Source organism: Halobellus litoreus, from assembly GCF_024464595.1.
GTDB lineage: Archaea > Halobacteriota > Halobacteria > Halobacteriales > Haloferacaceae > Haloquadratum > Haloquadratum litoreum.
Genome location: NZ_JANHAW010000001.1, coordinates 946,517 through 1,057,630, shown reverse-complemented (window position 1 = coordinate 1,057,630; position 111,114 = coordinate 946,517). Strand labels below are relative to the sequence as shown.

Below are 111,114 nucleotides of genomic sequence, written 5' to 3'. Positions count from 1 at the left end.
CCGAGGACGGGCGGACCATCAGGCTCGTCGGCGAGGCTACCAGAGATGGCATCCGCGTCGGGCCTCGACTCGTCCCGCAGAACGCCGCCCTCTCGGTGACGGGCACGCGGAACATCGTCCAGTTGGAGACTGAACACGCCGGCCAACTGAACCTCAGCGGACGGGGCGCGGGCGGACCGGAGACAGCTTCTGCGGTGCTCGGCGACGTCGGTCGGCTGGAGTGACCCTTCGGCCGAACACCGCGACGGGGAATTTAATCTGCCGCGCCGTCTAGCCGCGGTATGGTTCCCGGTCGCCGCGGATTCCTCCGACTGGCCGGCGGCGCCGGTTCGGTCGTCGTCGCGGGGTGCGGTTCGGGCGGTTCCACACCGGCCGTCGAGGTGCCGGCGAGCGCGTCGAGCGACGAGCCGATCTCGATCGACGTCCGCGGGGTCGCGCCGCACGGGCGGGTGACGCTCCGGTCCCGCGCTCGGGACCGGGGCGGAACTGCGTGGGGGGCCAGCGCCGTGTTCGAAACTGGCCCGGACGGGACGGTGACCGTCGGGAACCAGCATCCGGTCGACGGTCGGTACTACGACCGCGCGGACCCGATGGGGCTGTTCTGGTCGATGCGGCCGACGGAGATGGACCCGGCGGAGCCGCTTCCGCCGGACGTTCGGTTCGTTCCGCCCGAACCGTCCTTCGACGTCACTCTCGCGGTCGAGATGGACGGGCGCACGCTCGCGGAGGCGACCACGACCCGAGTGCTGTACGATCCGGGCGTCGAGCGGGTAGCCACCGGTCCCGCGGACCTCGTCGGTGCGGCCTTCCTGCCGCCGGGTGAGGGCCCCGCGCCCGGCGTGATCCACCTGCACGGGGCGGGCGGAACACCGTTTTACGGTCTGGCACGGCAGCTCGCGTCCCGCGGGTTCGCGACGCTCGCGCTCCGGTACTTCGGCGAACCGGAGCCCCTGCCCGATTCACTGCTCGAGGTTCCGGTCAAGTACGTCGAGCGAGCGATCAGTTGGTTCCGGCGCCGAGAGCGGGTCGCCGACGGCGGGATCGGGCTCTTCGGGTTCTCGCGGGGCGGACCGCTCGCGTTGCTCGCCGCGACGCTGAGCGACGCGGTCGGAGCCGTCGTCGGGTGGGTCCCGAGCGGCGTCGTCTACGAGGGGCTCGGCCCGGGTCGGAGTCCCGCCGGGGCTTCCGCGTGGACGATCGACGGGGACCCGGTCCCGTACCTCGAACTGGCGGCGGCGGACCTCGGGCCGCCGCCGACGCCGGGCTTACCGCTGTTCGAACCGCCGCTGGAGAACGCGTCGCGGGCGCGTCTCGAAGCGGCGACGGTTCCAGTCGAGGCCGTTGACGCACCGATCTACCTGGCGTCTGCCACGGACGACCGACGGTGGCCCTCGCCGGAACTGTGCCGACGGGCCATCGACCGACTCGACGGTGCCGACTCCCGCCACGCGTATCGCCACGACGCCTTCGAGGGTGCGGGGCACTTTCTGTTCCCTCCGTTCCTCCCGACGGCCGGGACGACGCGGAACTCGACCCACCGCTTCGGCGGGCGTCCGGCGGCGAACGCCCGAGCCAACGCGGCTGCCTGGGCGCGAACGCGGTCGTTTCTGGCCCGATCGCTGCCTTCCCGGTGAGTGGCCGGCGGGGTCGTTGGCCCCCCTCCGCGAGGCAGCCGTCGGCGGCGGAGTGCGCCGCTTCGATCGCGATCGACCCCCGCTCGATCCGGGGTTAGACCCCGTGGTAGATGCTCCCACAAACCGCGATACGGCGGCGTTTCGGCCGTCTACGTATCGAAATGGTTTTAGGGCTTTCTGGCTAAAGAAGCCGGTACAGAGCGCCTTAGCGCGTGACCCACACTATGAGTGACAAACCGCACCAGAACTTGGCCATCATCGGCCACGTCGACCACGGAAAGAGTACGCTGGTCGGGCGACTCCTGTACGAGACAGGGTCCGTCCCCGAGCACGTAATCGAGCAGCACCGAGAGGAAGCCGAAGAGAAGGGCAAAGGCGGCTTCGAGTTCGCCTACGTCATGGACAACCTCGCCGAGGAGCGCGAGCGTGGCGTCACCATCGACATCGCCCACCAGGAGTTCGACACCGACGAGTACTACTTCACCATCGTCGACTGTCCGGGCCACCGTGACTTCGTGAAGAACATGATCACGGGCGCCTCGCAGGCCGACAACGCGGTGCTCGTCGTCGCGGCCGACGACGGCGTCGCGCCCCAGACCCGAGAGCACGTGTTCCTCGCCCGCACGCTGGGCATCAACGAGCTCATCATCGGCGTCAACAAGATGGACCTCGTCGACTACGGCGAGGACTCCTACAAGCAGGTCAAAGAAGAGGTTCAGCAGCTCCTCAAGCAGGTTCAGTTCAACTCCGACGACGCGACGTTCATCCCCATTTCGGCCTTCGAGGGCGACAACGTCGCCGACGCCTCGGAGAACACGTCGTGGTACGACGGCCCGACCCTGCTCGAAGCGCTCAACGACCTGCCGGAGCCGCAGCCGCCGACGGACGCGCCGCTGCGCCTGCCGATCCAGGACGTCTACACCATCTCCGGTATCGGGACGGTCCCGGTCGGACGTATCGAAACCGGAACGATGAGTCCCGGCGACAACGTCTCCTTCCAGCCGTCGGACGTCGGCGGCGAGGTCAAGACCGTCGAGATGCACCACGAGGAAGTGCCCCAGGCCGGCCCCGGTGACAACGTCGGGTTCAACGTCCGTGGCATCGGCAAGGACGACATCCGCCGCGGTGACGTCTGTGGCCCCGCCGACGACCCGCCGTCGGTCGCCGAGACGTTCAAAGCGCAGATCGTCGTGATGCAGCACCCCTCGGTCATCACCGCCGGCTACACGCCGGTCTTCCACGCCCACACGGCGCAGGTCGCCTGTACGATCGAGTCGATCGATCAGAAACTCGACCCCGCCTCGGGTGAGGTTGCAGAGGAGAACCCCGACTTCATCCAGTCCGGCGACGCCGCGGTCGTCACCGTGCGACCGCAGAAGCCGCTCAGCATCGAGCCGTCGGGCGAAATTCCGGAGCTCGGTTCCTTCGCCGTCCGCGACATGGGTCAGACCATCGCGGCAGGCAAGGTCCTCGAGGTCAACGAGCGATAGATGCAGCAGGCACGCGTCCGTCTCGCCGGCACGAGCCCGGACGACCTCGACGACATCTGCGACGACGTTCGCGAGATCGCGAACAAGACGGGGGTCAACCTCAGCGGACCGATCCCGCTGCCGACGAAGACGCTCGAAGTGCCCGCGCGAAAGTCCCCCGACGGCGAGGGGACGGCCACCTGGGAGCACTGGGAGATGCGCGTCCACAAGCGTCTCATCGACATCGACGCGGACGAACGCGCGCTCCGCCAGCTGATGCGGATCCAGGTCCCGAACGACGTCAGCATCGAGATCGTCCTCGAAGACTGATCGGTCGGACTCACCGACGACACGACGCCCCCTTTCGACCCGACGTCGCGGTCTCGCGGCGACATAGGGTGTGGCGCTAAGGCGTCGACGTCACTTCGTGGCGTCCCTTCGCAGTGGTGTGATCCGCACCCACGCGAGGGACGAAACAGAAGGTACAAATGACGCGCCGCCTTCGGAGACAATGCGGGCTCGTAGATCAGCGGTAGATCGCTTCCTTCGCAAGGAAGAGGCCCTGGGTTCAAATCCCAGCGAGTCCACTCCCTTCTGGCCTTCTCACGAAGGCTTTGGTTCCTCGCTGGAGAGCGTCTCGCTCGGTATTCTTCGCGGACTCACTCATCTCCGGGACGAACGGCTGCGTTCCTCGGAACCGTCTCGTGAGGGCAGGCCGCTCAGATGTCGACGACTGCGACGGCTGCGACCTCGATGAGACAAGCATCCCGCGTACGACGGGCGTCAAGTAGTCTGCGGCCCCGGACGGTCCACCGGTGTACCGGTCACCATCGCTGCTGCTCGATCCCGACCCACCGCCGGACGCTTGCACTCCGCCACAGTGCCTTTCCGTCGAGTCCGAACATTCTCCTCCAGTAGACTTTTCACACCGTTATCGAATCACGACTGTATGGCAGTGCTCGTGTTTGGGGTGTGGCTTCTCCTGTGGGGTGTCGTCGGATCGTCGCTCGTGATCGCGACGACGACGCCGGCACCGACGACCGCGCTTGGCCTCCTCTTTCAGGCCCCCGGCCAGTTCTATCTGGAAGGGGTCCTCACCCTCCGTCAGTTCGCGCTCCTGACGACGATCCCCTCCCGCTGGACCGACGTCGGCTACGCGGTCGTGGCGATGATACCGCTGTTGATCCACTTTTTGCTGGTCGGTTCCGCGGCCGATTGGACGGTAGAGCGTCCTTCCGACGGTCCCGGGTTCGTCGAGATGATCTTCGTCGTCGGTGCCCCGCTCGCCACACTCGGGCTCATCGGTGCGGCGGCGTTCGAACTCGGCGCGCAGTTGCTCGTCGTCTCGATTATGTCCTTGGGCGTCGGATTCCTCACGCAGTTCCTCGCGAAGGGACTCTCCGCACTCGGGTGATCCACTCACGGCCGGCCGACGCGATCGTGTCGCTGCCAGAGGTAGTAGCCGCCCGCGGGGACCGAGAGCATCCAGACGACGGGCAACAGCACGTTGCAGAGGTGAGCGACGGCCACGCCGGTCCACACTCGACGATCGGGATTCCAGTCGATGTCGCTCTCGCCGACGGCCCGCGCGTCGAGATACAGCGAGAGGCTGAACACCGGAATGAGAAGCACGCCACCGACGAGCGAAAACACGAGGACGAACGGCAGCAGCGCACCGAGAGACGGCGCGACGTCGTAGACGAACGCCGCGTTGCCTGCCGAACCGAAGATCGCGAGTACGACCGGCGCGGAGACGAGGAGAACGCCGTACGTCGCCACCGTGACCGCGACGCCGTAGTACCACCGCGAGACGCGCCCGGGTCGCTGCGCTCCCGTCTCGTGGGTCGCATCTGCCTCGCGGGTGGTGTTCTCGTCAGTGGTATCGTACCACCCGTCACCGTCGTAGACGTCGCTTGCGACGTCGCCGGACGTATCGGTGGAGCGCCACCGTCGCAACAGGTACGCCGAGCCGACGAAGAGGAGCAGCGGCGAGTCGACGAGGGCGAGTCCCGCGATGGGGATCGCGATACCGACGACGCCCCAGAGCCGATAGTTCGGCGACCACGACTCCGCGCTCCGGCCGACAGCGCGGGCGTCGAAAAACAGCGACGCCGCGAACACGGGGATCAACAGCATACCCACCAGGACGAACACCGCGGGGACGAAGTCGAACGCAGTCGGCGACCCGCCCGAGTCCGGGAACAGCAGTTCGAGACCCATCCAGCCGAGGACTTCAAGCAGCGGAGGGAGGACGACGCCGACCCACCAGTCTGAGTCGACCATACGGGTGGCGCGGACGCGAGCGTGAGAACGGTTTCGGTCCCGTCGCCCGTGGCCCGAGTTACTCCCCGGAGACGGCGCTGTCGCTCACCAGGTGAAGCGGTGGGAAAATCGCCCGACGCGCGGTGCGCAGGTAACGGTCAGGTGCCGATCACGCGACGTTGAAGCCCTTGTCGCGGAGGAAGTCCTCGACGCGACCGGTGTGGTTCCCCTGGAGTTCGATCGAGCCGTCCTCGACGGTGCCGCCGCAGGCGAACTTCGACTTCAGATCCGAGGACAGGCTGTCCATATCTACGTCCTTGGGGTCGAACCCTTCGATGACCGTTACCTCTTTTCCGTAGCGGCGCTCGTCGATGCGGATGGTGATCTCCTGGGACTCTTTGGCGACGTCCTCGCAGACGCAAAGTTCCTCAGGGAGTCCGCACGTCGAGCAGACTTCCGACATTACAGTCCGAAACTACAAGATGGGGATATTAAACAGTATCGGGACCCCGACGCGCTCGCATCGCCGCCGGGCGGCCGTTTCCGCGCTCGCGCGCTGCCCCCCGACAGCGTGTCAGCGTCCCCACGACGGATTCATCGGAGGCGTCGAACGATCGGCGTCGACGCGCGGACCAACCGGTTCACCGTCGACACCGCCGCGTCGGCGTCCGTCTCCGTGACACCGTCGGCGTAGCGCGCCCGCTCGTACAGTTCGACGAGGCGCCTGCGCTCCGCCGACTCGGCTTCGTCCGTCGGCAGCGCCTCGATGTAGGCCCGGGGCGTCTCCCCGGGTCGACGCGCTCTGTGCTCGCGTTCGAGGATGGTTTCGAGTCGATCGTAGGCCCGACGAACGTCGGATTCGGGGTCACGGCGGCGCTGGAACTGGACGGAGCCCAGCCTGACCGTTCGGTCCACCAGGGCACTCCTGCGGGCGCCGGCAACGATCCCGACGAGTCCGACGAGCGCGACGGCGAGCGTCCGCCGCGTGGGCAGTGCCGGAATCGGGCCCGATCCATCCTCGGACGCCGCCGTCGGGACGCCGGGGGCCGGTCCACCGACGGACGACGGCGTCGCGTTCGTGGGTCCAGTCGTCGTGATCCCGCCCGGCGTCGACGGGCTCCCGTCGGCGGTCGAACCGGTCGTCACGGCCCCCTCGGCCTGAATCGGGGTCGTCCCGTTCGGCGCGCCGTAGTCGACGTTCGCCGTCCCTCGCTGTTGGGCCTCGGCGACTCTGGCGTTCTCCGCGGTCTGTCGCGGGCCGGACGGTGTCGGATCGAACCGGACCCAGCCGGTGTCGGGGAAGTAGACCTCGACCCAGGCGTGGGAGTTGAGTCCCCGGACGACGTGCGTGCCGTTCCCGAGGTCTTCACCCGCGGTGTAGCCGGTAACGAAGCGCGCCGGAACGCCCTGCGATCGGAGCATCACGACCATCGTCGTCGCGTAGTAGGTGCAGTAGCCGGCGTCCATCTCGAAGAGGAACGAGTCGGCGACGTCCCCGCTCGGCCGCCGAACGCTGAGGGAGTACTCCTTGTTCGCTTCGAGGTACGACTCGACTGCGACAGCCTTGTCGTAGGGAGTCTCCGCGTCGGCCGCGACGGTCGCCGCTCGCTCGCGGACCCGGTCGGTCGTGCTGTCCGGCAACTGGAGGTACGACGCCCGCACGCGGTCGGGGTAGTCCGTCCCGGCCGCCCGGAGTCGCTCCGCCGTCGCGTTCGGAACGCGGCTGGTGACGGTGTAGTTTTCGCCGGGCTGTAGCGTCGTCTCCGGGCGGATACCGCCCTGCGGCGTGACGACCGTGTCGGACGCCACCGGACCCGAGACGTCGACGGGCCGCCACGCCGCCGGCAGGATCGAAATCGGGCCCTCCGCGGTGACGGTCTGTTCGAGTTCCCGCGCCGGCCCCGGCGGACCTCGAAGGCGGTCGTCGTACGGCCGGGCGCTGCCCGTTCGCACCCAGCCGCTGCCCGTGTACCGGTCGTAGGCGGCCGTCTGCCAGTACTCGGCGCGCGGGCTCTCGACGGTGAACCGCACCTCGGGCGAGAGCCGGATGCTCCCGACGATGTCGACGTTGTCCCGGGCGTCGACGAGGCTCCCCTCGACGGTCGGCGCACCGCGGTCCGGCAGGAGCGGCGACCCCGCCGCTCCGGGCACGACCGAGAACGTCGCGGAGACGACGATCATCGCGGCGAGCAGCGCGGTCAACACGTCGGCTTGAGCCAGGCCGCTGCCGTGTCGCTCGAACGTCGACGCCGCGATCATCGTCGTCGCGCCGAGCACGCCGACGACGGTCGTGACGGCGTCGGCGTCGCCGGTCAGCACCACCAGCGCCAGTGCGGTTCCCCCCGCTACCGCCGCCGAGACGTACCGCCGTCTGACCGCGAGGTACCACGAGAGGAAGACCGGGCCGGGGACGACGGCGACCGCCCACACCCCGGCCCCGACGAGGCGGAGGACCGAGAGCCCCGTCAGCAGCGCGACGGTGTCGTCGAGCATTCGATCGGGCGTCAGCAGCTCCACCTGGCTCTGCGGGAGGGCGAAGAGGTACGCCAGAAGACCCAGCACCAGCAGTCCCGACGTGACACCGAGGGCGACGCGGACGCCGACGTACCGGCCGACGAGCGCGGCGAGTGCCAGCGCCGCGACGACGACGACGACGAACTCGGTGCTGCCCCCCACGACGTCCGTGACGCGCCACAGGACGCTCGCGTAGGCTCCCGTCAGTGCGGTCAGCCCCGCGAACGCGAGGACCGAGGCGTCGTCGAGACGCCGGCGCCATCCGCGCGGATTCGACTCGCTCCCCTCGGAGCGAGGATCCCCGGCCGGGTCGCTGCCGATTCCGCCCGCGGTGGTGGGCCTGCGGCCGCCGTCCGTTCTTGATGCGTTCCGACCGCCCTCGCCGGATGCGCGGCCGCCGCTCGTCCCGGAATCGGCAGGGTTCGCCGATCGTTCCGGAGGCGAACTCATCTCTGCGCCTCCCGTGCGGCGCGTTCGCCCGCCTTCTCTCGGTTCCCCCACTGGGACGCCGTCGTCGCTGCGGCGGACTCGGTAGCCGCGCCGTCGCCGACGCCGTCAACCAGCGTCTCGAAGTCGTGTCTGCGGCCGTCGAACCGGATCGACGTCGACTCCGCGCCGGCGACGATTTCGACGTCGACGGAGCGGTTCGGGACGGCCCCGCCCGTCGCGACAGCGAGGTGGTCGAGCAGGTCGCGGGTCCGTCCCGGGGCCGCGTCGACAGTCCCCGTGGGCGTCGCCAGCGTGACGTTCACGCCGTCCCGAACCAGTGAGAGGCAGACCGACGCGGCGGCTTCAGCCATCGCGTCTGCCGAGGTCCGGTTCGTCGCGTCTGCCGCTCGTTCGCTTGTTTCCGCTCTCCTTTGGCTTGTTTCCCCCCTCCGTTCGTTGGTTTTCGCTTCCCCTTCGATCGCTTCCGCTGCTCCTTCGCTCGTCTTCGTCCCTTCGAGCGCCGTGCCTCCCGCGTCGGCGCCGCCGTCGGCCGACGTGGTCCCGGCAGCGACGGTGACGCGCTCGGGATCGGCGTCGGCGGTGAACTCCTGGACCATCAGGTTGTCGCGCTTCGCCGAGGACTTCCAGTGGACGTCCCTGAGGGCGTCCCCCCTGACGTACTCCCGGAGGTTGTCGAACTCGTCCCGTCCGGCCGCGGAACGTGACTGAGACGTCGTCCGGAGGTCCGCCCGAACGGCGCTCGACAGCGCTCGAACGCGCGGGAAAGCGATCACCGCGTCGCGGGTGTCGACCGCGTGGGTCCGCTCGACGAGTCCGAGGACGTCGACCGCGACGACCGACGCCGGGCCGATCTCGTGCTTGCCGCGGTGCCGTGGGGTGATCTCGTAGGAGACGGTCTCGCCGCCGACCGTCGCCTCGATGGCCACGTCACGATCTCCCGTCGTCGCGTCGCCCCCCGGAATCGAATCGCTCTGGACCCCGGCCGGGAGCCGATCCCGAAGCGTCGCGGGGTACGGCTCCGGTGCGTCGAGCGTCACTTCGACCACCCCGGAAGCCCCGGGTTCGTCCGCGGGCGGGAGGCGTCGCTCGACCGTCGGTGCCGGCGTGCGCCAGACCTGCACGACGGCCGCGAGCAGCGCGACCCCGACCGGGAGCACCACGGCGTCGAGCGCCCGCGGGCCGAACACCGCGCCGGCGACGAACGCAGCGGCTCCCACCGCGAGGACGGCGTACCCCCGTCGCGTCGGTCTGATGTTCGGCGTCATCTCGTCTCGTCCGGTTCGGTTCTCGTGCTTCGCGTTCTTTCAGCCGCGCCGCTTCCGCCGCACTCACTCCACGGCGACGTCTTCGAGCGCTTGCTCGACGATCTCCTCGCCGTCGATCTCCGTGTCGGTTCGGATCCGATGACTCAGAACCGTCTTCGCCTCCGTCTGGACATCGTCGGGGAGGACGTGCTCGCGGCCCTCGAACACCGCGCGGGCCTGCGACGCGCGAACGAGCGCGATCGCGCCTCGCGGGCTCACGCCCAGGCGGGCGTGCTTCCGCGTGTACCCCGCGAGCCGAGAGACGTACGCGCGGACGGGTTCGCGAACGGTGACGTCGGCGACGGTCCCGCGTGCGCGGCGGACGTCCTCGACGGAGGCGACGGCGTCGAGCGACTCGATGGGGTGTGTGCCGACGACCCGCCCGAGTAACTCCGTCTCCTCCGCCTCCGTGGGGTACCCCAGCCGGATCTTCTTCGTGAATCGGTCGACCTCGGCGACCGGCAGTTCGTAGGTCCGTCCGGGTTCGACGTCGTTCTGCGTCGCGATGACGGTGAAGGGGTCCGGTACCGGATGGGTGTGGCCGTCGACGGTCACCTGCTGTTCGGCCATCACCTCGAGCAGCGCCGCCTGCGTCTTCGGCGGCGCGCGGTTGATCTCGTCGCCGAGGACGACGTTCGCGAACACCGGTCCCGGTTGGAACTCGAAATCGCGGGTCTTCTCGTTGAACACGCTCACCCCGGTCACGTCCGACGGCAGGAGGTCGGGCGTGAACTGGACCCGGTTGAACGAACAGTCCAGGGAGGTCGCCACCGCGCGCGCCAGCATCGTCTTCCCGACGCCCGGGACGTCTTCGAGGAGGAGATTCCCCCGAGCGAAGAGCGTGACGAGGATGTGTTCGATGGCGTCGCGGTGGCCGACGATGACGCGCTCGACGTTGTCGACGATTCGAGTTGTCAGTTCGGTCGCTTCCTCGACGTCGAGCGGCGCAACCGACGTCGCCTTCGGTTCCGAGTCTGGGACGGCGTCTGCGTCAGTCATGGATAGGGCCAACGAGCGTGCGCCGAGGCCGACGCCGACCGACCTCGGAACGCTATCGTAGATGCATAACTCCCGCGTACACGTAACTCTGCTGGGCGTCTGCGTCGGATCCGAACGGCCGCCGGATTCGGAACTCTCTCTGCCGTCGCGGCGTCGCCGTCACCGCCCGGCGGGTTTCCCGTCCGCTTTTGGTGTTCGACCGCCGTCCGATAGGTATGGAACGGGCGAGGTCCGACGCCGACGACGAATCGCCGGAGCACGCCGTCGCGTCAGATATCGACGCCGACGGTGCCGCAGCCCCCGATTCTGAGTCGGCCGACGCCGCGGACGCCGAGTCGGAGCCACGTCCCGAGGGGCCGCCCGAGAAGATGGTCGCGCGACGCGAGGAACTCACCCCGATGCTCTCGCAGTACCTCGAGCTCTGTGAGGCCCACCCGGACGCGCTCGTGCTCTTCCAGGTGGGCGACTTCTACGAGGCGTTCTGCGAGGCCGCCGAGACGGTCGCCCGCGTCTGCGAGGTCACCCTCACCCAGCGGGAGGACTCCACGGGGACCTACCCGATGGCGGGCATTCCGATCGACAACGCGGCGTCGTACCTCCAGTCGCTGCTCGACGCGGACTTCCGCGTCGCGGTCGCCGACCAGGTCGAGGACGCCGAGGAGGCGTCGGGACTGGTCGACCGCGCGGTGACGAACGTCGTCACGCCGGGGACCGTCGCCGACGACGAACTGCTCGACCGCGCGAGCGCAACGTATCTCGGCGCGCTCGTCGGCGAGGACGCACGTCACACTGCTGAGGACCCTGACGACGGTGCGGCGGCCGCCCTCGCGACGCTGGACGTCTCGACCGGCGAGTGTCAGGTGACGAGCGCTCGCGAGGATCGGATCCGGGACGAACTCGAACGCCTCGCGCCGGCGGAACTCCTCGTCGCGCCCGGGACCGACGTCGACGCCGCGGCGCTCGGGTTCGAGGCGATGGTGACCGAGCACGAGGCGGCGGCGTTCGACCTCGACGAGGCCGACGGGACGCTCTCGGCGTACGTCTCGGAACCGGCGGCCGTCCTCGATTCGCCGGCCGAACGCCGCGCCGTCGGCGCGCTCTTGGCGTACGCGGAGTACACGCAGGGCGGCGACGGCGCGCTCTCGTACGTCTCGCGCGTCCGGCGGTACGACCTGCGGCGCTCGCTCCGCCTCGACGCCAACGCGATGCGCAGCCTCGAGCTGTTCGACTCCCGACACCCCGGCCGCGGGGAGACGCTCCTCGACGCGGTCGACCGGACCGCGTGCGCTCTCGGGCGGCGGAAACTGGAGGCGTGGCTCCGCCGCCCGTTGATCGACCGGGGAGAGATCGAACGCCGACACGACGCCGTCGGCGAACTGCTGGACCGCCCGCTCGCCAGGGAGACCGTCCGCGACCACCTCGCTGGCGTGTACGACCTCGAACGCCTGGCCGCTCGCGTCTCTCGCGAGCGCGCGAACGCCCGCGACCTCCGATCGCTGCAGGCGACGCTCGACACCGTTCCAAAAGTGAAGGCCGCGCTGGAAGACGCCGACTCCGACGCGCTCTGTGACCTTCGCGGATCGCTCGACGAACTGAACGAGGTCCGTGACCTGATCGACCGGGCGATCGTTTCCGATCCGCCGCAGGAGATCACCGAGGGCGGCGTCGTCCGCGAGGGCTTCGACGCGGAACTCGACGAGATCCGCGCGACCGAACGCGAGGGCCGAGAGTGGGTCTCCTCGCTGGAGGAGCGCGAGCGCGAGCGGACCGGCATCGACTCCCTCGAAGTCGGATACAACCAGGTCCACGGCTACTACATCGAGGTGACGAACCCGAACCTGGACCGCGTCCCCGACGACTACACCCGGCGGCAGACGCTGAAGAACGCCGAGCGGTTCTACACGCCGGAGTTGAAGCGCCGCGAGGACGAGATCCTCTCGGCCGCCGAGCGCGCCGACGCCCTGGAGTACGAGGTCTTCTGCGACGTGCGCGCACGGGTTGCCGAAGCCACCGATCGGCTCCAGTCGCTCGCGGAGGCGCTCGCTCGACTGGACGTCCTCGCCGCCTTCGCCGCCGTCGCCGCGGCCGAACACTACGCCCGGCCCGAAATGGGCGCGGAGACGCTGCGGATCGAGGAGGGCCGCCACCCGGTCGTCGAGCGGACGCAGGCGGAGTTCGTCCCCAACGGGATCGACTTCGACGTCGGCCACGTCGCAGTCATCACCGGCCCGAATATGAGCGGGAAGTCGACGTATATGCGGCAGGTCGCGCTGATCAGTCTGCTCGCGCAGGCCGGGTCGTTCGTCCCCGCGGCGTCGGCGGAACTGCCCGTCCTGGACCGGATCTTCACCCGCGTCGGGGCCTCCGACGACATCGCGGGCGGGCAATCGACGTTCATGCGCGAGATGTCGGAACTGACCGACATCCTCCACGACGCCACCGCGGACTCGCTCGTCCTCCTCGACGAGGTCGGCCGCGGCACCTCGACGGCCGACGGCCTCGCCATCGCCCGCGCGACGACGGAGTTCGTCCACAGCGAGGTGGGCGCGACGACGCTGTTCGCGACGCACTACCACGACCTGACCGGCCTCGCGGAGGATCTCCCGAACGCGTTCAACCTCCACTTCACCGTGAGCAAGGGCGACGATGACTCGGCGTCGGCCACGGCGAACGGGAGCACCGACGCCGCGGGAGACTCGGACGTCACCTTCCTCCACCGCGTCGCCGCGGGACCCTCCTCGTCGTCGTACGGCGTCGAGGTCGCGAAACTCGCCGGGGTTCCGGACCGGGTGGTCGAGCGGGCGCGGGAGTACGTCCGGGAGTCGGCGGATGCGGCCTCCCCGGCGGCGAGTGAGGCCTCGACAGCGACGAGCGATTCGTCGTCGACGGGCGAGACGCCGCCGGCGACCGACGGCGAGGCGGCGGCGACGGCGCGGGCGGAACCCGACGGCCGCGACGACACGCTCGCCGCCTACGTCGACGGCATCGACGACCGCGACGGGGTCCGGCGGAGGTCGAACGGAGCGGACGGATCGGACGGATCGAAACTCTCCAACGCCGAACGGGCCGTCCTCGACGAACTCCGCGACGTCGACGTCGCCCGGACGACGCCGCTCGAAGCGCTCAACACGCTGGAGGACCTACGACGCAGACTGGATGAATGACGATTCGGCGGACCCGGTCCCGGAGCGGCGGCCGGTCAGACGCCTCGACGACGCGACGGTCGCCAGCGTCGCCGCCGGCGAGGTGATCACCCGCCCGGCGGACGTCGTCGTCGAACTGATCGAGAACGCCCTGGACGCGGGCGCGACCCGGGTCGACGTCGCCGTCGCGGGCGACGGCACCGACCGGATCCGCGTGAGCGACGACGGCCGCGGGATGAGCCGGCGGGACGCCGAACTCGCGGTCGAACGGCACACCACGAGCAAACTCGCGCCGGGCGAATCGGTCTCCGCGGCCGAGACGCTCGGCTTCCGCGGCGAGGCGCTCGCGAGCGTCGCGACCGTGGCGCGCCTCGAACTCCGGACGAACGACGGCGGCCCGCAGGGGACCCGCGTCGTCGCCGAGTACGGACCCGGCGCGGCCCGGACGGAGCCGGTCGGTCGGGGTCGCGGGACGACGGTCACGGTCCGGGACCTGTTCGCGGAGACGCCCGCGCGCCGGGAGTCCCTCGGCACCTCCCGGACCGAGTTCGCCCGCGTGAGCGACGCCGTCTCCAGATACGCGCTCGTTCGACCGGATGTCGCGCTCTCACTGACGCACGACGGCTCGGAGGTGTTCGCGACGCCCGGGACCGGCGGGTACGACGACGCCCTGCTCGGCGTCTACGACCGCGAGATCGCCGGGCGGGCGGTCGAGTTCGACTCGGTTCAGGGCGTCGATTCCGGAGGTGGCGACGCGGAGCTCGCGCTCTCCGGTGCGGTCGTACAGCCGTCGATCACCCGCGCGCGCCGAGACCACAGTTACGTCGCCGTCGACGGCCGACCCGTCGACAACGAGCGACTCGGGCGCGCCGTCGTCGAAGGATACGGCGACCTGCTTCCCGACGACCGCGCGCCGATCGCCGTCGTCTCGGTCTCGACCCCCGATTCGTGGGTCGACCACAACGTCCACCCCCGGAAGCGGGATGTCCGGCTCCGCGCCCCCGACGACGTCGAACGGGCGGTCGAATCCGCCGTGAGCGACGCGCTCTCGACGGCCGACAGACGAGGGGCGGACGACCTCTCGATGGCCCTCGACGACTCGTTGGAACCGCTTTCGGACGCAGAATCGGCGTTCGACGAGGTCGCCGTGATCGGGCAGTTCCGCGGACTCTACCTCCTCTGTGAGCGCGAGGACGACCTCCTCGTCGTCGATCAGCACGCGGCGCACGAGCGGGTGAACTACGAGCGGCTTCGCGAGGCCGTCGCCGGCGAGACGCCCACGTCGCCGATCGACCCGCCGGCGCGCGTCGAACTGACGCCGGCGCAGTTCGCGACGGTCCAGGCTTCGAGCGACGAACTCGCCGCACTCGGCTACGACCTCGATCCGTTCGGCGAGACGACGGTCCGGGTCCGATCGGTCCCCGCGCCGATGGGTCGGGTCGCGGCCCCCGAGAGCGTTCGCGACGCCGCGGACGCGATCCGCGACGGGTCGACGCCCGAGGTCGGGAGAGACGATCTGTTGAAGGACCTCGCGTGTCACCCCTCGCTGAAGGCGGGCGACGAACTCTCCGACGAGCGGGCCGCGGCGCTCCTCGAACGGCTGGGCGCGTGCGAGAACCCATACGCCTGTCCGCACGGCCGTCCGACCGTGCTCACCGTCGAGGAGGAGACGCTCGTACGAGGGTTCGGCAGGCGGGGAACGCGGATGGGGTGACTCCCCCGTCGGCGACGCGGCGCTCGTCCTACCACTCTTTGCAGTCCGCACAGACGCGTTCGTCCTCTTGGATCCAGAGTCGGTCGACGGTTCGGCCGCAGGCGGGACACTCGAGGCTCTCCGGGTCCCATTGGTACGTCGCCGTCGCGGGTTCGACGTCGGCGACCTCGATCGAATCGGCTGGATCGTCTACTTCACTATCTTCCGATTCTTTGACTTCGCTGTCGTCCGACTTTCCGACTTCGCTGTCGTCCGTCGACGTGTGATCTTCTGCGTCTGTCGAGTCTCGTTCAGTCGGATCCGAACCGCCGTCCGCCGGTTCGGACGAACCGCTCGCGTCGCCGGTCGCGAACTCGTCCAGCGAGCGATCCCGCGTCATAGCTCACCGAAGCGGCGGGAGCGGCTTAGCGGTGGCGACTCCGCTCGGGGAGTTCCACACACACATATACGATGCGGACCAACCCCCGGTATGGTCACGGTCATCGACTTCGTCGTGCAGTTGCTCACGAGCGTCGTCAGCCTCGTCGAAATCTTCCTCACGGACGTCCTTCTCGGCGTCGACCCGATCACGGCGATATCCTTCCTCGTCGGGGCCGGCCTGACGACCGCCGCAGTCGCCGTCCTCGGGTACCTCGCCCTTGGCGCGCTGGTGAATCAGCTGACGGGCCTCGGTTCGAGCGCGCGCGAATCGACGCCCGAGCGCGCCGCGCGGTAACGACCGTTCGCCGCGCGGCACCGACGACTCACCTCGCGCTTTTTTTCGGCTGCGTTCACTCGTTCGACCACGCCCGGATCGCCCGCCGGACGACGTCGGTCTCGATCTCACGGAAGTGCGCGTCGCTCTCGCCGTGGTCGCCCCACTCGAAGCCGCGGACCACCACGACGGGCGTGCCGCCGTCGCCCTCGCCGGCGAGCAGGTTCGCCGCCGCGGCGAGTTCGTCGGCGACGTTCTCGACGGCGACGCCGAGTTCGCGGCCGTCGCGGTCGGTCTCGCCCCGCCAGTCGCGACCGGGTGCGAGGCCGGCCCAGCCGATAGCGACGCCGCGCTGGCCCTCCCGGAACGGCCGCCCGCAGGTGTCGGTGACGAGCACGCGATCCGCCGGGAGTCGCTCCCGGATCCGCTCGGCGCTCTCGGACGGCCGCTCCGGCAGCAACAGCAGGTCGCCGTCCGGCGCGTTCGAGCGGTCGATGCCGGCGTTGACGCCGACGTGTCCGAACCGCGTCTCAGTCAGGAGGAACGGCGTCTGGATCAGTACCTCGACGCTCTCCTCGAGGACGGCCTGGACGAACCGGGGATCCGTCTCCTCGCCGGCGTGCTCGGTCAGCGTCGCGGCCACCTCCCGCGCCCGCGGCCCGGCCGGAAACGCCGAGAGGTCGGCGCTTCGGCCCTCTGCCTTCGAGACGACTGTCGAGGCGACGCAGACCACGTCGTCGGGACGGAGGTCGACGCGCTCGCGGATCAGCGCGGCGAGGTCGTGGCCCGGCCGTACCTCCGGAAGGTCGGGGACGACGAACACTTCCATACGACGAGGAGCGCGCCCGCGGACAAAAAGCGAACAGGTGCGGGCCAGCGTCGCCGGTAGGTCGAACAGGGACGGATTCTGACGCGACGGATTCTTACTCGCTTTCGTCCCGGTGCAGCGTCACCGACACCGACTCGCCCTCGACCGTCGCGACGTACATCGTCGCCGCCGCTCCCGGCGGTGCCCCGGTCGCAGTTCCGGGATTGAGCAGCCGAACGCCGTCGACGACCGCGTCGAGGACCTCGTGGGTGTGTCCCGAGACGCCGATGGCCTCCGGACCGCCCTCCTCGCGCACCGTTTCGGCGACCCGGGACTCGTACCCGTGCCGGGATCCCGCCCCGTGCGTGACGACAAACGTAACGCCCTCGACGCGGAGCGTCTCGACGACCGGCAGGTCGAACGACCGGGGGTCGATGTTGCCGACGACGGCCGTCAGCGACTCCTCGCCGCCGGCGAGTTCGACGACCCGTTCGTACGCGGCCGCGCTATCGAAGTCGCCGGCGTGGACGACGTGGTCGGCGGCGCGGATCCGTTCCTCGACCCACCCGGGGACGGCGTCGGCACGGGACGGCACGTGCGTGTCGCTGACGAGCGCGAGTTCGACGGCCATATCCGAACCAGGAGAGCCACCGAAAAGACGTTTCGCCCCGAGCGCCAAGGGAACGAGGATGGCACACGTGGTCACGTGCTTCGTTCGGGAACGCGGGAAAGTGCTACTCACCCGCCGGAGCGACGCGGTCGGCACGTACCGAGGACGCTGGGCGGGCGTCTCGGGCTACGTCGAGAGCGATTCCGCCGATCCCGAGAACGGTTCCCTCGACGCCGAGCGCGACGCCCGCCGCGAGCTCCGGGAAGAGATCGGTCTGCCGGACGACGACCTCGAACTCGTCCGGACGGGCGAGACGATCGACGTCGACGACGCTGAGGGCTCCTTCGTCGTGCATCCGTTCCTCTTCGAGAGCGACACCCGCGAGGTGACGACCAACGAGGAACTCGCCGCGGTCGAGTGGGTCGATCCGACCGCGATTCGGGAACGAGAGACGGTCCCGCGCCTCTGGGAGACCTGGCGACGCGTCGCTCCGACCGTCGGGACAGTTCGGACGGATCGAACCCACGGATCGGCGTGGATCGCCGCTCGCGCGCTCGAAGTCCTCCGCGACGCGGCCGCCGAGGCGGGCGAGGATGCGACCGACTGGGACGACGTTCTCGGCGTCGCCGGCGACCTCCGGGACGCTCGCCCGGAGATGGCGGCCGTCGCCAACCGCGTGAATCGCGTCGTCGCCGGCAGTCGCCGTGGAAACGACGACTGCGACCGCCTGGTCGAACGGGCGATCGACGCGCTCGCATCGGCGTTCGAGGCCGACGACGCGGCGGCGAGGACGGCCGCGACGCGCCTTCGAGACGACGGAACGACCGCGGTTGCGACGCTCTCGCGTTCGGGGACGGTTCGGGAGGCGATCGCGGAACTGACGACTGCCAACGGTCGGCCGTTCGCCGAACTCGTCGTCGCCGAATCGCGCCCCGAGCGGGAGGGCGTCGGCGTCGCGGAGTGGGCCGCTCGCGAGACGGACGCGACCGTGACGCTGACGACGGAAGCCGGGCTTCCGACGGCGCTCGCCGCCCGCGACGTCGGCGCGGTCCTCGTCGGTGCCGACTCGATCCGCCCGAACGGCGACGTGGTGAACAAGACCGGGACGCGCGTGCTCGCGCTCGCGGCGTGGGACCTCGACGTACCGCTCTACGCCGTGGCCTCGAAGGACAAGGTGTGGCCGGCGAGCGACGGTCGCGACGCGGCACCCGCCGTTCCCGACGTCGATTCGCCTGCCGACGCCGTGTACGACGGCGACGCTGAGGTCACCGTCCACGCCCCGACGTTCGAGGTGACGCCCGCGGCGCTCGTCGACGGCGTCGCGACCGAGGCGGGACTCCTGGACGACGCCGCGATCCGGGAGGTGGCGGCTGCACACGCCGCCAACGCGTCCTGGGGGGAGTGACGGACGCGGCCTGAAAACGGCTCTGGCCGATCGACACCGCCCGCGCAGCGCTCGAAGCGAGGGATACTTCACCCGTGCGCGCCGATTCGAACCCGGTGGCGATGACGAGGGTTACCCCCACTCAGCCCCTTGTGATGACACCTTCTCACCGAGCCACCGTTACTCCCGAGCCGTCGAGCGCGCCGCCTAACTGACGAACTTCAACAGGTCGTCGCGCTTCTGCTCGTGAAACCGGGTCCGGAGCGCCTCGTTCAGCGCGTCGATGTCGCCCCGCTTCGCGCTGATCGGTGCGATCGTTTCGCGCCACTGCTTCCACGGCGGGTGGAGTCCGAGCCGGTCGCACAGGTCGTCCAGTCGCTCGTCGCGGTCGTCGACCTTGTCCATCTTGTTCACGGCGACGATCGTCGGGACGTCCAGGTCCCAGAGGAAGTGAAACAGTTCGACGTCGTGGGGGATCTCGTCGGGACCGGAGTGCCGGTCGATAATATCGATGACGCTCTTCCCGTCGACGACGAGAACGGCCGCGAGGACGTCGTCGGCGTTCGATTCGATGTAGCGAACGAGGTCGGTCTTGATCTGCTCGCGGCGCTCCTCCTCGACGCCGGACATGAAGCCGAAGCCGGGGAGGTCGGTGAACATGAAGTTCTCCGAGGTCCAGTCGAAGTGGTTCGGCGACCGCGTCACGCCGGGCTTTCCACCGGTGGTGAACTTCGAGTGGCCGGTCAACTCCCGCATCAGCGTCGACTTCCCGACGTTCGACCGGCCGACGAGGACGACCTCCTCGCGGTCCGGGCGATCTTCGAACATAGCGGAGGAAGGCCGTCGTCGGGGTTAACGCTGACGTTCGCGGGGTGTTCGACTATCTTGCCTCCGAGACGCTACAGCAACCCTTCCTCACGCGCCAGCAATACGCCCTCGAGCGTGGCGTCGTTCATCGCCTCCGAGCGCGCGACGTCGAGCGCCTCCGAGACCGGGACCGAGTGTACCGAGAGGAACTCGTTTTCGTCCAGGTCGCGCTCGACGGGCGTGAGGTCCGTCGCGAACACCAACCCGCGGCGGTGTCTGAGCACACCGGTCGAACACCAGAAATCCTCCAAGAGGGCGACGCTGCCGGCCTCGAAGCCGGTCTCCTCACGGAGCTCCCGCGCCGCGGCCGTCGTGAACGACTCCCCGGCCTCGACGATTCCCGCGGGCAGTTCCAGTTGCGTCTCCCGGACCGTCGGCCGGTACTGCTCGACGAACACGAGCGAGTCGTCCTCGACGGCGACGACGACGACGGCGGTCGCGAGTTCCGCCCAGTAGTAGCGCTTCGTCGATCCGTTCGGCTGCTCGACGAGGTCGTAGCCGCCGGTGTACCAGCCCGTCTCGTACTCCGTCGCGGACTCGTCGACGGGCCACTCGGGGTCGGGCAGCGGTTCGTGTCTGCGTCCGTCGTCGGTCATACGCCCTCCTCGGTCTCGACGGGGCTTAACCGTGGTCACTCCTCGGCCGATGTCGACTCGCCGTCCTCGAAGCGCGGCCGGTAGACCCGAGCGAAGGCCTGTCGGCGGAGCGTTCCGACGGCCGCCTCGCGTTCGTTCTGGTAGGTCGCGGCGACGACCGTCTCGGCGAACGGGGCGGCGTGCCAGACGACCCGGTCGACGTCCTCGCTGCCGAGTTCGATGACCTCGTAGTCGGCGTGGGCGTCGGTCCAGTCGTCGAACTCCTCGCGGGTGCCGACAGTGACGGCGAGTCGCTCGGCGAAGAGCACGTTTCGCGCCCGCTCGACGACCTCTCCGGTCACGCGCTCGCGGTACTCCTCGCGGTCGAACTCCATCGCCTTCGCCGCCTCGCGGACGACCTGCTGTGCGGTCGGTCCGGCGTCTTCGAAGGCCTCAGTCGCCTCCGCGATCGACTCCGGCGACAGCGTTCCCTCGGTCTCCATACCCGTTCGTCGGCGACTCGCGCACAAACGCTTTCGGTCTCGCCTCCCACGCGGTACCGCTGCGGCCGTTCGTTTCCCGGCCTTCGAATCGACCAGCGAGAGTTCATATACGAGAGCGGGACCACCGACGTCGTGATCTGAACGCGACCCCGCGCCGCTCAGCGGTCGTTCGGCACGTCGGCGCGGGGACGGTGGCCGAGCGCCAGCCACGGTGTGCCGACTGTTCGCCAAAAACCGTCCGACAGCTACGGGTTCGTCGCGTTTGCGTCTCGCGCGTCACTCGGCGTCGCAGTCCGCGGCGTCGTCGCCAGCCTCGTCGGCGTCATTCGTCCTCTCGGTGCCCTCGTCGGCGGACGCTCCCTCGTCACGTCCTGCAGCGTCCGACGCGAGCATCTCGGCCGTCATCGCCCGCGCCTCCTCGAGCACGCTCCTCGTCTCCTCGTCGAGCCTCCCGCTCCCCGTCGCGGCCGCGGCCTCCGGGTCGATACCGGCGGGCCGTTCCCCTCCGATAGCTTCCTGTTGGTCTCGGTGCCCGTGCTCGGCGTGGTCGTGCGTGTGCGCGGTGTCCTCGAACACCTGGTCGTAGTCCGCCTCCGCCGCGAGTTCGGCGACTTTCGGGGCGAGCTCCGCCTCGCCGTGCGCCGACCAATCGTCGACGTGCTCGTCGAGCCACGCCTCGTGCTCGTCGCCGTGGACCATCGCGGTGAACGCCAGGTGGTTCGCGAGGTGCGTCGCGTCCTGCTGGGGGATCTCACAGACGGGACAGGCGAAACCCATAGCCGCAGGTACGTCGCAGGCGTACAAGGATGTGTGGTTCCGCCCCTCTCCGGCGGTCGAGTCGTCGCGTCTCACTCCGAGGCGTGCCACGCCTCGACGTCGACGACGAGAATCAGCGCGTCCTCGCCGTCGCCGTAGTACCGCGGCACTCGCCGCGTCGGTTCGAAGCCCTCGTCGCGGTACAGCGAGCGGGCGGCGTCGTTGCCCTCGCGGACTTCGAGTTTCACGACGGCCGCGCCCGCGAGCGCGAGGCCGAACAGCGCTTCGCGGAGGAGGCGACGGCCGACTCCCTCGCCGCGCGCGTCCGGGCGGACCGCGAGGTCCTTGATGTGGCCGATGTCGCGGCCGTGGTTCGGCATCACGTCGCCGACGACGTAGCCGAGCAGGGTGTCGTCGCCGTCGACGCCCGGCCCGACGGCGACCAGGAACGCCGGCGCGTCCAGCACTGACTCGAACGCGGCGTACGGCCACGGGTCCGAGAAGGACTCCCGCTCGATCCGGAGCACGTCGAGTAAGTCCGCGCGGTCGGCGGGCCGGACGGTGACGGCCGGGGTCGCACCGAGATACGCGTCCGCTCCCGACGGGCGGTCGCCCTCCTCGCCTCCGGACGGTTCGCTCACGACGTAGGCTAGGGGGCTGCGTGGCAAAAATCCGCTGGCTTCCCGTCGAATCCGTTCGGACCCGCTCCGCTCGTCCGCATTACCCGTCGAGCGCCGCCGCTCCGAAACCGCGTCGAAAGAATTGAGAACGTGTCGAGGGCGTCGGGACCGAGACGGACTCGGCCGCTCAGTCGTCGGCGGGGGCCGCGCCGCCGCTCTCGTCGGCGTACTGCTCCTTCGTGAGGCGGAGCTTGCCACCGGCCTCGAGGATGCCGCGTTCGCGCTCGGAGGCGTTGAGTTCGGCGGTGGCCTCCCAGTCGTCGTTCACGCGGATCGTGAACTCGGTCTCGCCGGCGGCGACGGCCTCGGCGACGTCGGTGACGATTTCGACGTCGTCACCCTGGTCGATCTGCTCGTACGTCTCCTCGTCGATCGACAGCGGAACGATCCCGAAGTTGAACAGGTTCGCCTTGTGGATGCGGGCGAACGACTGCGCGAGGACGGCCTCGATACCCAGGTACTGCGGGCACATCGCGGCGTGTTCCCGCGAGGAGCCCTGGCCGTAGTTCTCGCCCGCGACGAGGACGCCGCCGGGGGAGTCGAGCGCGCGCTGTGCGAACGTGTCGTCGACGCGCGAGAGCGTGAATTCCGAGAGCTTCTCGATGTTCGAGCGGTACTTGAGGATGTCCGAGGTGGCCGGGATGATGTGGTCCGTCGTGATGTTGTCCTCCATCTTCAGGAGCACCTCTCCCCGGATGTCGGCCTCGAGCGGTTCGCCGATCGGCGCGGAGCCGATGTTCGGCCCCTTGACGAGTTCGTCGTCGACGGCCTCGTCGGGCTCGATGATATCGGTCTTCGAGCCGTCGTACTTCTCGGGAAGCTCGAAACCGGGCGCCTCGAGGTCGCCGAGTTCCTCGGCGAGATCCCGTGGGTCGACGAGTTCGCCCTTGATCGCCGCTGCGGCGGCGACTTCCGGGGACGAGAGGAAGACGGAGTCGTCTTCGATGCCCGAGCGGCCCTCGAAGTTCCGGTTGAACGTCCGCACGGAGACCGAGTCCGAGGAGGGGACGTGACCGATTCCGATACAGGCACCGCAGGTCGCCTCCGAGAAGTTGACGCCGGCCGCCATCATCTCGGCGGTCCAGCCCTGGCGGGCGAGGATCTCCGAGGCCTGCTTCGAGCCGGGGGCGACGATCATCTCGGTCTTCATATCGATCTCGCGGCCCTTCAGCATCTTCGCGGCCGGCAGGATGTCCTCGTAGCCGCCGTTCGTACAGGAGCCGACCATCACCTGTTCGACGGACTCGCCCGCGACCTCGCGGACGGGTACGACGTTGTCCGGCATCGACGGCTTCGCGACGAGCGGCTCGATCTCCGAGAGATCGATGACGAGTTCGTCGGCGTATTCGGCGTCCTCGTCGGGCGAAAGCTCGACGTACTCGTCCTCGCGACCCTGTCGGGCGAGGTAGTCCTCCGTCTTCTCGTCGGTCGGGAAAATCGAGGAGGTCGCGCCGAGTTCCGTGCCCATATTGGTGATCGTCGTCCGCTCCGGCACGGAGAGCGTCTCGACGCCGGGGCCGGTGTATTCGAAGACCTTGCCGACGCCGCCCTTCACGGAGAGGCGTCGCAGCATCTCGAGGATGACGTCCTTCGCGCTCGACCACTCGGGGAGTTCGCCTTCAAGGCGAACGTTGACGACTTCCGGCATCTCGACGAAGTACGCGCCGCCGCCCATCGCGACGGAGATGTCGAGGCCACCCGCACCGATCGCGAGTTGGCCGAGACCGCCGGGGGTCGGCGTGTGGGAGTCAGAACCGAGCAGCGTCTTGCCGGGCGCGGCGAAGTTCTCTTTGTGGACGTTGTGGCAGATGCCGTTGCCCGGACGGGAGAAGTACGCGCCGTAGGTGCCGGCCGCAGACCGCAGGAACCGGTGGTCGTCGGTGTTCTTGAAGTCGAACTGGTAGGTCTGGTGGTCGCAGTACTGCGCCGCGAGCTCAGTCTGGACCTCGTCGAGTTCCAGCGCCTCGAACTGCAGCCACACCATCGTTCCGGTCGTGTCCTGTGCGAGAACCTGGTCGATCTCGATCCCGATCTCCTCGCCGGGTTCGAGGTCGCCCTCGACGAGGTGGTCGTCGAGGATTTTTTCCGTGAGCGTCTGTCCCATAACACCGGAGAATCGACCGTCTACGATTATAAATCCCGCGTGTTTGAGGTCGGAGATATGTCCCTTATACACATAGTAGGTCCTAATTCGATACGAATAGTCAGCGTCGCAGTCGGTCGATTTCACGCTCGCAGAACGACAGCAAGGGTTCTGAGGTACGAGCCCACCCCTGTCGCGATCCATCGGGCGAATGCTACCTCCGCGAAATACTGCTCCGTCTGCGACGGGAACAACCGGCGAGAGAGCGATACGGTTTTGCGCGCGGCATTCGCGCTTCCGGTATGTTCCGCTCAGGCCACTTCGTCGCCTCGCAGATCGAGTCAGTCTCCGACGCGCAGATACAGCCGAACGGCGTCGACCTCACTCTCGGCGATGTCCTCGAACAGGTCGAAGCCGGCCGCGTTGGAGTCGACGGCAAGACCGTCGGCGACCGCGAACCCGTCGAGAGCGACGCCGACGGATTCGACCTCGATCCGGGCGGTTACATCCTCCAGTACGCGGAGACGATTTCGATCCCCGAGGACCACGTCGGATTCCTCTACCCCCGCTCGACCCTGATGCGGAACTCGTGTATGCTCAACACGGCCGTCTGGGACGCCGGCTACGAGGGGAAAGGCGAAGGGCTCCTGCAGGTCCATCACCCGATCCGACTCGAACGCGGCGCGCGGATCGCGCAGCTCGTCTTGGCGGAGGCCGGCCACGAAGACGTCTACGCGGGGACGTATCAGGGCGAACGAACCGACGAGGAACCGTAACGCTCCCCCGACTCCCACAAGCGACCGGGGTTACCCAAAGGCACATTTACGACCGACTCCAAGAGCGAGCAACTGATGTCCCGTAGTCCGTCTCTTCCAGATCGGCCGCGTCTGGACCTCGACCCGGAAATGTCGGAGGCCGAACGACTCGCGGCGATCCGCCAGCACTACGAGCGCCTCCTCAACGTCAACGACGAACTCGACGAGCGACTTTCGTCGGCGACCGACCGCCAAGAGGAACTGCGCGAGGAGGTCGAACAGCTGAAGCGTCGTAACGAGACGCTGAAGACCTCCTCGCTCTATCTCGCGACGGTCGAGGAACTCACCGACGACGGCGTCGTGATCAAACAGCACGGCAACAACCAGGAGGTCTTGACCGAGGCGTCACCGCACCTCGACAGCGAACTCGAGGCGGGCGACCGGGTCGCGATCAACGACTCCTTCGCCATCCAACAACTGCTCGACGACGAGACCGACTCCCGCGCGCAGGCGATGGAGATCGACGACTCGCCGGCGATCGCCTACGAGGACATCGGCGGCATAGACGAGCAGGTCCGCGAGGTCCGCGAGGCCGTCGAGGACCCCCTCACGAACCCCGAGATGTTCGAGCAGGTCGGGATCCAGCCCCCGTCGGGCGTGCTGCTCTACGGGCCGCCGGGGACGGGCAAGACGATGCTCGCGAAGGCCGTCGCCAACGAGACCGACGCCACCTTCATCAAGATGGCCGGCTCCGAACTGGTGCGAAAGTTCATCGGCGAGGGATCGCGGCTCGTCCGCGACCTCTTCGACCTCGCCGGCGAGCGCGAACCCGCAGTGATCTTCATCGACGAGATCGACGCCGTCGCCGCCAAGCGGACGGACTCGAAGACCTCCGGCGACGCCGAGGTCCAGCGGACGATGATGCAACTCCTCTCGGAGATGGACGGCTTCGACGACCGCGGCGACGTCCGAATAATGGCCGCGACGAACCGCTTCGATATGCTCGACGAGGCGATCCTCCGCCCCGGCCGCTTCGACCGCCTCATCGAGGTTCCCAAGCCCGCTCCCGAGGGTCGCGAACGGATCCTCGAGATCCACACGCGCGAGATGAACGTCGCCGACGACGTCGACTTCGCGGACCTCGCCGAGCAACTGGAGGACTACTCCGGCGCGGAGATCGCCGCGCTGGCGACTGAGGCCGGGATGTTCGCGATCCGCGACGGGCGAACGGAGGTCCGCAGACAGGACTTCGACGACGCCTACGAGAAGGTCGAGGACGCCGACGAGCAGACGACGATCCCCGGGCCGACGACCTATCAGTACTGAAGACCCGGCGCCGATCCCACCCGGAACGCGGTGTCGCCGTTCCGATCCGTAACCGCTTATTCTCCGCGCCGTCGTTGTCGAGTATGAGCACCATTCGGATCGTCCGCGGCGTCGGCGACGCGCCGACGAAGATGGCCTCCTACGACGCGGCGCTCGCCGACGCGAACGTCCACAACTACAACCTGATTTCGGTCTCGTCGGTGATCCCCGCCGACGCGACTGTCGAGGACGTCGGCACCGCGCCGGACCTCGGCCCGGCGGGGAACCGACTCACGGTCGTCGAGGCGCGGGCGACGACCGGCGGCGTCGGCACCGTCTCGGCCGGTCTCGGCTGGACCGTCGGTCCGGGACCGGGACTGTTCTACGAGGCCTCGGGCGAGGATCCCGGCGCTGTCAGACGGAGCGTCGAGGTCGGCCTCGCCGCCGGGCGCGACCTCCGGGAGTGGACCTTCGACGACGAGCACGTCGCCGTCACGACGGCCGAAGGCGACGGCGAGGGGTACACGACCGCCGTCGCGCTCGCCGTCTACGGCGAGAGCGAAGCGATTCTCTGAGCGGAGCCGATCGCATCACGACGCGGCCTCCGGCTTCTCTGAAGCAGTTTTGACTTCGCCGACGCCTTTATCAACCGCCTTCCCCTACTGGCAACGACACTCCTAATGAACGGAAACAACCCGTACGCGGGCGCTCCCGGCGTCGTCGACGCGGGCCGTCCCGAGGACGTCGACCTCTCGGTGGCACAGGTACGCGAACTCCGTACTGCTGTGGCCGGAATCGTCTCTCGGACGCAGGCGTACCTCCCGGAGGGCTACGCCGTCGGCTCGGAACTCTCCTACGGCGCCGACGGCCCGCAGGCGACCGTCGCGGTCCGCCCGCCGGCCGGCCGCCCGGTCAGCGCGGGGTTCACGCCGGACGAGGAGGACCTCGAATCGGGACTCACCGACGAGGACCGCGACGAGGTGGCCCGCGGCCTCGCCGCGAGCGCGGCGCTCCAGGTGATGAACACCGTCGGCGACGGCCTCACGCCGACGGCGCGGTAACCCGGTACTCCGCGGTCTGAAGGCGATTCGACGCGAGCCGTTGCTGTGAGCGGCCGTGATCCGACCGATCGACGCCGATCTTTTACCGTCCTCCGACCGACGAGCAGACGCCCGAACGGTTATCAGCGTCGCCGCTAAGGAACCGGCACGAAATGAGCGAACACGCCTCGGGGAACGCGCCGCTTCCGGACGTGCCCTCGGCGGAACGGTCCTTCCGGGAGGTCGACGGCGTCGACCTCCACGTCGTCGCTGCCGGGGACCCCGCGGATCCACTCGCCGTTCTCCTGCACGGGTTCCCGGAGTTCTGGTACGAGTGGCGCGCGTACGTCGAACCGCTCGTCGACGCCGGCTACCGCGTGCTCGTCCCCGACCAGCGCGGCTACAACCGCAGCGACAAGCCCACGCGTCTCGACGCCTACCGGATGGGTCGCCTCTCGGCGGACGTCGTCGAACTCGTCGAGAGCGAGGGGCGCGACGCGGCCCACGTCGTCGGCCACGACTGGGGGGCGGCGGTCGCGTGGGATGCTGCACTCCGGTACCCGGACGCGGTCGACCGACTGGGCATAATCAACGTCCCGCACCCGGCGGTCTTCGAGCGAGTGCTCAAAACGAGGCCGAGACAGCTCCTGAAGAGCTGGTATCTGTTCTACTTTCAACTCCCGGGGCTCCCCGAGTGGAACGTGCGCCGTACCGAGTACGACCTTCTGGCGGCCACGATGCGACGGGGTGCCCGCCCGGGGACGTTCTCGGCGACGGACTTCGAGCGGTATCGGGCCGCCTGGGCGGAGGAGGGAGCGCTCACGGCGATGATCAACTGGTACCGGGCGGTCTTCCGCCGGCGCGACGACCCGCCGCGGGAGCGCGTCGCGGCCCCGACGCTCGTCCTCTGGGGCGAGAACGATCAGGCGCTCGTCCCAGAGCTAGCCCCGAAGAGCGTCGCTTACTGCGACGACGGCCGACTCGAACGGTTCCCCGACGCCACGCACTGGCTCCCGCACGAGGAGCCCGACCGGGTCGCGGAGCTACTGATCGAACACCTCGGCGGGTGACGCCCGTCCACGCGACGGCGGGTGGCGACGGTTGTAGTACCCCTCGGCCCCCGAGTCAGCAAATCGTGGCATTCGATCCGCCTGTGAGGAAATTCGAGCGGTACTGAGACTCGCACGGAGTTCAAACACTACCTCACGAGGACAACCGGTGATCAGCGGACGGTCGATTCGGGAGATATCGCTGGTGATCGCAGACAGCGCGCGATTGATGGCAGTGTCACGGTAAGTGCAAGGGGATCGACCTTTCGAATTCCTATGGCCGAAGATGACCGTCCCATCGGTTCCAGTGGATGGATCACTTGGTTTTGTGAGTGAGTACTGACACCTCGCGAGACATTGAAACAGGCCCCCGCAGCTCCTAGTTATTCCAATTTTATATATATTTTTGATAACTGATATATTTGGCATCAGCCAGGCCATTCGCGGTTTATAACTGGGTTCAGAAGGACGACCTACAGCCCGCAAGTGGCGAAACCCCAGATCGTGTTGACCCCGATCAGACTGCGATCTGAGTCACCGGTAGAAAGGACTGGCTGTACGCCACCACCGATTCTGAACTGACGAAATATCCCTCTTTGGCTGTTTCAAGCGCATATACTCCGGGGCCGCGGGGGATTTCTCACCGATCTGGCCGAGACATACGACGTCGACCACACCGTGGGTCTCGTCGATGGCGCAGGTGATTTCAAAACCACCTCCCGACGAGAGAACCCGAATATGCGCGTCGGAACCCAACGGCTACAGAAACTCTCTCTCTCAAATGTATAAATTGTAATTCACAAAAAAGAACGTTTCAGATTTATGTTTATTTAGCGAGATCGATCCGTCGACCGCGGAAACCTGGGTGCAAGTCCGCGCCATCAAGTGGTATCTACTCGAGTTAACACGACCCCCGAAGCGTTCACGCTCGTGGCACTCTGGGCACAGCATTTCCGCCGGGTGACTCGACTTGCCCACCGAGTGGAGGAGTGAGTTACACCACGTTCGGTCCGTCCGCCTCGGTTCAACTTTCAGAGCGACGCTACCACTTCGCGGTCTGCGATTCAACGGAGAAATACCGTGCCCAACGCTTGGATGTCGCTTTTCGCTGCACAACGGCTAACTTCTTCGAGTCATTGTGTCCTAAACGAAACGGCCGGCATCTGACATCGATACCGACGATCGCCTCGCTATTCGTTCTCGTTCGAGCAGAGCCATATCGTAACGGTTTGTCATATGTCGAACTAGCGGTAATCCTGTTGGGTTATATCAAATTGGCCCGTCAGCTGCGGCAGTGCTGAACTGGAGGATTCCCCTAGAGTTCCCGGAGCGGGAGCGGACAGGCGCGCGAGCTATCAAAACTGGGGATCGTCCATTTGAGAGGTGACTGTGTCCTTGCGAACTTCTAAACAGATTCGATCATCGCCGTGGAATAGATGACACGATTCGAGCGCCGTTCTCGTTTCCTCTGAATAACATACGTACATATGTTATCTACTGAAAGGGCTTCATTGCCTGCGACATCCCCCATACGGCTATTCGGACACTCTCGGCCCGATATCGATCTACTGGCGACGAGTGCGTGCGCCCTCCCAGATCGCATCGGAGAATCGATATTCGGGTTCCCGCTTCGAGTTTTACCGGTGTATATGATATATACGAACTCAACACCTAACGACACGATCGCTACAATGTGAACGATGATCGGAAACGACTTTGTCTTCTTCATTTTCCAATCCGGGATTGAGTGTACATTCATTAACAAACCTTCTCTTGACGTATCTTTCATCATTTGTTATATCATAATGGGCCAGGTCTGTCGGTGGTGAACGCTTATAGTGTATGAGTCTCACGTACGAGTATGAATGGTGATGATAAACCACGCACAATTCGGGCGGTTGAGCGTGCTTCCCGAATCATTCAGGCCCTTGAGGATGAGGGGCAACTAACGCTCACGGAGATTTCAAACCGCTTGGACGTCTCAAAGAGCACCGTTCATACGTACCTCCATACGCTCTCTCAAGAGGGGTTTATTGCAAAGCACAACGACAGTTACCGACTGAGTCTTCGATATCTTAGCCTCTCAGAACAGGTGAAAAACCGGATTGACATCTACGAAGCCGCTCAGTATGAAATTGATGTTCTGGCGGAGAAGACGAACGAGCGGGCGCAATTCGCCAAGTTAGAAGAAAATAGCGTAATCTACATTTACCGGTCGAAGAGCGAAAACGCCATTCCGACAACACTCTCGATCGGACAATACGTCTACCCCCACAGCACCGCGGCCGGGAAATCGATGCTCGCTTATCTTCCGGATCATCGTGTGGACGAAATCATCGAGGCGAACGGCCTTCCGAAACAAACCGAGAACACGATCACCGACGTTGACGAGTTTAAAGCTGATCTTCGCCGGGTGCGTGAGTTGGGATACGCGATCGGAGACGGAGAGCGCCTCCGGGGAATTCGATGCATCGCGACGCCGATCCAGACGGATTCAGGCCGTGTACTGGGATCGATTGGTGTTTCTGGTCCCTCCCGTCGAATGAGTGACGAACGCATCGAGAGCGAACTTCGTGACCTCCTGCTTCAATCAGCGAACGTGATCGAGGTAAACGCGAAATTCTCGTAGATCAGTCCCGAAATCGGTCGTTATGCGTAGAGCGCTGTCCATTTGAGGGAAATTTTTATTACCTATTGTATTCCTGTAGTCGATATGGGTATTGCAACCCTTGCACACGCCGAGTTGTACTGTCCAGATCTGGAAGCATCGTTAGAGCATTTTCGCGACACAATGGGGATGTACGTCCGTCACGAGGAGGAAGACGCGTACTACTTAGCCGCCTTCGGTGACTGGCAAGATTACACCCTCATCCTCCGTGAAGGTGACACCTGGGGGTGTAAACACGTCGCTTGGATGCTCGAAGACGAAGCAGACTTTGACGAGTTCGAACAACGCATCGAGGACTCGGGCTACGATACTGAATGGGTAGATCCTGATGCCGAACCCGGCCAGGGACGGGCGCTTAAGTTCGACTACCCGGGCGCGACTCCCGAGTATATGGAACTCGTCTACGACATTGACCGGGCGTTCGATACGGTAAGCGAAGAGAACAAACCCCGGTTGAAAAACCAACCAACGCGGAAACCAGAACGTGGAGCTGGCTTCCGTCGTATCGATCACGTGAACTTCAACGTGAGCAACGTTCCGGAATGCGTCGACTTCTTCGAGAACGTTCTCGGATTCGCCCTTCGAGAAGAAGGGCTCGACCCCGACGGTAACCAGGTCGGTGCGTGGATGAGCGTCAGCCCCCTCGTCCACGAAATCGCATTCATCACCCCGCCACCGGACGCGAACGTCGTCGACAAGATCGACCACGTGGCTTACTATATGGACGGCGGCTACCGCGGTGAACTTGAACGGGCGGCAGATCTGCTCCGAGAGCGTGACATCGAGTTCGTCGGCGGACCCGCACGCCACGGAATCAGCCAGGCACATTTCAATTACTACCTCGAACCGTCGGGTAACAAGGTGGAGATCTTCGCTGGCGGGTTCCTCATCTTCGATCCTGAGTGGGAGACGGTCACGTGGACACCGGAGGACGGATCCGACGGCTTCGTCTGGTGGGGTGGCAAAGCGGGTCAGCACGCTCGTCGCCAGTATGACTACGTCCCCACCGACGAGAAAGATTGGTCCGAAGAGGGTGCATACCACCTCCGCGATCGCTACAAATCTCAGGAGCCTGACGGAGAACCCGAAGCGGAAGCCGACGACTGAACGGACTTGCGGTACCGAGCAGTGCTAGCCGGACTATAGCACTCCCCTTCGATGGAGCGCCGTCCGTTGTCGCTCCCCGTGTTCAATTTTTAGTTGCTCTGGGTCGGACCCCCGTCTAACGGATCGTAAGACAAACCAGCACCATCAATAATTATTTATACTGTGCTATGATACTGTGACGTGGATACACATGGCAGAGTTTCCGTTACTGGTACGGTTCCGTACCGACGACTATCCGACCCTCGTCCCGGTCGATTCCGAGGACACGGTTTCGGAGGCCGCAGAAAAGATCTCCCACGTCGTGGACAGCAGGGTTCACATCGACCACGATCGGCCGCTGTCGATGATCTACGCCGGGGAAGTACTTGCCAACGACGCCCTTATTTCGGACGTCGTCGAGCCTGTCGAATACGTGGAGTTACAGTACGAAGGTGAGGAGATCCCGGAGGGATTCGGGAAGTCACACCCCGCTTGGACCGGCGAGAGTATGCTCGAAGCGCACCCGGAACACGCGAAACCCCAAGAGTGAGTATGCCAGAAGATTCCACAGAACCTCTTAATGGTGAGAAGCACTACCTCTGTGACGACCATGACATTTGGGCAGACGAATTGACCTTCTTCGAGGTGGAAGGAAGGAAAGTTCTGATTTGGCGGGACCTCGACGAGGAGCTCCACGCCTACGATGCTATCTGCCCACACCAAGACAGAGACCTCGAAGAGACTGGAAAGCGTGGCTGTATGTGTGGCCCTCACGATGACGAAACCACCATCACTTGCGCGGCACACACCTGGGAGTTCGACCTAGAAACCGGTGAGGGAGTGAACCCCTCCGGAAACGGACTCAACGAATACGAAGCCGGCGTCGACGGCGGAGAAATATACGTGGTAATGTCGGAGGGAAGCTAACGATGTCGAAAGTCGGACCCGTGTTACGAAACAACCGCGAAACCGACGGAATCGTCGAAGCCATAAAACGCGACACCGACGGCGATGTCGAAGTCACCGACCGTCGAGCCTACCTTCGGGTCGAGGCCGAAGACAAGTGCGTCGTAACGCAAGAGACCTTGGACGAACTACTTGGAAAAGGGGCTATCTCGGTTCCCGGTGGGATCGAGGAACAGATCTCCTCGTTCAAGGGCTACATCAATCCCCAGTCAGACCGGGTGGAGTTCGTCAGCGACATCAAAGAAACGCACTCGAACCAGTGAATATGAGTGAAAAACAGTACCCGATGAAAGAGCAGACGTATCGAACGTACACCACGTGGAACCAGCGTCGAATCCCTACGACGTACGACGTTGCGACTCACCGAACGAACTACGACATCGGTGAGCGTTACGACGGCAAGGTTCCTCGCCTCGCAGTCGGAACGGATCAGGCGCTCGCGGAGTGGTATCGTGAGTATCGTGAGGGGAGTTCGATCGCCGGAGAGTACCCAGACGACTTCGACTCCTGGCGCGATCCCCGGGAGATGACGTACGAAAAGTACAACGACCTGATGGACGACCGCGAGAGTGCGATCGAAACGTTGTACGAACAGGCAGAAGTCCTTGAACGGGGTACAGAGCGAAGCGACGACCCGTGGCTCGATTTCCAGAAGCGAGCGTTCTTACCGCTTCGCTATCCCTGTCACGGACTGCAGATGCTCGCTTCGTACCTCACTATGGTTGCACCGTCCAGCACCATCAGCACCGCGATGACGCTTCAGTCCACGGACGAGATTCGGCGGCAGGAGCGCCTCGCTCGACGGGCGAGCCAGCTTAAGAAAGAGTTCCCTGAGAGGGGCTTCACCGAGAACGAGCGAGAAGTATGGGAGGAAGACGAGTTGTGGCAACCGTTCCGGAAAGTCATCGAGGAACTTCTAGTTGAATACGACTGGGGGAAGTCCTTCGTCGGTACTAACCTCGTTCTGAAACCCCTCTTCGACGAACTATTCTTGGCCCACTATTCGGAACTCTTCGAGGCGAACGACTCGGATCTCTACGCACAGGTGCTGGATAATTTCTACCTCGATTCGGATCGAAGCCGAGAAATCGGCGCCTCCATCGCGAAACACCTCATCGAGGTCGACGAATCCAACGGTGTAGTAATCCAAGAGACGATCGACGAGTACTACCCGGCTTGTGAGGACGCCGTCCGGGCGTTCCGACCCGCGTTCGAGTCGATGCCACCTGAGACCCTCCCCTTCGACGACGTGATGGAGGATATCGAACAGAAGTACGACGCGATGCTCGGGGACGTACCGGTGCAACGACCCTCGTAGCTGTTTACCATCCGTTCGTAGTGTTGTTTTCTGCGGTCAGAGTCCGATCTACGCGGTACTTATGACAGACTCCGACGGATTCAACCAAACTTTTATTATAATTGGGTCAAGTTCTCTCATTGCAAATGTTACCAAACGTTAGACGTGAGGATTGGTATCAAACAGCGACGAACACGAACTGGGATATCTCCTACGTCGACGAAGAGGAAATGTACCCACCGGGATTGACCGGGCAAGATGCGTACAACGTGCCCGAAGATGGATGGGAAAGCTGGGAGGAGACGTACAAACAGACAGCCCGAGAATACTACGAGACGCAGCACGAAAAGGACGGGAGCGTTTACGCAGTGAGTTCTGCGATGGACCAGTCTGGACTTCCGCATTCTCTTGGAATGGGGTGGGAGGACGTACTCAAGTTCCACTTCGCCACAGTTCCGCTTCTCGAACGTGCAGCCGTTACGAGTGAATCTCAATATGCCCGCTTCGCACCTGACAGCGCGTGGCGACATATGGCACAGTTTGGGGCGATGGACGAGCTCCGACACACGGAACTTCAGCTCCGCATTCCACACAGTTTCGTCAAGGAAGATTCCCAGTACGACTGGGCCAAGAAGATGTATCACACCGAGGACTGGGCGTCTGTCGCTGCGCGGCACCTGTTCGACGATTTCAAGGCCTCGAACGCCATCGACTCGGCGCTCCAAATCACGTTCGCATTCGAGACCGGTTTCACGAATATGCAATTCCTGGCGCTGGCGTCCGATGCCGCTGACGTCGGCGATATTGAGTTCTCTGAGGCAATCTCGTCCATTCAGACCGACGAGGCTCGTCACGCCCAACAAGGTAATGCAATCATCGAGATTCTTGACGAGTACGACGATCTGGACCGGGCACAGTACCTCGTTGACAAGTCGTTCTGGCGGTGCTACAAGCTGTTCTCCGCGCTGACTGGACCGAGTATGGACTACTATACTCCAGTCGAGGATCGTGAGATGTCTTGGGGCGAGTTTATGGAAGAGTGGATCGTCGATCAGTTCTTAGAAAACATCGAAAGCACGGGACTCGAAAAGCCGTGGTACTGGGACCAATTTATCGAACTCGTGCGTCAGGGTGGTACCAGCCATTATATGGCCGGCGGTCACTACCACTGGCGCCCGACGCTGCCTATCGCACCGCCCGGTGTGACAGCAGAGGACCGAGAGTGGCTCGAAGAAAAGTACCCTGGCTGGGAGGAGCGTTGGGGGGAAAAGTGGGACCGCCACGCCAAGGCGATGCGAGAAGATGATCTCGAAAAAACAGTTGCGGACGACCTTATCGTCCTCTGTGACCTCTGTCAGCTCCCTGCAATTCACGCGGATCCCGACCAGGACCACAACCGACTCCACTGTCACGAACACGATGGTGAAACGTACTACTTCTGCTCGGAGCCTTGTCAGTGGATCTTCGAGAACGAGCCCGAGCGATACGCGGAGCACAAATCGATATTGCGGCGCTTCCTGGCCGGAGACATCCAGCCGCAGACCCTAGAAGGTGCCCTCGAGCATATGGGTATGGGAGCGGACAACGATTACGAGCGTGGGATCGACTTCCGCGCCCCCGAGTGGGGTGACGACTGGGCCGACTGGAGTCCGTCTTCGTCTGATCCCGCCGGTGCGGCCAGCGACGACTGATTCGTTTCGATCCAGCAGTCGGAACCTCGCTCTTTGATCACTGGATGCGGTACGTTTAATATCCATCAGATAAAAGCTCTTGTTAATGGCTCCCACAAGCCCAGAGCAAGAGCCGCTAGGCGAGTGTCCCGCATGCGGATACGAGTTCACCGACGAGGACGTTCTCGATGGTCCACCTCCACTGTACGGTGAACCAACGGTTCGGTGCCCGAATTACGACGGGACTGATCCGACGGACGAACATCGGGAGGTGTTCGAAGATCTGGAAGGGACACCTCATTCGATCCGCGTCTCGAACCTGGATGTCGACGCGTAGCTTCGACAGAATCATCGTTTCCGTGCCCGAGTTACACGCTAACACGTACTGTGGCAGCTTCGACGGTCCTTTTCACCGCGGACACATACGCAGTGCCTCGCGGTAGAAGAGACGAATATTCGAGTAACCGCCCGGCGCTACTGATAATTTGCCGGGATTGGCTTCGATATCACCGCTCGCTCCACTTTCCACTAATACAGCCCAGAACGCGAGTGATGATCGAGATGCGGTATTCCCCGTCACCGGCGCATACTGGCTGCCGGGGGTAGCCATCGTCTCTTACTTCGCCACACGCGATTCATAGGAATCGCAACGCCATCCGACGCGACTTCGAAGAGCTGAACGGCTCTGGTGACGCAACCCTTCTCGCTTTAGACACACTCAGCAAGACATACAGCAGCGTGGCTGCAAGCTTTCAATGCCTGATTCTATTATGAAATCCGCAATCCAGTTGGGCACAAAACTATTTATATTGTTGTATCATACCACGTTCTATGTCTAGCCGTCGGTTCCAGCCCTCGGACTGTTGCGTAAAATGTCCCCACTTCGACAAATTTGGTCGGGCGTGTACGCACGATCTGCGCCAGGCGATCATTCAGGAAGTATCAGCGGAAGAGCCGACCACCTGTCCCGTGTTTCCTGAAATACGGGCTAAATCGATGCGGGACCTCGAACGGCAACTCACCTCCTGACGGCTGATGTTCAACCCACCAGATGGGCGCTCGTCTGCTTCCCGTGTCCGCCTAGTATCAAAAAGATCGGCTAAAGGAACTAGAACCGATGAATCTGAGATCTCTCAAACCCAACGAAATGTATTTTCCGTTAGATTATAGCTTGGGCGGCTGTTTGCCTAGGATCTCTTCGATGGCCTCGCGAAACATTCGGATGTTCTCCTTCGAATCGACCGCTGTTGAGGCTCTCGTTTCGGGGAGATTCGTCTCCTTTGCGAGTTCGATCTTTCCCTCGAGGCCCTGCTGTTCCTCCATATAGCTATAGTACTCCATCAGTTTGTCACCCTTGAAGAAATCCATAATCGCATTAATATAGGGTTCTGCTTCTTCGCCCCATTCGTCAATGGGTTTGACTGACCACTCACAGTGTTCGTCGCCCATTCCCTCACACTTTGACTCCATCGCCAGCACCGGGATTTCGGAGAAACCGCTGCACCACGCTGAAGCGTATCCGGTCAAACTCCAGCACACGGGAACGTCTGCTTCCCCGTTGTAAATGATGTGCTGTTCTGCCTCATACGAATTGTGCCAGCTCCCGTCAAAGTGGAAGATGCTTTCCTCTTTGTCGTACTCCATCTCGTGTGTTTCCACTTTGACGAGGCCTTTATCAGTGTGAATTTTCGGTCCAGCCTTCAGTAGTTCTTCAGGGGTATCGAAGTCGTAATTCTTGTCGATCGACAGGAAGTCGGAATACCCTGATTGGAATCCGAACCGAAAGAGTGTTTTTCGCGCCTCTTCGACGCCGAGAGTTTCGATCAGTTGTTGACGGAGCAGTCCCATTGATTTCGCATTGAAAATGACCATACGGTTATTCCGAAACGAGTTGACGCCAGGTTCGGCCCCGTATTGAAGGTCTGCTTTGAGATCAAAATCGTCTGATTTCATTCTAATGTGCCGTTTGGGACCCGTAGTAAAAAACTATACGCGTAACTGAGGGGTTGCGTTACGTTAGAGTATGAGCCGCCCGATTGTTCGGGTGTCTACGACCGAAACCGAACAGCTAGTGCATCCCCCGGGTGGACCGATTTGTTGTTTCCGGAGCACCGGAAGAGCTCTCGAGTAAGTGGTCCAGCTAGGTATTTAGAACCGACTTTTTCGTCACTAATATAGTTTCGAAATATAAATAACCATTTCGATAGTTCGGGATTAAAAGAAATTCAATTTCCAGACCCTTCACGAGTGGACGCAGCAGGCTGAATTACAGCCCGTCTCAACTGTGAGGCCGGGTCAATCGGAAGTAATCCGCTATTCCCGGCTAGTACTGACGGCGATAGAACGGACAGTTTGGAGGTTTCAGACCCACTTCGTTACTGTTCGATACCATTGTTTATCCCGTTGATACCGTCGCCTGCTCGGTCCACATCTTCGACGATGAACGCCGCCGATCCCGGATGATAGCACCCCGTGAGTCCGAATGCTCTGAAAACATATTTTTCTATATACTTCTATGAAAGTACTATTTATTAGTAAATCAATAAAATATGATTATTCGGGCTGGAAGGGTGGCTTCAAGCGATCGCTATCTGATACAATCCACGCCGAAATAGACAGATTTGTCACGTGAATATTGACCCAGACAGTACGTGAGCAGTACTCTCAAAAAGTGGTGCTCGATTCACCCACACGCGGGTGGCATTGGGAACCCAGCAGGCGTCGCGTTCGTCGAGCCTGAGTGACTCGTGAGTAGCCGTGAAGTGTCTACCAATCAGATGGGCGAAATAGTCCGGCAGGGTTGACCACTGCCGGTAGCAAATACTCCGAAATTTGTGTACACATACAACTCCGCAAACCGTCTACTTGCCCCAGAATGGGTCGCGCTTCCGGTGTTTGTCGAGATATCCCGTCAGCGCCTCCAGTTCGTCGGCCGGGATGTCGTCGGACAGTTCCTGTTCGAGGATCTTCGCGTGCTTCTCGGGCAGGTCGATCCACAGTTCGTCGCCCTCCTCGATCTGTCTCCCCACCGTGGGGCCGTCGATGGCGACCGAGACGCGGGTCCCCGCGCGCGCCTCCGAGACGTCCTCGCCCTGTTCCTGAATTCCCGAGAGCTGGCCGACGCGGGTCGTCTCGTTGCCCTCCCACTTCACGACGTTCTGGTTGTTCTTTAGGGTTCCCGAGAGCACCTCGACGCCGACGACGGCGGGGTCGGACTGCCGGAACACGTGGTCTTCGAGAATGCGGAAGCGACACGGGCGGACGATCTTGTCGAGGACCGTCTCCTGCTGTGCGCGCTCGATCTCGTCGACGTAGTTCTCGTACCCTTCGACGAGCTGATAGATGACGTCGTCCTCGAACAGCTTCACCTCGCTCTCGTCGAGTTCGGTCTCGGCGTTCGAGAGCACGTCGACGTTGAATCCGAGGATGACGCGGTGTTTCTCCTCGTTGGCGGTCGAGGCGACCGCGACGTCCCGCGGGGCGACGTCGCCGACCTCCGCGCGGAGGATCGGCACCTCCGCCTCCCGGAGGGCGTTCGCCATCGCCTCCAGACTCCCGAGCGTGTCGGCCTTGACGACGACGCCCTCCTCCTCGGTGGAGACCTGGATCTCCGCGAGTTCGGACTCGACCTCCTCGATGACGTCCTCGATGTCGCGGTCGCGGACGACGCGGATCGGCGCGCCGGCCATCGCGTCGTCGAGTTCGGGGGCGGCGATCTTGATCCCCGCGGCGGCGCGGACCTCATCGACTTTGTCGAAGCGCTTCTCGACCCGGATCTCCGCGTTCGGTCGGGGCTGTAGGAGCGCGCGCACCTCGGTCACGATCGGGCCGTCGATCCCGCCGACGACGATCTCGTCGTCCGCGCGGACGCTCCCGTCGTAGAGGACGACGTCGACGGTCGCGCCGAACCCGCGCTCGTCTTTGACCTCCAGCACCGTCCCCGCGCCGGGGCCCGTGACGTCGACGGCCATCTGCTCTTTCATATAGCGCTGAGAGAGCCCCATCAGGACCGCCAGGAGGTCCGGGATCCCTTCGCTCGTGATCGCCGAGAGCGGGACGACGCCGACGTTCTTCGTGAAGTTCTGGACGCGCCAGTACAGATCGGCAGAAAAGCCCTCGTCGGAGAGGTCGCCGATGATCTCATAGAGGTTCTCGTCGAGTCTGCTCCTGGCGTTCTGCGACTGCTTCTCGTAGGTCTCCTGGATCGGCCGTCCGTCGTTGGGGTTCCATCCCGGGGTGGTGTCGATCTTGTTCGCGGCGACGACGAACGGCGTGCCCGTCCGCTGGAGGATCTCCAGCGCCTCGATGGTCTGGGGCTGGAAGCCGTCGTTGACGTCGACGACGACGACCGCGATGTCGGCGAGCGCGCCGCCGCGAGAGCGGAGGGTCGTGAACGAGTGGTGGCCCGGCGTGTCGATGAACAGCAGCCCCGGGAGGTCGAAGTCGGTCGGGTCGACGAGGTCGCCCGCCATCTCCGAGACCGTCTCCAGCGGGACCGCGGTCGCGCCGATGTGCTGGGTGATCGCACCGGCCTCGCCCTCGCTCACCGCGGAGCCGCGAATCGTATCGAGCAGCGTCGTCTTGCCGTGGTCGACGTGGCCGAGAACGGCGACGATAGGTGTCCGTAGCGCGTTCGATTCGGCTGTCGAGGCGGCGTCGGCGTCGGTGTCAGACATAGAGAATCACCCCGGAGAAATTCCTTACTGTAACTCACTGCTGGACTGTAGTTAAGTCCATCGTCATCCGCGGACGAGGCCGATCACGTCGATTTCGACCCCTGGTGAGCGAGTCCCAACGTGACGCGGTTGTCACTGCCTCGCGTTCGAGGCGCTTCTAGTTTCGACCGGATTCGCCGCCCCGTGCCGCCCGTGGCGTTTATGTAACAGTACGCAGTAGCGTGGGGTATGCCGGACGAACTCGCGGAGGACCTCTCCGGGAAGGGCGTGATGGGTGCGGACGGAGCCCAACTCGGGGCGCTGTACAACGTGGAAATGAACGTCAAGACCGGGACGATCGGCGACCTGCTCGTCTCGCCGTACGAGGACGTCAATCCGAACGCACTCGGGTTCGAGACGGGGACCGACGAGGAGAACGAAACGGTCGTTCGCATCCCCGTCTCGCGCGTACAGGACGTCAAAGACTACATCGTCGTGCAACCATAACTGAAGGCGACGTCCGATGCAGGTTCTCGATTCTTCGGCGTTCATCCACGAGTACCACACCACAGACGACATTGCCTCGATCCCGATGGTCCGCGAGGAACTGGAAGGAGAGGCGTCGTACCGCTACGACGCCGATGAGGGATCCGGGATGCACGTGCACATCCCGGCCGCTGGCACCGTCGAGAAGATCCAGCGTGCGGCCCGTGAGACGGGCGATTCCGAGACGCTCTCGGAGACCGACGTCAGGCTCCTGGCGGCGGCGTTCGAACTCGACGCCACGCTCGTCACCGACGACTACGCGATGCAGAACGTCGCCGACCACGTCGAGGTCGGCGTGAAAATCATCGCCCGCGAAGGGATCTCCGAGACGCGCGAGTGGACCTTCCAGTGTCAGGGCTGCGGGCGCGAGTTCGACGAGCACCGCGACCGGTGTCCGATCTGCGGGACGGAACTGGCGCGGAAGAACCCCGCCTGAGCGCGGCACGTCGACGCAGTCTCCCGAATCTGAGCCGAGACCCCCTCACCCGACCAGCCCCGTCGTCGTCGCGTAGACGGCGACGAACTGGACGGTGTTGAACAGTCCGTGGACGACGGCCGGAACCACGAGGTTCTCGCTCTTCTCGTAGACGATTCCGAGGACGCCGCCCAGCACGAGCACCGTGCCGAGCGTCGCGAGCAGGCCGTCGCCGCTGTACGACGAGAGGTGCACCGCGGCGAAGATGGCGCTCGCGGCGGCGACGGCGATGGGCGTGCCGTAGGCACGGCGGAACTGCCCCTGGACGATGCCCCGGAAGATCAACTCCTCCGTCGGCCCGACGAGCAGGATCGTCACCGGGATCAGATACAGGAAGTAGACCGGCTGGCCGCTGCCCTCGGCGACGATGGCGCTGTCGGCACCCTGCACTCCTAGCGCGCTGAGGATCGCCGTCGCCCCGACGTAGAGCGCGAGTAGGCCGGCGAAGCCGCCGACGAGCCACTTCAGATCGCGGCGGGTCGGAGAGCGGATCGGGACGAGGTCGGTCTGATCGGTCACGACGAGGTAGCCGACGCCGGCGACGCCGAAGCCGACGAACTGGAACGCGCTCCGGAGGGCGAGCCCCAGCGCGCTCTCGCGGCTGATTCCCGCGGCGTCCAGGAGCGGGTAACCCAGCGAGACGGCGATCGATGCCACCAGCACGACGAGGAGGACGACGACGAACGCGCCGCCGATCGCGCGGAGGTGCGTTCGCGGATCGTCGAGCGGAGCCGAGTGGGCGTCCGAAGCCATTGATCGGCCCCACCTACGGGATCGGCGCGAATAGGGATACCGGTCCCGTGGCGTCGGATCGGGGTCGCCGCCGCGCCCTCGCGCCGGGACGCCTTTCATCGTCGTCGCCGTAGCGTCTCCTATGCCGACTCACTGCGACGTCTGTGACCGACCGCTCGTTCGGGTGGCGGTTCCATCGGTCCTCCGCGAGTACGCCCCCGAGAACGCCGCGGTCGTCGGGAGTTGTCCGCGTTGTCTTCGCACGTATCCGCTCGCGAGCGACGAGAGTTCGGACTTCGACGGGGAAGCGGCTCTCCCGGCGGCCGTCCCGGACGGCGAGGGCAGCGCTGCGCTGCTGCTCGCGCTGGGGCTCCTCGACTCGCTGGCGACGAACCGCGCGGCGATCCAGGCGCTCGTCGAGCACGCGGAGGCGTCGGGCGCGGACGTCTTCCTGACGCTGGATCGACTCGCCGCGGACGAATCGGTCGAGGCGCACGCCGATCTGGGGCGTCGCCGTCGACAACTTGTGTCGCTGCTCGATTCGTAACGAGTACCTGAATCGGCAGAGACAGCGGTAGAGGTCCCCCGTAAGAACAGTTCCGGACATAGCGGGGAAAAAATAAAACCCGGTAGGGGTGTACTCGTCTATATGAAGGATATTGAGGATAGTCCGATCACTCGGAACGGGAATTCGTTGATTCTCGCGTACGATCACGGTACCGAACACGGGCCGGTGGATTTCGAGCCGATGCCTGCGAGTGCGGATCCCACGCACGTGTTCGACGTCGGGCGGCACGATGCGGTGACGGCAATCGCACTACAGAAAGGCCTCGCTGAGTACTACCGGCTATGGGAGACGGAGAACGACGTCGAGGACGGGGCACCGTTACTCGTCAAGTTGAATGGCAACTCGAATCTCGCCGCACGTGAGGATTACTACTCGCCAAAGCAGTGTTCCGTGCAGTACGCCGTCGAGGAACTCGACGCTGCCGCGATCGGGTACACGATGTACGCGGGATCGATCCACGAAGACGAGATGTGGACGGATTTCCGTGAGGTGCAGGAAGCAGCGCGGGACTACGGTGTCCCGGTGGTGTTGTGGAGTTACCCGCGTGGACGGGGGATCCAGGAGAGCGAGGAGTACACTGGGCAGACGGATCCGGACGTCGTCGCGTACGGCGCTCGCCTGGGTCTCGAACTCGGCGCCGATGTGGTCAAGTGCAAGTACCCGGGGAGCCAGGAAGGGTGGCAGGCGCTCGAAGACGTCGTGGGTGAGTTGAAGACGGTGATGAGCGGCGGATCGAAACGCAGCGACGAGGCGTTCCTCGACGACGTGTCCTCGACGCTCGAAGTCGGTGGGAACGGACTTGCGGTTGGGCGAAACATCTTCCAGCGTGAAAACCCCAAACCACTGCTGGACAAGCTCGAAACCGTCATATTCGAAGACAGATCTGCTTGAGCCCGTTCGTACCGTCTGCGTCCCTCTGTTGGGTGACTCTTGGAACCAACCTTTTGCGCTGCGGACCGGCTTTGCCGGTCCTCGTCTACGGCCATCGAGACGGCTTTGCCGTCTCGCGCTGGCCAAAGCTGGATCAAAAGCACTGCGAGCCTCCCGTTGGTCGGCTCTTGGTCTCGCCTTCGGCGAGTGAACCGACGACCTGCCGGGCTCTTCGAGCCGTCACCAGAAATCTCCGAGTTCTGGTTGGCGAACGAGAGCTCCGATCTCGTTAACGCTCGGTCGCGGATTCTGGGCTCTCGGTTTGACCAATAATTGACCTATAGTAGCGTTTGCAACCGATTTCTCATCCGGTCGCACGACAGCGTGCGATCGAGTGAGTGAAGACTTGCAAACGCTACTGTATATTGAGCATCCACGAGCGAACGCAGTGAGCGAGCGGTTCACCGACGGAGCCGCCGGAGGCGGTGGAGTCGGACACTTTTTGGTCCAGCTTTTTGCAACGAGCGGTGCGCCGGAGGCGCACCCGAGTCAGCAAAAATGTGGGTGTTAGACGCCGGTGGAGTACCGCAGAATGCCGGCGATGCCGCCGAAGGCGTCGTGGAGCTGTTCGCCCTTCTCGAAGTCCGTGGAGATGAACTTCGTCTCGGTGCCGCGCTGCTCGGCGATCGACATCAGGTGGTCGATCACGTCGTCGCGGTCGACCTTCTCGGCCTCCTCGCCGCACTCGCTGCAGACGTGGTCGGGGTCGCCGTGACGGCTGTCGACGACCTCGTACTCCTCGTGGCCGTTCGGACACTCGTAGATGACGACGTCGGAGCGCAGGTCCTCCGAGAGGAGGAGGCGGTCGACCGACCCCATCATCAGGTTCTTGCGGGTCGGTTCGAACCCGTAGGTCGCCTCCTCGCCGGTGTGGAGGTTCTCGAAGAACTCCTCCATCTCGGCTTTGTCCTTCATCACCTCCTGGTCGGCGAGGACGTCCTGGGCGGCGTCGACGAGGTCGTGCAGGCCGGACTCGTCGGTGTAGGAGACGTCGAACTTCCCGACGACGAGGTCCTGGAGTTCGTGGTGGAGGTAGTCGCCGTCGAGGAACTCGTCTTTCGTCGGCGAGGGGCCGCCGACGATGATGCCGTCCATCTCGTGGCGCTTCGGGACGAACAGGTCGTCGGCCATCCCCGCGATCTCCTGATAGAAGTTGTCGATCGCCTCCAGCCGCAGGCGGGCGAACCGCTGGGCGGACTGGCCACCTTTCCGCTGCTTGCCGGGGACCAGCGACGAGGCGGACTTCACCGGCTCGACGCGCTTGCCCTTCAGCCACCCGACGTTCGCCTCGCGCCGATCGAGGACGATCAGGCCGAAGAGGCCCTTGTCGGTCAGCATGTCCTCCAGCGGCTGGGTGAGGAAGTTGGAGTCGCAGTGGTAGCGGAACGACTGGATCGGTTCGGGCGGGCTCTCCAAGGTCCGCGTCACCATCTCCGTCTGGCCGCCGCCGGAGTTGACCGCGCCAGAGAAGAGGACGATCCCGTTGTCGGGCGGGAAGGTGTCGTAGTAGCGGAGGCGGTCCTTGATCGACGTCAGCGCGTCCTGGACGTTCGTCCGGGTCTGCTTGGACTTGATGTTGGACGCCTCCGAGTGCTCCTGGGTGACGTGGGCGACCACGTCGGAGATCTGCTTGTCGGGGGGAATGTAGATGGTGACGAGCTGCGTGCCGGAACCCTCGTACTCCTTGAGTTCCTCGATGACCTTCCGGAACTCGTACTTCCGGCGGTCTTCGCTCATCCCTTCGGCGTCGGTACTCATTATGGTGTATTGGCCCGCCAGTGGGTAAGTAACCTACGACTACGACCGACATCGGTCCGTGATCTCCACCCTTTCCCCCCGATTTCCCGGACAGATTTATAACCTCGACGCGGGAGTCACGGAACGAACTATGGGCCGTGTGTACGCAGTCGTCAGTGCGAAGGGGGGTGTCGGCAAGACGACGACGGCGGCGAACCTCGCCGCCGCGCTGGCCGCAGCGGGCGAACGCGTCGCCGTCGTCGACGGCGACCTGGGGATGGCGAACCTCGCGAGCGCGCTCGGCGTCGTCGCCGGGGACGTGACGCTTCACGACGTTCTCGCCGGCGACGGCGAGGCGCAGAGCGCCTCGGGCGACCAGTCGGAATCCGCCGCCGACGTCGAGGCGGCGATCCGCGAGGGACCGCACGGGATGGCCGTCGTCCCCGGATCGCCGGACCTCGACGCGTTCTCGCGCGCGGACCCGGAGGCGATCGAGGGCGTCCTCGAGGAACTCCGGGAGAACTACGAGTACGTCGTCCTCGATACGGGCGCTGGCCTCAGCAACGACACCGTGGTCCCGCTCACCTACGTCGACGAGGTGCTTCTCGTCTCGACGCCGACGCGGGACGCGCTCGGCGACACCGACAAGACTCGACAGGTGGCCGACCGCCTCGACGTGCCCGTCGCCGGGGCCGTGATCACGCGCGCCGACCCGGAGTCGCTGGACCGCGACCGGGTCGGCGACCTGCTCGACGCGGAGATTCTCGACGTGATCCCCGACGCCGCCGTGCTCGCGGACGCCGCCGACGCGGGCGAGCCGGTGACGACGTTCGCGCCCGGAAGCGACGCCGCAACGGCGTACCGCGCGCTCGCGGGGAGTCTGACCGGACTGGAGCTCGTCGACGACGCGGCTACCGCCGTCGGCGACGCCGAAGCGGGGGACGTGAGCGGTGACGCCGAAGCCGGGGATGCGGCCGGAGACTCCGACTCGGAAGACACGGTCGACGAAACCGACTCCGAGGACACGGCCGACGCAACCGAACCGGGAGACGAGACGACTTCCGAGGCCTCCGAGGCCGAATCAGACGGCGAAGAACCCGTCCCCGAGGGGACCGCCGAAAGCGACGGCACCGACGGACCATCGGCCGGGGAAACTGCCGACCGAGCGTCCAACCCGTCGTCGTCGGCGGAGTCGCCTTCGGGTTCCGACTACTCGGACGAAGACATCGTCGTCGCCGGGTCTCACGAGGGCGATCGCCCGCCGGAGCGCGTCGAGCTATCCGAGGCGGACGCGGACGGATCCGCCTCCGACGGCGAACTCGACTCCGACGACGCCGGGGTCCAGCCGGTCGAGACCGACGACGAGGCCGGAACAGCGGTCGAAAGAGTCGCTCCCGACGCCGAGGGCGACTCGGACCCGGGGCAGTCTGAGCCGCTCGTCGAACCGGCCACCCCCGACGAGATCGACGCCGCCGAACCGCAGGCCGAGACCGATCCCGAGGGCGGAGTCTACACGACGTCACTCGAGGCGGAGATCGACGACGACGGGTCGTCGGCCGACGCAGACGACCCCGCCGAGTCGGCTCCGGAGGATTCGGAGGCCGACGCCGCAGCGACGGTCGTCGATCCGACTGACGCCGACAGCGGCGGGGACACAGCGGACGACGACGGTGTTGACACCTCGGCCGAGGAGAATCCGGACGAGTCGGGCGGCGACGGCGACTCGGCAGAGGAGGATCCGGGTGAGTCCGACGACGACGGCGACGGCAAGAAGGGGCTCTTCGGCCGGTTCTTCGGCTGATCGCCCGCGCCGAAGCGGGAGGTTCTTTTATGCGGATGTGATGAGTCGTCGATATGGCAGAGAAAGATTCGCGCGTCCCCTTCTGGTGGCTCGTCGTGTTCCTACTGTTGGCGCTCGGCGCGGGCGTCGCGACGGTGTTTCTCGTCGGCGGCTCCCTCGTCGCCGGCACCGTCGCGCCCCTCGTGCCGTTCGCGCTCTGACATTCGGACTGTCGCCGTCGGTTCCGACGGCCCGTCGCTTACATCGAATTCGGTGCTTCGATCCCGAGGACGTCGAGCGCGTTCGCGACGGTGTGCCGCGACGCCTCGACGAGCCCGAGTCGCGCTGCGGCGACCGCTTCGTCGTCGGCGTTGAGGACTGAACACTCCCGGTAGAAGGCGTTGAAGGTCTCCGCGAACTCGCGGGCGAACGTCGCGACGACGTGGGGTTCGAGGTCCGCCGCGGCCGATTCGATCACGGCCGGGAAGCGCGCGATGTCGCGGAGCAGCGCGCGCTCGGCGTCGGTATCGAGCGCCGAGACGTCGGTCGACGCCTCGATCCCCGCGGCGGCCGCCTCGCCCTCGATGCCGCGGCAGCGCGCGTGGACGTACTGGACGTACGGGGCCGACTGCGCCTCGAAGTCGAGGGCGCGCTCCCACTCGAAGGTGATCCCCTTGGTGGGCTGTTTCGAGACGATGTCGTATCGGACCGCGCCGATCCCCACCTGGCGGGCGATCCGATCGATGTCGTCCTCGCTCAGTTCGTCGTTTCGGATCCGCGATCCGAGGCGGTCTTCGACCTCCTCGCGGGCGCGCTGGATCGACTCGTCGAGCAAGTCGTCGAGGTCGACGCCGGTCCCCTCGCGGGTCGACATCCCGCCCTCTGGGAGGTTGACCCACGAGTAGAACGTCTGCCGGAGCTTCTCGGTGTCGTTGCCCAGCACGTCCAGCGCCGCTTCGAGCTGTTCGGCCTGGAGCTTGTGATCTTCGCCCAGGACCGTCACGGCCTCGTCGTAGTTCTCGAACTTCCACTCGTGATGAGCGAGGTCCCGGGTCGTATACAGCGTGGTGTCGTCAGAGCGCAGGAAGACCAGGTTCTTCTCCAGTCCGAACGCCGAGAGGTCGAGTTGCCAGGCGTCGTCCTCGTACACGGCGTGTTCCGAGTCCTTCAGCCGGGCGACCACGTCGTCGGCGTCGCCGTTGCGGATGAACTGCGTCTCCTTCACGAAGCGGTCGAACTCCGCGGGAAGCCGCTCCAGCGACGCCCGCATCCCGCCGAGCACCTGATCGACGACGACGGCGACGCGCTCGTAGGTCTCCTCGTCGCCCGCTTCGAGGCCCTGCATGATCTCGGCAATCTCCGCCTCCGCCGCCTCGACGACGTCCTCGTCTTCCGCTTCGAGGAACTCGTTGCCCTTCCGGTAGTACCGGACGAGGTCGTAGTCCGCGCGGTCGCGCTCGGGTTCTGGGAGATCGGACTCGTCGAACGTCTCGTAGGCCCACGTGAACACGGCGACCTGTCGGCCGGCGTCGTTGACGTAGTAGTGCCGCTCGACGTCGTTGCCGGCGTAGTCGAGCACGCGGGCGACGGCGTCGCCGAAGATCGGGTTTCGCGCGCGGCCGACGTGGACCGGCCCGGTCGGATTCGCGCTGGTGTGCTCGACGACGACGGACTTGCCGGTCGCGGGGAGTTCGCCGTACGTCTCCTCGCGACCGGCCGCGAGCGTGTCGGCGTAGTAGGCCTCGGAGACGTAGAAGTTGACGTACGGACCCTGCGTGTCGACTCGGTCGACGTACTCGCAGTCGTCGACGTCGATCGCGTCGGCGACGTCTCCGGCGACCGACGGCGGTGCGGCGCCCACCTCGCCGGCCAGACGGAAGGCGACGCTCGATGCGAGCGTCGCCGGCACGTCCTCCGGCGGTTCCTCGACGCCGAGGTCGTCGGTCGGCAGATCGAGCGACTCCAGCGCCGCTTCGACCGCGTCCTCGACCTCCGAACGGAAGGCTCTGAACATACTCGCCGTTCAGCAACCGCGGCTAAAGGCCTTTCCGAACGGCTTCGCCCGCCCTGGGCGTCGCGTCTGAACGCCGACCGATACCGCTATCGACGCCTTTAGGAGCCACCTCGAACAATCCTGAAACGTCACTCAGGAACGTGATCGAACGGGACCGATACCGTTCCATATCTGTTATACATCTCATAGCCGTTATGCTTAACACGCCGGCCTTCTAATTCGGGATAATGTCAGAATCGGCAGTCTCCGCCGTCGGACACGACGAGTTGGCGGCGCTGAAGTTCGTCGCCCTCGAGGGCGCGCGGTCCGGCCCCGTGAAAATCTCCTGCTCGGACCTCGCCGGCCGGCTCGACGCGTCGAACCAGACCGCATCGAGACGCCTCCAGCGACTCGAACAGGCGGGCCACGTCGACCGCGACGTCGTCGCCGACGGGCAGTGGGTCTCGCTGACCGAGTCGGGCGAGGCGGCGCTCCACCGCGAGTACGCCCACTACCGGCGCATCTTCGAGGGAACGGACCCATCGACGGTCGAACTCGACGGGACCATCACGAGCGGGATGGGCGAGGGCCGCCACTACATCTCCCTCTCGGGCTATATGGAGCAGTTTGAGGAACGACTCGGGTACGAACCGTTCCCCGGGACCCTCAACGTCGATCTCGACGAGGAGAGCGTCCGGTCGCGGGCGGCCGTCTCGTCGCTCTCGGGCGTCCCCATCGACGGCTGGGAGGACGAGGAGCGGACGTTCGGCCCGGCGACGTGTTACGCCGCGACCGTCGAGTACGACGGTGACGCCGCGGAGACGGCGCACATCATCGTCCCCGAGCGCACCCATCACGACGAGACGCAACTGGAGGTCATCGCGCCGGTTCGGCTCCGCGACGCGCTCGGCTTGGAGGACGGCGACGTCGTCACGGTCAGCGTGGAGGCGGTTCGATGACCCGGACGACGACCGACGTCGCGCCCGACGGCGCCGCAGAGGGCGACGCGGCGACCGAGGCCGAGATGGGTGCCGAGAACGCGGTCGACCGCGCGATCGCCGCGTTCCGGCGGGGCGACCCGGTTCTCGTCCACGACGCCGCCGACCGGGAGGGCGAGACGGACATCGTCTACCCGGCGGGCGCCGTCGACGCCGACGCCGTGGTCCGGCTCCGGAGCGACGCGGGCGGACTGGTCTGTACGGCCGTCTCCGACGACGTCGCGGACGCGTTCGGCCTCCCCTTCCTCGAGGACGAACTCGACCACCCGGCGGCCGCCGATCACGACCTCGCCTACGACGACCGCTCGTCGTTCTCCCTGCCCGTGAACCACCGCGAGACGTTCACCGGGATCACCGACGACGACCGCGCGCTCACGATCCGTCGCCTCGCGGCGGCCGCGTCGACGGCACGGACCCCCGACAGCGACTACGACGCCTCGGACTTCGCCGCCGACTTCCGCACGCCGGGGCACGTCCACGTCCTCCGCGGCGCACCGGACCTGCTCGCGGACCGCCGCGGCCACACCGAACTCGGCCTCGCACTCGCCGACGCCGCGGACCTCCCGCCCGCGGTCGTCGTTTGCGAAATGCTCGACGCCGAATCTGGCGGCGCTCGGACGCCGACCGCCGCGCTCGAATACGCCCGCCGGAACGACCTCGTCTACGTCGAGGGCGCGGACATCCTCGAACACCTGGGCTGATCTCGCGACGCCGAGCGACCCGTAGACGGTCGCAGACGCGCATATATGGTTTTATATTCCGTGGTGCAAACCACGGCATATGGGATTTGACGAGATGGACGTCGACACGATCTGGCAGGACGGCTCGTTCGTCGACTGGGACGACGCGACGGTTCACGTTCTCACGCACGGTCTCCACTACGGTTCGGGTATCTTCGAGGGCGTCCGCTGTTACGACACCGAGAACGGTCCGGCGATCTTCCGCTGGGAGGAACACCTCGACCGGTTCTACCAGTCGGGACAGCCCTACGATATGGAGTTGCCCTACTCGCGTGAGGAACTCACCGAGGCGACGCTCGAACTGCTCCGCCGGGAAGGGCTGGAGTCCTGTTACATCCGCCCGGTCGCGTTCTACGGCTACGGCTCGCTCGGCGTCAGTCCGAAGGACAACCCCGTCAACGTCGCGATCGCGGCGTGGCCGTGGGGCGCGTACCTCGGCGAGGAGGCGCTCGAACGCGGCGTCGAGGTGATGATCTCCTCGTGGCGCAAGCACGCCTCCAGTCAGATTCCGACGAACGCGAAGACGACCGGGCTGTACGTCAACTCGCTGCTGGCGGGCGAGGAGGCCCGTCGCAACGGCTACACCGAGGCGATCGTCCTGAACAAGGAGGGCAACGTCGCCGAGGGCCCCGGCGAGAACATCTTCCTCGTCCGCGACGGCGAGATCTACACGCCCGGCCTCTCCGAGAGCATCCTCGACGGCATCACGCGCAACAGCGTGATCGAACTCGCCCGCGAGCGCGGCTACACCGTCCACGACCGCGCCACTATCTCTCGCGGCGAACTCAACACCGCCGACGAACTGTTCTTCACCGGCACGGCCGCCGAAGTCACGCCGATCCGGAAGGTCGACAACGTCGTCATCGGCAATGGTTCGCGCGGCCCCGTCACCGAAGAGCTCCAACAGGCGTTCTTCGACCTCGTCGAGCGGCGGACCGACGCCCACGACGAGTGGTTCACGTACGTCTAGACACCCACCTTTTTCCACGGCGGGGTCCGCAGGACCCCGCCGCGCAAAAACCTGGTGGGGAAAAAGCCGCGAGGCGAGCGTATGCGAGCCTCGCAGTGCGAACGCTGAAATACCGCACCCGCACCGCGACCGCATTGCCGCTGCGCCGCGACCACACAGCACTGCACTGCTACACCGGGCCGCAGTGCCGCCAGAGCGGGGAACCGCCCTACTGCATCCTCCCGCACGGGACCACTTCGATCAGGGTCCGGTGTCGTCGACGCCGGCCGCGACCGCGGCTTCGACGCCGGTGAACGGGCTGTAGACGGCGTCCCGAACCGCCGCTCAATCTTCGGTTCGCGCGTCGATCTCGATCGGCGACGTCCGCTCCTCCTCGCCGAATCCAGCGGATAACACGCGCGTCAGCGCCTCCTCGACGCTCTCCTCGGTCTCGGTCAGATCTTCCGGTTCGACCTCCATCACGAACCCCGTCGTGATGTTCGGCGCGGTCGGCATGAACAGCACCACTCGCCCGTCCTCGGTCGTCTTCCCGGTTTTGAACGCCGTCATCCGCATCCCTTGCCACGGTTCGACCTTCACCGGCTTCTGGAGGTCGTCGGTGCCGGAGACCGCGGTCTCGACCGCGAGTTTCGAGGCGTTGTAGAGGACGCGGATGAGCGGGACGCGATTCATCGCCCCGTCGAGGTACGTCTCGAACAGTCGGCCGACCGTCGTCCGCATCAGATAGCCGATCGAGAGGACGAGCATCACGAAGACGACGACGGCGACGACGAACCCGAGCGGTTCCTCCAGTCGACGAATGACGGGCAGGTCGACGATTCTCGAGTACAGGTAGTTGAGGACGAGTAGAATGACGAGGATCGGCGTTAGCACGATTAGTCCGCTTGCGAAATCTCTCCTCCAGGAGGACATCTGTCGAGAGGTACGTCTCACTGAAGGGTTAAAGTGACTGGTATCGACGCCGGTTTCGACCGACCGGTCCGCGTCGCTCCGGTGCGACGAATCGGGGACACTTTTGTCCCCGCCGGCGGATCCGACACCTATGCTCGACCTCGTCGCCGTCGCGTTTTGGGCGATGCTTCCAGCGTACGTCCCGAACAACGCCGCAGTCCTCGCCGGCGGTGGCGCTCCCATCGACGGCGGCCGAACGATGGGCGGCCGCAGGCTCCTGGGCGACGGCAAGACGTGGCGCGGCACGGCCGTGGGGACGCTCGTCGGCGTGCTCCTCGCGCAGGGCCTGAATCTGCTCGCTCCGATCCTCTCTCGAACGATCGGCGTGGACCTCCCGACGTTTCCGCTCGCCGCGGCCGTCGGGCTCGCGCTCGGAGCGATGCTCGGCGACATCGGCGCGTCCTTCCTCAAACGACGGACGGGTCGCGAGCGCGGCGCTGCCTTCCCCGTCGTCGACCAACTCGACTTCGTCGCCGGCGCGCTCGTCTGTACCGCGCTCTTCGACCTCGCGTGGTTCACCGATATCTTCACCCTCCCGGTCGTCGGGGTCGTCGTCGTCCTCACGCCCGTGCTCCACGTCGCGACCAACGGTATCGCGTACCTCCTGGGGCTGAAAGACGAACCGTACTAGATACCCACCTTCCTGCAACGAACGGTGCACTGGGGGCACGTCCGAGTCAACAAAGAGGGGAGTTGTGTAACGCGAACAGTGGAAACACCACGTCGAACGTCGTACCGTCGGGATTTCGTTCGTCGGAGTCGTTTCGGAGCCTGGCGCGGATTCCCGGCTCGAACGTGATGGGCTCGATTTCCATCGGGCTATGCTGCTGGCCGCACGTTCGGGTTGAGGTGGAACACGTTCTCAGGATCCCACCGCGCCTTGACAGCCGCAAGCCGGTCGTACGTCTCCTCACCGAGGGCATCGCGAACGCTCGTCTCTCCTTCGTCCGGACTGGTGGCGTTGAGGTACACGCCACCGGTCGCGTGCGGTTCGAGAGCGTCGAAGAGGCCTCGGGCCCATTCGATGTGGCTCTCGTCCTCGTCGGCCTCGCGCCAGCGGGCCTGCACGACCACGAACCACTCCGCATCGCGGTGCCGATACGGGGTTGCGTCGGCCGGCTGGCGGGCGATCTCGCCTCCGAGCGCCATCATACTGACGGCTGTCTCGGGCGAGGCAATGTCGGTGGCACGGTCGCAGACGACATCGATGGCCGCTCGGCTCATCTCCGCGAGATAGTGCGTCTTCCAGTAGTTGCGCGCCCCGAGCCCGGCGGCCGCGTCGAACATCGTCTGGAACGCCGCGTACGGCTTCGGCCCGACGGCGTCGGCGACGGGTGAGCCGATCGCGCGGATCGGAGCGAGCGCTGCCTCGCCTGCGGCCACGTCACCGCCGTACATCACGGTCACTATGAGTACGAGCTGGCCGTGTACCTCCTCGGGCAGGAAGGGAGCAGGTGGTGCTTTCCGGATCCCCATCACGCACCCGATTTCGTCAGGACCGGCTCTGAGAGCCTCGGCAACTTCGGCCATCACCTCCGGAGCGTCCGCGAAGTCGTAGACGATGGGGCCCGCCAGAACGGTCGGCTCGAGGTCGTGGAGATCGAACTCGAACGCCGTCACGACGCCGAAGTTGCCCCCGCCACCGCGGAGCGCCCAGAACAGGCCGGGGTTCTCGCTCTCGCTCGCGGTGACGAACTCCCCATCGGCGGTCACCAGTTCGACCGTCCGAAGGTTGTCGATCGTCAGCCCGAGCGAGCGCGATAGATAGCCGAACCCGCCGCCCAGCGTCAGGCCGGCAATCCCGACCAGGGAGATGAAGCCACCGGGAAGGACGAGCCCGTGGGCCTGGGTTTCGACGTCCACGTCGTGGAGGAGTGCACCGGGCTCGACCCATGCCCGTTTAGTCTCGGGATCGACGCGAACCGACTTCATCGCCGAGCAGTCGATCATTAGCCCGCCGTCCGTGACGGCGTGGCCAGCCACGTGGTGTCCACCGCCGCGGATGGAAATTTCGAGGTGCTGTTTCCGAGCGAACTGGACCGCGGCCACCACGTCGGCCGCCCCGAGCGGACGGACGACGACCGCCGGGTGCCTGTCGGTCATCGCGTTCCACACGGACCGGGCCTCGTCGTATCCCTCGTCAGTCGGGGATAGTACGTCACCCCTGAATCCAGTCGTGAGGGCGTCGATCTCGTCGTCAGCCAACGGTTGGTTTGCTGTTATAGCCATTTTCTACCCCGAATAACGGCTATTTGACACTTTCTCCGTCTGTCTCCGTTCCATCGACACCCGGCGGTTTTCTACATCGCGGCGTATCGCTTCCCGGTGTTCGTCCCAGGAACCGTACTTGGGAACGGGGGTCGCTCCGACAGGCACCGTGTTCTTACTCTGTCCACTGATTGTTGACATACGTTTTCCTCATCTACCTGAAGGCGTCGCTGGGTATTGACGATGCTGAGCGATACGATTTCACGTACTGAAATTCGGTCATCCGTCGCGTTTCCCTCGTCTGATCCTACCCGCCCCCGAGGTGGGTTCGAACCCAATCCGCCTGTCGTAGGCTATCGATCAGTACCGACGTCGGCCACCAGCATCCGATACACGCGGTCAGTTCTGGTTGCGGCGTGCTAGCGGCCCGGTTCCCCCGGAACAGGTAATAGCTGAGCGAGCGTCTGTGCGGTATGAATACGCCGCTCGAAGACATCGAATTCCTCGCACGTTCGGACCACCGCGTGAACGCGCTCGGTGCACTGAGCGTGGGGCCCCAGAAGCGGGGCGATCTTCGAGTAGCAACCGGGGCCTCGAACGCTACCGTCGGTCGCATTCTCTCCGAGTTCGAGACCCGAACCTGGGTGCACCGTGACGGGGATCAGTACGAGTTGACGTCACTCGGCGAGTTCATCGCCGACGGGTTCTTCGACCTGGTCGAGCGATTCGAAATCGAGCAGTCGATTCGTGGTGTCTGGCGGTGGTTCCCCACGCAACTCGGATTCACCCTCGAGATGTTCTCCGGAGTAACGGTTACCCGTCCGAACGAGAGCAACCCCTACTCTCCGAACAACCGCTACATCGAGCTCGTCGAAGCATCTACCACGCTCCGGGAGATGGGACGGGTCCCGCTCAAGCCGGAGAACGTCAGGGCGGTGTTCGAACAGGCTGTCGACGGAACAGCGGTTGAACTGGTATTCGACGAGGAGAGCCTGAGGTATATGTTGGGGAGAGAACCGGAGTTGGCGAACGAGGCACTCGCCAGTGGGAATCTCGTTCTTCTGACCCACGGCGACCTCCCGGGGGGACTGGCTCTCTTCGACGATTGCGTTGGGACGTGCTGTCGGGACTACGAGACCGGCATCTCGCGGGCCATTCTCGACACCGACGCGCCCGAGGCACTCGAACACGCACGGGTGGTTTTCGACGCGTATCGGCGAGACGCGGTCCCGTTCGAAGCGGAGGCGCTCACGGCGCGTTGAATACCGGCGACCACGCCGCAACAGTCACGTCTGGTACGCCTCGTTGAACAGCGCACTGTCGGCGTAGGACGTCCACCGGGTGTTTTTCCCGTTCCTGAAGTCGAAGACGTGCGCACCACGGAACTGTACGCGGTGATACACGAGTTTACAGCTGAACGGCACCTTCCTCCGAGGGCATTCGCCCGTGGGGTGGTCTGTACGCTCCAGTTTTCACGCGCCCGCGTTATGCTCACTCTCGAAGGAAGCCGGATCGGGCCCGATGTCGGCGTACTGGACGACCCTCCGCCCGAGGACCCGAACCCGCTCGGCGAGCCCCTCGTCGTCGAACGTCCCGTCCTCGTCGATGGCCCCGGAGGCGCGGGGGACCGCGACCTGGTGCGGGACGACCCAGGCGTCGAGGGCCCGACAGACCGAGCGCAGGTGTTCGAGCGCCGTCACGGGGAACGATCCCCCGGCGACCGCCAGCAGACCGACGGTCTTGCCCTCGAACTCGTCGAACCCGCAGTAGTCGAGCGCGTTCTTCACGACGTTCGAGTAGGATCCGTGGTACATCGGCGTCCCCAGAATGACAGCGTCGGCGGCTCGGAGTCGGACCCGGAGTTCGTGGCCATCGGCCTGATCGTCAACGTCGGGGTCGTACATCGGCAGATCGAACTGCCGGAGATCGACCAGTTCCCCACTTCCACCGGATTCCCGAACGCCGTCGAGGGCGTGGGAAAGCGCACGTCGAGTCCGGCTTGCCTCGCGTAAACTGCCACAGACGGCGACGACGTGTGGTCCGTCGGTCATAGGCTGACCTTCCGCTGGCGCGTATAAACGTTTGCCGCTGCGGTACGTCTCGACGGCCCGCGCTCAGGGATGGGAGACGGGGGCAGATTCGATGCCCACTGGAGTACCCCGCGCACCGAAACAGGAGAACGGTGCGTCGAGCGATACTGGAACTCACTGTACTGAACGGTTCAAGCAGCTGAAAAACGGGATTTCCGTGGTCTGAGATTCGCGTCCTGTCTCTCGCACGGCTATCGAGATCCGTCTCTGAACTGGTAGAACGAGTGCCCGTCAGCATACAAGCTCGCCCTGACGGGCGATTCGGCGTCACAGACGTGAATAGAAGCCATCGAACGGTTCTACGATGCGCTCCACCGTGCGGTACTCCCGGTTTCGTATTCGTCTCTGATCTCCCGACTCGTCTTCATTTTTCCGTCTCCGCTCGGAATCGTCCCGTTTAAGCGACTCCCCCGCCGTTTCACACCCAATGACGAACGAGGAACTTATCGCGGCGCTACGCGACGCCGACGCGGTCAAGTTCGGGGAGTTCGAGCTCTCTCACGGCGGCACCTCCGAGTACTACGTCGACAAGTACCTCTTCGAGACCGACCCGGGCTGCCTCCGTCTGATCGCCGAGGCGTTCGCGGAGAAGTTGGACGGCGAGAAACTCGCCGGCGTCGCGCTCGGGGCGGTCCCGCTCGTCGCCGTCACGAGCGTCGAAACCGACTCCCCGTACGTGATCGCTCGAAAGCAGGCCAAAGAGTACGGGACAGGGAACCGCATCGAGGGCCGCCTCGCCGAGGGCGAGAAAGTCGTCGTTCTCGAAGACATCGCGACGACCGGGAAGAGCGCGCTCGACGCTGTCGAGGCGCTTCGCGACGCCGGCGCGACGGTCGACCGGGTCCTCGTCGTCGTCGACCGTCAGGAGGGCGCGCGCGAGCGACTCGCCGACGCCGACGTCGAACTCGACGCGCTCGTGACTGCCGAGGACCTCCTCGAAGACGCGTCCTGATCGGCCGCTAGCGCTCACCTACCGCCGGGCGTTCGCTCTCTCCCCGACGTTCGCGTGCCGCCCGCTATTCGCCTTCCCCTGCGAGTGCCGTCGTCTCGCGCCCCGAACGTAATCCACGTTTGTGGTCTTTTTCGAAAGAATTCGTATCGATATATTCATACTTGCGAGAACTCGCACATCTACGTATGAACAGAGCGGAGAAAGCGGCCCTCCAGTTACAGTCGGTGGCGGTGCTGCGGATGCTCAAGGAGACTCGGACGTACGACGAACTCGCCGAACTCACTGGGCTCCCGGCAGGCGACCTCAACCGATACGTCAACGGCCACGTCCTCCCCGGCGCGGAGCGCGCGCACGACGTCGTCGACGGCGTCGGCCGCGACGCCTTGGCGACGGAACTGCGCGCCCGCGTGGAGTTCGACGACGGCGGGTACGTCGACAACTCCGGCGTCGTCTTCGATCAGTCCTTTCTCGACCTCGTCGCCCCCGTCGCCGCCAACGCGCTCGACTTCGAGCGCCCGGACGTCGTCCTGACGGCCGCGACCGACGGGATCACGCTGGGCGCGGCGATGGCGAGTTACTTCGACGCCCGCGTCGCGTACGCCAAGAAGTCGAAGGAGACGGCCGTCGAGGAGTTCATCGAGTCCCGACAGCGGCTCGCCTCCGGCATCGAACTGACGTACTACCTCCCCCGACGAGCGCTCTCGGGCGGTGAGAACGTCCTGATCGTCGACGACCTCATCCGGTCGGGCGAGACCCAGGAACTCCTGCTCGACATCACGACCCAGGCCGACGCCGACGTCGCCGGGGTCTTCACGCTCATCGCGGTCGGCGAGGAGGGCATCGACCGCGCCCGCGAACTCACGGACGCCCCGGTCGGCGCGCTCACGACGTTCGACGCCGAGTGAGCTTCGACGTCGAGTGGCTCGCCCGCCGTCTTTCGGCTCGATTCGGCCGGGACGGCGGGTGCTCGATGAAAACGCTTATCGAGTGGTTCCTAGTTATGCTCACACGTGCATTATGGGACTCGCTGAATCCGTCTCAGACTACTTCGGTGTGCAAGAACACGGATCATCGGTTCGGACAGAACTCCTCGCCGGACTGACCACGTTCCTCACGATGTCGTACATTATCGTGGTCAACCCCGCGATAATGACCGACAACCCGAACACGGATCTGGTGGAGGGAATCGTCATCGAGGGCTTCTCGACGGGCGAAATCCAGTCGATGCTCGCGATCGTCACGATCCTCGCGGCGGCGACCGCGACGTTCGTGATGGCCGTCTACGCGAACCGACCGTTCGCGCAGGCTCCCGGACTCGGACTCAACGCGTTCTTCGCGATCACCGTCGTCGGCGTGCTCGGCGTTCCCTGGCAGACCGCGCTCGCCGCCGTCGTCGTCGAGGGAATCATATTCATCATTCTCACGGCGATCGGCGCGCGCGAGTACGTGATCAACCTCTTTCCCGAACCGGTGAAGTTCGCGGTCGGGACCGGTATCGGCCTGTTTCTGGCATTGATCGGCCTGCAGGCGATGGGAATCGTCGTCGCGGACCCCGGAACGATGATCGGACTCGGGTCGATCGCGTCCGACCCCGTGGCGATCGTCTCGGTGATCGGGCTGTTCCTGACGCTCGCGCTCTACGCTCGCGGGGTCCCCGGGTCGATCATCATCGGCATCGTGGCGACGGCGGCCCTCGGGTGGGCCGTCACCGCGCTCGGTCCGGTCGCGTCCGACGCCGGACTGGTCGCCAGTTCGTCGTCTGCCACGTACGACATCACGCCGCTGGCGGGCGCGTTCGTCTCCGGCTTCGGCAACGTCGAGGCGTTCTCCTTCGCGCTCATCGTCTTCACGTTCTTCTTCGTGGACTTCTTCGACACCGCCGGAACGCTCGTCGGCGTCGGGCAGGCGGGCGACTTCCTCGACGAGAACGGCGATCTCCCCGACATCGACAAGCCGCTGATGGCCGACGCCGTCGGAACGACCGTCGGCGGGATGCTCGGCACCTCGACGGTGACGACGTTCATCGAATCCGCGACGGGCGTCGAAGAGGGCGGCCGAACCGGGCTCACGGCGTTCACCGTCGCCGCGCTGTTCGTCGGCTCGCTCGCGATCGTCCCACTCGTGACGTCCGTTCCGCAGTACGCCTCTCACATCGCACTCGTCGTCATCGGCGTCGTGATGATCCAGAACGTCGTCGACATCGACTGGGACGACCTGACGAACGTGATCCCCGCGGGATTGACGATTCTCGTGATGCCGTTCACGTACTCGATCGCCTACGGCATCGCCGCCGGCATCGCGTCCTACCCGATCGTCAAACTCGCCGCCGGCGAGCGCGAGGACGTTCGGATCGGCCACTGGGTGCTCGCGGCCGCGTTCGTCGTCTACTTCATCGTGCGGACCGGCGGCGTGCTCGCCGCGCAGCTCTGAGGACCGTCCGCTCCCGATACGCGCCGCCGTTTGCGTCGGTGCGGTGGGCGCTGCGGGGTTCCGGACCGCAAGAGATTCATTCGATACCGCCGGACCGACATATGTGAACCTGCCCGCGCCTTCCCGAGCGAACGCCGTTCGGCTCGTCGCCCTCCTGGTCGTGGTCTCTCTCCTCGCGCCGTCGGCCGTTTCAGCGCTGACGTACGATCCCGCCGACGAGACGAGCCTCGAACGCGGCACCATCACGAGCGCCGCGAACAACTCGACCGTCATCAGCGTCCAGGGGTTCACGTTCCGGGGTAACACGAACGCGAAGAAACCCGCACGGCTGGTCTCCGTCGACGAGCGAGGGAACCTGGAGTGGACCCACGACGACAACGTCGGCGGCAACGCCTGGTTCTTCGACGTCGACCCGATGCCGAACGGGAACCTGCTCGTCTCTTCGCCCCGCGCGGGCGACACAGTCCTGTTCGAGTTGGATCCCGACACCCAAGAGCGCGTCTGGCAGCAGCGGTTCAATATGACCGACACCCACGACGTCGCGTATCTCGGCGACGACCGCATCGCCATCGCGAATATGCGGCAGTGGAACGAGTCCGCGGGCAGAAGCGACGACCGAGTCGTCGTCTACAACCGCTCCTCCGAGGAGTTCACCTGGGAGTGGTACTTCCGGAACCACTACCCCGAGAGCACCGACGGCGGCTACAGCAGCGACTGGACGCACGTCAACGACGTCGATCAGATCGGCGAGGACCGCCTGCTGCTCTCGCCGCGCAACTTCGATCAGGCCATCGTCGTCGATATGGAGACCAAAGAGATCGTCGAGCGTCTCGGCAGCGACGACGACTACTCCGTGATGCGCGAACAGCACAACCCCGACTGGCTGGTGAGCGAGGAGGGGAACCCGACGATCCTCGTCGCCGACAGCGAGAACAACCGGGTCGTCGAGTACGCGAAGGAGGACGGCGAATGGGTCCGGACCTGGGAGGTCGGCTCGAACACGCTCACGTGGCCGCGGGACGCCGATCGGCTCCCCAACGGCAACACGCTCGTCACCGACACGCTCAACCACCGAGTGATGGAGATCACCCCCACCGGCGAGGTCGTCTGGGAGTACTACGCGACGTGGGGCCCCTACGACGCCGAACGGATGGGAACCGGCCCCGAGTCGTCGGGGCCGACGATCCGCGATATGAACGCCTCCGGGAGGTACCCGATCACCGGAAGCGCGAACCTCACCGCGGGCGGCAACGAGAGCGTCGGCTTCGACGGCCGAATCCGGGCCACGTTCGCCGACACGCCGATCGAGGGGCCGATGAACGAGTTCGCCACCCGCTGGGCGCACGTGACGCCGTGGCTCCGCCCCGTCTGGATGTCCGGGTGGGACTTCGCGTGGGCGATCGGAGCGGTCCTCGTCGGCGCCGTGTGGGCGAGCGGCGAACTGATCGCCGGCCGACGAACGATCCTCGCGGGCGGTCGCCGACTCGTCGCGGCTGTGCGCCGACGCGCCGATCGATGAGTCGGTCCCGCCCCCATCGTGCGTTTCCCGCGCACTCGACCGCGTGACTCTTTAGGACGCCACCGCTACTCGGACGCGATGTCAGATCTGGTTCTGTACGAACTCGAGGGCTGCCCGTACTGCGCGAAAGTGACGGACAAACTCCGCGAACTCGGGCTCGAATACGAGTCGGTGATGGTTCCCTCGGCCCACGGCGAACGCACGACGGTCGAAGAGATCAGCGGCCAGACCGGCGTTCCGGTTCTCGTCGACGAGGCCAACGGGATCGAAGGGATGGCCGAGAGCGACGACATCGTCGACTATCTCGAAGAGACGTACGGCGACGGAGCGAGCTGAAGCTCCCGACGAGAGCCCGGCGCTGTGTGGACGGCGGCGTTACGGTTTCCGGACTACGCGTTTCGCGGCCAGTAGAACGAGAGATTTCGCGATGCGACCCGCTTACGCCTCGGTCGGTTCCTGCGACCGGTCGCGGATCAGGTCGCGGATGTCGTCGGGGTCGTCGATGTCGGCGAGTTCCTCGCAACTGACGAGTGCGGTCCCCTCGACGGACTCGCGCTTCGATTGGTTCTCGGTGAAGTAGACCGACCGAGTCTGGGTGACCTCCCCGAGTGAGGACATAATCCGCGCGCGCTTTTCGGCGCTGCGCGTAAACGCGGAGTGTCCGGTGAGCATCGGCATGAAGTCCCGCCGGCGCTCGTCGTCCTCGCTGACCGCCTTGAACGGCGCGCGCGCGGTCGGGTGGACGGTGAACCCCGCCCGCGTCAGGACGTGGACGACGTGTTCGTCGTCGGATTCGGGGTCGGGATCGTCTGGCGTCGGCTCCGCGTCGCGGACCTCCTCGGCCCCGTCCATCACCTCGACCGGACTCGAGAACGGCTGGTCGAACATCTCTTCGAGTTGGATCGCCACCTCGATGCTGGCGTTCATCCCGTCCTCGTACTTCGAGACCGTCCGCCGCGAGACGCCGAGTTCCGTCGCCAACTGACCGAGACTCCACCCGCGTTCGCGTCGCTCGTCCGCCAGGAGGTCGCCGTCGATGTTGACGTACAGGCCGCCCGGGGCGGCGTAAATGAGCGGCGGTACGCCCTCGACGAACAACTCCATCGCCGTGTCGGGGTTGAACACCGGAACGCCGTGTCTGAAGTACACGACGCCCGGCTTCAGGTCCTCGTCGCGGGTCCGCAGTCCGACGACCATCGGCGTCGCGTCGAGGTAGGTGCCCAGCCGTCGCATCTCCTCGCCGGTCGTCCCGTCGAAGGCGTCGATGTTACCGAGTATCTTCAGGAGCACCAGGTCCTCGCCCCGCCTCGCGGCGACGTCGAAGCTCTTCGGTCGGATCGCACAGCGCTCGCTGACGAGGAACCCGGCGTCCTCCAGCATCGCCGTGACGTTTCCGACTAGCGCGGACCGAGACATAGGGGTATATAAGCGATTCAGCGCATATATACGTTGTGCCGTCCGTTCGCCAGTGGCACCGCTCAGTCGGGCGATTCGCTCGATCCGTCCCGAAAGTCGTTAGCCGCCGCGCCGACTACGACTCGCCGATGACGATCATCGGCCTCGACGACACCGACTCCCGCGAACGGGGGATGTGCACGACGTACCTCGCGACGCGACTCGCCGAGGCCGTCGCGGCCGATGGCGGCACGGTCGACCGCACGCTGTTGATCCGGCTCAATCCCGCGGTCGAACACAAGACCCGCGGCAACGCCGCGCTCGCGGTCCACACCGACGTCGATCCGGAGCGGGCGCTGGACCTCGCCGTCGCCGAACTGGAACCGCTCGCCGAGGTCGACGACCCGCGCACGAGTCCCGGGGTCGTCGTCGCCGACGACGATCCCGGGGCCGTGCCCGACGCCGTCGCCGCGTTCACCCGCCGCGCGATCCGGGACCTCCTCGAGCCGACCGAGGCGCTCGAACTCCTCGACGAGTCTGGCTACCGCCACCGCGGGTGGGCCGGCGGCCGGGGCCGAATCGGCGCGCTCGCCGCCGTCGGCGCGTATGCCGCCCTCGACGAGTGGACGTACGAGCACATCGCCTATCGCGAGTTCGATCGCTGTGGCACGGCTCGAAACGTCGAGGCGGCGTCCGTCTTCGAGGCCGCAGAGCGCGCCTATCCCGACGCGTGGGACACCGTCGACCGCGTCGAGGAGCAGGCCGTCTGCGTCCCCAACGCGCCGGGACCCATCCTCTACGGGATCCGCGGCGACGACGCCGGCGTCGTCGCGGACCTGGCCGGTCGGATCGAGAGCGAACCCGTCGAGCGGTCGGCGACGTTCCTGACGAATCAGGGGACGGACGGTCACCTGCGCGACGGCGGGGTGGGCGATCTGCGCGACGGCCGCGCCTACCGCGTGGACGGCACCGTCGCGAGCGACCCGGAGACGCGCCGCGGCGGCCACGTCTTCTTCGAGCTACGCGGGCCGGACGGCGGCGGCGCTCGGATCGACTGCGCCGCCTTCGAGCCGACGAAGCGCTTTCGCGACCACGTCCGCTCGCTCCGCGTCGGCGACGACCTCACCGTCTGCGGCGAGGTCGGGGACGGCACGCTCAAACTGGAGAAGTTCGCCGTCCGGTCGCTCCGACGGACCGAGCAGACGAATCCTACCTGTCCGGCGTGCGGCCGGTCGATGGCGAGCGCCGGTCGGGGGCAGGGCTATCGCTGTCGCGACTGCGGGACTGCGGCCCCCACGGCCGACACCGTCGACCTCGACCGCGACCTCGAACGCGGCTGGTACGAGGTGCCGCCGTGCGCCCGCCGACACATCGCGAAGCCGCTGATCCGCGGCGGCTTCGACGCGCCGATCCACCCCGAACGCTGAACGCGGGCCGGGGGGATCGCGTCTGCGAGAGATCCCTCGGCCCGATCACTCCTCGACCACTAGGATCTCCGTGTTCTCCCGGCGGTCGACGTACTGACTCCCCGACGGCGGTTTCACGTCGACGACGAGCGTTCCGGTCTCCTGGTTCGCCCGCGTGTCGGTCTCGACGGTGACGCTCGCGACGCCGCTCGCGTCCGATTTTGCCGTCACCACGCCCTCCATCTCGGCGCTGCCGTCCTTGACGATCACCGTCGCGCCCTCGACGCCGTCGCCGTCGTCGTCGACCACGACGAGTTCGAGTTCCTGCTCGCCGGGCTCGACGACGTCCGGCGTCGGTCGGACGTCGAGTTCGGAGACGGCGAGCCCCTGCACTCCAGACAGCATATTCAGCATCACGCTCATCGTGGCGACGCCCACGACGAGAGCGATCACTAGTCTGATCGGCAGTCCTTCGATAGCGCGGTCGTCCCCGGCGAACCGTCGGAGTTCGTCGAACATACCGCCCGTGGTCCCGTCTCCGTATATAAACGCTCGCACGGGGGTTCAAGTCGGTGGACGGGACCACTCCCGCCGATGCACACCGAAGTCCTCGGTCGGTCTGCCGACGACGGACCTACCGACGCTGACTCGACTGCAGACGCGGCGTCGTTCGCCGGCACGTTCGGCCACCACCGCGCCCGCGACGGGAGTCGCGGCGCGCCCGTCGCGGTCGATTTCGACCGCCCGCACGCCGCGCTCGTGGTCGGAAAGCGCGGATACGGGAAGTCCTATACCCTCGGCGTCCTGATCGAGGCGGCCGCGCGGACGCCCGGCGTCGCCCCCGTCGTCGTCGATCCGATGGGCGTCTTCCGCGGGCTCGCCGCGGAGGCGACGGGCGACCCGGTTCCGGCGCGGGTGATCGAGGAGCCGACAATCCGCGCCGACGCCGTCTCGCCGGCGGAGTGGCCCGCGCTCGTCGGTACCGATCCGGACGGGCCCGCCGGCGCGCTCGTCTGGCACGCCGCGGGTGCGGCGGCAACGCTCGACGGGATGCGCGAGGTCGTCGCCGACGCCGACGCCGGCGACGACGTCCGGCGGGCGGCGGCCAACCGTCTCCGACGCGCCGCTTCCTGGGGGGTCTTCGACCCCGCGGGCCTCGACGCGCGGGCGCTCGCCGACGACGCGGCGACCGTCCTCGACTGTTCCCGCCTCGACGACGCGCCGTCGAACGCCGTCGCCGCGGGCGTCGCGGCCGCGCTGTACGACGGCCGCCTCGGTCGCTCGGCCACCGGCGGCGACGCGCCAATCGAACGCCTGCCCTGGCTCTTTCTCGACGAGGCGCACGTCTTCTTCGAGGGCGTCGCCAGCGGACCGCTCCGGGCGATTCTCACCCGTGGGCGCGCTCCCGGCGTCTCGCTCGTCACCGCCACGCAGCGCCCGAGCGCCCTCCCCGCGGTCGCCGTCTCCCAGTCGGACCTCCGCGTCGTCCATCGGCTGACCGCCGGCTCCGACGTCCGCGCGCTCGCCGCCGCCGACCCGGCCTACGTCGACGACGACATCGCGGACGCGATGCCGACGGCCCCCGGCGAAGCGCTCGTCGTCGACGACACCGCCGAGGCGACCCGGACGGTCGCCGTTCGGGCCCGAGACACGCCGCACGGCGGAGCCAGTTCCCGAGCGTCGGCCGCGGCGCGCGCCATCGAAACTGATGAGTGACCGCCCGCGGGAGTGTCGTCGATGGCTGATCGACTCGTCCCCGTGCTCGTCGCGCTCGGGGGATTTCTCGGTGCCACCGCGCGGCATCTGCTCGGGACCGTCGTCGCCGGTCCCGGCGGGACGCTTCTCGCTAACGTGGTCGGGAGTTTCGCGCTGGCGCTCGCGGTCGGCGTCGTTCGGTCGACGCGGCTCCGGTTCTTCCTGATGACCGGGCTCCTCTCGTCCTTCACGACCTACAGCACGTTCGCCGTCGAGACGGCGTCGCTCGGACCGGCGCTCGGCGCCGTCAACGTGGCCGCGACGTACGCACTCGGGTTCGCCGCGGCTGTCCTCGGACTGGTGGCCGGGAGGCGGTGGGTATGACGGCTGGCACCCTTGAGCTTCTCACTGCGCCTCCCACGGCCCTGCTCGTCGGTCTCGGCGGCGCGCTCGGCGCGCTCGCTCGCTACGCGGTCGACGTGACGCTCGGCGGCGGTCGACGGAGCACGTTCGCCGTCAACGTCCTCGGTAGCTTCGCCCTCGGTGCGCTCGTGGCGTCGTCGCCCGCGGACGCGACGCTCGCGGTCGCCGGGACGGGATTCTGCGGCGCGTTCACGACGTTCTCGTCGTTCGCCGTCAACGTCGTCCGTGCGATCGATGCGGGCGACTCCCGACTCGCCGTCGTCGACGCCGCTGGCACGCTGGTGTCCGCGCTCCTAGGCGTCGGGGTAGGGTGGGCGACGGTCGGAATCCTCTGAGACACGCAAGAACGACGGCGACGAGACACCTCGCTGATGGTCGAAAATCAAAGCGCCCGAGGCGGGATTTGAACCTCACTCGTTCCGCTTTCGCTCCACTCGCTGGTTCAAATCCCGCGTTCGTCGCACACCGATTTCACGAGTAAGTCCCGGAGACGAGACTCCGCGACGCGTGAAATCGAAGAAGCGCCCGAGGCGGGATTTGAACCCGCGTCACGACCGTGACAGGGTCGTATGATGGGCCACTACACCACCCGGGCACACATCGGAGCAAAACACAAGCGCCCGAGGCGGGATTTGAACCCGCGTCACGACCGTGACAGGGTCGTATGATGGGCCACTACACCACCCGGGCTTGCTCCACTTCTTCGTTGCCCGGTAGTCTAATTAAGACTTATCATCTGACGGCGGCGTGGGAGCGGTCACCGAAGACGCGTCGGGCGGCGTCGCGAACCGCCGATGCTGTGAGTCCTGTGACGTCGCACCGGCCGACGCGTGGGGACCAGTCGAGCCGACGAGAGAACGGATTCCGATGACGCCGACGCTGTTCGGACAGCGACGGAGAGAAGATCGGCCGAAGATGTCGACTCGGGACCTGACGGCGTTCGAGGGATCGATCAGTCGTCCGCGGGGGCGGCGGCCGCCGCTTCCGCGGCCTCCTTCTCCTCTTTCTCCTCTTTTTCTTTCTTGTTCTTGATCTTCTTCAGGCGGAAGATCTCCTCGCGTTCCTGCTCTTCGAGCTTCTGCTCGATGTACTCCTTGTTCTCGTTGAGTTCGGGGAGCAGCTTGAACTCCAGGGCGTTGACCCGCCGCTTGGTCGTCTCGATCTCCTTGAGCATCTTCTTCATCGCCGTTTCGACCTCCGCGGCGAGGATGATCGTCTCGAGGAGTTCCTCGTAGGCGTCGGCGGCCTCGTCGATCCGCGCCGAGGAGCCGAGCAGCCCGTACCCGCGCTGATCGAGACTCTTCTTGACGCGCGAGGACTCGATCTGCGGGACCACGACGCCCATAATGTTCTTCGACTGGGTGGTGATCTCCGGGTGCTCTTTGAGCGCCGCGGCGGCCCCGCGGACGGCGACGTCGCCCTCCATCGCCCGCGCCATATTGATCTTCTGCTGGGCGGTCTCGTAGTTCTCGTCGAGCTCCGAGCGGACGTCCTGGGCCTGATCCAGAATGTCCATAAACTCCATAATGAGGCCGTCGCGCTTCTGTTCGAGCGTGTCGTGACCCCGTTCGGAGAGTTCGATGCGATCCTCGATCGCCATCAGGTTCTTGCGGGTCGGTTTGACGTCTTTGGCCATCTTGTAGGTGGCTAGTGAACCGAGCCTGTTAACCTTTTACTGTTTACTCACGAGCGGGGCGAGACCGGCGTTCTCCGCCCGGTCCATCCACGTCACGATCGCCACGTGCGGTAGCGTCAGCACGGAAATGAACACCAGATACAGCGCCGCGGCCGCCTGGAGGTCCGCCTGCGTCCCGACCGCGACGTCCCCGACGACCGCGATGCCGACGAGCAACAAGACGGAGACGACCGTCAACGGGAGCGCGTCGCGTCCCGTCCGCAACAGCGCCGGGACGGTGCCGCGTTCGCGGAATGCCGCCCTCGACGCCGGATCGACCGCGATCAGCCTGGCGATGTGCCGCAGCGAGTGCCACACGCAGAAGTACACGCCGATAGCGAAAAGCGGCGGCACGAGGAGGAAGTACCCCCACAGCAGGACCGTCTCGCCGGCGTCGAGCAGCCAGACGCGGCCGCCGTCGCGTCGTCGTCCCGCGAGCAGCGTTCCGATCGTAAGCAGCGCGAACCCGCCGCCGAGCGCAATCCGGACCGTCGGTGACGCGATCCACGCGGCGTCGAACTCGGAGCCGAACAGCGCCACCCACGCGCCGACGACGGCCCGGTACTCCTTGGGATGGCCGAGGAGCGGCACCAGCATCGGGAGCCCACCGCGGACCAGTAACGTCCCGACCCGGACGCCGCGACCGTCGAGGTGGCGCGCGCCGAGCGCGTCGAGCGCGTAGACGTCGCCCTGTCCCCAGTGGAACCAGGTCAGTGCCACGAACAGCGCGGCCGACGCGACCGGGAGGAGCCACCACAGGAACCCGTACGCGCTCCCGAGGACGAGATACAGCACCCCGACCGCGAGGAGCCACGTCACCGTGGGGCGGTGGCCGGCAGCTCGCGCCGGGGCCAGGTGGTCGACCGCACCGTGCGGGAGCCCGAAGAGCGCGAGACTCACCGCCAGCGGTCCGTAGCGGAGCCACGTCGGCAGCGTCGGGGACGCCGTGAACGCGGCCGCGACGCCCCAGGCGAGAGCGACCCCACCGACGACCAGCCAAGCCGGGCGGACGCCGACCGCTCGCATCACCGAACCGACGGACGTACCGCGGTCCCTCCGCGCCCCGACGAGCCGCGTCGACGTCGGCCCGTCCGCTGCGTATCCCGCCGGTTCGTCCTCGTAGCCGGCCGAGTTGTCCTCGTAGCCTGTCGAATCGCCCTCGTGTCCTGTCGGTTCGTTCATCGACCTACCCGCTGTGCTCGACCGCCGGATCGGGGTGATCCGCCGACCCGCGGGCGGTCGACGCGTCGCCGCCCCAGCGGGCCATCACCAGCCGGTAGAGGACGAGCCCCTGAACGACGAAGAGGTTCGTCACGAGGAAGAACGTCGCCTCCTCTACCGGGAGTCCCGCGACGGTGATCCCGGTCGTGTACTGTCCGGAGAGCACCCAGATCCCGTACTCGATCGCGATTCGATCCACGACACACAGGTACAGCGTCGGGAGCAGCGTTCCGAGCGCGACCGTCTTGCGGCGCGCCCAGAGCTGCGGTGCGCCCACGGCCCACTGCAGCGCCAGCACCGGGGCGGCCCACGCGAGGATCGCGCCGAGGTAGAAGCCCTCGTCGACCCCGAGCAGCTGCCATCCGCCGACCCCGACCGCCGCCGCGACCAGCAGGGCCCCCGCCCGCCACGCGACCGGTCTCGAAGACCGGGGCCACGCCGTCCTGAAGTCGAGATGCGACAGCCACAGCGCCGTGATCCAGGGCTGGACGAGGATGAACAGGTACTCTTCGATCGGCGCGTGCCCCAGCGTCAGAAGCGTCGTTCCGTTGCCGTACCACCACACCCCCCGGGCGATGAGGTAGTTGTCCCACGGCGTCGTGTACGCGAGCGCGACGACGGTGATGATGACGACTCCCGCCCAGTAGTGCCGCCAGCCGCTTCCGAGCACCTCCCGGCTCCCCGTGATCCGCGTCCGACTCACGAAGCCCGTCGCAACCAGAAAGAGCACGGCGGGAACCAGGAACGCGAGGTGAAATTGTAGGTAGGTGAATTGCGTTGTCATCGGTGGTCTCCGCGGCTTCGGCTCGGGTCGTGGGACCGACGTGGAAACGACGGGTCGGCGACGGTCGCCCCCGACGACCCGAGCCGGTTCCCACCAGACAGTGTTGCGTCCCGGTCGATGGGGCGGCGGTTCCGATCAGTCGGTCGGTTCCGGGTGGACGATCCCCGTCAGTCGGCCGGTTCGGGATCGGGGCTCACCGATCCGGCTGCGTCGAGCACTTCGCGGCTCGACAGCAGGATGATACCGAATCCGACCTTGGCAACCAGGTCCAGCACCATAAATCCGGCCGTCTCGACGTACAGCGGGAGCAGCTGTAGCCCCTCTGTGCCGACGATCCACCAGACGGGGTAGATCAGCCAGACGACGACGATCAGCGTCCGGAGCGTACTGAACGTCGAGGCGGCAGAGCCGGACAGCTCCTTCGCTTTCTCGTCGAGGGAGCCGTACAGCATATACAGCAGGACGAGCAGGAAGCCGGTCGAGACGCCCCACCAGACCAGCCGTCGCGCGCCTTCCGTGAGTGCGCCGGGACCGGCCGAGAGCGTGGCAACCGCGCCCGTCCCGATCATCAGCATATCCAGGCCGACCAGCGACGACAGTTCGTTTCGGTTCGCCCCGACGAGGAGGCCGAGGTCGATGAGCAGAAGCGGCGTCGTGAAGAACCAGTCCGTGTACCTGGCCCAGTAGATCGGTAGCTCCTCGCCACCGACCTGGATAATTGTCAGCCCGAATCCGAGCGCCATCGCGAGATAGTTGACGAACGCGATGGCGGTGATGAATATCGTGACGATGTAGAACTCCTGTCGGCGTCTGTTCGTTTCGCCCCAGCCCCGGGCGATGAAGTACAGCATCCCCAGGAACATTCCGAGCGTGCCGATCCAGAGCCATATTCCTTCGCTACCAGGTTGTGGCATAGTACGGTAGAGAGTACGAAAGGAATCGTAGTAAGCAACGTACACAACTAGTTAGGCTCGCGACTCGGTCTTGCGATTCCGCTCCGCCTAGCGATCGAGCACCGCCGCCGCGAGTTTCCGCTGGGCCGCACGGAGGTGTTGGTGGAACGTCGACCGGCAGACGCCCATCGACTCGGCGATTTCCTCGCCGTCCGTCTCGTGGGGCCATTCGAAGTACCCCGCCGTGTGCGCACGGTTCAGCGCCGCTAGCTGCCGTTCTGTCAGTTTCGACTCCAGTTCGGCGACGAACTCCCGGCGGGTCTCGTTACGTCGCTCACACCGCCTGTAGCCGGCGAGTTCGGCGTTTTCGAATCGATTCATCGCTGCGTCGGCCAGCGACTGTGCGAGCGCCTCGCGTCTGACTTCGACGGTCACGTGCGCGGCCTCCGCGTCGATCTGCCACTCGCGTAGCTCCCCGCTGTGGTCCCGCAGCAGATCGCGTAGCGACCCGTCGCCGATAGAGAGCTCGATGACCGGCGCGGCCGTTTCGTCAGCGAAGACACCGTGGACAGTCACGTCCGTCGTGTCCGCGGTTTCGCCGATCACGTCCGCATCGAGATCGGCGGCGTCACGGACCTCGAACAGGAACGACGGTTCTTGGCGGTCGCCGACGCTCCCGACGAACTGGAGCCGACCTCCCAGTGCCGCGGCCAGTTCCACCAACGGATGCGCCCCGAGCGTGAACCGGAATTCGACGATCTCCTCGCCCTGTAAGGTCCGCTGGCTCTCGATGGCGTTGATACCGACCGCGACCGTCCGTCCGAGAGCCGTGAGCACGGCGCGCTCGTGGCTGTGGAACTCCGCGTTCCGAACGTACACGGCAATCGCTCCGTACGTGGCTTCGCCACGGTGTAACGGCACCCCAGCGACCGCCGTCGACGCCGTCGACGCGTCGGACTCGATCGGTTCGATGTGGACGTATCGATCCTCGAGCGCTTCGGTGACCGCCGTCTCGACGGCTCGCATACCGACTCCCCGCTCGACGGTCTGGCCGTCGCCCGGTTCGTCTGGCTTCCCTTCGTCAGCGGGGTCGCGCTCGATAGCCGCTCCAACGAGGGGCTGACGGTCCTCGCCCGGCCGCGTCGGCACCCCTTCGGCGACCTGCGGGACGACCGTCTCGGCGGCGGGGTCGTACCGACCGATCCACGCGCCGACGAACGTGTCCGCTATGCTCCGAACCACCCCGCGTTCGAGCGCCGGCCGCGACGAGGCGCTCGTTACGGCCTCGGTGACGTCGGCGACGACGCCGTCGAGTCGGTCGAGCAACCGCTCTTGGGCGATCCGTTCCCGCTCGATCCGCGACGCCCGCTCCGAGGCCGCCCGCTCGGCCCGCTTGCGACGCGTGACGTCCTGCTGGAAGCCGACGTAGTAGGCGACGCCGCCGGATTCGTCCTGCAACGGCGCGAGCGTCACCTCGTTCCAGAACACCTCGCCGCTCCGACGGTAGTTCCGGACCTCGACGGTCGTGGCCGTTCCCTCCTCGATAGCGGTGCGCATCTTCCTGACGGGTTTCTCGCGGGTGGCTTCGCCCTGGAGGAATCGACAGTTCCGGCCGACCGCGTACGCCGCCGGATACCCGGTGATTCGCTCGAAGGCGGCGTTCGCGTAGATCAGCGGCATGTCCGGCTTCGTGGCGTCCGCGATGGTGATTCCCACCGGCGCTTCGTCCATTGTGCGCGTCTTCAGCGACTCGTCGACGCCGTCGGCGCTCGCCGAACCCGCGGTTTCGGCGCCGTCTCGCTTCTCCCGCGTCGTCACCGGCCCCGCTCGGACAGCCGGGTCTTCCCCCCGTGCCATACGTACACAAGCGGCCGAAGAACCAAAACACGTGTGGCCGCTGTCAGGAGATCCTCGGGACAGTTGCTAGATTTCGCCGTCACCCGGCGGTGCCGGGGAGCGCGGCGAGGCCCGCGCCGGAACCTCGACCCGGCCGAAGACGAGCACTCTCAATCCGGAGTGACGTTCCCGCGTGGGGACCGTTCACACCGAGCCGGCCGCGTACGGGAGTCACGCGACGCTGCGCGTTCGATTCCGAAAAAGTCGCCGTCGAATCGGCCGTTCAGTCGGCCGTCGCTTCCGTCTCGGTCTCGTCGGCGTCGGCGGAGACGTCCTCGCGGTAGTACTTCTCGATGAACTCTTCGTCGACGCGGTTGAGCTCCTCCGTCGGCAGCATCGAGAGGAGGTCCCAGCCGATGTCGAGGGTCTCCTCCAACCCTCGGTTCGTGTCGAAGCCCTGGTCGATGAACTCCTCCTCGAACCGGTCGGCGAAGTCGAGATACTTGTTGTCGCGCTCCGACAGCGCCTCGCGACCGACGATGTTCACGAGGTCACGCAGGTCTTCGCCCTCCGCGTACGCCGCGTACATCTGGTCGGAGACGTCGGCGTGGTCCTCGCGGGTGAGGCCCTCACCGATACCGTCGTCCATCAGCCGTGAGAGGCTGGGAAGGACGTTCACCGGGGGCTGCAGCCCCTGACTGTTGAGGTCGGGGTCGACGTAGATCTGCCCCTCCGTGATGTACCCGGTCAGGTCCGGAATCGGATGCGTGTCGTCGTCGCCGGGCATCGTGAGGATCGGAATCTGCGTGACCGACCCCTCGCGGCCCTCGATCCGGCCGGCGCGCTCGTAGAGCTGCGCCAGGTCGGTGTACATGTATCCGGGGTACCCACGTCGTCCCGGGACCTCCTCGCGGGCGGCACCGATCTCGCGGAGCGCCTCGCAGTAGTTGGTCATGTCCGTCAGGATGACGAGGACGTGGTAGTCCTTCTCGAAGGCGAGGTACTCGGCGGTCGTCAGCACCATCCGCGGCGTGACCGTCCGCTCGACGGCGGGGTCGTCCGCGAGGTTCATGAAGACGACGGAGCGTTCAAGCGCGCCGGTGCGCTCGAAGTCCTGCATAAACTCGTTCGCCTCCTCGGCGGTGATTCCCATCGCGCCGAAGATGACGGCGAACTCGGAGCCTTCGTCGCCCTCGCCCTCTTCCTCTTCCGGAACGGACGCCTGCCGGGCGATCTGCATCGCCAGTTCGCTGTGCGGCTGTCCCGAACTCGAGAAGATCGGGAGCTTCTGGCCGCGGACGAGCGTGTTCATCCCGTCGATGGCCGATACCCCGGTCTCGATGAACTCCTCGGGGTACTCCCGGGAGTAGGGGTTGATCGCCGCGCCGACGATGTCCTGTCGCTCCTCGGGGACGATGTCCGGGCCGCCGTCGATCGGGCGGCCGGAGCCGTCGAGCACCCGCCCGAGCAGATCCTCGGTGACGGGCATCTTCATCGTCTCGCCGAGGAAACGGACTGATGCGTTCTTGTCGATGCCGCTGGTGCCCTCGAACACCTGGATGGCGACGACGCCCTCCGAGGATTCGAGCACCTGGCCGCGCAGCGTCTCGCCCTGTGCCGTCTCGATCTCGACGATTTCGTCGTAGCCGATGGCCTCGTCGACCTCGGCGAACACCAGCGGACCGCTGATCTCGGTGATGGTTTGGTACTCTTTCATGTTAGTAGAGACTCCGGAGTTCGTCTGCGATCTCCGATTTGAGTTCGTCGACGTACTCCTCGTAGTCCTCCTGCACGCCGATCCGGTTGATCTTCGGCGCGGAGTCGATGTCGATGATCTCCTCGATCGGGACGCCGGCTTCGAGCGCGTCGAAGGCCTCGTCGTTGAACGTCTCGATCGTCGTCAGCATCAGGTACGTCTTCTCCGGCGGACAGTAGGTGTCGACCGGGTGGAACGCGTTCTGCTGGAGGTACGCCTCGCGCAGGTAGCGCGCCACTTCGAGGGTCAGCTGCTGATCCTCGGGCAGCGCGTCCTTGCCGACGAGCTGAACGATCTCCTGTAACTCTGTCTCCTCGTCGAGGACGTCGACGGCCCACTGGCGCTTTTCGGGCCAGTCGTCGGCGACCTCCTCCTGGAACCACGGATCGAGCTGATCCTTGTACAGGGAGTACGACTCGTTCCAGTTGATCGAGGGGAAGTGCCGGCGCTCCGCGAGGTCGGCGTCGAGCGCCCAGAACGTCTTCACGATGCGAAGCGTGTTCTGGGTGACCGGCTCCGAGAAGTCGCCGCCGGGCGGCGACACTGCACCGATCGCGGAGACAGAGCCCTCGGTGCCGTTGACGTTCTCGAAGTAACCGGCGCGCTCGTAGAACTGCGAGAGCCGCGCGGCGAGGTAGGCGGGGTAGCCTTCCTCGCCGGGCATCTCCTCCAGTCGGGAGGAGATCTCGCGCATCGCCTCGGCCCACCGCGAGGTGGAGTCGGCCATCAGCGCGACGTCGTAGCCCATGTCGCGGTAGAACTCCGCGATGGTGATCCCCGTGTAGACGCACGACTCGCGCGCGGCGACGGGCATATTCGATGTGTTCGCGATGAGCGACGTCCGGGCCATCAGCGGGTTCCCGGTCGCGGGGTCCTCCAGCTCCGGGAAGTCGTCGATGACCTCGGTCATCTCGTTGCCGCGCTCGCCGCAGCCGACGTAGATGATGATGTCGGCGTCGGCGTACTTCGCGAGCTGGTGCTGGGTAACCGTCTTCCCGGAGCCGAACGGCCCCGGAATCGCGGCCGTCCCGCCCTTCGCGATCGGGAACAGGCCGTCGAGGATCCGCTGCCCGGAGACGAGCGGCGTCCGCGGGGTCTTCTTCTCGACGGTGGGTCGGGCCTCACGGACCGGCCACTCCTGTCGCATCTGGATCTCGACGCCGGTGTCGAGTTCGGCCACCGTCTCCTCGACGGTGAACGAGCCGGACTTGACGTCGACGACCTCCGCGGTCTCGCCCTCCTCGAGGGCGTCCGGCGGGACCATGACCTTGTGGTCGATGGTGATCGTCTCCTCGACGACGCCGACGACGTCGCCGCGGCCGACCTCGTCGCCCTCCTCGACTTCCGGCTCGAACTCCCACTTGGTGTCGAGTTCGATCCCCGGCGCGTCGACGCCGCGGTCGAGGTAGGGGCTCCCCATCTTGTCCTCGAGAACGTCCAGCGGGCGCTGGACGCCGTCGTAGATGGTGTCCAGCAACCCCGGACCGAGGTCGACGCTCAGGGGTTCGCCCGTGTTCTCGACGGGCTCGCCCGGGCCGATCCCCGAGGTCTCTTCGTACACTTGAATCGTCGTCGTATCGCCTTCGATCTCGATGACTTCGCCCATCAGACCCTCGTCGCCCACGTAGACGACGTCGTTCATTCGGGCGTCGAGATCGCGGGCGACCACGACGGGACCACTCACGCTCGCGATGATACCGTCCTCGCGGACGGTCTGTGCTGTCTGACTCATATGTTAGTTGTCCTCCTCCATCAGGTCGATTCCGATGGCTCGTTTGATTTGGTCGCGGAGACCGCCCGCGCCCGCGCCGCCGCCGAGGGTGACCAGCGTCGGCTCGATGCTGGTCTCGACGGCCTCGCGGACCGACCGGGAGAGGTGATCGAGGTCGTCGTCGTGCATCACCACGATGCCGACGTCCTCGTCTTCGAGCACCTCGGTGACGGCCTCGTCGAGTTGTTCGTCCTTCTCCTCGTCGGGCACGGTCTCGAACTTCCGGACGCCCGCGAGGCGGAACCCGGTCGTGAAGTCCGAACTGCCGACGACGGCGATTTCCTGGCTCATAGGATCACCAGCTCCTGCTCGATCTGCTCCTCCGTGAGCCCCGCCTCGCGTCCCCGGGCGATCGCCCGGATGTTGTCGACCTCGCGCTCCTTCGCGAGGATGTACGACGCGATCGGGGTGATCGAGAGCGGAAACACGTGTCCGAGCGACCCCGTGTACTCCAGGAGCGCCACGTCGAGCGCGCGCTCGAAGTTGATGAGGCTCTCCGCGGACTCGAGTTCGTCGAGCGCCGCCGAGAGGTCGTCACCGTACTTCGACTCCCGGATCGCCGTGACGAGTTCGTCGCGGTTCTGCGCCAGCGTCGCCAGTTCGCTCGCCGAGAACAGCGATCCGCCGTCGATGTAGTACTCGGCGGGATCGATGTCCGCGCCGCTCTGTGCGAGCCGCAGCGCGTTCCGGGCGTTCCGGAAGTCGATTTCGGCCTCCAGGAACTCGCGGTACTGCTGGGTGGCCTCGTCGACGACGAGGTCCTCCAGCAGGTGCTCGTAGTACGTCCTGTCGATGGCGTTCTCCAGGGGAACGAGCACGCCGGTGTCCTCGTAGTCGCCGTAGGCGTCCTCGAGGCCGGGACCGAAGATGGTCCCCGAGAGGCGGTCGACGACCTCCTCGATGCTCGGCGCGTCGAGCAACTGATCGAGCAGTCCCTCGTCGAACTCGCCGGCCCGGATGAGGTCGTCCGAGATCGCCTCGCGATCGGCCTCGGAGTAGATGCCGCGGATGACGGTCTTGACGTTCCAGGCGTCGAACTTGCGGAGGTACCGAGCGATCAGGTCGTAGAGGCCACCGTCGGCCCAGCGGAGGAGGTCGTCGAACTGCTTTGCGAGGTTTCGGTTGAGCGCGTACTCGATGAGATCGACGCCGGAGTGGCGCGCCCCGAGCGCGTTGATCTCCTCCTCGTAGTCGGACTCCTCCATGAACCGTGCGATCTCGGCCGGCCCCATCCGAATCAGTTTTCGGTACTCCTCGTCCCCGTAGAGGACGCTCTTGCGCGCCCGGACGCGGGCTGTCACGTACTCGGGATTGGAACCGCCGGCGCTACTCATTGGTCGAACAGTTTCTGGCTCACGTCCTTGAGGTTGTCCTCCCAGACGCCCTCAAGAACGGAGTCGAAGGTGTTGTTCACTCGAACCCGGGAGTCGCTCCCCTCGACGACGACACCGCCGAGACACTCGTACTCGCCGGCGTACTCGAAGCCGTCGTACTCCGCACAGAGGGATTCGAGCAGGTCGGCGTCGTCGGCTCGACCGTAGACCGACACCGACTCGTCCTCGTCGAACTCCGTGGTCGCGTCCTCCAGAAGCGCCTGTGTCAGTTCTTCGCGCTTCTCTTGTGGGAGGTCGACGAGTTCCGCCTCGACCCGACTGCGGACGTCCTCGAGGACGTCGCGGCGGGCTTCGAGCCGTTCCTGCTTCGATTCGAGCTTCGCGGACGACAGCGCCCGTTCGCGCTCTTGGGCGATCTGGCGCTCGACGTCTTCCTCTCGCGCCTCGCGGAGTTCCTCGGCGTCGGTCTCTGCCGTCTCGACGATCTCCTCGGCGCGACGCTCACCCTGCTCGCGTATCTCCTCCGCACGCGCGCGGGCTTCGTCTCGGATGTCTTCGACGACGTTGTCCAAACTCATTGATGGAAAGAACGGGAGGGGTTAGATCAGGAAGAACCCGACGAGCGCGAGAATGACGAGCGTCTCCGGCAGGACTGTCAGGATCAGACCGTTGACGAAGAGACTGTCGTCCTCTGCGATAGCGCCCATCGCGGCCGCGCCGATTCCGCGCTCCGCATACCCCGCGCCGAAGGCCGCGAGACCCAACGCGAGCGCGGCGGCGGCGGACGGTTCAATGGCTGGTGCGGCTGACTGAGTCTGCTGTAGGAGTGCTTCGAACATTGTCTTAGGTGTTGACCGGATAGTCGTCTCCGAACGTGCGTTATTGGACATACGCATCTCATAAAGCTTCCCAAACTAACTCGTCGTGACTGGAGCAAAGCGCCGGTGAACCGCCGGTATTCGACCGATTTGAGAATTAGTCACACGGCTGTCCGTGCCACGTTCGGACGGCGTCGAGACCGACGCGAGGGCCGCGCGCGTTCCCGCGTCAGTCTTCGGTCGTGAAGCGGCGCTCGTAGCCGAACGGTTCGTACTCGCGACCGCCGCCGTCGAAGAACTTGTTGAAGAACTCCACGTACTCGAGACGCACCGCTTGTAGACCGGCGCTCGTGACGCCGAGAGCCAGGACGAGTACGTGCCCGAACACGAGCACGAGGAGGCCGATCAGGATCGTCGCGGCGTCGCCGTGGACGAGCCCGCCGAACATTATCTCGGTCACCTCGTAGCCGTGGTAACTCAGCGTCTCGCCCGGTCCGAGCGCCGCGATGGCCTCGGCGTCCGGCATCCCTCCGAGGCCGAAGTGCCAGCCGCCGTGGTCGTCGACGTAGACCCCGAAGAACAGCAGGTTGACCGTGAAGGCCATCCCCGCCTTCGCGAGCAGCACCGCGGCGAGCCGGGTGTACGAGAGCACGTTCACGAGCACGTTCAGGAACTCGACGGCCTCGATCGGCTCGCCGTAGGCGAGGAGCACGAGTCCGACGATGAACACCAAGAGCGGCAGCGTGAACGGGCCGACGCCGGGGATGGTGAACAGTTCCATCGCCGGGAACCCGTTGAACCCGAGTGGGACGACGCCCTCGCTGGAGAACGTCGTGTAGATGAAGCTGGGAGCCACGCTGCTGAGGGCGTCGCTGAACACCCAGATCCAGAGTCCGTTCATCATCAGGATCCACGAGACGTTCTCGTAGACGGCGTGCTTGACGTCGTGGAGTTGGAGGTCCTCGAAGAATCCGAAGACCCACGCCACGTTGAGGTGGAAGATGCCGACCAGCACGCTCACGACGAGCCACCCGCGGGCCCAGTCGATGCCGGCGGGCGAGAGGCCCTTCTCTATGGGCGGGTGCGCCATCCCGAGCGCGCCCTCCCAGAAGTACGTCGAGATCAGGTGCAGCCCGAAGATCTCGCCGAACAGAATACCGAAGATCACCGTGAACACCCCTGCCGCGATGGTGACCCCGCCCATACTCCGGAACGCCGGACGGTCCGCGAAGTTGGTGTAGAGGAAGTAGCCGATCGCGGTGTAGATAAGCCCGTACCCGAGGTCGCCGATCATGAACCCGAAGAACGCCGGGAACGTCAGGAAGAGCACGACGGTCGGGTCGAACTCGTAGTAGCTCGGCCGGTTGACCGCCTGCACCAGGATCTCGAAGGGCTTTACCGAGTCGGGGTTATCCTGGACCGTCGGCGGCTCGTCGTCGGCCATCACGACCGCGCTGCCGCCGTCGGCGCGGGCCGTCTCCGCCCCGCCGTCCGCGGCCGCGGCCGCTCCGCCGCTGCCGCCGGAGGGGACCTCCTCGCGGACGTGGTCGGTGCCGTCCCGCGAGAACTCCGCTCGCTCGAGCTCCTCGACCTCGACGCGCTCGCCGACCGTGTCCTTGACCGCGCCCTTGAACTCGGTGTAGCGCTCGGTCGGGATCCAGCCCTCGGCGATGAACGCGTTCTCCGTCGTCGCGAAGGACAGCGGCGCCTCGGTCTTCTGGACGTCGATCGAGAGCTTCTCCTCCGCGGCGAGGAGGAACCCGGCGGCGTCCATCTTCTCGGCCTCGAGTTCGTTCTCGACCGTCGAGAGCTTGGACTCCAGCTGCTGTTTCTCGTGTTCGAGCTCCCGCTTGTACTCGCTCGGGGTGCCCTCGGCCTCGGGCACCTCGAAGGCGGTGAAGTCGGCGCTGACCAGCGCGTCGGTGAGCGCCGACTCGTCGGCGTCAGCCATCGGATACGCGAAGACGCCCAAGACGTCCTCGCCGGCGAAGATCTCGTGCGAACGGAGGTCCTCGGCGTCGATGACCGCGCGCTCGATCGCGTCGCGGTCGCCCTCGCCGACCGCGACCTGCAGCGTGTCGTAGCCAGACAGCAGGTCGAGGTCGATGCCGAGATCGACGAACGGGTCGATCGCGTCGATGCGGTCCTCGATGTCGCGGATCTCCTGTCGGAGCTCCTGTCGGCGGTCGTCGAGTTCGTTGACCCGCGTGCGGATCTCTTCGAGCTCCTCGTCGAGCGCGTCGTCGGTGACGATCCGCGTCGGACCGGCGTCCTCGGCGTCGACGTCGAGGATGCTCTCGAGCGAGCGGACGGTCACGAGCCGGTCGGAGGACTCCTCGGCTCCCTCGACCGGATTCCCCGGCTCGAACCCGTCCCAGGAGCCGTCGTACTCGGTGACGTGCAGGAGGTTCAGGCCGTGGGCGGTCTCGATGACCTCGTTCATCACGGCCTTCGATCCCGTCACCGAGACCTTGCTCATCTGCTCAGGTCTGAGCATGTACCGCCTCCTCGAACTGGCTGATCGCGTATTCGACCGCCTCGTCGGCGTTCTCCTCGGCCGACGCGACCAGTTTCTTGCGCGCTTCCTGCCCTTCCTCGAGGAGTTCCTCCCGCTCCGCCTCGATCTCCTCGCGGGCCTCGGCGAGCCGCTCTTTCTCGTACTCGTCGGCCGCGCGTTCTGCGTCGGCGCGGATCTCCTCGGCCTCGCGTCGCGCCTCCTCGATGCGCTCCTCGCGATCCTCCTCGGCCTCTTCCACGATGTCGTCGGCCTCGGATTCCGCCGTTTTGATCCGTTCGAGAACCTCTGGTCTCGGCATATTCGTATCACCGAAACGTTGCGCAAGCGGCGTATAAGGTGTTTGCGGAACACTCTCGCCAACGTTTCGACGAGTCGATACGTTCTCGGACCGGATCCGCAGCGTTATGATTCTCCCGTCCTAACCGCCGCGCGATGGGTGTCCTCGAAGACAAGGCCAACGCGCGCCTGTTCTACAAGTACCTCTCGAAGGTGTACGACCGGATCAACCCCTTCATCTGGAACGAGGAGATGCGCGACGAGGCGCTCGAATGGCTCGCCATCGACGAGGGCGACCGCGTTCTCGACGTCGGTTGCGGCACCGGCTTCGCCACCGAGGGCCTGCTCCGCTATACCGACGACGTCCACGGCCTCGACCAGAGCCGCCACCAGATGGAGAAGGCGTTCGAGAAGTTCGGTTCGCGGGACCGGGTTCGGTTCTACCGCGGCGACGCCGAACGCCTCCCTTTCGCCGACGACTCCTTCGACGTCGTCTGGTCGTCGGGATCGATCGAGTACTGGCCGAACCCGGTCGCGGCGCTCGCGGAGTTCCGCCGGGTCGTCAAGCCCGGCCACCGGGTCCTCGTCGTCGGCCCCGACTACCCGAACAACTCGGTCTTCCAGCGCCTCGCGGACGCGATTATGCTCTTCTACGACGAGAGGGAAGCACAGCGGATGTTCGAGGAGGCCGGCTTCGTCGACATCGAACACCACATCCAGCAGGCGTATCCGGGCAGTCCGCGGGCGATCACCACCATCGCGCGAGCGCCCGACGAGTAGGACCGGGGCTCCAGGCGGCCCAGAACCGGACCTCCTCCGACACTCGAAATCCACCCTCCCGAACCCACCACTCGGATTCGGTCGCCAGCGCAAGCGGCGCTCAAACCCCGTTGTCAACCCAGGCGACACTCAAACCCGGTCGTCAGTCCAGGCGGTCACAGAAGCGCAGGCAGTACCCGACACGCGCACGACGCCCTAATCGACCGTCCCCCGCACGCGACTCACGCGGTCCGCGTCGACGTACACGGTGATCGACACGGTCCGCCCCCGTTTCAACTGCGGCGCGTTCGTCCCCGCCAGCCGGAACGATCCGGTTTCGCCGACGGACCAGACGCCGTCGCTCGCCAGGTTGAACGCCCCCGTGGGTCCGCCGCGGAAGCCCCTCGCGGCGAAGAACGGGACCGGCGGCTGATGGCGGAGCTTCTCGCCGTCGATCGCGACGACGATCCGGGTCTCCGAGAGCCGGAGCGGCGGCCCCGCCTCGTGGGTCAGCGCCACCGCGTCGCCGTCGAGTCTGAGCGACAGCGCGACCGTCTCGGGGGCCGATTCGGGGTTCGTCTCGCCGCTCGCGAGCCCGTCTTGCCCCGTCGCCGCCGCGACCACCTCGGCACCGGCGGCGACGACACCGCCCAGGACGACCCCGAAGAGGAGCAGGACGACGACACCGATCACTGACGCGGACGCGCGGGCTGTCACGGGGGGTCTGGGCCCTCGATGGGATATGAACCTTCGGTCGATCTGCCGCGCCGTCGGACGGTCGCTACTCGGCCGGTGTGACCGTCTCCATCCCCTCTTCACCCGAACTTCCGTTGAGCTCGCCGTAGACGAACGGGGTCGCCGTCGGCTCGACCGAGAGGACGACGACCGAACTCCCGTCGATGGCGGTCACCTGATAGGTGCCGCTCGGTGCGAGCGTCCACAGCGACCCGTCGTCGCCGGTCTCGCCGACGACGGAGCTCCGACCGCCGGCGGGACCGACCGTGATCTGGGCGTCGACCGGCTCGCCGGAGGTGGTGCTGTTGAGTTGCAGTCGGACCGGGCCGCCCGGATACGTGCGGTGGGCCGTGAGTTCCAGCGCGTCTTTCACCGCCGATGTCGACGACGTCGTCGTCACCTGATCGATCGGTCGGTACTGGAACTCCTTGAACACGCGCCGGCTGCCGCTGTCGACGAACGCGACGAGCCGTCCCCGCTCGTGTTCGATCGACACCCGCGTGCTGTCGCTGTCCGGGTTGCCGACGACGTCGTCGCGGAGCCGCAGTCCCGTGATCGTCGGGTACGCCTGTTCGGTCGCGTTCACCGCGTCGGGCAGCGAGAACGACCCGTCCTCGCCGACGCGGAGGGCGCCGCGGTAGGCTTCGCGAACGTACGTCCCGTCACGGATGACGGCGAGTTCGACGCTGTTCTCGCCCGACTGGACGAAGAAGCGCGTCGCGGCCGCCTCCCCGCCGAGGACGGACGCCGCGTGCCCGCGGACCGGCCCGGTGAGCGTGTTCAGTTCGAGTTCGATGTTTCCGAACCGAGCCGAGGAGATGCTGAATCCCGACGTCGACTGGACGAGCGTCTCGATCCGCTCGCGGCGCTGCTGGAGTTCCCGCGCCTCGGCGTCGATCAGCGCGAGTTCGTAGAGGAGTCGTCGCGGCGCGAGTTCGTCTCGGCTGTAGGCCGCGATCACCTGCCGCTGTCGCGTGCGAAGCGTGATGATCTGCTGTTCGATCGCGCTGACCTCCTGTAAGAGGTACTGTTGCCGTTTCTCCGGTGACTCGGCGGACTCGATCCGCTCGACCGTGGCTTCCGTCTGCAGGCGGACCTCCGTCGTCGCCGACGCGAACGCGAGGCCGCTACCCAGTTCGACGTACTCGGTTTCGATCGTGCTCCGGGTCGCCTCACCCGGCGGGATCCCGAGCACGTTGAGTTCGGTCGCCTCGCTGTCGGTCGATTCCGAGACCTGCAGTTGCGGGCCGCTGGTGACCGGGCCCGCCTGGACTGATTCCGGCGATTGCGGCGTCGAAGCCGCCGGGACGGACGTCGTGTCCGCCCCATCGTCCGGCAACGCCGGGACCGCGCCGGCGACCGCCGAGAGGACCAGGAGGAGGGCGAGTGAGAGGGCGACAGCGCGCATACGATGAAGCGTAGCGCCGGGGCGTTATTAAAATCGCGCCATTCTCGGTGGTGGAGTTTCTCCCGAACGAAACTCGACCGATGGAAAGCGTTTTGAGCGTTCCACGTGCACTCTCATCAAATGCGGACGTCCGCGCTGTGGCTCGCCCTCCTCCTCGTCCTCGCCGCTGTCGTTCCAGCGACAGCGCTCGCCGTCGACGATCGACCCGCTCAGCGAGCGGACATCTCGACCGCGCCAGACGCCGACGTCCCCCCCGCGTCTGGCGCTGTTGCCGCCGACCGCACCGACGCGCTCCGCTCGACGGGCATCGACGAACAGGTGGAGGAGGACGAGACGGCCCCACGAACGACCGTCGAGATCGACCTCCAATCGGACCGGAGCGCCGAGTGGCGCGTCGAGACGCACTACGTGCTGGAAACCGAGAACGAGACGCGCGCGTTCCGGACGCTGGCGTCGCGGTACGAGTCCGGCGAGGCCGACGTCGGACCGACGCCCGTGCTGTTCGAGTCGCTCCAGCAGCGCGCGAGCGAGTCGACCGGCCGCTCGATGGCGATCGAGAACGTCACCTACCACAGTTCGGTCGACGAGTCCGCCGGCCGCGGCACGCTCGCGCTCACGTTCCGGTGGACGAACTTCCTCCGGCAGGGCGACAACGAGACGCTCGTCCTCGACGACGTGTTCACGCTCCCGACCGCCGAGAGCGACGAGCGACGGACGTGGCTCTCGATCTTCGACGCCGACCAGGAGATCCTCATCCGCCCGCCCGAGGGGTACACGGTGACCGGAACGAGCATCGCCGTCCAACAGCGCGAGAGCGCGATCGTCCTCGCTGAGCCGTCTGACTTCGAGGGCGACGAGAGCGAACTCCGGGTCACGTACACGTCGATCGGCCCCGCCGACCGGCTCCCGATCTGGCTCCTCGCGGGCGGCGGACTCCTCGCGCTCGTCGTCGTCGCCGGGGTCTGGCTGTTGCGAAACCGGTCCGGTGGTACCGGCGTCTCCGGTCCCCCGTCTCCGCCGGACGACGACTCGCCGCCGGGCGCGGGGACCGAAACCAACGGCGGGAACGGTCCCTCGCAGGCTGGCGCGACCAACGGAGCGAGCGATGCGGGCGGCGTCACCGACGCGACCCGCCCGCCGTCCGAGACGGGCTCGTCCCTGCCTGCCGGCGCGGAGAGCCCGGACAACGGCGCGGCGGGCGCGGAGACCGACCTCTCGCTACTCTCCGACGAGGAGCGCGTCGAGCGTCTCTTAGAACAGAACGGCGGGCGGATGAAACAGGCGACGATCGTCGACGAGACGGACTGGTCCGACGCGAAGGTCTCCCAGTTGCTGTCGGCGATGGCCGAGGAAGGCCGCGTCGACAAACTCCGTCTCGGTCGCGAGAACCTCATCTCGCTCCCCGAGGACGGTTCGGTGGACGGAGACGACGGCGACGAGGAAGCGTAACACTGCCGAGCCCCCTCGATCGCGCTCCGATCTCCGCTCGCGTTCGGCACGGCCATTCCGGCGCGAACGACGGCCGCCTCGGCCCGAACCGAATGCGGTTTCCGGAACCTCTTTTGCCGCGCCATCCTCAGCGAGGGGTAATGGAGTATCTGGAGCGTCGCGTTTCGATGGTCGAAGAGCGCCTCGAGGCTGTCATCGAGGCGGTCGACCCTCCGGAACTATCCGACGAGGTCGCACACGTCGCGTTAGCGGGCGGCAAACGCGTCCGACCGGCCGTCACGATCCTGGCCTGCGAGGCGTGCGGCGGCGACCCCGACGACGCGGTCGACTTCGCGGTCGCGATCGAACTCGTTCACAACGCCTCGCTCGTCATCGACGACATCATCGACCGCTCGGACGTTCGCCGCGGGACGGCGAGCGCGTGGGCCGAGTACGGGTACGGCCCCGCGATCATCGCCTCCGACGGCCTGCTGGGCGAGGCGTTCGCGCTGCTGTCGCGGGACGACCACGCGACGCAGATCGTCGCCGAGTCGATGGTCGAACTCGGCGAGGGCGAGGCCACGGAACTGGTCGCCCGACCCACGGACGAAGGGGAGTATATGGTCCTCGCTCGCCGCAAGACGGGGGCGCTGTTCCGCGCCGCGGCCGAACTCGGGGCGGTCGCCGCCGACGCGGACCCCTTCACGATCGAGGCGTTCGGCGAGTACGCCGAGCGGGTCGGCGTCGCGTTTCAGATCCGCGACGACGTCCTCGACGCGACGGCAGACGCCGACGACCTCGGGAAGCCGACCGGCCAGGACGCGGAGATGGACCGCCCGTCGCTGGTGCAGGTCACCGGCCTCTCCGCGGCGGAGGCGAACCAGCGCGCGCACGACCAGTCGGAACAGGCGCTCGACGCCCTGGCGGCGTCGAACGTCGACGACAGCGAACCGCTCGGCTACCTTCAGGACCTCGCGGAGTTCGTCGTCGTCCGCGAGCGGTAGTCGGGACTCTTCGATCCGATTTCCACTCCACCCTCACCCCTGCGTCGCCTCCGCGGCCGTCGGGAACCGCGACTCCGCGATCGCGAACGCGAGCGTGCTGAACACGCCCAGCAGCGTCCCGCCCGTGAGCCCGATCGCCAGTTGCGTCAGCGAGAACGACCGGACGCCGTCGATGCTCGCCGGGAGGAAGAAGCCCGAGACGACGTAGAGGACGACGGCGATGGCGACGACGTAGAAGGGCGCGTTGAGGTACCGCCACTTGAACCGATCCGCGAGGTACTCGTCTGTCACCTGCCCGAGACTGGAGGTGACTCCGGCGGCCGCGAACCACTGGACCGCGCCGTGGACGAGCGCCGCGAGCGCGATCAGCGGCGGCGTCGGGTCGCTCACGCTCATCCGCGCCGTCTCGAAGAGCGCGTACCCGCGGAAGCCGCCGACGACGATGAGGGCGGCGGCGGCGACGTAGGTGATGAGCGTGACGCGGCCCTCGTAGAGGACGTCGCGGATCCGACTCGCGGTGTCGTCGACGGCGTCTTCGAGGCCGAGCCCGCGGAAGAGCGTATAGAGCCCAAGAAGCGCAGAGATGACGCCCAGCACCACCGCCCCGGGCACGTCGAAGAAGCTCGCGATGGTGACGAAGGGGTAGATGAGCAGCAGGATGCCGAGCGGCACCAGGATCGTCCCGCGGGTCTCTGGATCCGCGAGGACCTGCTTCATCGTGTAGTAGATCGATTCGAGGTCCTGCGCCTGCCGGACGACCACCCGGCGGACGCTGTCGATGGGGACGCGCGAGCGGACGATCGGGAGGACCGACTCGTCCTGTGCGCCGTCGGTGATGACGATGGCGCTGACGTTCTCCCCGGTCGACAGACCCGCGAGCACCCGATCGATCTCCTCGCCGATCGCGCGGTTGGCCTTCACGTCGCCGCCCTGGGTACCCGTGACGGCCGCGACGGTCACTTCCTCTTCGACGTCGGGGTCGGCGTCGAGTTCGTCGTACTCGTGGATCCCCTGGAACAGCACGTTGACGTCGGAGTCCTCCGGGTCCGCGGTCGCGAGCGACACCGCGGCCGACTCGACGGCGTCGCGGCCGACGACGGGCGTCTCCATCCCCGTCTTGCGGCCGAGGTCGTCGTCGAGGTCGACGCAGAGGACCAAAAGCATCTGCGGGGACCTACGCCGTCGGAGTATATCTGTTTTCGGGAGCGCCGGAGGCGGGTCCGTTTTCGAGAGCGTCGGAAGCGGGTGTCCGCTTCCGGAAGCGTCGCAGCCGGGGACCGACCTCGGCCGGTCCGACCGGGTCGGACCAAGTAGCACGACTTTTGAGTCTCCGGACGGTATCGAACACAACGAAATGATCTCGAAGGGCTGTGAGCAGTGCGCGAAAGGTGGGAAGATGGTCCTCTTCGTCTACGGCTACTGCGACCAGCGCGACTGCTTTTACTGCCCGCTCGGCGAGAACCGCAAGAACGTCACCGACGTCTACGCCAACGAGCGCCTCGTCGAGTCCGACGACGACGTCCTCGAAGAGGCCCACCGGATGGACGCCCTCGGCACCTCGATCACCGGCGGCGAACCCCAGGAGGCCCTCGACCGGACCTGCCACTACCTCTCGCTGCTGAAAGACGAGTTCGGCGAGGACCACCACACGCACCTCTACACCGGCATCACCGGCGGTCGAGAGAACATGCGCCGACTCTCCGAGGCCGGCCTCGACGAGATCCGCTTCCACCCGCCCTACGAACTGTGGGGCGACCTCCACGGCACCGAGTGGGAGGAGATACTTCACGTCGCGCGCGAGGAGGGGCTGACGCCCGCCTTCGAGATCCCCGGCATCCGCGCCGAGGAGGAGTTCCTGGAGTTCCTCGACGAAGGCGCGGCCGAGTTCTGTAATGTAAACGAGTTCGAGATGAGCGACGGCAACTACCGGCGGATGCAGGAGCAGGGCTACGAACTCCAGGAGGGCCACATGTCCGCCGTCGACGGATCGAAAGCGGAGATCCTCGAGGCGATGGGCGACCACGAGCGCGTGTACTTCTGCACCTCCGTGTTCAAGGACGCCGCCCAGCACCGCAACCGCCTGAAGCGGATGGCGCGGACGATCCGGCGACCGTTCGACGAGGTGACCGACGACGGTACCCTCGTCTACGGCAAGACGTGGATCGGGTCCGAGGAACTCGACGCCCTCGGCGTGCCCGAGGAGTTCTACACCGTCAAGTCCGAGCACGTCGAGGTCGCGTGGTGGCTCTTAGAGGAGATGATCGAGGAGGGCGACGTCCCCGAGGGCGAAATCGTCGAGCAGTACCCGACGGCCGACGGGACCGTAGTCGAGCGGACGCCGCTGGCGTAGCGTCGCGAGGACGCAGCGCGTGCGAGCGGCCGAGCCGAAGGCGAGGCTTTTGGTCCAGCTTTTGCCGAGCGAGCGGAGCGAGCGCAGCGCAAAAGGTGGGACTGGGACCGTAGTCGAGCGGACGCCGCTGGCGTAGCGTCGCGAGGACGCAGCGCGTGCGAGCGGCCGAGCCGAAGGCGAGGCTTTTGGTCCAGCTTTTGCCGAGCGAGCGGAGCGAGCGCAGCGCAAAAGGTGGGACTGGGACCGTAGTCGAGCGGACGCCGCTGGCGTAGGTCCGGCGACTCCGATCGTCGGACGGCGTTTACCGCCTCGCTCCCGTTCGTTCGAGCGTCACGGCCGCGTAGAGGCTCGGAACGAGCGCGACCGCCGTGCCGACGAGGAGCCACTCGCCGAGCGAGCCGCCGCCGAAGACGCCGAGGGCGACGATTCCGAGGCCGAGCAGACCGCCGCCCGCCGCTGCGTACCGTTTGGTCTGCGCGTCGAAGTCGACGCCGCGTGCGGTGCCGTACAGCGCGCTTCCGAGCGCCGCGACGCCGCCGGCGGCGGCACCGACGAGCGGTTGCTCGACGAACAGCCCGACCACGACGAGCGCGATACCGACGGTGACGCCCGCCAGCACTGTCGTTCGGGGTGGAAACGGATTGACGTCGGCGCCGTGTCGTACTGCGTAACTCGCCGGCGGCGCGCCGAGGACGAGACCCACGAGCACGCCGCGCAGGACGCCGCCGGGCGTCGGATCGCCGAGCAGGACGCCGAGCGCGCCCGCGACGGCGATGACGATACCGGCGCCCAGGAGCCAGCGGGGTCGGATCGTCGCCGCGGGGTCGTCGTCGCGGACGATTCCGAAGCCGACGAACGGATACGAGACCAGCGCGCCGATCACGACCGTCGCGTACAGCCCCCAGCCGAGCGTGACGCCGGTCACGACGACCGAGAGACCGAGGAAAACGCCCGTGACGACGGCGAACTCGGGGACGCGACGGCTCATACCCGTAGTCGGGGCGAGACGGCAGAAAGCGTTGCGGTCGGGAAATTCGGACGGGAGCGGGTGTCATTTCGGGTCGGGCTGAACAGTAGTTTGGCCCCGAGCGGCCGACGGGCGGTGCGCGCGCCCCGGCCGGACTCCCGACGTCCGGTCATCAGCCCGTGCGTAACGGGGTCGACAGATCCGTACGCGCCGGCCCCGTGTAGACCCGCAAGCGTTTAGACACGCGGTGGAGTAGTTCACGGTATGTCTGACTGTCCGCTGGCCGACGACTGTCCCCGGTATTCGGAGCGAATCGACGGGATGGGATGTCAGTACTACGGCGACCGCGGCGGCGCGGAGTGGTGTAACAACTACGACCAGCCGATCCGCGACCTGAAGGCGCAGCCAGTCAAGCCCGGCGAGGAAGTCGTCGTCGACGTCGACGACATCCACGAGAGCGGCGCCGGCGTCGGTCGGACCGACGACGGCTTCATCGTCCTCGTCGACGGCCTCCTCCCCGAGGCACGCGCGGTCGTCCGCATCGACCGCGTGAAGTCGAACCACGCTACCGCGAAGACCATCGTCGAACGCCTCCCGCTCGACGACGAGGACGAGCCGGACGCGGGTGCGAGCGATTCGACCGACGGCGACGAGGACGACGATTCCGATGCGGACGACGGCTCGGAGTCCGAGCGCGAGGAGACGTCCGGTCCGGGGCGTCCGACCGCACTCGGCAGCCGAGACAACTTCTGGGGCGGGTAGTCGCCCGCGAGCGCCGGGGCGAGACCGAACGGACAGTCGTTCTTCTGTAGCTTTTTTGCGGCGGCCGCCTAACGGTGCGGTATGGACAACGTCGAGGACGCCGGCGACGACGCCGGGGGGCCGGAGGACGCCGAAGAGTTCGACGTCGACGCCGCCCTCTCGGAGGTGGGGTTCGAGGCCGAACAGAGCGTCCTGACCCGCCGGCAGGCGGAGGTGCTCGTGCTCCGCGAGCGGGGAATCCGCCAGTCGCGGATCGCGTCGATGCTCGGGACGTCCAGAGCGAACGTCTCCAGCGTCGAGTCGAGCGCCCGGCGGAACGTCGAGAAGGCCCGCGAAACCGTCGCGTTCGCCGAGGCGCTCACCGCGCCGGTGCAGATCTCGGTCGACGAGGGGACCGACCTCTACGACGTGCCGAAGAAGGTGTACGACGCCTGCGACGACGCGGGCGTGAAAGTGAACCGAACCGCGCCCGAACTGATGAAAATCGTCTCCGACGCCGCCGGTGACGCCATCCAGGGTCGCGAAGTGCGCGAATCGCTGCTCGTCGGCGTGACGACGGGCGGGCGCGTGCAGGTGCGGCGCTCGGCGGAGTGAGCGCGCGCGGCGTTCCGAACCCGCCGGTTTTCAGAACTCCCCGCGAGACTCCAGCGACCGGACGAGCGACTTGACGTCCTGGGCACGTTCCTTCGGCACGACCAGCACGCGGTCGTCCCACGCCACGACCGCGAGGTCGGAGACGCCGACGAGCGAGACGTGTCGGTCGTCCGCGGCGACGACGTTGTCGCCGGCGTCGAGCGTCCGGAGCGTGACGTCTCCGGCGGTGACGTTTCCGTCCCCGTCGGCGTCGAGCACGCGTTCAAGCGCGTCCCAGGAGCCGACGTCGTCCCAGGGGAACGAGACGGGGACGACGGCGACGTCGTCGGCCCGTTCGAAGACCGCGTTGTCGACGCTCACCGGCTCGGCCGATTCGAACGCTGCGGCCACCGCGGGATCGTTCGGGCCCGACTGTGCCCCGCTCGCGGACCGTTCCCCGTCCTCGGCGACAGACTCGCTCGCCGCGTCGTCCAGCGCGTCGAGCAGCGGTGCCAGCGGCGACGACGCCGCGGCGTCCAGAAAGACGCGCGGCCGCCACGCGAACAGGCCGGCGTTCCAGTAGTGGCCGGCCTCGACGTACGCCCTCGCGGTCTCGGCGTCCGGTTTCTCGTGGAACGACTCGACCGGCATCCAGTCGGCGTCCGTGGCGGATTCCGCCGGTTCGACGTACCCGTACCCCGTCTCCGGCCGGGTCGGCTCGACGCCGAAGGTGACGAGTCGCTCCTCGCTCGCGGCGACGGCGGCACCGCGCCGGACGGCGGGCGCGAAGCCCTCGCCGACGAGGTGGTCGCTCGGGAGCGCGAGGACGACGCAGTCGTCGTGCCGCCGCGAAATCCGGTGCGTCGCGTACAGCAGCGCCGGGCCGGTGTCGCGGCCGGCGGGTTCGACGAGCACCGCCGCGTCGGGGACGCGCTCCGCGACGCCGTCGGCGTACGACTCGCGGGTGACGACGACGACTTCGTCGGCCACCTCTCGGGCGCGCGAAACGGTCCGTTCGAGCAGCGATTCCTTCCCCTCGCCGGCCAACGGGAGGAACTGCTTCGGTCGATGGGACCGGCTCGCCGGATAGAGCCGGGAGCCGGTTCCCCCCGCGAGCACGACCGCGACGACCGGGCGCGGACCGTCTTCGGTCGTCGCCTCCGACGGCCGGTCGCGACCTGCCGAATCGAGCGCGTCGTTCGCGTCTGAGTCGGCCGCGTCGTTCGAACCTGACGACCCGCTCATCACCACGTCTCCACGATGCCGTCTCTGACGTCCTCGACGCAGCCCTCGCAGTCGGGGTGGCCCGCCTCGAAGCAGGCGGGATATCCCTCGTCGTCGACGGCGACGGCCCGTCGCTCGGCGTGGCGGCGACAGACGAGCCGGACGCGTCCGTCGTCGTCCCGCGGGAGCGACTCCGGAACGAGGTCGCGCCCGGCGTCGGTGCTCTCGTCGCGGCCGTCGCGGTAGGCGTCGCGTGCGCGGGCGTACTGTCGCCCCGCCTCGCGGAACTTCCGCCGGACGAGGCGTTCGAGACGGTCCTGCATCGGTGCGATATGCGGCCGCGACCGTCATAGGTCCGTTGGTCCTTCGAGGGCCCGCAGTCCCCGTTTCGGTCGTTCTGACGGCCGACGTTTCACTTTCACCCCGGTTACGATACTTTATTACCCATCGCGCACCAAACGCCCTGTGCCTCCCAACGGAAAACAAGGCGGAGGCGAGTGCAACTATGTCAGACCTGCGAACACACGCAGCGGAGATAGCCGAACAGTTCTCGGACCACTTGGACGTCGACGAAGACGAGGTCGAGGAGCGACTGCGCAACCTCGTCGAGGAGTACCGCGTGCCCGTCGAGGAGGCGCGCCGCTCGGTCGTCAACAGTTACCTCGAAGAAGCCGGCCTCGAACGCGACGAGATCGGCCGCGGCGGCAACGACGAGGTCCACCTCGCGGACATCGATCAGGACGAGCAGTGGATCGACGTGACCGCCAAGGTCGTCGAACTGTGGGAGCCCAGAAGCGAGTCGATCGCCCAGGTCGGCCTGCTCGGCGACGAGTCCGGGCGAACGAAGTTCGTCGCCTTCGAGACCTCCGACCTCCCGAAACTCGAGGAGGGCGCGGTCTACCGCCTCGGCAACGTCGTCACCGACGAGTACCAGGGCAACTTCTCGGTGAAACTGAACAAGACGACCTCGATCGAAGAGCTCGACGAGGACATCGAGGTCGGCGACGACTCGACCACCGTCGAGGGCGCCTTGGTCGACATCCAGTCCGGGAGCGGCCTCATCAAGCGCTGCCCCGAGGAGGGCTGTACGCGCGTGCTCCAGAACGGCCGATGCTCGGAACACGGCGACGTCGAGGGCGAGTTCGACCTGCGGATCAAGGGCGTTCTCGACGACGGCGAGGAGGTTTACGAGGTTATCTTCGGCCGCGACGTGACCGAAGAGCTCACCGGCGTCACGCTCGACGAGGCCCAGCAGATGGCGATGGACGCCCTCGATACGACCGTCGTCGTCGACGAGATGCGCGAGGACCTCCTCGGTACCTACTACCGGGTCTCAGGCCCCGAACTGGGGCGGTACGTCCTCGCGGACGAGGTCGAACGGCTCACCGAACCGGCGGATCCCGAAGCGGTGCTGATCAAAGCGAGGTCGATCTGAAATGAGCGCAAACGAGATTCCCTCCCGAGAGGTCGCCCGGCGTGTGTTCGCGGACGAGTTCAACGACGCCGCCTTCACCTTCAAAGAGTCCGACGACGACCGCGCCCCGGTCTACCTGTTGCTGCCGACCGGGGAGAAAGCCAACCGCGTGTTCTTCGTCGGGACGTTAACCGAAAAGGACGACGTCGGCGAGGACAACGAGTACTGGCGCGGCCGCATCGTCGACCCCACGGGGACGTTCTTCGTCTACGCGGGGCAGTACCAGCCCGAGGCCGCGAGCACGCTCCGGGACCTCGAACCGCCCGCGTACGTCGCGGTCGTCGGCAAACCGCGGACGTACGAGACCGACGACGGGAACGTCAACGTCTCCGTCAGACCCGAGTCGATCCAGGTCGTCGACGCCGCGACCCGGGACCGCTGGGTCGTCGAGACCGCCGAGCGGACGCTCGACCGGATCGACGCCTTCGACGACGAGGGCAACGAGTACGCGCGGATGGCCCGAGAGGAGTACGACCTCCCTATCGATCGCTACACCGAATCGGCGATCTCGGCGCTGGAGAGCCTCGAAGAGTCGGACGGCGACGAACTCGGACTCGACGGCGGACAGGTCGGCGACGCCGGGGACGGCGCCGACCTCCAGCCCGAACCGTAGGCTGAAGTCGCCTGTCGACTCCGATCCGTCGAGCGCACTCCGCGCGTGCGCTCCGTCGGTCGAAACGCAGCCGGTCCGTGGGACTGTCTGACGAACGTTTAAGTGAGTTCGCCGACGAACGTCGAAACGAGCCAATGGGCAACAAGAACAAGACCATCTCGTTCCGCGTCAACGAGGACGCGTTCGAGACGCTGCGGGAAATCGCCGAGGAGCGCGACATCTCGCTGTCGGCCGTCTTCCGAGACTACGTCGACACGCTCGTTGCCCACGACGGCCAGGTTCAGGTCGTCCCCGAGCACGAACTCGAACGGTTACGCAACGGCGAGGACGAGAGCTTCCCGCCGAAAGTGAAAGTCCCCAAGAGCTTCGTCCGCGAGCACGAGCGCCTCGAACTGGAGGCCGAACACCTCCGCGAACAACTGGAGGAGCACAAACAGTACGTGAACTACCTCCGCGAGCAACTCGAAGACGAGAACGAGGACGTCATCCAACTCGAAGACCTCGACGCGAACGAGGCCGACGAGCCGTCGTTCCGACTGGGATAGGCGGACGCTACGACCCGGAGTTACCCAGAGAGCGCCTTCCGTGCGCGGTGCATCTTCCGCTCCATTTTCTGGTTCCCCTCGACCTCGGCGAGCGTCTCGGCCGCTTCCAGCGTCCGGACCGCGTTGTCCAAGAACGAGAGGATGTCGCCAGGATACGCGTACAGCATATACTCGTCGCCCATCACGTCGACGATGGCGTCGGGACCGAGGCCCTGGGCGCGGAGTTCCAGGAGGTAGCGGACGAACTGCCGCTCGGGATAGCCCGTGTAGAGGTCGTCGGGGTTTTCCGGATCGAGGAAGTCCTCCGCGAAGTCGAGGAGCCGGTCCCGCGTCGCGTCGTCGACTTTCGTGAGTCCCTCCCCCGAGTACAGTACGTCTATCGTCGCCCCCTTGAACGCGCCTTTCGGAATGTTGACGTCCAACTGGGAGACGATCTGACGGTGGTTCTTGAGGTAGACCTTGTCCGTGATGGCCACGGTTATCGGCTCGTACGACTCTGTGAGCGAAAAGCGTCCCGGTCTGCGGCGTGTCGCGCCGTCAGAGCCGATCGCGGCGACGGTTCCATCGGAAGTGCACCGTGTGAGGTCGGCGCATCCCGCTGCAGAGTCGTAACGTATTTGACTTCGACGGGGATACCTGAAGGTGCGTGTCCGGGTTAGGGTAGTGGACTATCCTTCAGCCTTGTGGAGGCTGAGACGCGGGTTCGATTCTCGCACCCGGACCTTTCTGTCCGCGAACAACGTGAGCAGACGAAAGTCCGTCCAGAGAATTGAATCAGCGAGCAACTGAGCGCAGCGAAGTTGCGAGTGAGGTTCGATTCTCGCACCCGGACCTTCCTCCGAGCGGTACTCCCCGCGAGCGGCCGCTCCGTCAGGAGCGACGCGAACGATGCGCTACTTTCACAGCGACTCGACGAACGCGTCGAAGGCCCCGCTCGCGGGGTGGACGTGACAGTACGTCCCGAGGGTCCGGTACTCGGTGAGCCCGCCTCGCCCGTCGTCGATGCCCTCGCCGCGCTCGACGTCGAACGCGAATCGGGCGTCCGTGGCCGCCTGGGCGCTGGAGTAGTGGAACTCGTGACCCCGGAGCCGACTCCCCGCATCGGCGGTGAGCGTCCCGCGACGGGCGCGGAGTTCGACGTGGTCGAGCGCCTGATACCGGTCGTGCATCCGCACGTCCGCCGGGAGGACGCCGGCCATCCGGTGAGTGTCGCCGTCGGCGGTCGTCAGCGACTCCGCGAGTGCCATCAGCCCGCCGCACTCGCCGAAGACGGGGCGGCCGTCGGCCGCCGCGGTTTCGAGTTGATCGAGCGCCGGGCTCTCGGCCAGCGCCTCGCCGTGCAGTTCCGGATACCCGCCCGGGAGATAGACCCCGTCGCAGTCCGGGAGGTCGTCCCCGGCCGTCGGCGCGAAGGTCACCACTTCGGCGCGCTCGCGGAGGCGCTCGGCGGTCGCCGGGTAACAGAACCGGAAGGCGTCGTCCCGGGCGACTGCGACGCGCTTGCCGGTCCCCGACGGGGGTCGCTCCGCTTCCGGATCGGGTCGCGGCGACGTTCGCGCGAGGTCGAGGAGTCGGTCGGTGCGAATACGCTCGGCGATCTCGTCGAGTACCTCCGGTTCGAGCGGCGCTTCGTCGCCCATCCGCAACCCGAGGTGTCTGTCGGGAATCTCGAGATCGCCGCGCGGCGGGATCCGTCCCAGATACGCCAGCCCGTCGGGCAAGGCGTCGCGGATGCCGCGCTCGTGGCGGCCGCCGTGAGCGCGCTGTGCGATGACGCCGACGACGTCGACGTCGCGGTCGACGTGTGCCGCGTATCGCCGAAACCCGACCGCGGTCGCGGCGACGCTCTCCATCCCGGCCTTCGCGTCGACGACGAGGACGACCGGGAGGTCCAGCGCCTCGGCGACCATCGCGGTGCTGGAGCCGTCGCCGTCGTACAGACCCATCACGCCCTCGACGACGCAGACGTCGCCCTCGCCGCGGTGGTAGTTCCGTCGGAGGCCCGCCTCGCCCTGGAGCCAGCGGTCGAGTGTCCGCGACGGGCGACCCGCGACGCGCTCGTGGTGACTCGGATCGATGAAGTCGGGACCGGCCTTGGCGGGTTGGACCGACTGCCCGGCCGCATCCAGCGCCCGAACGACGGCCAGCGTGGCGACGGTTTTCCCGACACCGGAGCGGGTTCCGCCGATTACGATGCCCTTCATCGCCTCAAGCCGCCGCCGCGGGCAGCCACTGCCGTCGTATCGGGACCGACCGGGACAATCACCGTCGGCCCTCTCCGTCCGTCGCGACCGGACGCCGCGACCGAGTCAGTCGGGTCTCGAACGAGGCGTCGGTCGCCGCGTCGACGGGTGCCAGCGCGCGCTGCTTCGCTACTTCCGCGTGAACGGCGTCGGTTATCCGCGGGTGTTCCCCGAGCGGGTCGGCGTATTCGATGCCGCCGCGGTCCAGTTCCAGTTCCGCGGGGATCCGGCGCTCGGTCGCCTCGGTCCGCGACAGAAAGAGCGGGACGGCGACCGAGCGGCTCCCGGTCGCGTTGTATCGGACGCACTCGACGGCAGGATTCTGGAGGAGATAACACGGCAGAACCTCGCGATACGCCGACTGTTCGCGAAGTCGAGCCGCGTGGTAATCGACCGTCTGCCGGTGATACGGCTTAGCACTGCTTCCAAAGCCGACAAGGATGAGCGAGACGTCTTCGGACGCCGGGAGCAGCTCTTCGCCCCGCGCTTCGATCACCTCGGTGACGGCGGGGCTCCCACCCAGCGGTTCGCAGTAGCGGACGTTTCCCGGGACGTACGAGAGCGCGGCGGGAACGTCGTCGGTCGTTTCGTGGGTGTGCGCGGCACACATCGGGACCGCGTACACCGTGTCGGCGGCGACGCGCTCGAACTGTTCGCGGAGCTCTCGGACCGGTTCGCTCTCGTAGGTCGCCACCTCGACGTCGTCGACGACACCGCGGCGACGGAGTCGGTCAGCGTGTTCTCCGAGCACTTCGCGGGCGTTTCTCGTGTCGCGGGCGACGAGCAGGATTGATTCGGATGTCATAGATCGTCCATTAAAACAATTTAATTTTATCTATCCAAATTTGGGTTGATTTACTCGTGGAGACGGAATATCAAATAAGTTGTGGTGATGGCGCCGTCGCCCGCGATCGCCGCTTCGGGACGGTGAGGGAGACGCGCAGGCTGGTGGGAACGACGGAGGTGGACTCCGAAACAGCAGACAGAGGATGGCGGTCGGCTGGCTGGTTCAGTCGGACCGTACGGCGAGCACCGAGAGGTCGGAGAACGGCGATTCCTCGGAGGCGGAGTCGGTGGCCCGCGCTCCGAGGGCACCCAGCGTGGTTCGGGTCACCACCTCGTCGATATGCGTGAGCCGTTCCAGAACGAGGGCGTCCAGCGACGCCGAGGCGCCCGTTTCGAGCAAGTCGGCCGCGACGTCCTCCGGCATCCAGTCGTAGGGGCGCGGGAGCACGAGGAGGTGCCGCTGACCGACGTTGCGGCGGAGTCGCTGCAGACCCGCCGTGACGTCTCCGCTCTTGTGCAGCGTCACGAAGCACGCGTCCTCCATCGGCGTCCGCGCCCTGCTCGCGGCCACTTGCAGCGAGGAAATTCCCGGAATCACCCGAACCGGGGCTCCGACGGCGGCCTCGACCTTCCCGACGAACTGGTACCCCGAGTGGTTCGGATCGCCCATCAGCACGGCCGTCCCGCGTTCCCCGTCGGCGACGCGGTCGGCGAACGTCGCGAGCGTCTCGGCCTCGTCGCGGTATCCGCAGGTGAGCAGGTCGGCGTCGGTCTGCCCAGCGACGAACTCGACGACCGTCTCGAAGCCGACGACGACGTCGGCCTCGCGGATCGAACGCTCGGCTCTCGGAGTCAGGTACTCCGGGTTTCCCGGCCCGATTCCGACGGCGTCGACCGCACTTCTCCTCCCGTCAGCGTCGGGCTCCGGTTCCGAGGCCGCGACGGCGGCCGGATCGGGCCCCGTATCCAGGTCGTACTCGTCGCTCACGGGAGGTCGACCTCGCCGTTCCGGACGTCGCTCGCGACGTGGACGAGCTCGTTCGTCAGCCCGGCCGCCAGCCCGCTCCCGCCGCGGCGGCCGACGTTCGTGATCGCCGGGACCCCACGGGCCGCTGCCACTTCGCGGAGGCGCTCGCGGCTCTCGACGGCCTTGACGAACCCGACCGGCGTGGCCACCGCGACGGCGGGTCGGGTCCCGTCTTCGATGCAGTCGGCGAGCGCGAGCGCCGCCGTCGGCGCGTTGCCCACGACGGCGACGGCGCCGTCGTAGACGCCCTCGCGATCGAGTTCCAGGACGGACGCGGCCGTCCGCGTCATCCCGGTTCGCTTCGCGAGATCGGCCCCGTTTCCGATGGCCTTCCGCACGGGGCAGCCGTGACCGCGCCCCGTGACCCCCGCTTTCACCATCGTGATATCGGTGACGATGGGGCGCTCCTCGAGGACCGCCCGCGCGCCGGCGACGACCGGTTCGTCGTCGGTCTCGCCGGTGAACCGCACGAGGTGCTGGAACTCGGGATCGCCGGTCGCGTGGACGCTCTTCTGTCGAACCCGGTCCGCGAGCGTCTCGTCGGGAACGAGTTCGCGCACGCGGTCCATACTCGTCTCCGCGATGTCCATCGCGTTCTCCGTGGTCGCGCCGAGGTCGGCGTACTCGTCGACGTCGCTCTCGGACGCAGTTTCGACTCGCTCAGTCGTCATCGCTCGACGCCTCCGGAACGGCTACTCCCCCGGCGCGCGCTTCGAGGTCACCGTCGACGCGGAGGTTGACGTCTCGCAGCCGATCGGCCGTCGCCTCGTCCGCGTCCCACAGCCCGCGGCTGATGGCTTCGAGCAAGGTGTCGGTGATGCTCTCTATGGCCCACGGGTTCACGTCTCGCATCCACTCTTGCCTGTCCGCGTCGAAGGCGTACTTCTCGGCGACGTCGCTCCAGAGTGCGTCGCTGACGACGCCGGTGGTCGCGTCCCAGCCGAGGACGACGTCGACCGTCGTGGACAGGTCGCCGGCCCCCTTGTAGTCGTGCTCTTCCATACTGTCGAGCCAGTCGGGGTTGAGCACGCGGGCGCGCATCGCCTTCCGGACCTTCTCCTCGTTCGTGTAGACGGAGACGTTGTCGGGGTCGCTGGAGTCGCCGACGTAGGAGGCCGGCTCTTCGCCCGATATCTCCGAGACGGCGGTGATGAAGCCGCCGTGGAACGCGTACCAGTCGGAGCTGTCGAACTCGTCCTGCTCGGCGGTGTCTTCGATCTTGACTGTGGCCTCGACGCTGCCCAGCCGACGTTCGAAGGCGTCGTGCGCCTCCGAGACGCGGCCGCGACTCCCCAGGGCGTACCCGCCCCACTGGACGTACACGTCGGCCAGATCGGATCGGTCCTCCCAGTTCCCCTCGTCGACGGCCTTGTTCGTGCCCGCGCCGTACCCGCCGGGACGGGTCGTGAACACGCGGTGCTTTGCGGCCGTCTCCGGATCGTCGACGCCCGCCTCCTCGAGCCGTTCGGTCTCCTCCTCGACGTGCTTCTTCACGTAGTTCATCTCGTGTGGTTCGTCCAGATCGACGACCGCGTCGACGGCGTCGCGGACGACGCTCGCGGCCTGCGGGAAGGCGTCGCGGAACAGCCCCGAGACGCGGGTCGTGACGTCGATTCGGGGGCGTTCGAGTTCGTCGAGTGGAATTGGAGAGACGCCGTCGACGCGTCCCGCGTCGGTCCACTCTGGTTCGACGCCCATCAGCGCGAGCACCTGCGCGACCGTCTCGCCGCGGGTCCGCACGGTGGGCGTCCCCCAGGCGACGACGCCGACTTCCTCGGGGTACGCGCCGTGCTCGTCGGCGTGGCGTTCGGCGGTACCCTCCGCGACCTCGCGCCCGACGCGCCAGGCGCTCTTCGCCGGGATCTTTCGGGGATCCAGCGTGTAGAAGTTCCGCGCCGTCGGCAGCAGGTCGACGCCGCCGCGGGTCGGCGCGCCGCTGCCACCGGGCGGCACGTACTCGCCGGCCAGCGCCTCGGCCGTTCGCGGAATCTCCTCGGACGCGCCGCGGACGCGCGGGGCCACCTCCTCGCAGACGAAGTTCAGGGCCGCGCGGAGGTCCTCGTGCGCACCGGACTGCACCCGCGCGTCCCCGAGCGGGTCGATATCGACGACGAGCAGGTTCATATTTACCTCATCGTCTGGCCCAGCGTCGACCTCCGAGGCCGGCGGGTCGAAGTCGTGCTCGGCGAGTGTTTCGACGAGGTCGAGGCTCGTCTCGTACACCTCGTCGGCCGCCTCCGAGAGCGTCATCCCGAGCTCCTCGTCGTAGTGGCCCGGCTCGTCGAGCATCCGCTCGTAGTCGACGCCGAGCACGCCCGCGACGCTCTCCCTGAGGCTCGGGCCGCCGGGGTTCTCCAGTCTGGTGAGCGCGACCAGATACTCGGTCAGCCGTTCGCCCTCGGGCGGTTCGCCCATCGTGTGGAGCCCCATCCGGATCTGGGTCGTCTTCACGTCCGTGAGGTACGCGTGGACGCGCTCGACGAGTTCGTCGACGGCGACGTCGTCGCCGCCGACCGCGCCCTCGGCGAGCGTGGAGCCGGCTTCGTCGGGACCGCGAACGTCTGCTTTTTCGTCGATGTCGCCCGCGATTCCCAATTCCACCGCGAGGTCGAGTTCGTCGACCTTCTCTCTGAGCTGCCGTTCGAGGCCCTCGCCGTCGTCGGTGCGGGCGTCCTCCATCCCGGCCTCACGATACTGGTCGGCGAGTTCCTCCAACTCGGACAGTTCGTCGTACGTTCCGGCGTTGCGCATCACCGGCGTGAGGTAGTCGACGATCGCCGCGTAGGAGCGCCGCTTCGCCTGCGTCCCCTCGCCGGGGTTGTTGACGATGTAGGGGTAGACGTTCGGGACGTCGTCGATCAGTTGGTCGGGGGCGCTCTCGCCGTCCAACCCGACCGTCTTGCCCGGGAGCCACTCCAGGCTGCCGTGGGTCCCGAGGTGGACGACGGCGTCGGCCTCGAACGCGTTCCGGAGCCAGCCGTAGAATGCCACGTAGTCGTGGGGCGGCTGGAGGTCCGAATCGTGGTACACTTTCGAGGGGTCCATCCCGAAGCCGCGCGGCGGCTGGAGGTCCGAATCGTGGTACACTTTCGAGGGGTCCATCCCGAAGCCGCGCGGCGGCTGGACGGTGACGAGGACGTTCCCGAACTCGACGCCCGGGATCGCGACGGGTCGGTCGGGGGCCTCGCCCCACTCGTCGCGGACGTTCTCTCGGAAGCGCTCGTCCAGTTCACCGAACCACTCGCGGTAGCGACCTGGCGCGACGACGTCGACGCTCAGGTCGCGGACGTCCTCGGGGGCGACCCAGCGGTTGTCCAGGGTGAGCTGGTCGGTGAGCCGCTCGACGAGCGCTTGGCCGCTGTCGGGGAGCGACGGCGACGCGTCGCTGCCGTCGCCCCCGCCGAGGTCGTACCCCCGTGCACCGAGTTCTTCCAGGAGATTGACCGTGCTCTCGGGGCTGTCGAGGCCGAAGGCGGTCCCGATCCCGTCGTCGCTCGGCGGGTAGTTGTGCAGGACGACCGCGACGTCCTTCTCCTCGTTCGGGACGTGCCGCAACCGCGCCCAGTTGACCGCCAGTCGCGCGGCGTGGTCGACCCGGTCGTCGATCGGGAAGTGCTGCTTCGGCGCGCTCCCGATGCCGGCCTCGTCGTCGGTGCGCTCCTTCCCGCTGATCGGGTGGGTGACGACGTTGCCGTCGAACTCCGGGAGCGCGACCGAGAGGGCGAGTTCGAAGCCCATCACGCCCGTGTTGCTCGACGCGTACCGGGACCGCGAGCGCATCGTCGTGACGGTCTGGATCACCGGGACGCCCAGTTGCTCTACAAAGACGTCTTCGGCGCTATCGCCCTCGTCGTCGGCCGCGCGCCCCCGCTCGTCCATCGACAGCGAGAACATAAACGAAGAGAGGACGGCGTCGACGAGGGGTTCTCCGTCGTCGAGGAGCCACTCCTGAGTCACCCGCTCGGCGTCCCACTGCCCCTCGGTATCGGTCGCCGGATTGCAAAAGATCGGCAGGGCGTCCGCGCCTTGGGCCTCCACGGCCCGCACCTGGGCGTCGACGTAGCGCGTGTTCTCGTGGGTCCAGTGGGACTCGTAGAACCAGACCGCGACCGTCGGCGTCGACGGGTCGAGGTCGGCCGCCAACTCCTCGTAGGACGCCCCGGGGTGATCGGGGTGGTAGACGCCCTCCGTCGGGAGCGTCACGGGATCGTCGTACTCGCGGTCGATGTGGGAATACTCGTCGGCGAGGAAGCGGAGACAGTTCGCGACGTTGGCGGTCCCGCCCCGTTCCAGGTACTCGTAGATGCGGTCGCGGTCCGTCGCGGCGACGGACGTGTCCTCGATCGCGTAGGCGTCTCCGGTCGATTTGACGACGAGCGGCACGCCGGCGTCGCGCAATCGCTCGACGGCGCGGTCGTATCCGGGCATACTCTCCTCGCCGCCGTGGAGCCAGAAGACCGCCGCCGTCGCGTCGTCGATCTCGTCGAGGAACGCGTCGACGTCGGTCCCGTCGTCGAGGTCGCTCTCCGAGCGGACGACCAGGTCGACGTCCGTCCGCTTCGCGGCGCGCTGGACGGCCCCGAGCTCGTTTTCGGTCGCGGTGTACAGGCCGATTGTTGGCATAACGTTGTTAAACCTCTATTGCGCTAATTCAAGTATGATTGATTACGGTGAAGTGAAAAAAGCTTCGCACGATCGGGAGTCAGGGTTCTCGTTCTCCCAGATCGTCGGACAGGAGGAACTCAAGCGGGCTTTACTCGCCGTCGCGGCGAACGACAGCCTGGACGGCCTCCTTATCCGAGGCGAGAAGGGAACGGCGAAGTCGACGGCGGTCCGGGCGCTGACGGACCTGCTACCGAAACAGGACGTCGTCACCGACTGTCCCTACGGCTGTCCGCCCGAGGACCCCGAACGCCAGTGCGATCGCTGTCGCCAGCGGACGGACCCGCCGCGGACCGAGCGGCCGGTCCCACTCGTGACGCTCCCGCTGGGTGCGACCCGCGAGCGGGTCGTCGGGACGCTCTCGGTGTCGGACGCGCTGGCCGGCGAGTACGAGTTCGATCCCGGCCTGCTCGCCCGCGCGAACCGCGGCATCCTCTACGTCGACGAGGTGAATCTCCTCGACGACCACCTCGTCGACGTGCTGCTGGACGCGGCGGCCAGCGGGGTCAATCGCGTCGAGCGCGACGGCGTCAGCGTCACCCACCCGGCCGACTTCACGCTCGTCGGCACGATGAACCCCGAGGAGGGTGACCTCCGTCCCCAGCTGCGGGACCGCTTCGCGCTTCAGGCGACGGTGACGGCCTGCGAGGACCTGGATCAACGGGTCGACATCATCGACCGTGCGATCGGCCGCGATACGGGGGGGACGGCGTCAAGCACCGAAACCGACGGCGAAGCAGATCGCCGAGACCAGCTCCGAACGGCCCGCGAACTCCTCCCGGAGGTCGACCTCCCGACCGAATTCCAACGGGAGATCGCGGAACTGTGCCGGGACTCGGGCGCGGAGGGACACCGCGGCGACATCGCCACGGCGCGGGCCGCGATGACCTTCGCCGCACTCGACGGACGCTCGAAGGTCGTCGAACCCGACGTCCGACGCGCGGCGGAACTCGCGCTCCCGCACCGGCTTCGAGCGCGCCCGTTCGAGGACGCCCCCGATCCCGAGGAACTCGTCGACGACCACTTCGACGGAGCGGGCGACGAAGGCAACGAGGACGATGGGGAAACCGACGGGGAAGACCCCGAAGGGAAAGAAGAAGGCGACGCCAGGGGCGAGAACAGCGACTCGGCGAACGAGTGCGGCGACCCGACGAGCGAGACCGGCGACCCCGGTGACCCGGGCGACGGCGATGGATCGGGACCATCGACCGAGCCCGAACCGTCCGAGGAGGGGAACGACCCCGACGGGACGGACGCGGGACCGTCCTCGTCGGGCCGAAACGGCGACAGCGACCCCAATCACACCGAATCGGCAGCGGGGAACGGGAAGATCGCGGAGGACGGGAACCGGAACACGGGGGCCGACACGGACGCCGACGGTGAAGATTCAGTGGACGACTCCGACGACTCCACACAGGCCAGTCCGCTCGTCCCGGGGCAGTCGCCCGCCGGAGTCGGCGCGGGACGTGCCCCCGAATTGACCGCGCCTGAGGCCGTCACGGACGCGAAGGCGGGGAGCGGCACCCGAACGCGGACCGACCCGACCGTCGACAGCGAGGGGGCCCGGGTGCGCACACGTCGCGCGAATCCGGCGGACGACGTCGACGCCGCCGCCTCGGTCCGCGCGGCGGCCGCCCGCGGCGCGTCGTCCGTCGAGTCGCGGGACCTCCGGCAGTCGGTCCGCCGGAGCGACGCGGGCGCACTGGTGCTCTTCGTCGTCGACGCCAGCGCGTCGATGCGTCCGGCGATGCGCGCGGCGAAGGGGACGGTACTCGAACTGCTGAAGGACGCGTACCGCCAGCGCGACGAGGTCGGGTTCGTCTCGTTCGCCGGCGACGGGGCGGACGTCCTCCTCCCGCCGACGAACAGCGTCACGCTCGCAGCGCGCCACCTCAAGGACCTGCCGACCGGCGACCGGACCCCGCTGCCCGCGGGGCTCCGAACCGCGGCCGACGTCCTCGATCGGGCCGACCCCGCCGCCGCCGTCGTCGTGTTGGTCACGGACGGCCGCGCGAACGTCGCCGGGGGGAGCCCGGTCGGCGAGACCCGCGAGGCCGCCCGGCGACTGGCCGAACTCGGCGCGCACGTCGTCGTCGTCGACGCAGGAGACGGCGGGGAAGCGGGAGTGGCCGGACTGGTCGCCGACGAAACAGACGGGACGCGCGTTCCGCTGTCTGCGCTCTCCGCCGAGCGGATCGACGCGGTCGTCGGTGCCGCACGTGAAAGCTGAGTTTCTCTCACACGCAAGATTTACAATCTAACTTGTCTTTTTCCAAGTGTGATTTAGAATGGCGGCAACCACTGACACCGTTCACGGCCGAATCGAAGGGATCCGAATCGAGCTGACGCCGACGCAACTCGCCGTCGGACTCGCGCTCGTCGCCGCGCTCGGATTCGCACTCCTGTTCGTTCAAGAACCGATGCTGCACGACTCGATGCACAACTTCCGGCACGCCGCGGGCATCACCTGCCACTGAGTATGCTCGTCGCTTACCTGACTCGGGGCGTGAAAGCCGGCGTGGTCGCCGGACTGGCGTTCGGCCTGCTGCTGGCGCTCGTGGCCAACCCGCTCGTCGCGTTCGCCGACGAACTCGGCCACGAGGGCGGCGAAGCCGTCGGCGAGCCCGCGACCGGCGGGCACCACGACGCAGGGGGTGGTCACCACCACGATGCCGGCGGCGGCCACCACAGTGACGTCGGGAGCGGGCACCACGAGACCGCGGTTCCCGCAGCGGTCACGAACGCCGTGAGCGTCCTCTCCGGCGTGCTCTGGGGAGTCCTCCTCGGCGGCGTCGTCTTCGGCTTCGCCTTCTACCTCCTCGAACCAGCGATTCCGGGGGCCGAGAGGTCGAAGAGCTACCTCCTGGCGGCGGCCGGGTTCGTCACCGTTTCGGGCGCGCCGTGGCTCGTCCTCCCGCCGCAGCCGCCCGGAGTCTCGCAATCGCTGCCCACGGAGACCCGAACACTCCTCTACGCCGGGATGATGGTCGCCGGGGCGCTGGTCTGTCTGCTCTCGGGGTACGCGTACCAGCGGCTCCGAGAAGCGCACGGACGGGGGGCCACCGTCCTCGCGGCCGTGCTCCCGTTCGGTCTCTTGGCCGTCCCCGCCGCGTTCGCTCCCGCGAACCCGGTCGAGAGCGCGCTCCCCTCCGACCTGGCGACGGGGCTCGTCGGGATGACCGTGTTCGGACAGGCGCTGCTCTGGGCGTTGCTCGCCGCGGCACACGCGCGGTTCCGTCGGCGCTCTGTCGGGGACCGATCGTCAGAGGTCGCGAGCGCGCGCTCGGACGCGCCGGCCGCGGCGGACTGATGCGGTCGAGAACCGAAGACGTCGTCGACGACGACTTCGCCGCTCACGTGCTCGTCTGCACGCACGTGCGGGACTCGGAGTACGCCTGCTGTGCGGACGTACAGGGCCGCAACGTGTACGAGGCGGTCAAAACGTGGCTGCGCGACCGCGACGTCTTCTGGTCGCGCGTCCGCGTCGCCGAGACGAGTTGTCTCGGCCTGTGCAGCGCCGAGGGGACCGCGGTCGCGATCCACCCCCGAAACCGCTGGTACTCCGACGTCGTCCCCGACGACGTGCCGGCGCTGCTCGAAGCCGAGTTCGGCGCGGGCGCGTCGCGGTTGAATGATCCGCGATAGAAGGGGGATCGGCCCCCCTGATCGCTACTCCTCGACGGGGAACGTCTCGTGCAGCACGTCGTGTGCCTCGCCAAGTCCGTCGAGGACGCTCTCGCCCTGATCGGTCAGCCTGTGCACCGCGCGTTCGGCGTCGCGAACGGCGACGAGTCGCCCGCGGACGTAGCCGTACGCCGGGTCGTCGGGATCGGTCGCGGCGACTTCCGCCTCTAGGTCCACGAGCGCCGCGTCGAGGTGTCGCTCGATCTCCGAGAGCGTCTCCGCGTTCGCGAGGGCTTCGATCGGGCCGTCGAGGTGGCCCTCCAGTTCCTTCTCCGCGTGCTCGCGAGCGCTTCGATCTTCCGTTCCGAGCACGTTCATCAGTCCGAGTCGTAGGGCTTCGATTTCGTGACAGCTCATTTATAACACTTGGTCGACGAGGTCCGAGACGATGCGGTCCCGATCGAGGTGGGACGAGACGATTCGCTCCGCGTCGCTCCCGTCGACGCCGCCGTACCAGACGCCGTCGGGGTAGACGGCGACCATCGGGCCGTCGCCGCAGCGGCCGAGACACGACGAACGCGTGATCCGGGCGTCGCAGGCGTCGGAATCGCGTGCGGCCTGCCGCAACCCTTCGAGGACGGCCGGCGCGCCGTCGGCGGCGCACGTCTGATTGGTACACACCGCGACGTGCTTCGCCGGCGCGTCGTGTGCGTGTGGCTCGTCGTCCACGTCGTCGCGGTCGGCGTGCGACTCCTGATGCGTCAGCGCGCGCAACGTCGCTTTCGCGCCGCCGACGTCCGCCTCGTAGCCGTCGAGTTCGACCTTGTACTTGCAGGTGTCACAGGACATATCGACGCTTTCCGTCCGGGCCTCCTGCCAGCGGTCGCCGAGGACGTCCAGCAGCCGGCCGTCCGTTCCGAGCGGGTCGCCGGCCGCCGCGTCGACGTAGGGGTACTCGTCGTCGAACTCGGCGGCCCCCTCGCGGATCCGCCCGGTGAGGACGCCGTCGCCGAGCATGTACGGGAGCACGACGACGGCGTCGGGCCGGTGTTTGGCGGCGGCGTGCAGCGCCTCCTCCAACCGCGGCTCGGTGACGCCGATGAAGGCCGTCTCGACGCGGTCGAAGGCCCGGCCCTCGTACAGCAACCGGGCGAGTTTGTGCGCGTCGCTGTTGGCGTCCGGATCGCTGGAGCCGCGCGCGCAGAGCACCACCGCGACGTCGTCGGTCTCGCGGTCGACGCCCAACTCGGCCTCCACGGCCGCCGCCCGGTCGTCGAGCAGGTCGACGAGCGCCGGGTGGACGCCGAGGTGTGCGCCGTTGTGGACGGTGACGTCGGGGTGTTCGTTCCTGGCTCGCTGGACCGCCAGCGGGACGTCGTTCTTCACGTGGCTCGCGGCGAACAGCGACAGTTGCACGACGCTGATTCGCGAGACTGTCGCCGCGAGCCCGGCGATCGCGTCGGATATCGAGGGCGTCGCGAGTTCCAGAAAGCCGGCGTCGACCGGTAGGCCGAGTCGATCCTCCAGATCGGCCGCGAGCGCCCGGACCTGTTCGTTCGACTTCTCGCGGCGGGAGCCGTGGCCTACCAGCAACACGGCCTCGTCGTCGAGTACGCCGGTGTCGTCCCGCGCGTCCGGCGAGGCTCTGGCGTTCGCGGTCATCTTGAGAGCTCGCCCACCTCGCTCCCCGTAGCCCGCTCGACGCTTCGGCGGAGTTTCCCACGCCGCGCGGTCGAGTACAACCCGGAGTCGTCGCTTCCGGCGTACGTCCACCGCGCGAACGCCGCCGTGTCCGCGTCGTCGGCCAGGCCGAACCAGTAGCCGCCCGAGGACGTCTCCGAGAGATCGTCAGTCGGGACGTGGGGCGCTGCGGCGTCGAGCAGCGAGCGAACGGTTCTGAGCAACGCCTCGTCCTCGTGGACGAACGACACGCCGACCGATCCCGACGACTCCCGGAAGCAGACGGTGCCGCAGGCTTCGAGGATCCCCCGGAGGAACTGCGCGCGGTACTCGGCGAACGCGTCGAAGCGGTACCCGCCCGGCTGGCCGTCGATCGGCAGGCCCAGGGCCGCGGCGGCGCGATCGGCCGGCGCGCCGAACACCTGTAACTCGTACTCGTCGTCGAAGCGAACGATCGAGGCGTCGTGCGCCGACTCGCGGGCTGCGACCCGGTGGTCGTGATCGACCCGGGCGGTCCCGGCGACCGCAGCCAGCGCGTCGGCCGCCGTCTCGTCTGCCGCGCGGACGGTCACGCAGTCGCGCGTCAGTTCGCCGTCGCCGGCGACGCGCCCCCAGAAGTACGCCGTCGCCGGCGTCGCCGAAAGCAGGTCCTCGACCGGTTCGGGCGTGACCGACGTCCGACTCGCGTCACTCATCATCACCCTCCGTCAGTACCTCGATTGCGTCGACGGGACAGGCGCGGGCGGCCTGTTTCGCGGCCTCTACGCGGTCGTCGGCGAACGGGACGACGAGTTCGTCGTGCTCGTTGGGCCCGCAGTCGCCGCCGGACCGACTGCCGCCATCGGCCGCCGCCAGCCCCTCCGACGCCTCGATGGTCGCCAACCCGTCGG

General features: G+C 66.6%; 109 protein-coding genes and 4 tRNA genes (2 of these 113 only partly in view). 57 read left to right on the top strand and 56 right to left on the bottom strand.

Annotation, left to right across the window (positions count from 1 at the left end; all coding sequences use genetic code 11):
• From NO360_RS05410 to NO360_RS05385, 6 genes are all read left to right on the top strand, one after another.
• A protein-coding gene (locus NO360_RS05410) for a homoserine dehydrogenase (RefSeq protein WP_256306526.1) crosses the window boundary here: on the top strand, positions 1 to 224 show its final stretch. 736 nt of this gene lie to the left of the window's left edge; the window shows 224 of its 960 coding nt (coding positions 737-960); the start codon falls outside the window, past its left edge; the stop codon is at positions 222 to 224.
• A 57-nt stretch (positions 225 to 281) separates the two neighbouring features.
• Positions 282 to 1,634, top strand: coding sequence for an acyl-CoA thioester hydrolase/BAAT C-terminal domain-containing protein (locus NO360_RS05405; RefSeq protein ID WP_256306524.1), 1,353 nt, complete (start codon positions 282 to 284; stop codon positions 1,632 to 1,634).
• A 224-nt stretch (positions 1,635 to 1,858) separates the two neighbouring features.
• Positions 1,859 to 3,124, top strand: coding sequence for a translation elongation factor EF-1 subunit alpha (gene tuf / locus NO360_RS05400; protein ID WP_256306523.1), 1,266 nt, complete (start codon positions 1,859 to 1,861; stop codon positions 3,122 to 3,124).
• Positions 3,125 to 3,433, top strand: coding sequence for a 30S ribosomal protein S10 (rpsJ, locus tag NO360_RS05395; protein ID WP_049985148.1), 309 nt, complete (start codon positions 3,125 to 3,127; stop codon positions 3,431 to 3,433).
• Between the two features lie 185 nt (positions 3,434 to 3,618).
• A tRNA-Ala gene (locus tag NO360_RS05390) sits at positions 3,619 to 3,690 on the top strand.
• 362 nt (positions 3,691 to 4,052) lie between these two features.
• Positions 4,053 to 4,517, top strand: coding sequence for a hypothetical protein (locus NO360_RS05385; protein WP_256306521.1), 465 nt, complete (start codon positions 4,053 to 4,055; stop codon positions 4,515 to 4,517).
• Between the two features lie 5 nt (positions 4,518 to 4,522).
• Here NO360_RS05385 and NO360_RS05380 read toward each other — a convergent pair whose 3' ends face one another.
• The 5 genes from NO360_RS05380 to NO360_RS05360 all read right to left on the bottom strand — a co-directional run bounded on the left by NO360_RS05380 (position 4,523) and on the right by NO360_RS05360 (position 10,632).
• Positions 4,523 to 5,386, bottom strand: a complete 864-nt coding sequence (locus tag NO360_RS05380) for a hypothetical protein (RefSeq protein ID WP_256306520.1) — start codon at positions 5,384 to 5,386, stop codon at positions 4,523 to 4,525.
• Positions 5,387 to 5,534: 148 nt separating this feature from the next.
• Positions 5,535 to 5,828, bottom strand: coding sequence for a stress response translation initiation inhibitor YciH (gene yciH, locus NO360_RS05375; RefSeq protein ID WP_049985144.1), 294 nt, complete (start codon positions 5,826 to 5,828; stop codon positions 5,535 to 5,537).
• Between the two features lie 131 nt (positions 5,829 to 5,959).
• Positions 5,960 to 8,329 (bottom strand): transglutaminase TgpA family protein, encoded by a 2,370-nt coding sequence (locus NO360_RS05370; protein WP_256306518.1) that lies wholly within the window; start codon positions 8,327 to 8,329, stop codon positions 5,960 to 5,962.
• Positions 8,326 to 9,594 carry a DUF58 domain-containing protein gene (locus tag NO360_RS05365; protein WP_256306516.1) on the bottom strand — a complete coding sequence of 423 codons (1,269 nt, stop codon included), beginning with the start codon at positions 9,592 to 9,594 and terminating at the stop codon, positions 8,326 to 8,328. Before NO360_RS05365 ends, NO360_RS05370 begins: the two co-directional genes overlap by 4 nt.
• 63 nt (positions 9,595 to 9,657) lie before the next feature.
• Complete coding sequence (locus tag NO360_RS05360; RefSeq protein ID WP_256306515.1) at positions 9,658 to 10,632, bottom strand: AAA family ATPase; 975 nt, start codon at positions 10,630 to 10,632, stop codon at positions 9,658 to 9,660.
• A gap of 368 nt (positions 10,633 to 11,000) precedes the next feature.
• Here NO360_RS05360 and mutS point away from each other — a divergent pair, with 368 nt between their 5' ends.
• Both mutS and mutL read left to right on the top strand, forming a co-directional pair.
• A complete protein-coding gene (gene mutS, locus NO360_RS05355; protein WP_256307104.1) occupies positions 11,001 to 13,796 on the top strand; it encodes a DNA mismatch repair protein MutS in 2,796 nt (931 codons plus the stop codon).
• Complete coding sequence (gene mutL, locus NO360_RS05350; protein ID WP_256306514.1) at positions 13,789 to 15,489, top strand: DNA mismatch repair endonuclease MutL; 1,701 nt, start codon at positions 13,789 to 13,791, stop codon at positions 15,487 to 15,489. The genes mutS and mutL overlap by 8 nt, the downstream gene beginning before the upstream one ends.
• A gap of 28 nt (positions 15,490 to 15,517) precedes the next feature.
• Here the strand turns inward: mutL and NO360_RS05345 are convergent, their stop codons facing one another.
• Positions 15,518 to 15,868: a DUF7573 domain-containing protein gene (locus tag NO360_RS05345; protein ID WP_256306513.1), complete on the bottom strand. Its 351-nt coding sequence runs from the start codon at positions 15,866 to 15,868 to the stop codon at positions 15,518 to 15,520.
• 90 nt (positions 15,869 to 15,958) lie between these two features.
• On the opposite strand from NO360_RS05345, the gene NO360_RS05340 reads away from it, so the two are divergent.
• Complete coding sequence (locus tag NO360_RS05340; protein WP_256306512.1) at positions 15,959 to 16,204, top strand: DUF8024 family protein; 246 nt, start codon at positions 15,959 to 15,961, stop codon at positions 16,202 to 16,204.
• Between the two features lie 55 nt (positions 16,205 to 16,259).
• On the opposite strand, the gene NO360_RS05335 is transcribed toward NO360_RS05340, so the two are convergent.
• Both NO360_RS05335 and NO360_RS05330 read right to left on the bottom strand, forming a co-directional pair.
• Positions 16,260 to 17,012, bottom strand: a complete 753-nt coding sequence (locus tag NO360_RS05335) for a coenzyme F420-0:L-glutamate ligase (protein ID WP_256306511.1) — start codon at positions 17,010 to 17,012, stop codon at positions 16,260 to 16,262.
• Positions 17,013 to 17,106: 94 nt separating this feature from the next.
• On the bottom strand, positions 17,107 to 17,622 hold the full coding sequence (locus NO360_RS05330; RefSeq protein ID WP_256306509.1) for a metallophosphoesterase family protein: 516 nt from the start codon (positions 17,620 to 17,622) through the stop codon (positions 17,107 to 17,109).
• A gap of 58 nt (positions 17,623 to 17,680) precedes the next feature.
• On the opposite strand from NO360_RS05330, the gene NO360_RS05325 reads away from it, so the two are divergent.
• On the top strand, positions 17,681 to 19,006 hold the full coding sequence (locus NO360_RS05325; protein ID WP_256306507.1) for an eIF2B alpha/beta/delta subunit family protein: 1,326 nt from the start codon (positions 17,681 to 17,683) through the stop codon (positions 19,004 to 19,006).
• A gap of 186 nt (positions 19,007 to 19,192) precedes the next feature.
• Here the strand turns inward: NO360_RS05325 and engB are convergent, their stop codons facing one another.
• From engB to NO360_RS05295, 6 genes are all read right to left on the bottom strand, one after another.
• Positions 19,193 to 19,813: a GTP-binding protein EngB gene (engB, locus tag NO360_RS05320; RefSeq protein ID WP_256306506.1), complete on the bottom strand. Its 621-nt coding sequence runs from the start codon at positions 19,811 to 19,813 to the stop codon at positions 19,193 to 19,195.
• Positions 19,814 to 19,884: 71 nt separating this feature from the next.
• Positions 19,885 to 20,448: an NUDIX hydrolase gene (locus NO360_RS05315; protein WP_256306505.1), complete on the bottom strand. Its 564-nt coding sequence runs from the start codon at positions 20,446 to 20,448 to the stop codon at positions 19,885 to 19,887.
• A 35-nt stretch (positions 20,449 to 20,483) separates the two neighbouring features.
• Positions 20,484 to 20,930, bottom strand: a complete 447-nt coding sequence (locus NO360_RS05310) for a DUF5809 family protein (RefSeq protein ID WP_256306504.1) — start codon at positions 20,928 to 20,930, stop codon at positions 20,484 to 20,486.
• 276 nt (positions 20,931 to 21,206) lie between these two features.
• Positions 21,207 to 21,707: a DUF5810 domain-containing protein gene (locus NO360_RS05305; RefSeq protein WP_256306503.1), complete on the bottom strand. Its 501-nt coding sequence runs from the start codon at positions 21,705 to 21,707 to the stop codon at positions 21,207 to 21,209.
• Between the two features lie 71 nt (positions 21,708 to 21,778).
• Positions 21,779 to 22,213, bottom strand: a complete 435-nt coding sequence (locus tag NO360_RS05300; RefSeq protein WP_256307103.1) for a GNAT family N-acetyltransferase — start codon at positions 22,211 to 22,213, stop codon at positions 21,779 to 21,781.
• Positions 22,214 to 22,493: 280 nt separating this feature from the next.
• A complete protein-coding gene (locus tag NO360_RS05295; RefSeq protein WP_256306502.1) occupies positions 22,494 to 24,470 on the bottom strand; it encodes an aconitate hydratase in 1,977 nt (658 codons plus the stop codon).
• Positions 24,471 to 24,751: 281 nt separating this feature from the next.
• Between NO360_RS05295 and NO360_RS05290 the strand changes: the two genes are divergently transcribed.
• The 13 genes from NO360_RS05290 (at position 24,752) to NO360_RS05230 (ending at position 36,622) form a co-directional block, all read left to right on the top strand.
• Positions 24,752 to 25,225: a deoxyuridine 5'-triphosphate nucleotidohydrolase gene (locus tag NO360_RS05290; RefSeq protein ID WP_256306501.1), complete on the top strand. Its 474-nt coding sequence runs from the start codon at positions 24,752 to 24,754 to the stop codon at positions 25,223 to 25,225.
• A 75-nt stretch (positions 25,226 to 25,300) separates the two neighbouring features.
• Positions 25,301 to 26,530 (top strand): proteasome-activating nucleotidase Pan2, encoded by a 1,230-nt coding sequence (gene pan2, locus NO360_RS05285; protein ID WP_256306500.1) that lies wholly within the window; start codon positions 25,301 to 25,303, stop codon positions 26,528 to 26,530.
• Positions 26,531 to 26,613: 83 nt separating this feature from the next.
• The gene (locus tag NO360_RS05280) at positions 26,614 to 27,084 is read left to right on the top strand and encodes a pyruvoyl-dependent arginine decarboxylase (protein WP_256306499.1); all 471 of its coding nucleotides are present in this window, start codon (positions 26,614 to 26,616) and stop codon (positions 27,082 to 27,084) included.
• 105 nt (positions 27,085 to 27,189) lie between these two features.
• Positions 27,190 to 27,570: a DUF5811 family protein gene (locus tag NO360_RS05275; protein ID WP_256306497.1), complete on the top strand. Its 381-nt coding sequence runs from the start codon at positions 27,190 to 27,192 to the stop codon at positions 27,568 to 27,570.
• A 152-nt stretch (positions 27,571 to 27,722) separates the two neighbouring features.
• On the top strand, positions 27,723 to 28,619 hold the full coding sequence (locus tag NO360_RS05270; protein ID WP_256306496.1) for an alpha/beta fold hydrolase: 897 nt from the start codon (positions 27,723 to 27,725) through the stop codon (positions 28,617 to 28,619).
• A 1,840-nt stretch (positions 28,620 to 30,459) separates the two neighbouring features.
• Complete coding sequence (locus NO360_RS05265; protein ID WP_256306494.1) at positions 30,460 to 31,227, top strand: IclR family transcriptional regulator; 768 nt, start codon at positions 30,460 to 30,462, stop codon at positions 31,225 to 31,227.
• Positions 31,228 to 31,311: 84 nt separating this feature from the next.
• Complete coding sequence (locus tag NO360_RS05260) at positions 31,312 to 32,373, top strand: VOC family protein (protein WP_256306493.1); 1,062 nt, start codon at positions 31,312 to 31,314, stop codon at positions 32,371 to 32,373.
• Positions 32,374 to 32,563: 190 nt separating this feature from the next.
• Positions 32,564 to 32,902: a toluene-4-monooxygenase system B family protein gene (locus tag NO360_RS05255; RefSeq protein WP_256306492.1), complete on the top strand. Its 339-nt coding sequence runs from the start codon at positions 32,564 to 32,566 to the stop codon at positions 32,900 to 32,902.
• A gap of 2 nt (positions 32,903 to 32,904) precedes the next feature.
• On the top strand, positions 32,905 to 33,279 hold the full coding sequence (locus NO360_RS05250; protein WP_256306490.1) for a Rieske 2Fe-2S domain-containing protein: 375 nt from the start codon (positions 32,905 to 32,907) through the stop codon (positions 33,277 to 33,279).
• Positions 33,280 to 33,281: 2 nt separating this feature from the next.
• Positions 33,282 to 33,581: an MmoB/DmpM family protein gene (locus tag NO360_RS05245; RefSeq protein ID WP_256306488.1), complete on the top strand. Its 300-nt coding sequence runs from the start codon at positions 33,282 to 33,284 to the stop codon at positions 33,579 to 33,581.
• Between the two features lie 2 nt (positions 33,582 to 33,583).
• A complete protein-coding gene (locus NO360_RS05240) occupies positions 33,584 to 34,636 on the top strand; it encodes a ferritin family protein (protein ID WP_256306487.1) in 1,053 nt (350 codons plus the stop codon).
• Positions 34,637 to 34,761: 125 nt separating this feature from the next.
• Positions 34,762 to 36,306 carry a YHS domain-containing protein gene (locus NO360_RS05235; RefSeq protein WP_256306486.1) on the top strand — a complete coding sequence of 515 codons (1,545 nt, stop codon included), beginning with the start codon at positions 34,762 to 34,764 and terminating at the stop codon, positions 36,304 to 36,306.
• A gap of 85 nt (positions 36,307 to 36,391) precedes the next feature.
• Positions 36,392 to 36,622, top strand: coding sequence for a hypothetical protein (locus NO360_RS05230; RefSeq protein WP_256306485.1), 231 nt, complete (start codon positions 36,392 to 36,394; stop codon positions 36,620 to 36,622).
• 827 nt (positions 36,623 to 37,449) lie between these two features.
• Here NO360_RS05230 and NO360_RS05225 read toward each other — a convergent pair.
• A complete protein-coding gene (locus tag NO360_RS05225) occupies positions 37,450 to 38,238 on the bottom strand; it encodes a XylR N-terminal domain-containing protein (RefSeq protein ID WP_256306484.1) in 789 nt (262 codons plus the stop codon).
• A gap of 908 nt (positions 38,239 to 39,146) precedes the next feature.
• Complete coding sequence (infB, locus tag NO360_RS05220; protein ID WP_256306483.1) at positions 39,147 to 40,961, bottom strand: translation initiation factor IF-2; 1,815 nt, start codon at positions 40,959 to 40,961, stop codon at positions 39,147 to 39,149.
• 228 nt (positions 40,962 to 41,189) lie between these two features.
• Between infB and NO360_RS05215 the strand changes: the two genes are divergently transcribed.
• Together NO360_RS05215 and NO360_RS05210 are read left to right on the top strand one after the other, a co-directional pair.
• On the top strand, positions 41,190 to 41,447 hold the full coding sequence (locus NO360_RS05215) for a PRC-barrel domain-containing protein (protein ID WP_256306482.1): 258 nt from the start codon (positions 41,190 to 41,192) through the stop codon (positions 41,445 to 41,447).
• A gap of 16 nt (positions 41,448 to 41,463) precedes the next feature.
• On the top strand, positions 41,464 to 41,922 hold the full coding sequence (locus NO360_RS05210; RefSeq protein ID WP_256306480.1) for an NOB1 family endonuclease: 459 nt from the start codon (positions 41,464 to 41,466) through the stop codon (positions 41,920 to 41,922).
• A 45-nt stretch (positions 41,923 to 41,967) separates the two neighbouring features.
• Here NO360_RS05210 and NO360_RS05205 read toward each other — a convergent pair whose 3' ends face one another.
• Entirely contained in the window at positions 41,968 to 42,714 is a 747-nt protein-coding gene (locus tag NO360_RS05205) for a CPBP family intramembrane glutamic endopeptidase (RefSeq protein ID WP_256306478.1), read from the bottom strand.
• Between the two features lie 121 nt (positions 42,715 to 42,835).
• On the opposite strand from NO360_RS05205, the gene NO360_RS05200 reads away from it, so the two are divergent.
• Entirely contained in the window at positions 42,836 to 43,240 is a 405-nt protein-coding gene (locus tag NO360_RS05200) for a DUF6276 family protein (RefSeq protein WP_256306476.1), read from the top strand.
• Between the two features lie 102 nt (positions 43,241 to 43,342).
• Positions 43,343 to 44,152 carry a class I fructose-bisphosphate aldolase gene (locus tag NO360_RS05195; RefSeq protein WP_256306475.1) on the top strand — a complete coding sequence of 270 codons (810 nt, stop codon included), beginning with the start codon at positions 43,343 to 43,345 and terminating at the stop codon, positions 44,150 to 44,152.
• Between the two features lie 546 nt (positions 44,153 to 44,698).
• Here the strand turns inward: NO360_RS05195 and prf1 are convergent.
• Positions 44,699 to 45,949 carry a peptide chain release factor aRF-1 gene (gene prf1, locus NO360_RS05190; protein WP_256306473.1) on the bottom strand — a complete coding sequence of 417 codons (1,251 nt, stop codon included), beginning with the start codon at positions 45,947 to 45,949 and terminating at the stop codon, positions 44,699 to 44,701.
• Positions 45,950 to 46,079: 130 nt separating this feature from the next.
• On the opposite strand from prf1, the gene NO360_RS05185 reads away from it, so the two are divergent.
• Complete coding sequence (locus tag NO360_RS05185; RefSeq protein ID WP_256306472.1) at positions 46,080 to 47,729, top strand: nucleotide-binding protein; 1,650 nt, start codon at positions 46,080 to 46,082, stop codon at positions 47,727 to 47,729.
• 53 nt (positions 47,730 to 47,782) lie between these two features.
• The gene (locus tag NO360_RS05180; protein WP_256306471.1) at positions 47,783 to 47,929 is read left to right on the top strand and encodes a hypothetical protein; all 147 of its coding nucleotides are present in this window, start codon (positions 47,783 to 47,785) and stop codon (positions 47,927 to 47,929) included.
• A 38-nt stretch (positions 47,930 to 47,967) separates the two neighbouring features.
• Here the strand turns inward: NO360_RS05180 and argS are convergent, their stop codons facing one another.
• Positions 47,968 to 49,722, bottom strand: coding sequence for an arginine--tRNA ligase (argS, locus tag NO360_RS05175; RefSeq protein ID WP_256306470.1), 1,755 nt, complete (start codon positions 49,720 to 49,722; stop codon positions 47,968 to 47,970).
• A gap of 227 nt (positions 49,723 to 49,949) precedes the next feature.
• Here argS and NO360_RS05170 point away from each other — a divergent pair, with 227 nt between their 5' ends.
• The 3 genes from NO360_RS05170 to NO360_RS05160 all read left to right on the top strand — a co-directional run bounded on the left by NO360_RS05170 (position 49,950) and on the right by NO360_RS05160 (position 52,409).
• Positions 49,950 to 50,660 carry a CTP-dependent riboflavin kinase gene (locus NO360_RS05170; RefSeq protein ID WP_256306469.1) on the top strand — a complete coding sequence of 237 codons (711 nt, stop codon included), beginning with the start codon at positions 49,950 to 49,952 and terminating at the stop codon, positions 50,658 to 50,660.
• Positions 50,657 to 51,400 carry a 3,4-dihydroxy-2-butanone-4-phosphate synthase gene (ribB, locus tag NO360_RS05165; protein ID WP_390281981.1) on the top strand — a complete coding sequence of 248 codons (744 nt, stop codon included), beginning with the start codon at positions 50,657 to 50,659 and terminating at the stop codon, positions 51,398 to 51,400. Before NO360_RS05170 ends, ribB begins: the two co-directional genes overlap by 4 nt.
• Before the next feature lie 79 nt (positions 51,401 to 51,479).
• On the top strand, positions 51,480 to 52,409 hold the full coding sequence (locus NO360_RS05160; RefSeq protein WP_256306468.1) for a branched-chain amino acid transaminase: 930 nt from the start codon (positions 51,480 to 51,482) through the stop codon (positions 52,407 to 52,409).
• A 324-nt stretch (positions 52,410 to 52,733) separates the two neighbouring features.
• Here NO360_RS05160 and NO360_RS05155 read toward each other — a convergent pair whose 3' ends face one another.
• Entirely contained in the window at positions 52,734 to 53,321 is a 588-nt protein-coding gene (locus tag NO360_RS05155) for a DUF502 domain-containing protein (RefSeq protein WP_256306467.1), read from the bottom strand.
• A 130-nt stretch (positions 53,322 to 53,451) separates the two neighbouring features.
• Here NO360_RS05155 and NO360_RS05150 point away from each other — a divergent pair, with 130 nt between their 5' ends.
• Complete coding sequence (locus NO360_RS05150) at positions 53,452 to 53,991, top strand: CDP-2,3-bis-(O-geranylgeranyl)-sn-glycerol synthase (RefSeq protein WP_256306466.1); 540 nt, start codon at positions 53,452 to 53,454, stop codon at positions 53,989 to 53,991.
• 188 nt (positions 53,992 to 54,179) lie between these two features.
• Here the strand turns inward: NO360_RS05150 and NO360_RS05145 are convergent, their stop codons facing one another.
• Positions 54,180 to 55,589: an FAD-binding oxidoreductase gene (locus tag NO360_RS05145; RefSeq protein ID WP_256306464.1), complete on the bottom strand. Its 1,410-nt coding sequence runs from the start codon at positions 55,587 to 55,589 to the stop codon at positions 54,180 to 54,182.
• Between the two features lie 452 nt (positions 55,590 to 56,041).
• On the opposite strand from NO360_RS05145, the gene NO360_RS05140 reads away from it, so the two are divergent.
• Positions 56,042 to 56,830, top strand: a complete 789-nt coding sequence (locus tag NO360_RS05140; RefSeq protein ID WP_256306463.1) for a helix-turn-helix transcriptional regulator — start codon at positions 56,042 to 56,044, stop codon at positions 56,828 to 56,830.
• A 24-nt stretch (positions 56,831 to 56,854) separates the two neighbouring features.
• On the opposite strand, the gene NO360_RS05135 is transcribed toward NO360_RS05140, so the two are convergent.
• Both NO360_RS05135 and NO360_RS05130 read right to left on the bottom strand, forming a co-directional pair.
• Positions 56,855 to 56,992, bottom strand: a complete 138-nt coding sequence (locus tag NO360_RS05135) for a nuclear transport factor 2-like protein (protein ID WP_256306461.1) — start codon at positions 56,990 to 56,992, stop codon at positions 56,855 to 56,857.
• 48 nt (positions 56,993 to 57,040) lie between these two features.
• Positions 57,041 to 57,619, bottom strand: a complete 579-nt coding sequence (locus tag NO360_RS05130; RefSeq protein ID WP_256306460.1) for an NADPH-dependent FMN reductase — start codon at positions 57,617 to 57,619, stop codon at positions 57,041 to 57,043.
• 466 nt (positions 57,620 to 58,085) lie between these two features.
• Between NO360_RS05130 and pyrE the strand changes: the two genes are divergently transcribed.
• The 5 genes from pyrE (at position 58,086) to NO360_RS05105 (ending at position 62,895) form a co-directional block, all read left to right on the top strand.
• The gene (gene pyrE, locus NO360_RS05125; RefSeq protein WP_256306459.1) at positions 58,086 to 58,610 is read left to right on the top strand and encodes an orotate phosphoribosyltransferase; all 525 of its coding nucleotides are present in this window, start codon (positions 58,086 to 58,088) and stop codon (positions 58,608 to 58,610) included.
• A 185-nt stretch (positions 58,611 to 58,795) separates the two neighbouring features.
• Positions 58,796 to 59,515 (top strand): phosphoribosyltransferase family protein, encoded by a 720-nt coding sequence (locus tag NO360_RS05120; RefSeq protein ID WP_256306458.1) that lies wholly within the window; start codon positions 58,796 to 58,798, stop codon positions 59,513 to 59,515.
• Between the two features lie 112 nt (positions 59,516 to 59,627).
• Positions 59,628 to 61,040, top strand: a complete 1,413-nt coding sequence (locus tag NO360_RS05115) for an NCS2 family permease (protein ID WP_256306457.1) — start codon at positions 59,628 to 59,630, stop codon at positions 61,038 to 61,040.
• 109 nt (positions 61,041 to 61,149) lie between these two features.
• Positions 61,150 to 62,559: an aryl-sulfate sulfotransferase gene (locus tag NO360_RS05110; protein ID WP_256307101.1), complete on the top strand. Its 1,410-nt coding sequence runs from the start codon at positions 61,150 to 61,152 to the stop codon at positions 62,557 to 62,559.
• A gap of 78 nt (positions 62,560 to 62,637) precedes the next feature.
• Positions 62,638 to 62,895 (top strand): glutathione S-transferase N-terminal domain-containing protein, encoded by a 258-nt coding sequence (locus NO360_RS05105; RefSeq protein WP_256306456.1) that lies wholly within the window; start codon positions 62,638 to 62,640, stop codon positions 62,893 to 62,895.
• Positions 62,896 to 62,997: 102 nt separating this feature from the next.
• Here NO360_RS05105 and NO360_RS05100 read toward each other — a convergent pair whose 3' ends face one another.
• Positions 62,998 to 63,975: a transcriptional regulator gene (locus tag NO360_RS05100; protein ID WP_256306455.1), complete on the bottom strand. Its 978-nt coding sequence runs from the start codon at positions 63,973 to 63,975 to the stop codon at positions 62,998 to 63,000.
• A 128-nt stretch (positions 63,976 to 64,103) separates the two neighbouring features.
• Between NO360_RS05100 and NO360_RS05095 the strand changes: the two genes are divergently transcribed.
• Positions 64,104 to 65,381 (top strand): tRNA(Ile)(2)-agmatinylcytidine synthase, encoded by a 1,278-nt coding sequence (locus NO360_RS05095; protein WP_256306454.1) that lies wholly within the window; start codon positions 64,104 to 64,106, stop codon positions 65,379 to 65,381.
• A gap of 45 nt (positions 65,382 to 65,426) precedes the next feature.
• On the opposite strand, the gene NO360_RS05090 is transcribed toward NO360_RS05095, so the two are convergent.
• On the bottom strand, positions 65,427 to 65,879 hold the full coding sequence (locus NO360_RS05090) for a DUF7382 domain-containing protein (protein WP_256306452.1): 453 nt from the start codon (positions 65,877 to 65,879) through the stop codon (positions 65,427 to 65,429).
• A 75-nt stretch (positions 65,880 to 65,954) separates the two neighbouring features.
• Here NO360_RS05090 and NO360_RS05085 point away from each other — a divergent pair, with 75 nt between their 5' ends.
• Genes NO360_RS05085 through NO360_RS05075 form a run of 3 tightly spaced genes read left to right on the top strand, consistent with a single transcriptional unit; the run spans position 65,955 to position 67,813 of the window.
• Positions 65,955 to 67,076: an ATP-binding protein gene (locus NO360_RS05085; protein WP_256306451.1), complete on the top strand. Its 1,122-nt coding sequence runs from the start codon at positions 65,955 to 65,957 to the stop codon at positions 67,074 to 67,076.
• A gap of 21 nt (positions 67,077 to 67,097) precedes the next feature.
• Positions 67,098 to 67,439: a fluoride efflux transporter FluC gene (locus NO360_RS05080; protein ID WP_256306450.1), complete on the top strand. Its 342-nt coding sequence runs from the start codon at positions 67,098 to 67,100 to the stop codon at positions 67,437 to 67,439.
• On the top strand, positions 67,436 to 67,813 hold the full coding sequence (locus NO360_RS05075) for a fluoride efflux transporter FluC (RefSeq protein ID WP_256306449.1): 378 nt from the start codon (positions 67,436 to 67,438) through the stop codon (positions 67,811 to 67,813). Before NO360_RS05080 ends, NO360_RS05075 begins: the two co-directional genes overlap by 4 nt.
• A gap of 187 nt (positions 67,814 to 68,000) precedes the next feature.
• On the opposite strand, the gene NO360_RS05070 is transcribed toward NO360_RS05075, so the two are convergent.
• From NO360_RS05070 to ahaH, 15 genes are all read right to left on the bottom strand, one after another.
• A tRNA-Asp gene (locus NO360_RS05070) sits at positions 68,001 to 68,073 on the bottom strand.
• A 22-nt stretch (positions 68,074 to 68,095) separates the two neighbouring features.
• Positions 68,096 to 68,168 (bottom strand) — tRNA-Asp (locus NO360_RS05065).
• A 262-nt stretch (positions 68,169 to 68,430) separates the two neighbouring features.
• A complete protein-coding gene (locus NO360_RS05060; protein ID WP_256306448.1) occupies positions 68,431 to 69,114 on the bottom strand; it encodes a V-type ATP synthase subunit D in 684 nt (227 codons plus the stop codon).
• A gap of 36 nt (positions 69,115 to 69,150) precedes the next feature.
• Positions 69,151 to 70,335, bottom strand: coding sequence for a Brp/Blh family beta-carotene 15,15'-dioxygenase (locus NO360_RS05055; protein ID WP_256306447.1), 1,185 nt, complete (start codon positions 70,333 to 70,335; stop codon positions 69,151 to 69,153).
• Between the two features lie 4 nt (positions 70,336 to 70,339).
• On the bottom strand, positions 70,340 to 71,158 hold the full coding sequence (locus NO360_RS05050) for a lycopene cyclase domain-containing protein (RefSeq protein ID WP_256306446.1): 819 nt from the start codon (positions 71,156 to 71,158) through the stop codon (positions 70,340 to 70,342).
• A gap of 167 nt (positions 71,159 to 71,325) precedes the next feature.
• Positions 71,326 to 72,072, bottom strand: coding sequence for a bacteriorhodopsin (locus NO360_RS05045; RefSeq protein ID WP_256306445.1), 747 nt, complete (start codon positions 72,070 to 72,072; stop codon positions 71,326 to 71,328).
• 87 nt (positions 72,073 to 72,159) lie between these two features.
• The gene (locus NO360_RS05040; protein WP_256306444.1) at positions 72,160 to 73,908 is read right to left on the bottom strand and encodes a PAS domain-containing protein; all 1,749 of its coding nucleotides are present in this window, start codon (positions 73,906 to 73,908) and stop codon (positions 72,160 to 72,162) included.
• Between the two features lie 262 nt (positions 73,909 to 74,170).
• On the bottom strand, positions 74,171 to 75,604 hold the full coding sequence (locus NO360_RS05035; RefSeq protein ID WP_256306443.1) for an ATP synthase subunit B: 1,434 nt from the start codon (positions 75,602 to 75,604) through the stop codon (positions 74,171 to 74,173).
• 1 nt (position 75,605) lies between these two features.
• A complete protein-coding gene (locus NO360_RS05030; RefSeq protein ID WP_256306442.1) occupies positions 75,606 to 77,375 on the bottom strand; it encodes an ATP synthase subunit A in 1,770 nt (589 codons plus the stop codon).
• 3 nt (positions 77,376 to 77,378) lie between these two features.
• A complete protein-coding gene (locus tag NO360_RS05025) occupies positions 77,379 to 77,705 on the bottom strand; it encodes a V-type ATP synthase subunit F (protein WP_256306441.1) in 327 nt (108 codons plus the stop codon).
• Entirely contained in the window at positions 77,702 to 78,748 is a 1,047-nt protein-coding gene (locus NO360_RS05020) for a V-type ATP synthase subunit C (RefSeq protein ID WP_256306439.1), read from the bottom strand. Before NO360_RS05020 ends, NO360_RS05025 begins: the two co-directional genes overlap by 4 nt.
• A complete protein-coding gene (locus NO360_RS05015) occupies positions 78,745 to 79,326 on the bottom strand; it encodes a V-type ATP synthase subunit E (protein WP_256306437.1) in 582 nt (193 codons plus the stop codon). The genes NO360_RS05020 and NO360_RS05015 overlap by 4 nt, the downstream gene beginning before the upstream one ends.
• Positions 79,327 to 79,347: 21 nt before the next feature.
• Positions 79,348 to 79,587 carry a hypothetical protein gene (locus tag NO360_RS05010; protein WP_256306435.1) on the bottom strand — a complete coding sequence of 80 codons (240 nt, stop codon included), beginning with the start codon at positions 79,585 to 79,587 and terminating at the stop codon, positions 79,348 to 79,350.
• A gap of 208 nt (positions 79,588 to 79,795) precedes the next feature.
• On the bottom strand, positions 79,796 to 82,063 hold the full coding sequence (locus NO360_RS05005) for a V-type ATP synthase subunit I (RefSeq protein ID WP_256306433.1): 2,268 nt from the start codon (positions 82,061 to 82,063) through the stop codon (positions 79,796 to 79,798).
• Positions 82,050 to 82,382 carry an ATP synthase archaeal subunit H gene (gene ahaH / locus NO360_RS05000; protein WP_256306431.1) on the bottom strand — a complete coding sequence of 111 codons (333 nt, stop codon included), beginning with the start codon at positions 82,380 to 82,382 and terminating at the stop codon, positions 82,050 to 82,052. The genes NO360_RS05005 and ahaH overlap by 14 nt, the downstream gene beginning before the upstream one ends.
• 134 nt (positions 82,383 to 82,516) lie before the next feature.
• On the opposite strand from ahaH, the gene NO360_RS04995 reads away from it, so the two are divergent.
• Entirely contained in the window at positions 82,517 to 83,140 is a 624-nt protein-coding gene (locus tag NO360_RS04995) for a methyltransferase domain-containing protein (protein WP_256306429.1), read from the top strand.
• Positions 83,141 to 83,335: 195 nt separating this feature from the next.
• Here NO360_RS04995 and NO360_RS04990 read toward each other — a convergent pair whose 3' ends face one another.
• On the bottom strand, positions 83,336 to 83,836 hold the full coding sequence (locus NO360_RS04990) for a type IV pilin (protein ID WP_256306427.1): 501 nt from the start codon (positions 83,834 to 83,836) through the stop codon (positions 83,336 to 83,338).
• A 64-nt stretch (positions 83,837 to 83,900) separates the two neighbouring features.
• Positions 83,901 to 85,262 (bottom strand): DUF7096 domain-containing protein, encoded by a 1,362-nt coding sequence (locus tag NO360_RS04985; protein WP_256306425.1) that lies wholly within the window; start codon positions 85,260 to 85,262, stop codon positions 83,901 to 83,903.
• Between the two features lie 120 nt (positions 85,263 to 85,382).
• On the opposite strand from NO360_RS04985, the gene NO360_RS04980 reads away from it, so the two are divergent.
• The gene (locus NO360_RS04980; RefSeq protein ID WP_256306424.1) at positions 85,383 to 86,711 is read left to right on the top strand and encodes a helix-turn-helix transcriptional regulator; all 1,329 of its coding nucleotides are present in this window, start codon (positions 85,383 to 85,385) and stop codon (positions 86,709 to 86,711) included.
• A 140-nt stretch (positions 86,712 to 86,851) separates the two neighbouring features.
• Positions 86,852 to 87,694, top strand: coding sequence for a polyprenyl synthetase family protein (locus NO360_RS04975; RefSeq protein WP_256306423.1), 843 nt, complete (start codon positions 86,852 to 86,854; stop codon positions 87,692 to 87,694).
• A gap of 33 nt (positions 87,695 to 87,727) precedes the next feature.
• On the opposite strand, the gene NO360_RS04970 is transcribed toward NO360_RS04975, so the two are convergent.
• Positions 87,728 to 88,858, bottom strand: coding sequence for a DUF373 family protein (locus tag NO360_RS04970; protein ID WP_256306422.1), 1,131 nt, complete (start codon positions 88,856 to 88,858; stop codon positions 87,728 to 87,730).
• A gap of 190 nt (positions 88,859 to 89,048) precedes the next feature.
• Here NO360_RS04970 and NO360_RS04965 point away from each other — a divergent pair, with 190 nt between their 5' ends.
• Complete coding sequence (locus NO360_RS04965) at positions 89,049 to 90,044, top strand: radical SAM protein (RefSeq protein ID WP_256306421.1); 996 nt, start codon at positions 89,049 to 89,051, stop codon at positions 90,042 to 90,044.
• 301 nt (positions 90,045 to 90,345) lie between these two features.
• Here NO360_RS04965 and NO360_RS04960 read toward each other — a convergent pair whose 3' ends face one another.
• Positions 90,346 to 91,032 carry a hypothetical protein gene (locus tag NO360_RS04960; RefSeq protein WP_256306420.1) on the bottom strand — a complete coding sequence of 229 codons (687 nt, stop codon included), beginning with the start codon at positions 91,030 to 91,032 and terminating at the stop codon, positions 90,346 to 90,348.
• Between the two features lie 243 nt (positions 91,033 to 91,275).
• On the opposite strand from NO360_RS04960, the gene NO360_RS04955 reads away from it, so the two are divergent.
• Both NO360_RS04955 and NO360_RS04950 read left to right on the top strand, forming a co-directional pair.
• The gene (locus tag NO360_RS04955) at positions 91,276 to 91,773 is read left to right on the top strand and encodes a TRAM domain-containing protein (RefSeq protein ID WP_256306418.1); all 498 of its coding nucleotides are present in this window, start codon (positions 91,276 to 91,278) and stop codon (positions 91,771 to 91,773) included.
• 81 nt (positions 91,774 to 91,854) lie between these two features.
• Positions 91,855 to 92,367: a Tfx family DNA-binding protein gene (locus NO360_RS04950; protein WP_256306416.1), complete on the top strand. Its 513-nt coding sequence runs from the start codon at positions 91,855 to 91,857 to the stop codon at positions 92,365 to 92,367.
• 30 nt (positions 92,368 to 92,397) lie between these two features.
• On the opposite strand, the gene NO360_RS04945 is transcribed toward NO360_RS04950, so the two are convergent.
• Both NO360_RS04945 and NO360_RS04940 read right to left on the bottom strand, forming a co-directional pair.
• Positions 92,398 to 93,591 carry a mannose-1-phosphate guanylyltransferase gene (locus NO360_RS04945; RefSeq protein ID WP_256306415.1) on the bottom strand — a complete coding sequence of 398 codons (1,194 nt, stop codon included), beginning with the start codon at positions 93,589 to 93,591 and terminating at the stop codon, positions 92,398 to 92,400.
• Positions 93,591 to 93,893 (bottom strand): DUF7091 family protein, encoded by a 303-nt coding sequence (locus NO360_RS04940; RefSeq protein ID WP_256306414.1) that lies wholly within the window; start codon positions 93,891 to 93,893, stop codon positions 93,591 to 93,593. The genes NO360_RS04945 and NO360_RS04940 overlap by 1 nt, the downstream gene beginning before the upstream one ends.
• Before the next feature lie 182 nt (positions 93,894 to 94,075).
• Between NO360_RS04940 and NO360_RS04935 the strand changes: the two genes are divergently transcribed.
• The 3 genes from NO360_RS04935 to NO360_RS04925 all read left to right on the top strand — a co-directional run bounded on the left by NO360_RS04935 (position 94,076) and on the right by NO360_RS04925 (position 96,202).
• A complete protein-coding gene (locus tag NO360_RS04935; RefSeq protein ID WP_256306413.1) occupies positions 94,076 to 95,005 on the top strand; it encodes a replication factor A in 930 nt (309 codons plus the stop codon).
• Position 95,006: 1 nt separating this feature from the next.
• A complete protein-coding gene (locus tag NO360_RS04930) occupies positions 95,007 to 95,657 on the top strand; it encodes an RPA family protein (RefSeq protein ID WP_256306412.1) in 651 nt (216 codons plus the stop codon).
• 134 nt (positions 95,658 to 95,791) lie between these two features.
• Positions 95,792 to 96,202 (top strand): DUF8146 domain-containing protein, encoded by a 411-nt coding sequence (locus NO360_RS04925; RefSeq protein ID WP_256306410.1) that lies wholly within the window; start codon positions 95,792 to 95,794, stop codon positions 96,200 to 96,202.
• 20 nt (positions 96,203 to 96,222) lie between these two features.
• Here the strand turns inward: NO360_RS04925 and NO360_RS04920 are convergent, their stop codons facing one another.
• Positions 96,223 to 96,678 (bottom strand): DUF5814 domain-containing protein, encoded by a 456-nt coding sequence (locus NO360_RS04920; protein WP_256306408.1) that lies wholly within the window; start codon positions 96,676 to 96,678, stop codon positions 96,223 to 96,225.
• Positions 96,679 to 96,851: 173 nt separating this feature from the next.
• Here NO360_RS04920 and NO360_RS04915 point away from each other — a divergent pair.
• A tRNA-His gene (locus NO360_RS04915) sits at positions 96,852 to 96,924 on the top strand.
• A gap of 177 nt (positions 96,925 to 97,101) precedes the next feature.
• On the opposite strand, the gene NO360_RS04910 is transcribed toward NO360_RS04915, so the two are convergent.
• The 5 genes from NO360_RS04910 to NO360_RS04890 form a co-directional block, all read right to left on the bottom strand.
• The gene (locus NO360_RS04910; RefSeq protein ID WP_256306407.1) at positions 97,102 to 98,406 is read right to left on the bottom strand and encodes a cobyrinic acid a,c-diamide synthase; all 1,305 of its coding nucleotides are present in this window, start codon (positions 98,404 to 98,406) and stop codon (positions 97,102 to 97,104) included.
• Between the two features lie 58 nt (positions 98,407 to 98,464).
• Entirely contained in the window at positions 98,465 to 99,250 is a 786-nt protein-coding gene (locus NO360_RS04905) for a CbiX/SirB N-terminal domain-containing protein (RefSeq protein ID WP_256306406.1), read from the bottom strand.
• A 204-nt stretch (positions 99,251 to 99,454) separates the two neighbouring features.
• Positions 99,455 to 100,219 carry a cobalt-precorrin-7 (C(5))-methyltransferase gene (locus NO360_RS04900; protein WP_256306404.1) on the bottom strand — a complete coding sequence of 255 codons (765 nt, stop codon included), beginning with the start codon at positions 100,217 to 100,219 and terminating at the stop codon, positions 99,455 to 99,457.
• Complete coding sequence (locus NO360_RS04895; protein WP_256306402.1) at positions 100,216 to 100,929, bottom strand: precorrin-8X methylmutase; 714 nt, start codon at positions 100,927 to 100,929, stop codon at positions 100,216 to 100,218. The genes NO360_RS04900 and NO360_RS04895 overlap by 4 nt, the downstream gene beginning before the upstream one ends.
• Positions 100,919 to 104,881: a cobaltochelatase subunit CobN gene (locus NO360_RS04890; RefSeq protein ID WP_256306400.1), complete on the bottom strand. Its 3,963-nt coding sequence runs from the start codon at positions 104,879 to 104,881 to the stop codon at positions 100,919 to 100,921. Before NO360_RS04890 ends, NO360_RS04895 begins: the two co-directional genes overlap by 11 nt.
• A 34-nt stretch (positions 104,882 to 104,915) precedes the next feature.
• Between NO360_RS04890 and NO360_RS04885 the strand changes: the two genes are divergently transcribed.
• Genes NO360_RS04885 through NO360_RS04870 form a run of 4 tightly spaced genes read left to right on the top strand, consistent with a single transcriptional unit; the run spans position 104,916 to position 108,565 of the window.
• The gene (locus tag NO360_RS04885) at positions 104,916 to 107,150 is read left to right on the top strand and encodes a VWA domain-containing protein (protein ID WP_256306399.1); all 2,235 of its coding nucleotides are present in this window, start codon (positions 104,916 to 104,918) and stop codon (positions 107,148 to 107,150) included.
• 58 nt (positions 107,151 to 107,208) lie between these two features.
• The gene (locus NO360_RS04880) at positions 107,209 to 107,397 is read left to right on the top strand and encodes a CbtB domain-containing protein (RefSeq protein WP_256306398.1); all 189 of its coding nucleotides are present in this window, start codon (positions 107,209 to 107,211) and stop codon (positions 107,395 to 107,397) included.
• Positions 107,398 to 107,399: 2 nt separating this feature from the next.
• Complete coding sequence (locus NO360_RS04875) at positions 107,400 to 108,230, top strand: CbtA family protein (RefSeq protein ID WP_256306397.1); 831 nt, start codon at positions 107,400 to 107,402, stop codon at positions 108,228 to 108,230.
• The gene (locus tag NO360_RS04870) at positions 108,230 to 108,565 is read left to right on the top strand and encodes a (2Fe-2S) ferredoxin domain-containing protein (RefSeq protein ID WP_256306395.1); all 336 of its coding nucleotides are present in this window, start codon (positions 108,230 to 108,232) and stop codon (positions 108,563 to 108,565) included. The genes NO360_RS04875 and NO360_RS04870 overlap by 1 nt, the downstream gene beginning before the upstream one ends.
• A gap of 24 nt (positions 108,566 to 108,589) precedes the next feature.
• On the opposite strand, the gene NO360_RS04865 is transcribed toward NO360_RS04870, so the two are convergent.
• The 4 genes in view from NO360_RS04865 to NO360_RS04850 are tightly spaced (each overlapping or abutting the next) and all read right to left on the bottom strand, a layout consistent with a single transcriptional unit that may run on beyond the window.
• Positions 108,590 to 108,961, bottom strand: coding sequence for a DUF3209 family protein (locus tag NO360_RS04865; protein ID WP_256306393.1), 372 nt, complete (start codon positions 108,959 to 108,961; stop codon positions 108,590 to 108,592).
• Positions 108,962 to 110,206, bottom strand: coding sequence for a CbiX/SirB N-terminal domain-containing protein (locus NO360_RS04860; protein WP_256306391.1), 1,245 nt, complete (start codon positions 110,204 to 110,206; stop codon positions 108,962 to 108,964).
• Positions 110,203 to 110,919, bottom strand: coding sequence for a cobalamin biosynthesis protein (locus NO360_RS04855; RefSeq protein WP_256306389.1), 717 nt, complete (start codon positions 110,917 to 110,919; stop codon positions 110,203 to 110,205). The genes NO360_RS04860 and NO360_RS04855 overlap by 4 nt, the downstream gene beginning before the upstream one ends.
• On the bottom strand, positions 110,912 to 111,114 hold the 3' portion of the coding sequence (locus NO360_RS04850; protein ID WP_256306387.1) for a ferredoxin. 91 nt of this gene lie beyond the right edge of the window; the window shows 203 of its 294 coding nt (coding positions 92-294); its start codon lies off the right edge, out of view; it ends in the stop codon at positions 110,912 to 110,914. Before NO360_RS04850 ends, NO360_RS04855 begins: the two co-directional genes overlap by 8 nt.

Excerpts from the sequence above, each read along its gene's own strand:
- NO360_RS05405 (WP_256306524.1), top strand. The coding sequence starts at position 282 with ATGGTTCCCGGTCGCCGCGGATTCCTCCGACTGGCCGGCGGCGCCGGT.
- tuf (WP_256306523.1), top strand. The coding sequence starts at position 1,859 with ATGAGTGACAAACCGCACCAGAACTTGGCCATCATCGGCCACGTCGAC.
- rpsJ (WP_049985148.1), top strand. The coding sequence starts at position 3,125 with ATGCAGCAGGCACGCGTCCGTCTCGCCGGCACGAGCCCGGACGACCTC.
- NO360_RS05385 (WP_256306521.1), top strand. The coding sequence starts at position 4,053 with ATGGCAGTGCTCGTGTTTGGGGTGTGGCTTCTCCTGTGGGGTGTCGTC.
- NO360_RS05380 (WP_256306520.1), bottom strand. The coding sequence starts at position 5,386 with ATGGTCGACTCAGACTGGTGGGTCGGCGTCGTCCTCCCTCCGCTGCTT.
- yciH (WP_049985144.1), bottom strand. The coding sequence starts at position 5,828 with ATGTCGGAAGTCTGCTCGACGTGCGGACTCCCTGAGGAACTTTGCGTC.
- NO360_RS05370 (WP_256306518.1), bottom strand. The coding sequence starts at position 8,329 with ATGAGTTCGCCTCCGGAACGATCGGCGAACCCTGCCGATTCCGGGACG.
- NO360_RS05365 (WP_256306516.1), bottom strand. The coding sequence starts at position 9,594 with ATGACGCCGAACATCAGACCGACGCGACGGGGGTACGCCGTCCTCGCG.
- NO360_RS05360 (WP_256306515.1), bottom strand. The coding sequence starts at position 10,632 with ATGACTGACGCAGACGCCGTCCCAGACTCGGAACCGAAGGCGACGTCG.
- mutS (WP_256307104.1), top strand. The coding sequence starts at position 11,001 with ATGGTCGCGCGACGCGAGGAACTCACCCCGATGCTCTCGCAGTACCTC.
- mutL (WP_256306514.1), top strand. The coding sequence starts at position 13,789 with ATGAATGACGATTCGGCGGACCCGGTCCCGGAGCGGCGGCCGGTCAGA.
- NO360_RS05345 (WP_256306513.1), bottom strand. The coding sequence starts at position 15,868 with ATGACGCGGGATCGCTCGCTGGACGAGTTCGCGACCGGCGACGCGAGC.
- NO360_RS05340 (WP_256306512.1), top strand. The coding sequence starts at position 15,959 with ATGGTCACGGTCATCGACTTCGTCGTGCAGTTGCTCACGAGCGTCGTC.
- NO360_RS05335 (WP_256306511.1), bottom strand. The coding sequence starts at position 17,012 with ATGGAAGTGTTCGTCGTCCCCGACCTTCCGGAGGTACGGCCGGGCCAC.
- NO360_RS05330 (WP_256306509.1), bottom strand. The coding sequence starts at position 17,622 with ATGGCCGTCGAACTCGCGCTCGTCAGCGACACGCACGTGCCGTCCCGT.
- NO360_RS05325 (WP_256306507.1), top strand. The coding sequence starts at position 17,681 with ATGGCACACGTGGTCACGTGCTTCGTTCGGGAACGCGGGAAAGTGCTA.
- engB (WP_256306506.1), bottom strand. The coding sequence starts at position 19,813 with ATGTTCGAAGATCGCCCGGACCGCGAGGAGGTCGTCCTCGTCGGCCGG.
- NO360_RS05315 (WP_256306505.1), bottom strand. The coding sequence starts at position 20,448 with ATGACCGACGACGGACGCAGACACGAACCGCTGCCCGACCCCGAGTGG.
- NO360_RS05310 (WP_256306504.1), bottom strand. The coding sequence starts at position 20,930 with ATGGAGACCGAGGGAACGCTGTCGCCGGAGTCGATCGCGGAGGCGACT.
- NO360_RS05305 (WP_256306503.1), bottom strand. The coding sequence starts at position 21,707 with ATGGGTTTCGCCTGTCCCGTCTGTGAGATCCCCCAGCAGGACGCGACG.
- NO360_RS05295 (WP_256306502.1), bottom strand. The coding sequence starts at position 24,470 with ATGGGACAGACGCTCACGGAAAAAATCCTCGACGACCACCTCGTCGAG.
- NO360_RS05290 (WP_256306501.1), top strand. The coding sequence starts at position 24,752 with ATGTTCCGCTCAGGCCACTTCGTCGCCTCGCAGATCGAGTCAGTCTCC.
- pan2 (WP_256306500.1), top strand. The coding sequence starts at position 25,301 with ATGTCCCGTAGTCCGTCTCTTCCAGATCGGCCGCGTCTGGACCTCGAC.
- NO360_RS05280 (WP_256306499.1), top strand. The coding sequence starts at position 26,614 with ATGAGCACCATTCGGATCGTCCGCGGCGTCGGCGACGCGCCGACGAAG.
- NO360_RS05275 (WP_256306497.1), top strand. The coding sequence starts at position 27,190 with ATGAACGGAAACAACCCGTACGCGGGCGCTCCCGGCGTCGTCGACGCG.
- NO360_RS05270 (WP_256306496.1), top strand. The coding sequence starts at position 27,723 with ATGAGCGAACACGCCTCGGGGAACGCGCCGCTTCCGGACGTGCCCTCG.
- NO360_RS05265 (WP_256306494.1), top strand. The coding sequence starts at position 30,460 with ATGAATGGTGATGATAAACCACGCACAATTCGGGCGGTTGAGCGTGCT.
- NO360_RS05260 (WP_256306493.1), top strand. The coding sequence starts at position 31,312 with ATGGGTATTGCAACCCTTGCACACGCCGAGTTGTACTGTCCAGATCTG.
- NO360_RS05255 (WP_256306492.1), top strand. The coding sequence starts at position 32,564 with ATGGCAGAGTTTCCGTTACTGGTACGGTTCCGTACCGACGACTATCCG.
- NO360_RS05250 (WP_256306490.1), top strand. The coding sequence starts at position 32,905 with ATGCCAGAAGATTCCACAGAACCTCTTAATGGTGAGAAGCACTACCTC.
- NO360_RS05245 (WP_256306488.1), top strand. The coding sequence starts at position 33,282 with ATGTCGAAAGTCGGACCCGTGTTACGAAACAACCGCGAAACCGACGGA.
- NO360_RS05240 (WP_256306487.1), top strand. The coding sequence starts at position 33,584 with ATGAGTGAAAAACAGTACCCGATGAAAGAGCAGACGTATCGAACGTAC.
- NO360_RS05235 (WP_256306486.1), top strand. The coding sequence starts at position 34,762 with ATGTTACCAAACGTTAGACGTGAGGATTGGTATCAAACAGCGACGAAC.
- NO360_RS05230 (WP_256306485.1), top strand. The coding sequence starts at position 36,392 with ATGGCTCCCACAAGCCCAGAGCAAGAGCCGCTAGGCGAGTGTCCCGCA.
- NO360_RS05225 (WP_256306484.1), bottom strand. The coding sequence starts at position 38,238 with ATGAAATCAGACGATTTTGATCTCAAAGCAGACCTTCAATACGGGGCC.
- infB (WP_256306483.1), bottom strand. The coding sequence starts at position 40,961 with ATGTCTGACACCGACGCCGACGCCGCCTCGACAGCCGAATCGAACGCG.
- NO360_RS05215 (WP_256306482.1), top strand. The coding sequence starts at position 41,190 with ATGCCGGACGAACTCGCGGAGGACCTCTCCGGGAAGGGCGTGATGGGT.
- NO360_RS05210 (WP_256306480.1), top strand. The coding sequence starts at position 41,464 with ATGCAGGTTCTCGATTCTTCGGCGTTCATCCACGAGTACCACACCACA.
- NO360_RS05205 (WP_256306478.1), bottom strand. The coding sequence starts at position 42,714 with ATGGCTTCGGACGCCCACTCGGCTCCGCTCGACGATCCGCGAACGCAC.
- NO360_RS05200 (WP_256306476.1), top strand. The coding sequence starts at position 42,836 with ATGCCGACTCACTGCGACGTCTGTGACCGACCGCTCGTTCGGGTGGCG.
- NO360_RS05195 (WP_256306475.1), top strand. The coding sequence starts at position 43,343 with ATGAAGGATATTGAGGATAGTCCGATCACTCGGAACGGGAATTCGTTG.
- prf1 (WP_256306473.1), bottom strand. The coding sequence starts at position 45,949 with ATGAGTACCGACGCCGAAGGGATGAGCGAAGACCGCCGGAAGTACGAG.
- NO360_RS05185 (WP_256306472.1), top strand. The coding sequence starts at position 46,080 with ATGGGCCGTGTGTACGCAGTCGTCAGTGCGAAGGGGGGTGTCGGCAAG.
- NO360_RS05180 (WP_256306471.1), top strand. The coding sequence starts at position 47,783 with ATGGCAGAGAAAGATTCGCGCGTCCCCTTCTGGTGGCTCGTCGTGTTC.
- argS (WP_256306470.1), bottom strand. The coding sequence starts at position 49,722 with ATGTTCAGAGCCTTCCGTTCGGAGGTCGAGGACGCGGTCGAAGCGGCG.
- NO360_RS05170 (WP_256306469.1), top strand. The coding sequence starts at position 49,950 with ATGTCAGAATCGGCAGTCTCCGCCGTCGGACACGACGAGTTGGCGGCG.
- ribB (WP_390281981.1), top strand. The coding sequence starts at position 50,657 with ATGACCCGGACGACGACCGACGTCGCGCCCGACGGCGCCGCAGAGGGC.
- NO360_RS05160 (WP_256306468.1), top strand. The coding sequence starts at position 51,480 with ATGGGATTTGACGAGATGGACGTCGACACGATCTGGCAGGACGGCTCG.
- NO360_RS05155 (WP_256306467.1), bottom strand. The coding sequence starts at position 53,321 with ATGTCCTCCTGGAGGAGAGATTTCGCAAGCGGACTAATCGTGCTAACG.
- NO360_RS05150 (WP_256306466.1), top strand. The coding sequence starts at position 53,452 with ATGCTCGACCTCGTCGCCGTCGCGTTTTGGGCGATGCTTCCAGCGTAC.
- NO360_RS05145 (WP_256306464.1), bottom strand. The coding sequence starts at position 55,589 with ATGGCTATAACAGCAAACCAACCGTTGGCTGACGACGAGATCGACGCC.
- NO360_RS05140 (WP_256306463.1), top strand. The coding sequence starts at position 56,042 with ATGAATACGCCGCTCGAAGACATCGAATTCCTCGCACGTTCGGACCAC.
- NO360_RS05130 (WP_256306460.1), bottom strand. The coding sequence starts at position 57,619 with ATGACCGACGGACCACACGTCGTCGCCGTCTGTGGCAGTTTACGCGAG.
- pyrE (WP_256306459.1), top strand. The coding sequence starts at position 58,086 with ATGACGAACGAGGAACTTATCGCGGCGCTACGCGACGCCGACGCGGTC.
- NO360_RS05120 (WP_256306458.1), top strand. The coding sequence starts at position 58,796 with ATGAACAGAGCGGAGAAAGCGGCCCTCCAGTTACAGTCGGTGGCGGTG.
- NO360_RS05115 (WP_256306457.1), top strand. The coding sequence starts at position 59,628 with ATGGGACTCGCTGAATCCGTCTCAGACTACTTCGGTGTGCAAGAACAC.
- NO360_RS05105 (WP_256306456.1), top strand. The coding sequence starts at position 62,638 with ATGTCAGATCTGGTTCTGTACGAACTCGAGGGCTGCCCGTACTGCGCG.
- NO360_RS05100 (WP_256306455.1), bottom strand. The coding sequence starts at position 63,975 with ATGTCTCGGTCCGCGCTAGTCGGAAACGTCACGGCGATGCTGGAGGAC.
- NO360_RS05095 (WP_256306454.1), top strand. The coding sequence starts at position 64,104 with ATGACGATCATCGGCCTCGACGACACCGACTCCCGCGAACGGGGGATG.
- NO360_RS05090 (WP_256306452.1), bottom strand. The coding sequence starts at position 65,879 with ATGTTCGACGAACTCCGACGGTTCGCCGGGGACGACCGCGCTATCGAA.
- NO360_RS05085 (WP_256306451.1), top strand. The coding sequence starts at position 65,955 with ATGCACACCGAAGTCCTCGGTCGGTCTGCCGACGACGGACCTACCGAC.
- NO360_RS05080 (WP_256306450.1), top strand. The coding sequence starts at position 67,098 with ATGGCTGATCGACTCGTCCCCGTGCTCGTCGCGCTCGGGGGATTTCTC.
- NO360_RS05075 (WP_256306449.1), top strand. The coding sequence starts at position 67,436 with ATGACGGCTGGCACCCTTGAGCTTCTCACTGCGCCTCCCACGGCCCTG.
- NO360_RS05060 (WP_256306448.1), bottom strand. The coding sequence starts at position 69,114 with ATGGCCAAAGACGTCAAACCGACCCGCAAGAACCTGATGGCGATCGAG.
- NO360_RS05055 (WP_256306447.1), bottom strand. The coding sequence starts at position 70,335 with ATGAACGAACCGACAGGACACGAGGGCGATTCGACAGGCTACGAGGAC.
- NO360_RS05050 (WP_256306446.1), bottom strand. The coding sequence starts at position 71,158 with ATGACAACGCAATTCACCTACCTACAATTTCACCTCGCGTTCCTGGTT.
- NO360_RS05045 (WP_256306445.1), bottom strand. The coding sequence starts at position 72,072 with ATGCCACAACCTGGTAGCGAAGGAATATGGCTCTGGATCGGCACGCTC.
- NO360_RS05040 (WP_256306444.1), bottom strand. The coding sequence starts at position 73,908 with ATGGCACGGGGGGAAGACCCGGCTGTCCGAGCGGGGCCGGTGACGACG.
- NO360_RS05035 (WP_256306443.1), bottom strand. The coding sequence starts at position 75,604 with ATGAAAGAGTACCAAACCATCACCGAGATCAGCGGTCCGCTGGTGTTC.
- NO360_RS05030 (WP_256306442.1), bottom strand. The coding sequence starts at position 77,375 with ATGAGTCAGACAGCACAGACCGTCCGCGAGGACGGTATCATCGCGAGC.
- NO360_RS05025 (WP_256306441.1), bottom strand. The coding sequence starts at position 77,705 with ATGAGCCAGGAAATCGCCGTCGTCGGCAGTTCGGACTTCACGACCGGG.
- NO360_RS05020 (WP_256306439.1), bottom strand. The coding sequence starts at position 78,748 with ATGAGTAGCGCCGGCGGTTCCAATCCCGAGTACGTGACAGCCCGCGTC.
- NO360_RS05015 (WP_256306437.1), bottom strand. The coding sequence starts at position 79,326 with ATGAGTTTGGACAACGTCGTCGAAGACATCCGAGACGAAGCCCGCGCG.
- NO360_RS05010 (WP_256306435.1), bottom strand. The coding sequence starts at position 79,587 with ATGTTCGAAGCACTCCTACAGCAGACTCAGTCAGCCGCACCAGCCATT.
- NO360_RS05005 (WP_256306433.1), bottom strand. The coding sequence starts at position 82,063 with ATGCTCAGACCTGAGCAGATGAGCAAGGTCTCGGTGACGGGATCGAAG.
- ahaH (WP_256306431.1), bottom strand. The coding sequence starts at position 82,382 with ATGCCGAGACCAGAGGTTCTCGAACGGATCAAAACGGCGGAATCCGAG.
- NO360_RS04995 (WP_256306429.1), top strand. The coding sequence starts at position 82,517 with ATGGGTGTCCTCGAAGACAAGGCCAACGCGCGCCTGTTCTACAAGTAC.
- NO360_RS04985 (WP_256306425.1), bottom strand. The coding sequence starts at position 85,262 with ATGCGCGCTGTCGCCCTCTCACTCGCCCTCCTCCTGGTCCTCTCGGCG.
- NO360_RS04980 (WP_256306424.1), top strand. The coding sequence starts at position 85,383 with ATGCGGACGTCCGCGCTGTGGCTCGCCCTCCTCCTCGTCCTCGCCGCT.
- NO360_RS04975 (WP_256306423.1), top strand. The coding sequence starts at position 86,852 with ATGGAGTATCTGGAGCGTCGCGTTTCGATGGTCGAAGAGCGCCTCGAG.
- NO360_RS04970 (WP_256306422.1), bottom strand. The coding sequence starts at position 88,858 with ATGCTTTTGGTCCTCTGCGTCGACCTCGACGACGACCTCGGCCGCAAG.
- NO360_RS04965 (WP_256306421.1), top strand. The coding sequence starts at position 89,049 with ATGATCTCGAAGGGCTGTGAGCAGTGCGCGAAAGGTGGGAAGATGGTC.
- NO360_RS04960 (WP_256306420.1), bottom strand. The coding sequence starts at position 91,032 with ATGAGCCGTCGCGTCCCCGAGTTCGCCGTCGTCACGGGCGTTTTCCTC.
- NO360_RS04955 (WP_256306418.1), top strand. The coding sequence starts at position 91,276 with ATGTCTGACTGTCCGCTGGCCGACGACTGTCCCCGGTATTCGGAGCGA.
- NO360_RS04950 (WP_256306416.1), top strand. The coding sequence starts at position 91,855 with ATGGACAACGTCGAGGACGCCGGCGACGACGCCGGGGGGCCGGAGGAC.
- NO360_RS04945 (WP_256306415.1), bottom strand. The coding sequence starts at position 93,591 with ATGAGCGGGTCGTCAGGTTCGAACGACGCGGCCGACTCAGACGCGAAC.
- NO360_RS04940 (WP_256306414.1), bottom strand. The coding sequence starts at position 93,893 with ATGCAGGACCGTCTCGAACGCCTCGTCCGGCGGAAGTTCCGCGAGGCG.
- NO360_RS04935 (WP_256306413.1), top strand. The coding sequence starts at position 94,076 with ATGTCAGACCTGCGAACACACGCAGCGGAGATAGCCGAACAGTTCTCG.
- NO360_RS04930 (WP_256306412.1), top strand. The coding sequence starts at position 95,007 with ATGAGCGCAAACGAGATTCCCTCCCGAGAGGTCGCCCGGCGTGTGTTC.
- NO360_RS04925 (WP_256306410.1), top strand. The coding sequence starts at position 95,792 with ATGGGCAACAAGAACAAGACCATCTCGTTCCGCGTCAACGAGGACGCG.
- NO360_RS04910 (WP_256306407.1), bottom strand. The coding sequence starts at position 98,406 with ATGAAGGGCATCGTAATCGGCGGAACCCGCTCCGGTGTCGGGAAAACC.
- NO360_RS04905 (WP_256306406.1), bottom strand. The coding sequence starts at position 99,250 with ATGACATCCGAATCAATCCTGCTCGTCGCCCGCGACACGAGAAACGCC.
- NO360_RS04895 (WP_256306402.1), bottom strand. The coding sequence starts at position 100,929 with ATGACGACTGAGCGAGTCGAAACTGCGTCCGAGAGCGACGTCGACGAG.
- NO360_RS04890 (WP_256306400.1), bottom strand. The coding sequence starts at position 104,881 with ATGCCAACAATCGGCCTGTACACCGCGACCGAAAACGAGCTCGGGGCC.
- NO360_RS04885 (WP_256306399.1), top strand. The coding sequence starts at position 104,916 with ATGATTGATTACGGTGAAGTGAAAAAAGCTTCGCACGATCGGGAGTCA.
- NO360_RS04880 (WP_256306398.1), top strand. The coding sequence starts at position 107,209 with ATGGCGGCAACCACTGACACCGTTCACGGCCGAATCGAAGGGATCCGA.
- NO360_RS04875 (WP_256306397.1), top strand. The coding sequence starts at position 107,400 with ATGCTCGTCGCTTACCTGACTCGGGGCGTGAAAGCCGGCGTGGTCGCC.
- NO360_RS04870 (WP_256306395.1), top strand. The coding sequence starts at position 108,230 with ATGCGGTCGAGAACCGAAGACGTCGTCGACGACGACTTCGCCGCTCAC.
- NO360_RS04865 (WP_256306393.1), bottom strand. The coding sequence starts at position 108,961 with ATGAGCTGTCACGAAATCGAAGCCCTACGACTCGGACTGATGAACGTG.
- NO360_RS04860 (WP_256306391.1), bottom strand. The coding sequence starts at position 110,206 with ATGACCGCGAACGCCAGAGCCTCGCCGGACGCGCGGGACGACACCGGC.
- NO360_RS04855 (WP_256306389.1), bottom strand. The coding sequence starts at position 110,919 with ATGAGTGACGCGAGTCGGACGTCGGTCACGCCCGAACCGGTCGAGGAC.